Annotated in this window: 102 protein-coding genes and 3 tRNA genes (1 of these 105 only partly in view); 45 read left to right on the forward strand and 60 right to left on the reverse strand. The window is 69.9% G+C overall.

From position 1 onward, the window contains the following. From MIAR_RS10465 to MIAR_RS10480, 4 genes are all read right to left on the reverse strand, one after another. The coding region (locus MIAR_RS10465; protein ID WP_285635140.1) for an ATP-binding cassette domain-containing protein at positions 1-475 on the reverse strand (475 nt) is incomplete at its 3' end. Beyond that, a complete protein-coding gene (locus MIAR_RS10470) occupies positions 472-1,545 on the reverse strand; it encodes an iron chelate uptake ABC transporter family permease subunit (protein ID WP_285635142.1) in 1,074 nt (357 codons plus the stop codon). The genes MIAR_RS10470 and MIAR_RS10465, both read right to left, overlap by 4 nt. Then, complete coding sequence (locus MIAR_RS10475) at positions 1,535-2,581, reverse strand: ABC transporter permease (RefSeq protein WP_285635144.1); 1,047 nt, start codon at positions 2,579-2,581, stop codon at positions 1,535-1,537. Before MIAR_RS10475 ends, MIAR_RS10470 begins: the two co-directional genes overlap by 11 nt. Positions 2,582-2,656: 75 nt before the next feature. Further along, positions 2,657-3,643, reverse strand: a complete 987-nt coding sequence (locus MIAR_RS10480; protein WP_285635147.1) for an ABC transporter substrate-binding protein — start codon at positions 3,641-3,643, stop codon at positions 2,657-2,659. 101 nt (positions 3,644-3,744) lie between these two features. Here MIAR_RS10480 and MIAR_RS10485 point away from each other — a divergent pair, with 101 nt between their 5' ends. From MIAR_RS10485 to MIAR_RS10495, 3 genes are all read left to right on the forward strand, one after another. Then, on the forward strand, positions 3,745-4,509 hold the full coding sequence (locus MIAR_RS10485; RefSeq protein WP_285635150.1) for a siderophore-interacting protein: 765 nt from the start codon (positions 3,745-3,747) through the stop codon (positions 4,507-4,509). Between the two features lie 25 nt (positions 4,510-4,534). Continuing rightward, the gene (locus tag MIAR_RS10490) at positions 4,535-4,951 is read left to right on the forward strand and encodes a VOC family protein (protein ID WP_285635153.1); all 417 of its coding nucleotides are present in this window, start codon (positions 4,535-4,537) and stop codon (positions 4,949-4,951) included. A gap of 84 nt (positions 4,952-5,035) precedes the next feature. Beyond that, positions 5,036-5,449, forward strand: a complete 414-nt coding sequence (locus MIAR_RS10495; RefSeq protein ID WP_285635156.1) for a VOC family protein — start codon at positions 5,036-5,038, stop codon at positions 5,447-5,449. A gap of 3 nt (positions 5,450-5,452) precedes the next feature. On the opposite strand, the gene MIAR_RS10500 is transcribed toward MIAR_RS10495, so the two are convergent. Then, complete coding sequence (locus MIAR_RS10500; RefSeq protein WP_285635160.1) at positions 5,453-5,857, reverse strand: RidA family protein; 405 nt, start codon at positions 5,855-5,857, stop codon at positions 5,453-5,455. 62 nt (positions 5,858-5,919) lie between these two features. On the opposite strand from MIAR_RS10500, the gene MIAR_RS10505 reads away from it, so the two are divergent. Both MIAR_RS10505 and MIAR_RS10510 read left to right on the forward strand, forming a co-directional pair. Beyond that, complete coding sequence (locus MIAR_RS10505) at positions 5,920-6,321, forward strand: VOC family protein (RefSeq protein WP_285635163.1); 402 nt, start codon at positions 5,920-5,922, stop codon at positions 6,319-6,321. 315 nt (positions 6,322-6,636) lie between these two features. Beyond that, a complete protein-coding gene (locus tag MIAR_RS10510) occupies positions 6,637-7,806 on the forward strand; it encodes an RtcB family protein (RefSeq protein ID WP_285635166.1) in 1,170 nt (389 codons plus the stop codon). Positions 7,807-7,957: 151 nt separating this feature from the next. Here the strand turns inward: MIAR_RS10510 and MIAR_RS10515 are convergent, their stop codons facing one another. From MIAR_RS10515 to MIAR_RS10560, 10 genes are all read right to left on the reverse strand, one after another. Then, positions 7,958-9,418 carry an MFS transporter gene (locus MIAR_RS10515; RefSeq protein WP_285635169.1) on the reverse strand — a complete coding sequence of 487 codons (1,461 nt, stop codon included), beginning with the start codon at positions 9,416-9,418 and terminating at the stop codon, positions 7,958-7,960. Positions 9,419-9,509: 91 nt separating this feature from the next. Beyond that, the gene (locus MIAR_RS10520; RefSeq protein ID WP_285635172.1) at positions 9,510-10,841 is read right to left on the reverse strand and encodes a M20/M25/M40 family metallo-hydrolase; all 1,332 of its coding nucleotides are present in this window, start codon (positions 10,839-10,841) and stop codon (positions 9,510-9,512) included. A 76-nt stretch (positions 10,842-10,917) separates the two neighbouring features. Continuing rightward, positions 10,918-12,432: a PucR family transcriptional regulator gene (locus tag MIAR_RS10525; protein ID WP_285635175.1), complete on the reverse strand. Its 1,515-nt coding sequence runs from the start codon at positions 12,430-12,432 to the stop codon at positions 10,918-10,920. Next, a complete protein-coding gene (locus tag MIAR_RS10530) occupies positions 12,429-13,463 on the reverse strand; it encodes a DUF917 domain-containing protein (protein ID WP_285635179.1) in 1,035 nt (344 codons plus the stop codon). The genes MIAR_RS10525 and MIAR_RS10530 overlap by 4 nt, the downstream gene beginning before the upstream one ends. Before the next feature lie 9 nt (positions 13,464-13,472). Beyond that, a complete protein-coding gene (locus tag MIAR_RS10535; RefSeq protein WP_285635182.1) occupies positions 13,473-14,573 on the reverse strand; it encodes an S-methyl thiohydantoin desulfurase family protein in 1,101 nt (366 codons plus the stop codon). Next, complete coding sequence (locus MIAR_RS10540; protein ID WP_285635185.1) at positions 14,570-15,676, reverse strand: S-methyl thiohydantoin desulfurase family protein; 1,107 nt, start codon at positions 15,674-15,676, stop codon at positions 14,570-14,572. Before MIAR_RS10540 ends, MIAR_RS10535 begins: the two co-directional genes overlap by 4 nt. A 1-nt stretch (position 15,677) precedes the next feature. Then, positions 15,678-17,225 (reverse strand): hydantoinase/oxoprolinase family protein, encoded by a 1,548-nt coding sequence (locus tag MIAR_RS10545; protein ID WP_285635188.1) that lies wholly within the window; start codon positions 17,223-17,225, stop codon positions 15,678-15,680. Between the two features lie 31 nt (positions 17,226-17,256). Next, entirely contained in the window at positions 17,257-18,597 is a 1,341-nt protein-coding gene (locus MIAR_RS10550) for a purine-cytosine permease family protein (RefSeq protein WP_285635191.1), read from the reverse strand. A gap of 184 nt (positions 18,598-18,781) precedes the next feature. Next, positions 18,782-19,948 carry a sensor histidine kinase gene (locus MIAR_RS10555; RefSeq protein WP_285635194.1) on the reverse strand — a complete coding sequence of 389 codons (1,167 nt, stop codon included), beginning with the start codon at positions 19,946-19,948 and terminating at the stop codon, positions 18,782-18,784. Beyond that, complete coding sequence (locus MIAR_RS10560) at positions 19,948-20,640, reverse strand: response regulator transcription factor (RefSeq protein ID WP_285635197.1); 693 nt, start codon at positions 20,638-20,640, stop codon at positions 19,948-19,950. Before MIAR_RS10560 ends, MIAR_RS10555 begins: the two co-directional genes overlap by 1 nt. A 139-nt stretch (positions 20,641-20,779) precedes the next feature. On the opposite strand from MIAR_RS10560, the gene MIAR_RS10565 reads away from it, so the two are divergent. Further along, entirely contained in the window at positions 20,780-21,232 is a 453-nt protein-coding gene (locus MIAR_RS10565) for a DM13 domain-containing protein (RefSeq protein WP_285635200.1), read from the forward strand. Next, positions 21,229-21,702: a DoxX family membrane protein gene (locus tag MIAR_RS10570; RefSeq protein ID WP_285635203.1), complete on the forward strand. Its 474-nt coding sequence runs from the start codon at positions 21,229-21,231 to the stop codon at positions 21,700-21,702. Before MIAR_RS10565 ends, MIAR_RS10570 begins: the two co-directional genes overlap by 4 nt. Before the next feature lie 60 nt (positions 21,703-21,762). Here MIAR_RS10570 and thrC read toward each other — a convergent pair whose 3' ends face one another. Further along, a complete protein-coding gene (thrC, locus tag MIAR_RS10575) occupies positions 21,763-23,181 on the reverse strand; it encodes a threonine synthase (protein WP_285635206.1) in 1,419 nt (472 codons plus the stop codon). A gap of 139 nt (positions 23,182-23,320) precedes the next feature. Here thrC and MIAR_RS10580 point away from each other — a divergent pair, with 139 nt between their 5' ends. Together MIAR_RS10580 and MIAR_RS10585 are read left to right on the forward strand one after the other, a co-directional pair. Next, positions 23,321-23,779, forward strand: coding sequence for a carboxymuconolactone decarboxylase family protein (locus MIAR_RS10580; RefSeq protein WP_285635209.1), 459 nt, complete (start codon positions 23,321-23,323; stop codon positions 23,777-23,779). 20 nt (positions 23,780-23,799) lie between these two features. Continuing rightward, positions 23,800-24,702 (forward strand): sigma-70 family RNA polymerase sigma factor, encoded by a 903-nt coding sequence (locus tag MIAR_RS10585; RefSeq protein ID WP_285635212.1) that lies wholly within the window; start codon positions 23,800-23,802, stop codon positions 24,700-24,702. A 6-nt stretch (positions 24,703-24,708) separates the two neighbouring features. On the opposite strand, the gene MIAR_RS10590 is transcribed toward MIAR_RS10585, so the two are convergent. The 7 genes from MIAR_RS10590 to MIAR_RS10620 all read right to left on the reverse strand — a co-directional run bounded on the left by MIAR_RS10590 (position 24,709) and on the right by MIAR_RS10620 (position 30,196). Next, positions 24,709-25,473, reverse strand: coding sequence for an AAA family ATPase (locus MIAR_RS10590; RefSeq protein WP_285635214.1), 765 nt, complete (start codon positions 25,471-25,473; stop codon positions 24,709-24,711). Between the two features lie 8 nt (positions 25,474-25,481). After that, a complete protein-coding gene (locus MIAR_RS10595) occupies positions 25,482-25,976 on the reverse strand; it encodes a methylated-DNA--[protein]-cysteine S-methyltransferase (RefSeq protein ID WP_285635217.1) in 495 nt (164 codons plus the stop codon). A gap of 349 nt (positions 25,977-26,325) precedes the next feature. Then, positions 26,326-27,069: a pyrimidine reductase family protein gene (locus MIAR_RS10600; protein WP_285635220.1), complete on the reverse strand. Its 744-nt coding sequence runs from the start codon at positions 27,067-27,069 to the stop codon at positions 26,326-26,328. Next, the gene (gene folP / locus MIAR_RS10605) at positions 27,062-27,940 is read right to left on the reverse strand and encodes a dihydropteroate synthase (RefSeq protein ID WP_285635753.1); all 879 of its coding nucleotides are present in this window, start codon (positions 27,938-27,940) and stop codon (positions 27,062-27,064) included. Before folP ends, MIAR_RS10600 begins: the two co-directional genes overlap by 8 nt. A 56-nt stretch (positions 27,941-27,996) precedes the next feature. After that, the gene (locus tag MIAR_RS10610) at positions 27,997-29,136 is read right to left on the reverse strand and encodes an NAD(P)/FAD-dependent oxidoreductase (RefSeq protein WP_285635223.1); all 1,140 of its coding nucleotides are present in this window, start codon (positions 29,134-29,136) and stop codon (positions 27,997-27,999) included. A gap of 46 nt (positions 29,137-29,182) precedes the next feature. Next, on the reverse strand, positions 29,183-29,830 hold the full coding sequence (gene folE / locus MIAR_RS10615) for a GTP cyclohydrolase I FolE (RefSeq protein WP_344289127.1): 648 nt from the start codon (positions 29,828-29,830) through the stop codon (positions 29,183-29,185). Positions 29,831-29,917: 87 nt separating this feature from the next. Next, complete coding sequence (locus MIAR_RS10620; RefSeq protein WP_285635229.1) at positions 29,918-30,196, reverse strand: hypothetical protein; 279 nt, start codon at positions 30,194-30,196, stop codon at positions 29,918-29,920. A gap of 139 nt (positions 30,197-30,335) precedes the next feature. Here MIAR_RS10620 and MIAR_RS10625 point away from each other — a divergent pair, with 139 nt between their 5' ends. Both MIAR_RS10625 and MIAR_RS10630 read left to right on the forward strand, forming a co-directional pair. Next, positions 30,336-30,776: a hypothetical protein gene (locus MIAR_RS10625; protein ID WP_285635232.1), complete on the forward strand. Its 441-nt coding sequence runs from the start codon at positions 30,336-30,338 to the stop codon at positions 30,774-30,776. A gap of 109 nt (positions 30,777-30,885) precedes the next feature. After that, positions 30,886-31,539, forward strand: a complete 654-nt coding sequence (locus MIAR_RS10630; RefSeq protein WP_285635236.1) for a hypothetical protein — start codon at positions 30,886-30,888, stop codon at positions 31,537-31,539. A 9-nt stretch (positions 31,540-31,548) separates the two neighbouring features. On the opposite strand, the gene MIAR_RS10635 is transcribed toward MIAR_RS10630, so the two are convergent. Genes MIAR_RS10635 through MIAR_RS10645 form a run of 3 tightly spaced genes read right to left on the reverse strand, consistent with a single transcriptional unit; the run spans position 31,549 to position 33,293 of the window. Further along, complete coding sequence (locus MIAR_RS10635; protein ID WP_285635239.1) at positions 31,549-31,854, reverse strand: YciI family protein; 306 nt, start codon at positions 31,852-31,854, stop codon at positions 31,549-31,551. A gap of 27 nt (positions 31,855-31,881) precedes the next feature. Beyond that, the gene (locus MIAR_RS10640; protein ID WP_285635241.1) at positions 31,882-32,931 is read right to left on the reverse strand and encodes a cation diffusion facilitator family transporter; all 1,050 of its coding nucleotides are present in this window, start codon (positions 32,929-32,931) and stop codon (positions 31,882-31,884) included. Beyond that, complete coding sequence (locus MIAR_RS10645; protein WP_285635244.1) at positions 32,928-33,293, reverse strand: ArsR/SmtB family transcription factor; 366 nt, start codon at positions 33,291-33,293, stop codon at positions 32,928-32,930. The genes MIAR_RS10640 and MIAR_RS10645 overlap by 4 nt, the downstream gene beginning before the upstream one ends. A gap of 96 nt (positions 33,294-33,389) precedes the next feature. Between MIAR_RS10645 and MIAR_RS10650 the strand changes: the two genes are divergently transcribed. Continuing rightward, the gene (locus MIAR_RS10650) at positions 33,390-35,261 is read left to right on the forward strand and encodes a bifunctional metallophosphatase/5'-nucleotidase (RefSeq protein WP_285635247.1); all 1,872 of its coding nucleotides are present in this window, start codon (positions 33,390-33,392) and stop codon (positions 35,259-35,261) included. A gap of 114 nt (positions 35,262-35,375) precedes the next feature. On the opposite strand, the gene MIAR_RS10655 is transcribed toward MIAR_RS10650, so the two are convergent. The 3 genes from MIAR_RS10655 to MIAR_RS10665 all read right to left on the reverse strand — a co-directional run bounded on the left by MIAR_RS10655 (position 35,376) and on the right by MIAR_RS10665 (position 38,391). Next, on the reverse strand, positions 35,376-36,410 hold the full coding sequence (locus MIAR_RS10655; protein WP_285635250.1) for a tocopherol cyclase family protein: 1,035 nt from the start codon (positions 36,408-36,410) through the stop codon (positions 35,376-35,378). A 134-nt stretch (positions 36,411-36,544) separates the two neighbouring features. Next, positions 36,545-37,465 (reverse strand): 2-dehydropantoate 2-reductase, encoded by a 921-nt coding sequence (locus MIAR_RS10660; RefSeq protein ID WP_285635253.1) that lies wholly within the window; start codon positions 37,463-37,465, stop codon positions 36,545-36,547. A gap of 11 nt (positions 37,466-37,476) precedes the next feature. Continuing rightward, positions 37,477-38,391: a DMT family transporter gene (locus MIAR_RS10665; protein ID WP_285635256.1), complete on the reverse strand. Its 915-nt coding sequence runs from the start codon at positions 38,389-38,391 to the stop codon at positions 37,477-37,479. Between the two features lie 85 nt (positions 38,392-38,476). Here MIAR_RS10665 and MIAR_RS10670 point away from each other — a divergent pair, with 85 nt between their 5' ends. From MIAR_RS10670 to hrpB, 5 genes are all read left to right on the forward strand, one after another. Next, complete coding sequence (locus MIAR_RS10670) at positions 38,477-39,397, forward strand: LysR family transcriptional regulator (RefSeq protein WP_285635259.1); 921 nt, start codon at positions 38,477-38,479, stop codon at positions 39,395-39,397. 307 nt (positions 39,398-39,704) lie between these two features. Then, complete coding sequence (locus MIAR_RS10675) at positions 39,705-40,133, forward strand: MarR family winged helix-turn-helix transcriptional regulator (protein ID WP_285635262.1); 429 nt, start codon at positions 39,705-39,707, stop codon at positions 40,131-40,133. 78 nt (positions 40,134-40,211) lie between these two features. Continuing rightward, on the forward strand, positions 40,212-41,834 hold the full coding sequence (locus MIAR_RS10680) for an SPFH domain-containing protein (RefSeq protein WP_285635265.1): 1,623 nt from the start codon (positions 40,212-40,214) through the stop codon (positions 41,832-41,834). A 268-nt stretch (positions 41,835-42,102) separates the two neighbouring features. Continuing rightward, on the forward strand, positions 42,103-42,633 hold the full coding sequence (locus MIAR_RS10685; RefSeq protein ID WP_285635268.1) for a hypothetical protein: 531 nt from the start codon (positions 42,103-42,105) through the stop codon (positions 42,631-42,633). Between the two features lie 50 nt (positions 42,634-42,683). Then, complete coding sequence (gene hrpB / locus MIAR_RS10690) at positions 42,684-45,233, forward strand: ATP-dependent helicase HrpB (protein WP_285635270.1); 2,550 nt, start codon at positions 42,684-42,686, stop codon at positions 45,231-45,233. A gap of 120 nt (positions 45,234-45,353) precedes the next feature. Here hrpB and MIAR_RS10695 read toward each other — a convergent pair whose 3' ends face one another. The 3 genes from MIAR_RS10695 to MIAR_RS10705 all read right to left on the reverse strand — a co-directional run bounded on the left by MIAR_RS10695 (position 45,354) and on the right by MIAR_RS10705 (position 48,437). After that, positions 45,354-46,082, reverse strand: coding sequence for an ABC transporter permease (locus tag MIAR_RS10695; protein ID WP_285635272.1), 729 nt, complete (start codon positions 46,080-46,082; stop codon positions 45,354-45,356). Next, on the reverse strand, positions 46,079-46,867 hold the full coding sequence (locus MIAR_RS10700) for an ABC transporter ATP-binding protein (RefSeq protein ID WP_285635274.1): 789 nt from the start codon (positions 46,865-46,867) through the stop codon (positions 46,079-46,081). The genes MIAR_RS10695 and MIAR_RS10700 overlap by 4 nt, the downstream gene beginning before the upstream one ends. 73 nt (positions 46,868-46,940) lie before the next feature. Next, positions 46,941-48,437 (reverse strand): L-serine ammonia-lyase, iron-sulfur-dependent, subunit alpha, encoded by a 1,497-nt coding sequence (locus MIAR_RS10705; protein ID WP_285635276.1) that lies wholly within the window; start codon positions 48,435-48,437, stop codon positions 46,941-46,943. Positions 48,438-48,567: 130 nt separating this feature from the next. Here MIAR_RS10705 and MIAR_RS10710 point away from each other — a divergent pair, with 130 nt between their 5' ends. Together MIAR_RS10710 and MIAR_RS10715 are read left to right on the forward strand one after the other, a co-directional pair. Continuing rightward, positions 48,568-49,059 (forward strand): carboxymuconolactone decarboxylase family protein, encoded by a 492-nt coding sequence (locus MIAR_RS10710; RefSeq protein ID WP_285635278.1) that lies wholly within the window; start codon positions 48,568-48,570, stop codon positions 49,057-49,059. 36 nt (positions 49,060-49,095) lie between these two features. Then, a complete protein-coding gene (locus tag MIAR_RS10715) occupies positions 49,096-49,929 on the forward strand; it encodes a sigma-70 family RNA polymerase sigma factor (RefSeq protein WP_285635280.1) in 834 nt (277 codons plus the stop codon). Between the two features lie 3 nt (positions 49,930-49,932). Here MIAR_RS10715 and MIAR_RS10720 read toward each other — a convergent pair whose 3' ends face one another. Next, the gene (locus MIAR_RS10720) at positions 49,933-51,663 is read right to left on the reverse strand and encodes an L-aspartate oxidase (protein ID WP_285635282.1); all 1,731 of its coding nucleotides are present in this window, start codon (positions 51,661-51,663) and stop codon (positions 49,933-49,935) included. 71 nt (positions 51,664-51,734) lie between these two features. Here MIAR_RS10720 and MIAR_RS10725 point away from each other — a divergent pair, with 71 nt between their 5' ends. Then, complete coding sequence (locus tag MIAR_RS10725; RefSeq protein WP_285635284.1) at positions 51,735-52,685, forward strand: LysR family transcriptional regulator; 951 nt, start codon at positions 51,735-51,737, stop codon at positions 52,683-52,685. 31 nt (positions 52,686-52,716) lie between these two features. Here the strand turns inward: MIAR_RS10725 and MIAR_RS10730 are convergent. Continuing rightward, positions 52,717-52,789: transfer RNA gene (locus MIAR_RS10730), tRNA-Arg, on the reverse strand. Positions 52,790-52,858: 69 nt separating this feature from the next. Further along, positions 52,859-53,512: an asparagine synthase gene (locus tag MIAR_RS10735; RefSeq protein WP_285635286.1), complete on the reverse strand. Its 654-nt coding sequence runs from the start codon at positions 53,510-53,512 to the stop codon at positions 52,859-52,861. A gap of 120 nt (positions 53,513-53,632) precedes the next feature. On the opposite strand from MIAR_RS10735, the gene MIAR_RS10740 reads away from it, so the two are divergent. Next, on the forward strand, positions 53,633-54,295 hold the full coding sequence (locus MIAR_RS10740; protein ID WP_285635288.1) for a hypothetical protein: 663 nt from the start codon (positions 53,633-53,635) through the stop codon (positions 54,293-54,295). Beyond that, complete coding sequence (locus MIAR_RS10745) at positions 54,292-54,849, forward strand: hypothetical protein (protein ID WP_285635290.1); 558 nt, start codon at positions 54,292-54,294, stop codon at positions 54,847-54,849. Before MIAR_RS10740 ends, MIAR_RS10745 begins: the two co-directional genes overlap by 4 nt. Before the next feature lie 353 nt (positions 54,850-55,202). Here MIAR_RS10745 and MIAR_RS10750 read toward each other — a convergent pair whose 3' ends face one another. Together MIAR_RS10750 and MIAR_RS10755 are read right to left on the reverse strand one after the other, a co-directional pair. Beyond that, entirely contained in the window at positions 55,203-56,492 is a 1,290-nt protein-coding gene (locus tag MIAR_RS10750) for a hypothetical protein (RefSeq protein WP_285635293.1), read from the reverse strand. A 52-nt stretch (positions 56,493-56,544) separates the two neighbouring features. Further along, the gene (locus tag MIAR_RS10755) at positions 56,545-57,204 is read right to left on the reverse strand and encodes a GntR family transcriptional regulator (protein ID WP_285635296.1); all 660 of its coding nucleotides are present in this window, start codon (positions 57,202-57,204) and stop codon (positions 56,545-56,547) included. A gap of 68 nt (positions 57,205-57,272) precedes the next feature. Between MIAR_RS10755 and MIAR_RS10760 the strand changes: the two genes are divergently transcribed. After that, on the forward strand, positions 57,273-58,082 hold the full coding sequence (locus MIAR_RS10760) for an alpha/beta hydrolase fold domain-containing protein (protein ID WP_285635299.1): 810 nt from the start codon (positions 57,273-57,275) through the stop codon (positions 58,080-58,082). Positions 58,083-58,095: 13 nt separating this feature from the next. On the opposite strand, the gene MIAR_RS10765 is transcribed toward MIAR_RS10760, so the two are convergent. From MIAR_RS10765 to MIAR_RS10775, 3 genes are read right to left on the reverse strand one after another with little or no spacing between them, the layout of a single operon-like run. Continuing rightward, the gene (locus MIAR_RS10765) at positions 58,096-59,166 is read right to left on the reverse strand and encodes a Gfo/Idh/MocA family protein (protein WP_285635303.1); all 1,071 of its coding nucleotides are present in this window, start codon (positions 59,164-59,166) and stop codon (positions 58,096-58,098) included. Next, positions 59,166-59,900 carry a cupin domain-containing protein gene (locus tag MIAR_RS10770; protein WP_285635304.1) on the reverse strand — a complete coding sequence of 245 codons (735 nt, stop codon included), beginning with the start codon at positions 59,898-59,900 and terminating at the stop codon, positions 59,166-59,168. The genes MIAR_RS10765 and MIAR_RS10770 overlap by 1 nt, the downstream gene beginning before the upstream one ends. Continuing rightward, a complete protein-coding gene (locus tag MIAR_RS10775) occupies positions 59,897-61,027 on the reverse strand; it encodes a Gfo/Idh/MocA family protein (RefSeq protein WP_285635306.1) in 1,131 nt (376 codons plus the stop codon). The genes MIAR_RS10770 and MIAR_RS10775 overlap by 4 nt, the downstream gene beginning before the upstream one ends. 116 nt (positions 61,028-61,143) lie before the next feature. Here MIAR_RS10775 and MIAR_RS10780 point away from each other — a divergent pair, with 116 nt between their 5' ends. After that, positions 61,144-62,130 (forward strand): LacI family DNA-binding transcriptional regulator, encoded by a 987-nt coding sequence (locus tag MIAR_RS10780; RefSeq protein WP_285635308.1) that lies wholly within the window; start codon positions 61,144-61,146, stop codon positions 62,128-62,130. Between the two features lie 12 nt (positions 62,131-62,142). On the opposite strand, the gene MIAR_RS10785 is transcribed toward MIAR_RS10780, so the two are convergent. The 3 genes from MIAR_RS10785 to MIAR_RS10795 form a co-directional block, all read right to left on the reverse strand. Then, on the reverse strand, positions 62,143-62,277 hold the full coding sequence (locus tag MIAR_RS10785; protein ID WP_285635310.1) for a methionine/alanine import family NSS transporter small subunit: 135 nt from the start codon (positions 62,275-62,277) through the stop codon (positions 62,143-62,145). Further along, the gene (locus tag MIAR_RS10790; RefSeq protein WP_285635312.1) at positions 62,274-63,911 is read right to left on the reverse strand and encodes a sodium-dependent transporter; all 1,638 of its coding nucleotides are present in this window, start codon (positions 63,909-63,911) and stop codon (positions 62,274-62,276) included. The genes MIAR_RS10785 and MIAR_RS10790 overlap by 4 nt, the downstream gene beginning before the upstream one ends. 114 nt (positions 63,912-64,025) lie before the next feature. Continuing rightward, positions 64,026-65,045: a LacI family DNA-binding transcriptional regulator gene (locus MIAR_RS10795; RefSeq protein ID WP_285635314.1), complete on the reverse strand. Its 1,020-nt coding sequence runs from the start codon at positions 65,043-65,045 to the stop codon at positions 64,026-64,028. A 164-nt stretch (positions 65,046-65,209) separates the two neighbouring features. Here MIAR_RS10795 and MIAR_RS10800 point away from each other — a divergent pair, with 164 nt between their 5' ends. The 4 genes from MIAR_RS10800 (at position 65,210) to MIAR_RS10815 (ending at position 70,241) form a co-directional block, all read left to right on the forward strand. Beyond that, positions 65,210-66,505: an ABC transporter substrate-binding protein gene (locus MIAR_RS10800; RefSeq protein ID WP_285635316.1), complete on the forward strand. Its 1,296-nt coding sequence runs from the start codon at positions 65,210-65,212 to the stop codon at positions 66,503-66,505. Between the two features lie 74 nt (positions 66,506-66,579). Further along, on the forward strand, positions 66,580-67,509 hold the full coding sequence (locus tag MIAR_RS10805) for a carbohydrate ABC transporter permease (protein WP_285635319.1): 930 nt from the start codon (positions 66,580-66,582) through the stop codon (positions 67,507-67,509). 4 nt (positions 67,510-67,513) lie between these two features. Then, positions 67,514-68,401, forward strand: coding sequence for a carbohydrate ABC transporter permease (locus tag MIAR_RS10810; RefSeq protein ID WP_425561578.1), 888 nt, complete (start codon positions 67,514-67,516; stop codon positions 68,399-68,401). A gap of 1 nt (position 68,402) precedes the next feature. After that, on the forward strand, positions 68,403-70,241 hold the full coding sequence (locus MIAR_RS10815) for a glycoside hydrolase family 127 protein (protein ID WP_285635322.1): 1,839 nt from the start codon (positions 68,403-68,405) through the stop codon (positions 70,239-70,241). A gap of 44 nt (positions 70,242-70,285) precedes the next feature. Here the strand turns inward: MIAR_RS10815 and MIAR_RS10820 are convergent, their stop codons facing one another. The 10 genes from MIAR_RS10820 to MIAR_RS10865 form a co-directional block, all read right to left on the reverse strand. Then, positions 70,286-71,287 (reverse strand): LacI family DNA-binding transcriptional regulator, encoded by a 1,002-nt coding sequence (locus tag MIAR_RS10820; protein WP_285635325.1) that lies wholly within the window; start codon positions 71,285-71,287, stop codon positions 70,286-70,288. A 105-nt stretch (positions 71,288-71,392) separates the two neighbouring features. Next, positions 71,393-72,682: an ABC transporter substrate-binding protein gene (locus MIAR_RS10825; protein ID WP_285635327.1), complete on the reverse strand. Its 1,290-nt coding sequence runs from the start codon at positions 72,680-72,682 to the stop codon at positions 71,393-71,395. Positions 72,683-72,737: 55 nt separating this feature from the next. Further along, positions 72,738-73,394 (reverse strand): hypothetical protein, encoded by a 657-nt coding sequence (locus MIAR_RS10830; RefSeq protein WP_285635330.1) that lies wholly within the window; start codon positions 73,392-73,394, stop codon positions 72,738-72,740. A gap of 2 nt (positions 73,395-73,396) precedes the next feature. Then, a complete protein-coding gene (locus MIAR_RS10835) occupies positions 73,397-74,296 on the reverse strand; it encodes a carbohydrate ABC transporter permease (RefSeq protein WP_285635333.1) in 900 nt (299 codons plus the stop codon). Continuing rightward, complete coding sequence (locus tag MIAR_RS10840; RefSeq protein WP_285635336.1) at positions 74,293-75,288, reverse strand: carbohydrate ABC transporter permease; 996 nt, start codon at positions 75,286-75,288, stop codon at positions 74,293-74,295. The genes MIAR_RS10835 and MIAR_RS10840 overlap by 4 nt, the downstream gene beginning before the upstream one ends. An 84-nt stretch (positions 75,289-75,372) precedes the next feature. Continuing rightward, positions 75,373-76,668, reverse strand: a complete 1,296-nt coding sequence (locus MIAR_RS10845) for an ABC transporter substrate-binding protein (protein ID WP_285635339.1) — start codon at positions 76,666-76,668, stop codon at positions 75,373-75,375. A gap of 178 nt (positions 76,669-76,846) precedes the next feature. Then, entirely contained in the window at positions 76,847-77,785 is a 939-nt protein-coding gene (locus tag MIAR_RS10850; protein WP_285635343.1) for a glycoside hydrolase family protein, read from the reverse strand. Next, entirely contained in the window at positions 77,782-78,885 is a 1,104-nt protein-coding gene (locus MIAR_RS10855; protein WP_285635346.1) for a Gfo/Idh/MocA family protein, read from the reverse strand. Before MIAR_RS10855 ends, MIAR_RS10850 begins: the two co-directional genes overlap by 4 nt. A gap of 67 nt (positions 78,886-78,952) precedes the next feature. Next, positions 78,953-79,849, reverse strand: a complete 897-nt coding sequence (locus tag MIAR_RS10860; RefSeq protein ID WP_285635348.1) for a DUF6807 domain-containing protein — start codon at positions 79,847-79,849, stop codon at positions 78,953-78,955. Continuing rightward, on the reverse strand, positions 79,846-81,717 hold the full coding sequence (locus MIAR_RS10865) for an ABC transporter ATP-binding protein (RefSeq protein ID WP_285635351.1): 1,872 nt from the start codon (positions 81,715-81,717) through the stop codon (positions 79,846-79,848). Before MIAR_RS10865 ends, MIAR_RS10860 begins: the two co-directional genes overlap by 4 nt. Before the next feature lie 91 nt (positions 81,718-81,808). Between MIAR_RS10865 and MIAR_RS10870 the strand changes: the two genes are divergently transcribed. The 16 genes from MIAR_RS10870 (at position 81,809) to MIAR_RS10950 (ending at position 106,788) form a co-directional block, all read left to right on the forward strand. Next, the gene (locus MIAR_RS10870) at positions 81,809-82,798 is read left to right on the forward strand and encodes a LacI family DNA-binding transcriptional regulator (protein ID WP_285635354.1); all 990 of its coding nucleotides are present in this window, start codon (positions 81,809-81,811) and stop codon (positions 82,796-82,798) included. 121 nt (positions 82,799-82,919) lie between these two features. Further along, a complete protein-coding gene (locus tag MIAR_RS10875; protein WP_285635760.1) occupies positions 82,920-84,257 on the forward strand; it encodes a Gfo/Idh/MocA family protein in 1,338 nt (445 codons plus the stop codon). Continuing rightward, positions 84,254-85,177, forward strand: a complete 924-nt coding sequence (locus MIAR_RS10880; protein ID WP_285635356.1) for an NAD-dependent epimerase/dehydratase family protein — start codon at positions 84,254-84,256, stop codon at positions 85,175-85,177. Before MIAR_RS10875 ends, MIAR_RS10880 begins: the two co-directional genes overlap by 4 nt. Further along, the gene (locus MIAR_RS10885) at positions 85,174-86,073 is read left to right on the forward strand and encodes a 5-dehydro-4-deoxyglucarate dehydratase (RefSeq protein WP_285635359.1); all 900 of its coding nucleotides are present in this window, start codon (positions 85,174-85,176) and stop codon (positions 86,071-86,073) included. The genes MIAR_RS10880 and MIAR_RS10885 overlap by 4 nt, the downstream gene beginning before the upstream one ends. Then, positions 86,070-87,170 (forward strand): mandelate racemase/muconate lactonizing enzyme family protein, encoded by a 1,101-nt coding sequence (locus MIAR_RS10890; protein ID WP_285635362.1) that lies wholly within the window; start codon positions 86,070-86,072, stop codon positions 87,168-87,170. Before MIAR_RS10885 ends, MIAR_RS10890 begins: the two co-directional genes overlap by 4 nt. A gap of 180 nt (positions 87,171-87,350) precedes the next feature. Further along, complete coding sequence (locus MIAR_RS10895; RefSeq protein ID WP_285635365.1) at positions 87,351-89,102, forward strand: glycoside hydrolase family 35 protein; 1,752 nt, start codon at positions 87,351-87,353, stop codon at positions 89,100-89,102. Continuing rightward, positions 89,102-90,070, forward strand: coding sequence for a serine hydrolase domain-containing protein (locus tag MIAR_RS10900; RefSeq protein WP_285635367.1), 969 nt, complete (start codon positions 89,102-89,104; stop codon positions 90,068-90,070). The genes MIAR_RS10895 and MIAR_RS10900 overlap by 1 nt, the downstream gene beginning before the upstream one ends. A gap of 8 nt (positions 90,071-90,078) precedes the next feature. After that, complete coding sequence (locus MIAR_RS10905) at positions 90,079-92,271, forward strand: beta-galactosidase (protein ID WP_285635369.1); 2,193 nt, start codon at positions 90,079-90,081, stop codon at positions 92,269-92,271. Between the two features lie 352 nt (positions 92,272-92,623). Then, positions 92,624-98,911: a rhamnogalacturonan lyase family protein gene (locus tag MIAR_RS17500; RefSeq protein ID WP_344288998.1), complete on the forward strand. Its 6,288-nt coding sequence runs from the start codon at positions 92,624-92,626 to the stop codon at positions 98,909-98,911. A gap of 118 nt (positions 98,912-99,029) precedes the next feature. Next, positions 99,030-99,380 (forward strand): L-rhamnose mutarotase, encoded by a 351-nt coding sequence (locus MIAR_RS10920; RefSeq protein ID WP_285635372.1) that lies wholly within the window; start codon positions 99,030-99,032, stop codon positions 99,378-99,380. Continuing rightward, positions 99,377-100,540: an L-rhamnose isomerase gene (rhaI, locus tag MIAR_RS10925; RefSeq protein ID WP_285635375.1), complete on the forward strand. Its 1,164-nt coding sequence runs from the start codon at positions 99,377-99,379 to the stop codon at positions 100,538-100,540. Before MIAR_RS10920 ends, rhaI begins: the two co-directional genes overlap by 4 nt. Before the next feature lie 8 nt (positions 100,541-100,548). Then, positions 100,549-101,838, forward strand: coding sequence for an MFS transporter (locus MIAR_RS10930; RefSeq protein ID WP_285635378.1), 1,290 nt, complete (start codon positions 100,549-100,551; stop codon positions 101,836-101,838). Positions 101,839-101,871: 33 nt separating this feature from the next. Next, a complete protein-coding gene (locus MIAR_RS10935; protein ID WP_285635382.1) occupies positions 101,872-103,929 on the forward strand; it encodes a bifunctional aldolase/short-chain dehydrogenase in 2,058 nt (685 codons plus the stop codon). Between the two features lie 29 nt (positions 103,930-103,958). Further along, complete coding sequence (locus tag MIAR_RS10940; RefSeq protein ID WP_285635385.1) at positions 103,959-105,350, forward strand: rhamnulokinase; 1,392 nt, start codon at positions 103,959-103,961, stop codon at positions 105,348-105,350. 37 nt (positions 105,351-105,387) lie between these two features. Further along, on the forward strand, positions 105,388-105,783 hold the full coding sequence (locus MIAR_RS10945; RefSeq protein WP_285635388.1) for a VOC family protein: 396 nt from the start codon (positions 105,388-105,390) through the stop codon (positions 105,781-105,783). Positions 105,784-105,879: 96 nt separating this feature from the next. Further along, positions 105,880-106,788, forward strand: coding sequence for a DMT family transporter (locus MIAR_RS10950; RefSeq protein ID WP_285635391.1), 909 nt, complete (start codon positions 105,880-105,882; stop codon positions 106,786-106,788). A 106-nt stretch (positions 106,789-106,894) separates the two neighbouring features. Here the strand turns inward: MIAR_RS10950 and MIAR_RS10955 are convergent, their stop codons facing one another. Together MIAR_RS10955 and MIAR_RS10960 are read right to left on the reverse strand one after the other, a co-directional pair. After that, on the reverse strand, positions 106,895-107,932 hold the full coding sequence (locus tag MIAR_RS10955) for an NADP-dependent oxidoreductase (RefSeq protein WP_285635394.1): 1,038 nt from the start codon (positions 107,930-107,932) through the stop codon (positions 106,895-106,897). Between the two features lie 32 nt (positions 107,933-107,964). After that, the gene (locus tag MIAR_RS10960; protein ID WP_285635397.1) at positions 107,965-108,351 is read right to left on the reverse strand and encodes a DUF1304 domain-containing protein; all 387 of its coding nucleotides are present in this window, start codon (positions 108,349-108,351) and stop codon (positions 107,965-107,967) included. Positions 108,352-108,430: 79 nt separating this feature from the next. Between MIAR_RS10960 and MIAR_RS10965 the strand changes: the two genes are divergently transcribed. Then, on the forward strand, positions 108,431-109,015 hold the full coding sequence (locus tag MIAR_RS10965) for a TetR/AcrR family transcriptional regulator (RefSeq protein ID WP_285635400.1): 585 nt from the start codon (positions 108,431-108,433) through the stop codon (positions 109,013-109,015). Positions 109,016-109,256: 241 nt separating this feature from the next. On the opposite strand, the gene MIAR_RS10970 is transcribed toward MIAR_RS10965, so the two are convergent. The 5 genes from MIAR_RS10970 to MIAR_RS10990 form a co-directional block, all read right to left on the reverse strand. Continuing rightward, a tRNA-Ser gene (locus MIAR_RS10970) sits at positions 109,257-109,345 on the reverse strand. 88 nt (positions 109,346-109,433) lie between these two features. After that, on the reverse strand, positions 109,434-110,696 hold the full coding sequence (locus tag MIAR_RS10975) for an LCP family protein (RefSeq protein ID WP_285635403.1): 1,263 nt from the start codon (positions 110,694-110,696) through the stop codon (positions 109,434-109,436). A gap of 21 nt (positions 110,697-110,717) precedes the next feature. Next, positions 110,718-110,802 (reverse strand) — tRNA-Ser (locus MIAR_RS10980). Between the two features lie 100 nt (positions 110,803-110,902). After that, a complete protein-coding gene (locus MIAR_RS10985) occupies positions 110,903-112,600 on the reverse strand; it encodes an MFS transporter (RefSeq protein ID WP_285635406.1) in 1,698 nt (565 codons plus the stop codon). Between the two features lie 142 nt (positions 112,601-112,742). Further along, on the reverse strand, positions 112,743-113,508 hold the 3' portion of the coding sequence (locus MIAR_RS10990) for an HAD family hydrolase (RefSeq protein ID WP_285635408.1). Its footprint extends 29 nt past the window's final position; the window shows 766 of its 795 coding nt (coding positions 30-795); its start codon lies beyond the right edge, outside the window; its stop codon occupies positions 112,743-112,745.

Below are 113,508 nucleotides of genomic sequence, written 5' to 3' on the forward strand. Positions count from 1 at the left end.
GCAGGAGATACTCGGTGTCCTGCGCGAGCACCATCGCGACGTAGGCGCGCTGTCGCTGCCCTCCGGAGAGCTGGTCGAGGAAGCGCTGCTCCAGGTCGGTGAGGTTCAGGAAGTCGATCGCCTCGGAGATCTTGTCCTCGTCGTGCTGGGTGAGCCGGCCGCCGCTGTACGGGTAGCGCCCGAACCCGACCAGCTGCCGCACTGTGAGCCTGGTGACGAAGTGGTTCTCCTGTCGCAGGATCGACACGGTCCTGGCGACCTGCTTCGACGGCGTCCGGTGCACGTCCAGGCCGCCGACCTCCACGGTTCCCGAGTCCGGTGCCATGAGCCGGCCCATCATGGTGAGCACCGTCGACTTGCCCGCGCCGTTGGGTCCCACCAGGGCGATGATGCCGCCGGCGGGCAGATCGATCGAGATCGGGCCGATCTCGACGTCGCCGCTGTAGCGCTTGATGACGTTGGACAGACGGATCACAGGCGTCCCCTTCTCAGAACGACGATGAGGAAGACGAGCCCGCCGATGAGCTCGACGATGATGGTGACCGTGTCGACCATCGGCAGCACGTGCCTCAGCAGGAAATAGGCGCCGCCGAGGATGACGAAGCCGAGCAGCCACGCCACCGGCAGGATGCGGCGATGACTGTAGGTGTCGGTGACCGCGTAGGCCAGGGTGGCGACGAGGAAGCCGAGGAAGGTCATGGGCCCCACCAGCGACGTGCTCATCGCCATCAGCACGGTCACCAGGGTGAGCGTGATCATGACCTGCCTCTTGTGACCCACCCCCAGGTTGGTGCTGATGTCGCGGCCGAGTGCCACGGCGTCGAGGCGTCTCGAGAGCAGCCAGATCCCGCCCGCAGTTCCCACGCACACCGGGATCACGAACCACAGGTACTCGGTGTTCGCGTTGCCGACGTTGCCGAACATACGGGCGCGCAGCACATCGAACTCGTTCGGATCCAGCATCCGCTGCATGAATGCCGACAGCGCCCCGAGGCCGGTGCCGATGATGATCCCCACCAGGAGCATGACGTGAAGGTTGCCGAGCCGCCCCGAGAACAGCCAGGAGTAGAGCAGCACGGCGAAGACCACCATCCCCGCGGCCTGGATAACGAACTGCGCGAACCCGTCGATCTCGGCCAGGCCGCTGATGCCGAAGAAGAACACGACCGCCGTCTGGATGAGGATGTACAGCGACTCGAACCCCATGATCGACGGGGAGAGGATGCGATTGCCGGTGACGGTCTGGAAGGACACTGTCGCGAAGGACTGGCACAGCGTCACGAGCGCGATCACGATGAGGGATTCGGATCGCATCCGCGAGACCCGCCACCACCGCTCCGTGAACGGGATCTGACTGTTGCCCCAGGTCAGCACCAGCACGACCAGCGCGAGCGAGGCGACGATGAGGCCCGCGAGGATCAGCAGAAAGCGGCGGCGATGCGCACGCCCGGAGAACGGGCCGACACGACGGTCGGCCGAGGGAGCGGATGCTCCGAGAGGCGCCGCTGACGTGGCGGCGGGCGTGAACGAGATGTCAGAGCGCAACGGTCCTCCTCGTGCGCAGTAGCAGCAGGATGAACACGACGGACCCCACCGCGCCGAGGACCAGGGAGACCGGCACCTCGAAGGGCATGATCACCACGCGGCCGATCAGGTCGCAGATCGTGACGATCCAGATCCCGATCAGGAACACCCAGGGGATGTTGGTGCGGAGATTGTCCCCGCGGATCATCGAGACGATGTTCGGCACGATCAGCCCCAGGAACGGAAGCGAACCGATCACGACCGTGACCACGCCCGTGACGATCGAGACGAGCCCGACCCCCAGCAGCACGACGCGTTCGTAGTTCAGTCCGGCGTTGGTGGCGACATCCTTGCCGAGCCCCGCGACCGTGAAGCGATCGGCGGCCAGCACCACGATGACCGCGACGACCGCCACGATCCACAACGGTTCGTAGCGGCCGGCCTCGATGCCGGTGAACCGGCCCGCGAACCAGGCGCCGAGCGTCTGCAGCAGATCGAACTCCAGGGCGATGAAGGTGGAGACCGCGCTCACAACCGCACCGAACATGATGCCGACGATGGGCACGATGAGGGACGAGCGCAGTGTGACACGGCGCAGGAAGAGGAAGAAGATCAGGGTCCCCGCGAAGGCGAACACGATCGCGACGATCATGCGCACCATGACCGAGGGCATCGGCAGCGCGATGTAGGTGAGCAGCAGCCCGAGACCCGCCCATTCGGTCGTGCCGACCGTGGTGGGCTCGACGAACCGGTTCTGGGTCAGGAGCTGCATGATCAGGCCCGCCAGCGCCATGCTCGCTCCCGCGAGCAGCAGCGAGACCGTGCGCGGGATGCGGGTGATCCAGGCGAACTCGTGGCCGCGTCCTGCGGTGTCGGTGATGTCGGCGACGCCGGTGAACACGGAGAGGGTCAGCAGGCCCGCCGTCAGCACGATCGCGATCGTGAGCGGCAGGCTCCTGATCACCCACGACCGACGTCGGTCATCGCGGGACGCTCTTCGGGAGGCGAGCGCGTCCACGTGCGTCACGCGCGGTGTCGTCGCGCCGGACGAAGCCATGAGGGAGTCCTTTGTCATAGGGCACGTGCATGGCCGCGATCCGGTGGAACGCGGCCATGCAGGGCTGTGGCCGCGTTACGCGGAGAACGCCTTCGTCAGGCCGTCGAGCACCGTCGTGTACGCCACGATGTCCTCGGTGAGGTAGAAGTCGTCGGGCATCACGTAGATGGCCTTGTTCTGCACCGCAGGGACCGTCGCGAGGGCGCTGGAGCTGTTGATGAGCTCGAGGGCCGGCGACGACTCGCTGTCCGCGAAAGCGGCCTCGCGGTCGAGCACGAGGAAGAAGTCGGCGTCGGACTGGGCGATGGCCTCGATCGAGATGTCATCGCCCTTGTCGTTCGTCGACCCCTCACTCTGCAGTGCGGGAGTCAGGCCCACCAGGTCGAAGAAGATGCTCGACCCCCGTCCGTCCTTCGGGCTCGAGTAGCGGATCTCGTTGCCGCTGGTCACCAGGCCCATGACAGTCGTGTCCGGGTCGTATGCGTCCTTCGCCGCCGCGACGGCCGCGTGGAGGTCGTCGATCACCGCCTTCGCTTCGTCCTGCTTGCCGAACACCTCGCCCAGCAGCTCGACGCTGTCGACGAGGTACTCGTCGGTGCTGAGCTCGTCGTTGGTCATGTCGATGAAGGCGGCGTCGGGTGCGGCCTTCTTCATGTCCTCGGCGTGCCCGCCGTAGCGGTAGCCGTTCACGATCAGGTCGGGGTCGGCCTCGACGACCTTCTCGAAGTCGGGCTCCGCGTGGGTGCCGAGATCGAGGATCGACTCGTCCGCCTTGAGCGGGTTCTCCGGGCTCATCAGAGCGCGAGGCGCTGCGGACAGGTCGATGCCCCAGTCCGCCACGAGCCGGAAGAGACGGTTGTCCGTGACGACGACACTGTCCGCGCTCTCGATCGTGACCTCGTTCCCCGCCATGTCCGTCACAGTCACCGGATACTGGGCCTTGGCCGCCGCGGCAGGCTTCTCCTTGGCTTCCTGTCCCGTCGGCGCGCTGCTGCAGCCGGCGAGAGCGAGGAGTGCGGCGGCGCCGAGGGCGACGACCGAGGTGATTCTGGGCACGGACATGGAGAGTCTCCTGTTCTGCTTCTGAGAGGTGCGCGAAGGATGCGCGGATGCCGGAATTTAGGTAACCCTTACCCGACTCCAAATTAGGTTAGCCTTACTTTATGACCGAAGTGAAATCCGCCTTCACGATCGAACGCCGCAGCCTCGATCTGCGCTTCCGCGCCCTCGCCCTGACCGCCCGGGAGTGGCTCGCGCCGCACTACGTGCGCGTGCGCCTGAGCGGCCCGGAGCTCGAGGGCTTCGACTCCCCCGGCGCCGACGACCACATGCGGCTGTTCTTCCCCGAGGGCCCCGTGCCGGCCGAGCAGCTGCGCGCATCGCCCAGCCGCGAGTACACGCCGCTGGCCTGGGGCGATGACTGGCTCGACGTGGAGTTCGCCGTGCACGGCGACGAGGGCGTGGGCGCGCCGTGGGCGGCATCCGCTCCCCTCGGCTCGTTCGTGGGCGTCGGCGGTCCGCGTGGATCCGCCGTGATCACCGGCGTCCCGGGCTCCTGGCTGCTCGCCGGAGACGAGACGGCCATCCCCGCGATCCGCCGCTTCGCCGCAGCCATCCCCGACGGGACTCCGGCGCGCATCGTGATCGAGGTCGTGTCGGAGGCCGATCAGGTGGCCATCGATGCGCCCGTCGAGGTGGAGTGGCTGCACCGCGGCGACGCCCCCGCCGGCTCCGCGCTGATCGCATGCCTGGACGGGCTCGGGTCTGCGGATGCCGTGGGCGACGACCCGTTCTGCTTCATCGCTGCCGAGCAGTCGGTCGTGAAGCCGGGTCGCGCACTGCTGACCCGCTGGGGTGTGGACCCGGCGCAGGCGGTCGTGAAGGGCTACTGGAAGCGCGGCGAGGCCGAGTACCACGCACCCCACTGACGGACGTGTCGGCCAGGATGGACGCATGGCTCTTCTGGATCACCTCGGCATCTCCGTGCTCGACATCGAACAGGGCAGACGGCAGTTCCACCCGGTGCTGACGGCGCTCGGCTACACGCTCGGCATCGAGGCGCCGAACGGCATCTCCTGGGACAACGGCGACGAGACCGAGATCATCATCTTCCCCATCCGGGACGAAGCGGATGCCGCGCCGCACCGCCACGGCGAGGCCGGATGGCAGCACCTCGCGTTCTCCGTCGCGTCCCGCGAGGAGGTCGACCGCCTGCACGCGATCGCGATGGACGCAGGGTGGACCGCGGTGCGCGATCCGAAGCTCTACCCGCGGTTCAACGAGCGCTACTACGCCTCGTTCGTGGAGGACGCGAGCGGCATCCGTCTGGAGTTCGTGCACAACCCGCCGCGGGACGCCGCAGCAGGGTGAGAACCCCTTGCCGATGTCGGTGGCCGGTCGCAGACTGATCTGCGTCGGGCGGACGTGTCCGGCATTCCCTCCGGAAGGCGAATCATGGCCACTCTGAACCCCTACCTCTCATTCCGCGACAACGCGCGCGAGGCGCTCGAGCACTATCACGGCGTGCTCGGCGGCGACCTCCAGATCTCCACGTTCGGATCGATGCCCGAGATGGGCTACGAGCCGAGCGAGAGCGATCTCGTCATGCACGGCGCGCTCACCACCGACGATGGCATGGTGCTGATGGCGTCCGACACCCCCTCGAGCATGGAGTACCAGCAGCCGCAGGGCGTCTCCGTGTCGGTGAGCGGGCAGGACGCTGCCCGGCTCCGCGGTATCTGGGACGGCCTGCTCGACGGCGGAACCGCCACCATCCCCCTGGCGCCCGCGCCCTGGGGCGGGGAATTCGGCATGCTCGTCGACCGCTTCGGCATCGCCTGGATGGTGTCGATCGACCAGGCACAGTAGCACTCAGTCCACGACGGCGGCGACGGCCTCGATCTCGACGAGCTGGTCGTCGTAGCCGAGCACCGTCACACCCAGGAGCGTGCTCGGGACGTCGTGCGCGGCGAACGCGTCGCGCACGACATCCCATGCCGTGACCAGATCGCGCTGTCGGTTCGATGCGACGAGCACCCGGGTGCTGATCACGTCGTTCAGGTCTGCGCCCGCGGCGGCGAGCGCGCCCTTCAGCGTCTCGATGCACTTCGCGGCCTGACCCGAGTAGTCACCGACAGCCGCGGTCGACCCGTCGTCGTTCAACGGGCATGCTCCGGCGAGGAAGATCAGGCGCGCCTCCTTCGGAGCGGTGGCTGCGTAGGCGTACTGAGCGGCGTCGGACAGGGCGGAGGCCCGGATGAGGGTCACAGCGGTCATTGGATCAGTCTGCCGCGCCGCTGGATCGCGCGGATGTCGGAGGCATCCGGCACACTGTGGGGATGGCGACCTTCGATCACCTCGGCATCAGCGTCGATGACGTTCCCGCGGCATCCGCTCAGTTCAATCCGGTCTTCGAGGCCCTCGGATACACCCGCGCGTACGATGCGGAGGAGCACGCGTACTGGCGACGCACCGACGAGCCCGAGATCCTGCTCTACAAGTCGCGCGAGCCCGGCCAGCACGTGCACGGCCGGGTCGGCTGGCAGCACCTCGCGTTCGCCGTCGAGTCCCGTGAAGAGGTAGAACGCATCCACGCGATCGCCCTGGCCGCGGGCTGGACCGAGGTGCGGGCTCCCAAGGAGTACCCGCGGTTCACCGACCGCTACTACGCGGCCTTCATCGAGGACGACAACGGCATCCGCCTCGAGATCATGCACAACCCGCCGCGCGACGCGGGCTGATCATCCTGCCGAGCCGTACCCCAGTCCCGTCGAGGATTCGTCCTTGACGGGACCTCCGCTGCTCCCCTATGGTTGCAAGGCTGCGCCGACCGGTGCAGCAGCCAGCCGAGGAGACGACGGAATGACCGCACTGCGCGCCCTTCCCACGGTCCTTGCCTTCGAGCAGAAGCGCAACGACCGCGACGAGTCGCACCCTCCGGCGCGCGCCGTGTGACAGCATCCGCTGCTCGCATGCCCCGCACCGTCAGGTCCGGGGCATTTTTCATGAATCCTCCGTGACCTGTGACCGGCACACATCACAGAAGGAAAGGAATCATGGAGAGGCTCTCCGCACGGCTGCTGTCGTGGGCGTCGCTGATCGACGAGAAGACGCTCGATCAGGCGCACACCACGGCGCGCATGCCGTTCATCCACCCGCACCTGGCGCTCATGCCGGATGCGCACCTCGGCAAGGGGGCGACGGTCGGCTCGGTCATCCCGACGCTCGGCGCGATCATCCCCGCCGCCGTCGGTGTCGACATCGGCTGCGGGATGATCGCCGTCCGCACGCAGTTCACGGCATCCGAGTTCGCCCAGCGCGACCTCGCCCCGCTGCGGGAGGCGATCGAGCGCGCCATCCCCCTCTCGGCGGGCCGGTACAACCGCAAGGTCGTCGCCACCGCCGAGCCGAGGATCGCGGAGCTTGAGGGCCTCGCCGTGAAGAACGACTTCGACCCCGCGTCGTACGCCGGAAACTGGATGCTGCAGCTGGGCACGCTCGGCTCGGGCAACCACTTCATCGAGGTGTCGCTCGACGAGCTCGACCGGGTCTGGCTGTTCCTGCACTCCGGCTCCCGGGGCGTGGGCAACAAGATCGCCACGCACCACATCGCGGTCGCGCAGCGGCTGAACAGGCAGTGGTGGATCGACCTTCCCGACCCCGACCTGGCGTACCTGGTCGAGGACTCCCCCGAGTTCACGCGGTACATCCGGGAGCTGCGGTGGGCCCAGCACTTCGCCCTGCTGAACCGGGAGGAGATGATGGACCGGGTGATCCGGCAGGTCTCGGAGTTCGCCGGCACTGCGGTGGACGAGCAGGAGCGGATCAACTGCCACCACAACTTCACCGAGTCGGAGAAGCACTTCGGCAAGCAGGTGTGGGTGTCGCGGAAGGGCGCGATCCAGGCGGACGCAGGTCGGCCCGGGCTCATCCCCGGTTCGATGGGCACCGCCTCGTACGTGGTGGAGGGACTCGGCAACCCGCTGTCGCTGAACTCCTCACCGCACGGCGCGGGCCGGGAGTACTCCCGGTCAGCGGCGCGGCGCACCTTCACGCACGACCAGCTGCGGACGGCGATGGCGGGAATTGAGTTCCGTGACACGGACGCCTTCATCGACGAGATCCCGCAGGCGTACAAGCCGATCGACACCGTGATGGCGGACGCATCCGACCTGGTGACGATCCGGCACACGCTGCGCCAGATCGTCAACGTGAAGGGCGACTGACCGGCATCCGCCGGTCCTCCTCGCCGAGAGCACCACAACCTGTCGAGTGCACCACCTGTCCGCGTGGCCAGGTGGTGCACTCGACGGCAACCGGTGCCCTCGGCGGCGGCGGGCGGGATGCGACGGGCGACGGGGAGCAACCCTGTCGCGGTCAGACGACCGGAACGTCCTCCGCGATGCGATCGGTGAACGCCTGCTTCGGCACGAACGCCAGCAGCACGGCGGCGGCGAGCGCGGTCGCACCGCACACGATCCACACCGTCATGTAGCCCGAGAAGGATCCCGCCGTGCCCTCCGCGCCGCCGGCGACCACGCCGTTCAGCAGCGCGATGCCGAACACGCACGACGCGATCGCCCCGCCCACGGTCTTCACGGAGTTCGTCAGGCCGGTCGCGACGCCCGTCTGGGTGGAGGGGGCAGCGGATGCGGCGGCGGCGGGCAGCGCGGCCACCAGCGCACCCGATCCGAGACCCACGATCACCATGTTCGTGACCACCTGCAGGTATGTGCCGTGGAACGGCAGGAACAGCAGGAAGCCGAGCCCGACGAGCACCGAGGCGCCCATCAGCGTGAGCCGCGGCGCGGTCAGCCGCGCGATCAGCGGGAACAGCAGCGCGCCGGTGATCATCGCGATCAGGTAGATGCCGATGATCAGCGAGGTCGCGAATCCTGTCGTGCCGAGCCCGTAGCCGTTCACTGCCGGGTCGGTGCGGGCGAAGGTCGACAGGGGTGCCTGTGCGCCGAGCACGCTCACCCCGAACAGCCCGGCGGTGAGGAACACCGGACCGAGCGCGGGCGAGCGGAACATGCGCACATCGATCACCGGATCGTCGTGACGCAGCTCCCAGCGCGCGAACGGGATCACCAGCAGGATGCCGATCACCACCACACCCCACGACCAGAAGCTCGTCACGCCTCCCGGCAGCCGCAGCAGACTGAGGCCTCCCGTGAAGGCGATGAGCGCCAGCGAGATGAGCACGATGCCGACGGTGTCCAGGCGCCCGCCGGTGAGCTCGGGCGACTCCTTCACCCCGAACAGGATGACGAAGAAGCAGACGATGATCAGCAGGGCGGGGATGAGCAGCACCACCCACAGCGGCAGGACGTCGATCAGCGCCCCGCCGGCGAGCGCGCCGAGGATCGCCCCGGTCTCCAGGGCGGCGACGAGCATGCCCGCCGCCCGCGCCGTGATCACCGAGCGGCCCTCCATCGAGCGCGACCGCGACCAGATCAGCGCGATCTCCAGCGGCAGCCACACCACGTAGAACCCCATCAGCGCCCAGCCGATCAGGAACACGACGAAGGAGTCGGTGAACGGCAGCACCAGCGCTGCCGCCGCGGTGAGTGCGGTCGAGACCAGCAGCATCCGCTTGTGCCCGATCATGTCGCCGAGCTTCGCGAACGCCGGGACGACGAGCGCCGAGAGCATCAGCTGGGCGCCCTCGAGCCAGTTCACGTCCGCGTCGTGGATGCCGAGGTGCCGGGCGATGTCCGTGAGCATGGGCGTGTAGTACCCCTGCAGCACGCCGCTGGTGAACTCGACGAAGGCGAGGAAGCCGACCACGGCGGCGAGTGCGCCCAGGGTCGCGCGGGCGGATGCGGTGCGCGTCATCGCGCCTCCTGTTCGGGTTCAGGGACGACCCTTCGACAGGCTCAGGGACCCGGGAAAGAGGCAGCAGGGACCGGTCGCAGGGCGGGTGAGATCACCCTAGCCGTTCGAGCAGCGCGCGATGGAACCGCTCACCGCGCTGCAGCGCGTCGATCTCGACGTACTCGTCCACCCCGTGGATGGCGGCGCGCTGCACGGATGACATCTCCAGCGGCGCGAATCGGTAGACGGCGGGCGCGAAGCGGTGGAAGTGCCGGGAGTCGGTCGCCGCCATCATCACGTACGGCGTCGCGGGGATGCCGGGATGCGACACCGCCAGCGCGTCGGCGAGCAGCTCCCACGGGGCGCCGTCGGTCGCGGACTCCGGGGACGGGTCGCTGCCGTCGAGCACTTCGATCGCCACCTTCGGATCGCGGATGCGATCACGCACCCGCAGCACGGTGCCGTCCACGGTCTCGCCGAGAGCGAGGCGCAGGTTGATCGTGGCGGATGCCTGCGAAGGGATGACGTTCGCCGCGGTGCCGCCGGATTGCATGGTCGCGGCGACCGTGGTGCGCACCAGCGCCGCGGGTTCGCCGCCGAGGCGGGCGAACAGCTGCTCCGTGATCATCGGCATCCGGCTCAGCACCCTCAGCCCGAAGCCGGCCGCACCCGGCGTGCGAGCGGCGAACTGCGCGAGCATGCGGCTGATCGCCTTGGGCGTGCGCGCGGGGAACATCGACGGGTCCAGGCGGTCGACGGCGCGGGCGATGCGCCGCACGGCCGTGAGCGTCGGCGGGGTGGAGGCGTGACCGCCGTCGCCGCGGGTGGAGAGCCGCAGCGTGACGATGCCCTTCTCCCCCACGCCGATCATGGCCGCGCCGCCCGGCACGAACGGGAGCGGTGAGTCGACCACCGCACCGCCCTCGTCGACGACGAGCCACGGCGTGATCCCGCGCTCGCGGAACGCGTCCGAGATGGCGAGCGCGGCGGTGCCGAAGCTCTCCTCGTTGCCGCCGAACGACAGGTACACGTCCCGTGCCGGCGTGAAGCCGTCGGCCAGCAGGTTCTCGACCGCCTCGATCACGACGATCAGCGGGCCCTTGTCGTCCAGCGCACCGCGCCCGTACACGCGGCCGTCCGCGATGCGCCCCTCGAACGGCGGATGCGTCCACGGGTCGGACTCGTCCACCGGCACGACGTCGTAATGGGCCATCAGCACCACCGGATCGGATGCCGCATCTCGGCCCTTCCAGTGGAACAGCATTCCGAGGTCGGTGTGCTTCTCGAGTGCCAGGTGCTCGTGCACGAGGGGGTACTGCTCGGCGATCAGCCGCTCGAAGGCCTGGAAGGGCTCGAGCCCGCGCTGCTCGAGCTCGGCCGAGACCGTGGGCAGCTGGATCATCCGGGACAGACGCTCGGCGATGCCGGGGCGGACGGTGCTCATCGGGCCAGCGTAGCCGCGTTGCATGGCCTGCCGCGCCCAGCCGGAGCGTGACGCGACGGATGCCCGACCCGGCGCCTCAGCGCATCAGCACAGCCCGGCACGCGAGGTGCAGGGCGAGGCGCGCCTCGGGGTCGTTCATGTCGATGCCGAGCAGCTCCTGCACCCGCCGGATGCGGACGGCGACCGTGTTGCGGTGCAGGCCCAGCGCCGCCGCGGTCGCGGCGATGCCGGACTCGTGATCGAGGTAGGCGGCCAGCGTGCTGAGCAGCTCGCCGCCTCCCTCACGCAGGGGCGCGAGCAGCGACTCGGCGGCCGGCACGAAGGTGTCGTTGCCCGTCCACGCCAGGAGCAGTTGCTCGAGCCCCAGGCTGTCGACGCGCACGAACCAGCCTGTGGCCGATCGCGCGGCGGCGATGCGGGCGGCATCCCCCGCCTCGTCGAGCGTCGTCGCCAGACCGGAGGGTCCCGGTTGCAGCGAGCCCACCCCGGTGGCCACGGGGAAGGCCTTCACCGCCCCGGTGTGCAGCTCGCGCAGCGCGGCGACGGCGCGCTCGACGCGCTCCGGCCCCGGCGGCTCGGCGAAGGTCAGCCATCCGCTGACCCCGCGCCCCGCGGTGGTGGCGTGCGCCTCCGCGTCGATGGCGCCGAGGCCGGCCCGCAGGGAGCGCAGCAGCGAGAACGCGTCCAGGCGGCCCCTCGCCGCCAGGTGGAAGCCCAGATGGTGGCCCTGCGTGCGCCAGCCGCGTTCGAGCATCCGGCGATCGATGTCATCGTCCGGCGCACCGTGCAGATCGGCGAAGTCGCGCAGCAGGGCGGACGAGACAGCCACGTCGTTGATGGCCGCGACCTCGTCGATCAGGATGCGGGCGGCGATGGCGGGCATCGCGATCTCGGCCGCAACCGTCAGCGACTGCAGCTGCGCCTCGCCGAGGCCGTCGCCGAAGAGGACGAGCCGCAGCCCCGTGCGGCCCGGGCTGTCGACCCGCACGGATGCCGCGGCGGCGGCTCCCGCGTGCGCGAGGTCGGTCCACGAGTCGAACCCGATCGCCGCGTGTAGCTCGTCGCCGAGGTGGCCGCCGGCCTCGAGCACGACCCCCGCCCTGTCGATCAGGGCGACGCCCCTGCTGAGGTTCGCCGCGATGTGCCGCAGCAGGTCGGCGAGGTCGTCGGCGGAGTACTCGAACGACTGCGCCACTTTCCGCACCTGGCTGAGGGTCAGGGCGTCACGCGCCTCGATCAGCATCCAGCACGCCTTCGCGAGCTGCACCGGGTGGGCGACGTCGAGCAGGCTGAGGCCGATGCGGTCCGCGAGGCGACGGGCGCCTCCGTCGATCCAGGCCGCGCCGGGGAGCGCCAGGCCCGTGTACCCGCGGTCGCGGACGCGACGCAGCAGGGCGTCCTGCTGCCAGGTCGTGGGCGGCATGCCGGATATCAGGACGGCGAGCCGTCCCGCCCCCGAGTCGGCCAGCTCGTCCTCACGGTCCTCGACCGCGACACCGTCCCACTCTGCGTCGGCGGGCCCCGCGACGCGGGAGAGTCCGCCGTTCTCGGGATGCGCGAGCAGCGCGGCGAGGCGCAGCCCGGCGCTCATGCCACGTCCAGCTCGGCGAGGCCGTACGCCGAGGGGCGCACATGCTCGACGCGGCCAGGAGAGGCGATCCACCACGCCGGCGCCGGGATGGCGAACACGGCCACATTTCGGGCGAGGGACAGTTCAGTGACCTCCAGCACCTCTCGCGAGATGGCATCGACCACGACGATCACCGTCGGCGCCGCGGCGACGACCTGCCCGTCGCTCACCACCGCGAGCGTCTCGGAGCGCGTGATCACCCGGTGCACCGTGCCGCCGGCGCCGGCGATCTCCACGGCGCTGACGTGCGGGTCGTCGGCGAGGGCCGAGACCGACAGGATGCGCCCCTCGGCGACCAGCTGCGCGCCGAGCGCGTCCGCCAGCTCGGCGAGGGGGCGTCCGGATGCTGCGACGAAGGCACGGCCGAGGTCGAGCGCGTGCGCCAGGTGACCTGAGATCGCGTGCTCGCGGAGGTCGCCGACCGTGAATCCCGCGAAGACCGCGCAGCCGGCGCCGCCCGCCTGGATGATCGCGGCGCGCACCACCCGCTCGACGTCGATCGCGCGCGCCGCCTCGACGAGCGCCACCCCGCCCGCACCGGTGTCGCAGGCGACCACGATGCCCGGAACCCGGTCCACGAACAGCGACATCTGGTCGAGACCGGGAACGGCGCGGCCGGTGCAGTCCGCATCGACCACGATGTGCGTGCCGGCGAGCGTCAGCGGGGCGAGGCCGTTCATGCCGCCGCCCTCCAGCGAGCACACGGCGGGCACCTCGTGTCCGAGCCACCGCTCGACGGCGGCGATCAGCGGCCCGAAGGGGTCGGCCCCCGGCATCCGCTCGCTCAGGAGCATGGTGGAGCCGACGAACGCGACGCCCAGGCACGGCGTCGCGGGATCGAGCGCGGAAGGATCGACCACGTCTATCGGCCATGCCGCCGATCCGCCGAGCATGAGCTCCAGCATGGTCGTCGGCCCACCGCCGCCCGAGCCGAGCAGCGCGTAACCGCGCGCGAGCGCGGTCAGATCGTCTTGCCCGAGCAGGCTCACCATGCATCCAGGTTAGGGCCCGGCCAGCTCCTCGACGGCGACGAAGTCCTCCTGCAGACCGAACGCGGATGGTCCGAAGGCGGCGAGCGCCTCGGGGGTGCGCATCATCGCCGGAGTCGAGATGCCCAGCACCCGCACCCGCTGGCCGTAGCGCAGGCCTTCCGTGGTGATCGGCTCCGCGGTCTCGTGGTCCACGACGCAGATGAGGTCGGGCACGATCGCCACGAGGTGCCCACCGCGACGGGCGATGAGGTTCTCGTTCTGGAACGAGATCTCGAGCGTCTCGCCATCGTCGCCGAGCGGTGCGATGACCGCTCTGCCCTTCGCGAAGCCCTCGGTCGTGCGGCGCTCCACGTCGACGACCTTCCCGACGTGCAGCTCGCGCAGGTGCGGGTACAGGGTCGAGGCGAGGGTCGCGCCGATCGCCTCGAACGGCGAGCGATGCTCCTCGCGGGCGAGGCGGATGGCGCGGCCGAGCGCGAGGGCCATGGAGATCGTCCGCGGCACGGCGGTGCGGCGCACATCGGCGCCGGTCATCGCGTACTCGGCGATGTGGCCCACGCCTCCGAGCCTGATCGTGATGCCGCGGGCGAGCCATTCCATCTGGCGGTCGTCGTCACCCGTGTCGATCACCACCTGCTCGCCGCGCTCGCCCGCGAGGGCGAGGGGAGAGCCGTGCACGCCGTACACGGCGAAGGTCTCCATCGACAGCTCGGGGAACGCGCGGCCCATGCCGTCGGCATCCACCACGGGCAGACCCGTCTCGGCTGCGACGACCAGCGGGATCATCGAGTTGATTCCGCCGCACTCGATCGGCATGGTCGCGTCGGCCGTGCGCCCGAGGTGCTTCTCCAGCGTGCGCAGTGCCAGCGTCGGCTCGGTTCCGGCGGGGATCTTCTCGACCATCACGGTCGGCGCGCCCATCTGCGCGGTGGGGATGACGAAGAGGTCGTCGGCGAGCTCATCCGGGTCGAGGATGGTGATCGAGCCGTCGCCGAGCACGCGCTCGACGAGCATCTTGCCGATGTACGGGTCCCCTCCTCCCCCGGTGCCGAGCAGGGTGGCGCCGCGCGCGAGGTCGGGCAGATCGGCGGCGGTCAGCTCCCAGCTCACGCCGCTTCTCCCGCCGCCTCGGCGCCGTGCCCGACGGAGATCGTGCCGTCGAAGCGATGGGCGGGCATGTCGTAGCCGAAGTAGCCCGGGCCCACCATCGCGAGCGCCTCGGCGGAGTGCCAGCGCTCGTCGGCCGGGGCGGCGATCACGCGCACGCGCTGGCCGTAGCGCAGCGCCTCGGTGGTGATCGGCTCACCGGACTCGCCCTCCAGCACCAGGATCAGGTCGGGCGTCGTGGCCAGCACCTGCCCGTCCTTCTCGGCGACGAGGTGCTCGTTCTGGAACTGCAGCGTGATCGACGAGTCGCCCTCACCGTCGATCCGAGCGCGTCCGCGTGCGAACCCGGTGGTGGTGGCGCGCTGCACATCGACGACCTTGCCGTCGAACAGCTCTCGTCCGTTCAGCAGCGCGACGGCGGCGGCCACAGGATCGGTCTTCTCCTCGCGGGCTCCGACGATGGCCTGCCCGATCTCGATGCAGCGCGACAGGGATCCGGAGACGAGCGAATCGCGCGCCTGCGTGCCAGACATCGAGAAGCCCGAGATCATCACCGAGCATCCCATCTCCACGCAGGCGACGCGGGCGATGCGCTCCGTCCAGGCGTTGTCGACGGTCTGCAGCACGCCGGTGTTGCCCTTCTCGTCGCTGAACGCCAGCGGCGAGGCGGTCACGCCGTACAGCGTGGGGAGCACCATCTGCAGCTCGGGGAACGCGCGGCCCATGCCGTCGGCGTCGATCAGGGGCAGGCCGAGAGCTGCCGCGGCGGCGATCGGGATGGTGGAGTTCACGCCCCCGACCTCGGCGCAGGCGATGTGGGTGATGGGGCGTCCGAGATGCACGCCGAGAGCGCGGACCGGCTCCACGACCTCGTCCAGGCTGGGCAGCTTCTCGACCATCACGGTCGGTGCGCCCATCATGGCGACGAAGAGCACGACCGCGTCATCGGGCACCTCGTCCAGTCCTACGACGGAGACGTCGCCGCCTGCGAGAGCCTGGCGGGCCAGGAGCGCTCCGATGTAGGGGTCCCCTCCGCCGCCGGTTCCGAGCACCGCCGCGCCGCGGGCGAGTCCGTCGATGTGCTCGGCGGTGATCGTCCAGGTCATGTCACGCTCCCATGTCGAGGTCGCCGACGGCCTTCGCGCGGATGCGCGTGGCGTTGCCGGGGAGGTACGGGATGGGCACCTCGTCGAAGTCGATGACCGACACCGTGGACGGCTTGGCACCAGCGGCGATGGCCTTGTCGACGGCTTCGGCGCGCACCGCGGCGATCGTCTCGTCACGCCGACCCGGCTCGATCGCGTACACCTTGTCGATCTCGCCGCCGACCTGGGCGATCGAGGCGCCGATGGCATTGGCCACGGCGTAGTTCTCCGGGCGGTGCACGGTGCCGAACATGGGCAGTTCGTCGGGCAGGAGAATCGATCCGCCGCCGACGGCGACGACGGCGATCGGCTCGGGCGAGGTGCGCATCCGGTCGACGGCCTCGGAGACCCGCTCGGCGATGCGCTCGAGCACACGGGCGACGAACGCCGGGTCGAGATGGGCGACCTTCGAGGCGTCCCCGACATCGGCGCGGCCGGCGGCCACGGCGATGTCGGTGGCGGTCAGGGTGGTGCCGCCGAACACGAGGGCCTCGGTGGTGAGCCGGTAGCCGACGGATGCGGGGCCGACCTCGGCGGTCTCCTCGTCGACGATGCTGCCGCCGCCGATGCCGAGTGACAGCACATCGGGCATGCGGAAGTTGGTGCGGATGCCGGCGACCTTCACCTCGTTCGCCGTCTCGCGCGGGAATCCGTTGATGAGCAGCCCGATGTCGGCTGTGGTGCCGCCCACGTCGATCACGGCGCAGTCGTCGAGACCGCTGGTGGTGGCCGCCCCGCGCATCGAGTTCGTCGGACCGGACGCGAAGGTGGCCACGGGGTAGCGGCGCACGTACTCCTCGTCCATCAGCGTGCCGTCGTTCTGGCTGAGGAAGATCGGCGCCTCGATGCCCTGTGCGCGGACGGCGGAGGTGAGTCCGTCGACGATCTCCGAGGCGAGCTCGCGCAGGGCGGCGTTGATGATCGTCGCGTTCTCGCGCTCGAGCAGGCCGATGCGGCCGATCTCGTGGGACAGCGAGATGGCGACATCGTCGCCCAGCACCTCGCCGATGATCTCGGCGGCCTGCGACTCGAGGTCGTGGTTCACCGGGCTGAACACCGACGAGATGGCGACGGAGCGGATCCCGTTCGCCTTCATGTCCTCGGCGTGGGCGCGCAGCTCCTCGGGGTCGATCGGCGAGATCGGCCGCCCGTCGAACTCGTAGCCGCCGTGCGCCAGATAGCTGCGGGCACGGGTGGCCTCCACCAGCACCTCCGGCCAGTCGACCAGGGGCGGGAGGGCCCGGGTGGCGGGCAGTCCCAGCCGGAGCGCCGCCGTCGGGGCGAGGCGGCTGGCCTGCACGAGCGCGTTGATGAAGTGCGTGGTGCCGATCATCACCGCATCGATGTCGTCGCCCTCGAAGGGGTGGTTGGCGCGCAGATCCTCGATGGCCTGCACGATGCCGCTCGTCACGTCGGAGGTGGTGGAGTGCTTGACTCCCGCCAGCGTGCGGGTGGCGTCCATCAGGACTGCGTCGGTGTTGGTGCCGCCGACGTCGATGCCGATGTGCATGGTTCTCGCTTTCTGTGTGGAGGCCGGGCGCTCAGGCGCCGACAGGCTGCGAATCGGATGCGGGGGTCTGCCGCGTGGTGGCGACGCCGACGCCGCGCACCAGGCCGAGCTTGCCGGCGATGACGTAGAGCACCATCGAGAGGAAGAGGCTCAGCAGTGACGGGATGCCCCAGGTGACGAAGTAGCCGACCAGGGAGGACACCAGCCACACGATGAGGGTCGCCGGCACGAGTCGCGGCGCGGTCGCGGGGAGCGTCCCCGCGTCGCGGGTGGCGTCGAGCTCGCCGCGCCAGCGGCGCACGATGAAGTACTCGGCGACCATGATGCCGGCGATCGGCGGGAAGGCCACGCTCAGCACGATCAGGAACGAGGTGAACTGGCCGAGGATGCCGACGGCGGCGAGCACGGAGCCGACGACGCCGAGCACCACCGTGGTCGTGACGCGGTGCAGGTTGCGGCCGAACGCCGTCGAGATGAAGTTCACCAGGCCGAGCGTGGAGGAGTACAGGTTCCAGTCGTTGATCTTCAGCGTGCCGGTGATGACGATGAACAGGCCGATGAAGCCGACCGACGAGGTCACGATCGCGACGATGTCGCCGGTGCCGGCGGCGTGCGCCAGCAGCACGCCCGCGAGGCCGATGACGAACTCGCCGAGCGAGACGCCCACGACGGTCTGCTTCACCACGTCGGCGCGAGAGCGGTTGAACCGGGTCATGTCGCCGGTGATGATCGCGCCGACGATCAGGCCGCCGGCGACGATGCCGGTACCCGCCCAGACGCTCATCGTCGGTCCGGGGGCGGGGCTGGTCAGCAGTTCGCCGATGTCGTGGCTGCTGAGCTCGCCGATGACCGACCAGCCGACGAGGATCAGGAACAGCGGCACGGTGACGTTGGCGAGCCACTGCATGCCGATGAAGCCGAACGCGACGATGGCCGTCACGGCGAGGCCGAAGATCAGGCTCCACGCCCAGACGGGAAGGGCGCCGGGCATGAGCGCGTCGAGCGACTGCGCCGAGATCGCGGACTGGATGCCGAACCAGCCGATCAGGCTGATGCCGATCGCGAGCCCGACCAGCGACGCTCCGATCTCGCCGAACCCGGTCCACCGTGCGAGCAGGGCCGTGTTCAGTCCCTCGCGCTGGCCGATGAATCCGACCACGCACATGATCACCTCGAGGATGATCGAGCCGAACAGGAAGGCGAGGACGGCCTCACCGAATGTCATGCTGAAGCCGAGGGTCGCGCCGAGCAGGAACTGCGAGAGCGCGGAGACCTGCCCGAATCGCTGCAGTGCGATCCCGAACCAGGGTTTGCGCGCCTCGGGGGTGACCCGCGAGAGTGCGAAGTCGTCGGCGTGCGCCATGCGTGCCATGAGGGTGCCTTCCAGAGGAGGGATGAGGGTTGTGGCAACAGTAGCCACGCCCCACGCAGGACGATATGTGCGTTCTGCACGAGAATCTCTTCTGGATGTGCGGCTTGCACTGTTTGACCGTAACGGGTTCGGCGCGAAAGAGCATCCGATTTGCTCGGCGCGGCGTCGAGCGGTGCGTCCGTGCTCAGCGCTGCGTGCTGTCGTCGCCGACGGGCATGAGGACGTTCATCCGGAATCCCTCACCGGTGTGCTCGGCGTACACGTCTCCGCCGTGCGCGCGGGCCAGACCGCGGGCGATCGCGAGTCCCAGCCCCGCCCCGGATGCGACGGGGTCGTCGGCGGTCGTGGGGCGGGCGGCGTCCTCACGCCAGCCGACCTCGAACATGCGATCCAGATCCGATGTCGCGACGCCCGAACCGTGGTCCAGGATGCCGAGCACGAGGCGCTGCTCGTCCAGCTCCGTCGCCGTGACGAGGATCTCGCTGTCGCGGGGTGCGTGCCGGACCGCATTGGTGAGCAGATTCACCACCACCCTGCCCAGCTGATGCGGGTCGGCCCACAGCACGTGGCCGCCCACGCCCCGCTCCGCGATCGTGACGCCGCGCTGCTCGGCCGCCAGCCGTACATCCGCGACCGCGTCCGAGACGACATCGAGCAGCTCCACCTGCTGCGTGCGCAGCCGGACCGCGCCCGAGGTGAGCTTCGAGAGCTCGAACAGGTCGTCGACCATCCGGCTCATCGTGTCGATCTGCGCACGCACCTCGCCCGCGTAGCGCTCCGGGTGAGCAGAAGCGCCGTCTTCGATGGCCTCGGACAGCGCGCGCACGGCGGTGAGAGGTGTGCGCAGATCGTGCGAGATCCACGCGAAGAACCGGCGGCGGGCGGAGTCCAGCTGCTCCAGCTCCTGCCGCGCGGCGTGCAGCCGCTCCGAGACGTCGGCGAGCTCCGCGGAGAGATCGTCGAACTCGCGGAGCCCGTGCGGCTCGGCCGTGACCACGTCGCCCTCGCCCACCCGGCGCACGGCCTCGCTGATCCGGACCAGGCGGGCGCGCGTCAGCCGCGCGACGAGCCAGGCCGCGAGCAGGCTGAACAGCAACGACGTGCCGATCACCCACACCAGCACGCTGAGGTCATGCGGCGAGATGTACATCTCGACCGAGATGAGCAGCACCGCGGCCGCCATCGACACCGCGGCGACGGAGGCGAGCACGAGCATCTGCACGAGCATCGAACCGCCCCGCGCCCACCGCAGCAGGATCAGGGCGATGGCGGCGACCACGACCGTGCACGCCAGGCCCGTGCCGGCGATCAGCAGCACGTCGACGACGCCGAGCGGGATCATCTCGGGCATCAGAGGTCCGTCTCCTTCGCCGAGAACCGGTAGCCCGCGCCCCACACCGTGTGCAGGTACCGGGGTTCGCGCGGATCCTCCTCGATCTTCTCCCGCAGCCGCCGCACGTGCACGGTGACCGTGGAGGGCTCGCCGAAGCTCCAGCCCCAGACCTCGCGCAGGATCTCATCCCGTGAGATCGCGCGATCCGGGTTGCGGACGAGGTGGACCAGCAGCTCGTACTCGCGCCCGGTCAGAGCGACCTCGGTGCCCCGCACGCGGGCCTTCCGCCTCGCGGCATCGATCTCGAAGTCGCCCGCGGTGAACGCCGGCGGTGCCGGAGCCCGCATCGACCTGCGCAGCAGTGCATCCACGCGCAGCTCGAGCTCCCGCAGTGCGAAGGGCTTCGCGAGGTAGTCGTCGGCGCCGGCCTCGAACCCCTCGATCCGCTGCTCCACCTCTCCGAGGGCGGTCAGCATGATGATCGGCACATCGCTGCCCTCGCGGATCGCACGGCACAGCTCGTCGCCGCTGATGCCGGGCAGCATCCGGTCGACGATCACGAGGTCTGGCATCTCGGCACCGATCGCCTCGCGCGCCGCGACCCCGTCGGCGAATGCGTCGAGGCGGTAGCCGCGAGCGCGCAGGTAGTCGCCGACCGCGCCACGGACCACCGGATCGTCCTCGACGACCACGACTCGGCTGCTGTCCATGCGCTCGACACTAACCGTGCGGGAGCGGGGCGGCGGCAGGTTCTTACGATTCTGAAAGCTCCCGCCCCCGGCATCCGCGGTCTCCCTACCGTCGAAGTCGGGCCGACGCGACACCTCGTCGGCAGAACCAGGAGACATCATGCGCAAGAACACCTTCACCGCCGCGATCCCCGTCGCCGTGATCGCCCTCGGCCTGACGCTCGCCGGCTGCAGCTCGACGCCGGGTTCCGACATGCCGAGCAAGACCCCGATGAGTCAGGGCGGCGACTCCGGCTCGACGCCCATGGCCGATCCCATGACGGGCTCCTTCGAGGGGCTGAACGGCAAGACCGTCTCCGGCATGGCGAGCGTCGAGGACGGCGAGCTCACGCTCTCCGGCTTCTCATCGGATGAGGGCCCGGACCTGCACGTCTACCTCACGAGCGGCACCGACGAGGCAGCCGTCGGAGCGGGCAAGGAGATCGACGCGGTCGCCTTCGACAAGCAGTCGCAGACCTTCATGCTCGCGGGGATCGACACGTCCATGTACTCGTACGTCGTGATCCACTGCGACAAGGCCAAGGCGGTGTTCGGCGCCGCGAAGCTCTCATGAACGCTGTGCCGGCCGTGACCGCGCCGCTGCTCGGCGGCGCGGTCAGGGTGGCCGTCGGCGTGCTGTGGGTTCTCGAGGGGCTGGAGAAGTACCGGGCGGGTTTCGGCGCGGCCGACATTCTGCTGGTGGCGGACGGCACCGCTTCGAATCCCCGCACACCCTGGTGGTTCACCCCCGTGCGCGCCACGATGCAGGCGCTCCCGGACGCCTTCGGCCTCGCCATCCCGGCACTCGAGGTGCTGCTCGGACTGGCCCTGATCGCCGGTGTGCTCACCCGGCTGGTCGCCCTCGGCTCCATCGCCACGCTGGCGCTCTACTGGGGGTCGGACCAGCTCATCGCGCAGTATCCGGTGATGATGCTGCTCAGCGCGGCCGTGCTCGCCGTCCCGGACTCGGGCAGGTACGGCGCAGCGTGGGTCATCGCGCGCTTCCGGTTACAGATGCACGGCCCGGGAACACCTGCACGATGAAAAGCCGCAATCGATCGTGCATCCGTTCCCGGGTCGTGCAAGCGTTCCCGACCCGCCGGCTCAGTGCAGGGCGTTCGCCGCAACGAAGGCGCGCAGTGCCTGCTCGTCGTCAGCCATCTCGGTGACGTGCTGCGGGGCGGCCAGCATCCGCTGCAGCTCGGCAGAGAACTCCAGCTCGACGCCGATCGCCTCGGTGATGGTCTCGGCGAACTTCTGGGGCTTGGCCGTCTCGAGCACCAGCATCGGCACGTCCGTCTCGAGGAACTCGCGGGCCACCTTGACGCCGTCGGCCGTGTGCGGGTCGATGATCTCGCCGGATGCCTCGTGCACCGAACGGATCGTGGCGAGCCGGTCGGCGTGCGTGGAGGTGCCGCTGACGACGCCGAACTCGGCTTCGAATCGCGGCTGCTCGGCCGAGAGGTCGACGAACCCCTGCTCGTCGATCGAGCGGAAGAAGTCGGCGACGCGCGAAGGGTCCTGTCCGACCAGCTCGAAGATGAAGCGCTCCAGGTTGGACGCCTTGGAGATGTCCATCGAAGGGCTCGAGGTGGCGTGGGTGTCGGCGGCCGACCGCGGCCGGTACACGCCGGTGCGGAAGAACTCGTCGAGCACGTTGTTCTCGTTGGCGGCGAGCACGAGCCTGCGGATCGGCACACCCATGCCCTTGGCGAAGAACCCCGAGAGGATGTTGCCGAAGTTGCCCGACGGCACCGTGAAGGAGACCTCGAACCCTGATCGGAACTCCGGCTCCACGGCATCCGTGACCCGCAGCCAGGCCCAGAAGTAGTAGACGACCTGCGCGGCGATGCGGCCCAGGTTGATCGAGTTGACCGCGCCGAGGTGCTGCGCGCGCTTGAACTCGAGGTCGCCCGCGAGCTTCTTGACCAGGTTCTGGCAGTCGTCGAACACGCCCTCGACGGCGATGTTGTGCACGTTCGCGTCGTCGAGGGAGTACATCTGCGCACGCTGGAACGAGCTCATCCTGCCCTGCGGAGAGAGCATGAACACGGAGACCCTGTCCTTGCCGCGCAGCGCGTGCTCGGCGGCGGAACCGGTGTCGCCCGAGGTGGCGCCGACGATGTTCAGCACCTGGTCCTTGCGCTCCAGCACGTAGTCCAGCGCCTGGCCGAGGAACTGCATGGCCATGTCCTTGAACGCCAGCGTCGGCCCCTCGGAGAGCCCGACCAGCGTGATGCCGTCGCCGATCGAGCGCAGCGGCACGACCGCGTCGGGGAAGTCGACGTAGGCGTCGGCCGTCATGCGCGCGAGGTCCTCGCGCGGGATGTCGGTGGCGAACAGGCCGAGCACCTCCGCGGCCAGTTGCGGGTAGGTGAGGGCGCGCCAGCGCTCCAGCGTCTCGGCGTCGACCTGCGGCAGCTGCTCGGGAACGGCCAGGCCGCCGTCGGGCGCGAGACCCTCGAGCAGCGTCTCACTGAACGGCTGCGGCGTCATGCCGCCGCGGGTGGAGATGTACCGCAAGAGGACTCCTCGGGTCGATCGCTCGGTCCTCCATTGTCGCAGGACGGGCGATGAACCGGAGACGGATGACGGATGTCACACTTCCCGCTCGGCATCCGACATACAGGTGAAGGCAATCGGACGCCACGGAAGGAACATCATGACCAGGATCGACATGGCACGCACGAACAAGCTCGGCTACGCCGCGGTGCTCGGGATGGAGGCGTACGCCAGCAAGTCGGTGGAGAGGCGGCTGTACGAGCTGATCAAGCTGCGGGCATCGATCCTGAACGGCTGCGGGTTCTGCGTCGACATGCACGCGACCGACGGCGCCAAGCGCGGCATCCCGCAGCGCACCCTGCACGCCGTCGGCGCCTGGCAGCACGCGAAGAACCTGTTCGAGCCGAAGGAGCTCGCCGCGCTCGCGCTGACGGATGCGATCACCAAGCTCGGTCCGGACACCGTGACCGATGAGATCTGGAACGCCGCCGCCGAGCACTTCGACGAGGGCGAACTGGGAGCCATCGTGATGGCGATCGCGACGATCAACGTGTGGAACCGCATCGCGATCGCCACCGAGATGCAGCCGCCGGTCGACGACAGGCATCCGATCGTCTGACGGAATCGTAGCCTGATTCCATGACCACCGTCGCGACACCTGCCGCGCGCGCCTGGGAGGCGGAGCGCGGCAGGCTGATCGGCATCGCCTACCGGATGCTGGGTGACTTCGGCCATGCCGAGGACGTCGTCTCGGAGGTCGCGATCGACGCCCTGCGGACGGAGCAGGCGGATGCCGGCGGTGTGCGCTCCTGGCCGGCATGGCTCACGACCACCTGCGTGCGCCGCTCCATCGACCGGGTCAGATCACTGGCTGCCGTGCGCGAGGACTACACCGGCCACTGGTTGCCGGAGCCCGTGGAGACCTCTCGCCTGCCGGAGGATGCGGTCGCCGATCGAGAGATGCTCTCGCTCGCCCTGCTCCATCTGGCCGAGCAGCTCACCCCCGATGCGCGCGCGGCCGTGGTGCTGCACCGCGCCTACGGGATGCCGGCCACCGAGATCGCCGAGATCCTCGAGAAGTCGCCGGCGGCTGTGCGGCAGCTGATCTCGCGCGGTGAGCGCCGGCTGCGGCTCGACGAGGATGCGTCACCGCCGCGTGCCACCGACCCCCAGGCGCTGTCCGCCCTGGTCGATGCCGTGCAGGGCGGGGATCTCGACGCTCTGCTCGGCCTGCTCACCGACGAGACGATCCTCTGGACCGATGGCGGGGGCGTCGTCTCCGCGACCCGCAACCCGATCTTCGGCGCCGAGAAGATCGCGCGCTTCTACCTCGGCGTGCAGGCGAAGGCGGCGGTGTTCGATCCGGTCCATCCGTTCACCCTCGAGCCGATCGACGTCAACGGCGAGCCGGCGTTCGCACTCACGCACTCCGGGCGCACCGATGTGCTCTCGCTCGAGTTCGATGAGCAGGGCCGCATCCGCGGCATCCGACAGGTCTGCAATCCGCACAAGTTGACGCGGGCCCTGGCGCAGGTCGCCTGAGGCACCTCAGTCCAGCAGGTGCCGCAGGTAGCGCTCGGGTCCGCTGAGGAACGAGCGCCAGTGCCGGACGAGCTCGAGGTCGTCCCAGGCGACCGGCCGCAGGCCCCATTCGCCGACCTCCAGGATCTGCGCGCCTGGCAACGCCGCGAGCACCGGCGAGTGCGTCGCGCACAGCACCTGCCCGCCGTCGTCGGCGATGCGCTGCAGCACCGAGATCAGGGTGAGCGTCGACCCGAACGACAGGGCCGCCTCGGGCTCATCGAGGCAGTAGAAGCCGGGCTCGTCGAACCGGGTGCCGAGGATCTCGAGGAACGACTCGCCGTGACTCATCTCGTGGAACTGCGAGTCGTACGGCGACGGGTTCTCCTCCAGGTACGTGTAGAACGAGTGCATCGTCTCGGCGCGCAGGAAGAAGCCCCATCGGCTGGCGCCGACGCCGCGCTGGATGCGCAGCCAGTCCGACAGCGGCGACTCGGTCGGCCGGGTGCTGTGCCTGGCTCCGCGCGATCCGCCCTCCGGCGACAGCCCGTAGGCCACCGCGACGCCCTCGACGATGGTCGACTTGCCGCTGCCGTTCTCGCCGACGAGGAACGTGACGCCGGGTGCGAGCCGGATCCCCTCGCGCAGCAGCTGCGCCACCGCGGGGATGCTCGTCGGCCACTGCGCGGACGGCGGCGGCGCGTCGTCGTTCGGCTCCACGGCGACGATCGGATGCTGCCGCCTGCGGGAGCTGCCCCTCCCGTACGCCCCGTTCTCCCAGTACGCCGTCATCCGCAGCCTCAGAACAGCGCTGTCGGCAGCGCGCCCTCGTGCTCGAGGAGCCACCGCTTGGTGAGCAGTCCCTCGCCGTCCCGTCCGCCCGAGTACCCGCCCAGGCCGTCGCTGGCGACGACCCGATGGCAGGGCACGATGAGCGGGATGGGGTTGGCGCCCATGATCGCGCCGATGCCGCGCGCCGGCACGTCGGTGCCGCTGCGGGCGGCGAGCTCGCCGTAGGTGACCGTCTCGCCGTGTCCGACCGTCTCGTGCAGCGCCATCAGCACCGCACGGGTGGCGTCGGTCTGTCGCCCGAGATCGACGGGCAGGTCGAATGCCTGAAGCTCTCCCGCGAAGTACGCCGTCAGCTGCGCGAGCGCCCGGTGCACGAGCGCGTCGGGCTCACCGGCATCCGCTCCGGCCCCACCACGCGGCCAGGTCACCCGGGTGATCGCCGCGCCGTCGCTCTCGACGGCCACGACGCCCACCGGCGTCTCGATCGCCCCACGGAAGGTCATGCACCGAACCTACCCGCCGGCACGGACATGCCGCCGGCTGATCAGCGCACGACGGCGTACAGCACCCCGACTCCCGCGATGAGCGCGAGGATGAGCAGGAGCAGCCACATGGGTGCGCCTCCCAGCTCCCGCAGGATCCATGGCGTCGAGTAGGCAACGCCCCGCCCGTCGCGGTGTCTGTTCCGTCGCCCGGCCGAACCCCGCTGCCGGTTCGATGCGCGCCCCCTGTTGTTCCCCATGCTGAGCAGTATCGCTCCGTCCCCGGGCGGCCCGAGACCAAAGGAGAGGATGCGGCGCATTCTGACACGGACATGGCGCATTTTCGCGCCGGGGCGCGGCGCCGTATGCGCTACAGCAGATAGTGCAGCAGCAGCTCTTCCCCGGAGCGGAGCACCGACGCCAGGCGGGCGCTGCGCGGCGCGACCGGGCCGCGCGCGATCCGTCCGGCATCACCGGAGTCGACCGTCGGCGCGAGCGTGAGGTGCAGCGCGTCCACGGCTCCGGCCGCGAGCAGCTCGCCGAACAGGTGCGGGCCGCCCTCGGAGTGGATGCGGTGCAGCCCGCGTGCCGCGAGGTCCTCGCGCACGCGGACGAGATCGGCATCCGTCTCCCCCACGGTCACGACATCGGCGACGACGGACAGGGCGTCACGCCGATCGTCGGGAGCGGATGCCACGGTGTAGACGATCGGACGCACCGGAGCGTCTGCGAACAGCGAGGATGCCGGGTCCAGGGACAGGCTGCGGCTGATGGTGGCGAGCACCGGATGCGGTGGCATCCCGGCATCCGTGCGCCACGCGATCGACGCATCGTCGACCCGCAGACCGCCGTACCCCTCGTCGCGCAGCGTGCCCGCCCCGACCAGCACGACGTCGGCCGCCCGGCGCAGCAGGGCGAACAGGCGGTGATCCGCGTCGTCGCCCAGTCCGCCGGAGAGTCCGTGCCGGGTCGCCGCGCCGTCGATGCTGGAGATGAAGTTGACCCGCAGCCAGGTGCGGTCAGACGGGAACGCAGTGAGCGCGAGCACAGCCGTGTCGTCGAGTCCGGACTCCGGGTCCGGCCAGATGCGATCGATGGAGGGCGAGTCAGACATTGTGCGTGGGGTGGGTGTTGTGCTCGAGCCGTACGGGCTGACGCCAGCCCAGGATGGCCTCGGTCATGCGCACGGCGTCGACGGTCTGCGGGATGTCGTGCATGCGCACGATCCGAGCGCCCTTCAGGATGCACGCGCTCATGGCCGCCAGTGACCCTGGCAGCCGCTCGCCCTGCGGGCGGTCGGTCGACTCGCCGATGAAGTCCTTGTTCGAGACCGCGACCAGCAGCGGCGCGTCGATCGAGGCGATCTCATCCAGCCGGCGCGTGATCTCCAGGGTGTGCAGCGTGTTCTTGTCGAGATCGTGCCCCGGATCGATGATCAGTCTCTCGTGCGGGACGCCCGCGGCCTCGGCCCGCGCCATCCGCTCGACCAGGAACGAGCGCACCTCGCCGACCACGTCGTCGTAGTGCGCGGCGGGCTTCTCGGCGCGCGGCGGGCCGACGCTGTGCGTGATCACGACATGCGCCTGGCTGCGTGCGATAACGTCGGCCATGCGCGGGTCGGCCAGGCCGCTGGTGTCGTTGATCACCGCGGCGCCGGCATCGATCGCCGCAGCGGCCACCTCGGCGTTGTTGGTGTCCACCGAGATCACCAGCTCCGGCCGGGCGGCCGTGATCGCGGCGACCACCGGAACCACCCGGTCGATCTCCTCGGCGGTCGTCACCATCGGCCCGCGTCCGAACGGCACGCCGCCGATGTCGACCCAGTCCGCACCCTGGTCGCCGGCGCGCAGCGCGCTGGCCACGGCCTGGTCCAGCGCGAAGGTCGCACCCTTGTCGTAGAACGAGTCGGGAGTCCGGTTGATGACGGCCATCACGGCCACCTGACGGGAGAAGTCGAAGTCGCGGATGCCGATGCGGCGCAGCATCCGGTCGCCGGCCGTGCCGGCTTCCGCTCCGACGGCGGATGCTGCGCTGGCTGCCGTCATCGCGCCGTGCCGATGCTGTCCCGGACCGCGTCGGAGGAGTTCCAGTCGTTGGCGTGCATGGCCGCGCGGACCGTGCCGTCCTTGACCCAGTAGGCGCGGAACGCGCCGCCGTTCGCGACGTCGGTGTCGCCCTCGATGTCGACACGGTCGTACCCCTCGGGGCCGACGCTGCCGAAGTACTCCATGCCCAGATCGTACTGATCCGTGAAGAAGTAGGGCAGGTGAGCGTACTGCTCGGAGGCTCCGGCCAGGTTGTGCGCGGCGACCTTGCCCTGCTCGATCGCGGTGTCCCAGTGCTCCACGCGGATGCGTCGCCCGAGCACCGGATGCTGCTGCGAGGCGATGTCACCGATGGCGTAGATGTCCGGGTCGGAGGTGCGCAGCGTCTCGTCGACCAGCACGCCGTGATCGACGTCGAGGCCCGCCTGCTCGGCGAGCTCGGTGTTGGGGACGGCTCCGATGCCGACCACGACGAGGTCGGCCGCCGCCATGGCGGCCTCATCCACGGGAGTGCTCAGGCGCAGATCCACGCCGTGAGCGCGGTGCAGGTCGGCGAACAGCTGCGCGACCTCCGGGCCGAGGACGGCGACCAGCGGCAGGTCGGCGACCTCGTAGATCGTCACCTCGGCACCCTTCTGGCGTGCGGCGGACGCCACCTCCAGGCCGATCCAGCCGGCGCCGACGATGAGCACCCTCGCACCGGGCTTGAGGGCCTCGAGCAGGCGGGCGTTGTCCTCGACGGTGCGCAGGTAGACCGGATCCGAGACCTTGTCGGCCGCGGGGAAGTGCCGGGGCGAGGCGCCGGTGGCGAGCAGCAGCTTCTCATAGGACTGCTCTGTGCTCTCGCCGCCCGCGACTGGTTCGGCGCGCAGCGTGTGCGCGGCCGGGTCGATCGAGACGACCTTCACGCCGCGCTTGAGCTGCACGTCGTTGTCGGCGTACCAGTCGCTGTCGTGCACCTGGGCCTCTTCGACCCGCTTGCTGCCCAGCAGCACCTCCTTCGACAGCGGCGGGCGCTCATAGGGCAGGTGATCCTCGGCGGAGTAGATCACGACGTCGCCGTCGTAGCCCTTCTCACGCAGTTCCGTTGCTGCGGTGGCGGCCGCGAGGCCTCCGCCGACGATCGCGATGGTCATCTTTCTTTCCTTCCCGATGATGCTGATCTGTTGCGGATGCGGGCGCTCAGTGCGCGCGGTCCGCGGCGAGGGCGAGGAACTCGGAGCGGGAGCGCGGGTCGTCCCGCAGCAGGCCCCGCAGGGCCGAGGTCGACGTCTTCGACCCCGTGGCGCGGGCGCCGCGCAGGGTCATGCACGTGTGCGTCGCCTCGACGACCACGCCGATGCCACGCGGCTGAAGCCGTGCGGCCAGGGCGTCGGCGATCTGCACGGTCAGCCGCTCCTGCGTCTGCGGGCGACGCGCGTAGTGATCGACCATCCGCGGGATCTTCGAGAGCCCGACCACGCGATCGGCGGGAAGGTAGGCGACGTGCGCGACGCCGGTGAACGGCAGCAGGTGGTGCTCGCAGATCGAGCGCACCGGGATGTCGCGGATCAGCACGAGTTCGTCGTACCCCTCGGAGTTCGCGAAGGTGGTGAAGTCGAAGGGCTCCGGCTGCAGCAGTTCGGCGTAGGCCTCGGCGAAGCGGCGGGGTGTGCGTGCCAGATCCAGGGCATCCGCCGCATCCGGGTCGATGCCGAGCGCCTTCAGGAACAGGCGGCCGGCCTCCTCTGCGGCATCCAGGTCCACGGGCCTCGGCGCGGCCTCGATCCGGACCCGCTGCGGTGCATCCGTCCGCAGCTCCAGCGCATCATCGTCCTGCATCGCCGTCATCGTCATGGCCGACCTCCTGTGCCTCTCCTCTCCATCAGACACCCGATCGACTTCTAAATGCAAGTCTTATATTTTTTAGAACAGAGGTCAGGGCTCCCCGACCAGCTCGATCCGCCTCTCCATCTCGGCGAGCTCCGAGCGCATCCGCGCGATCGAGGCCGGGGTGAACCGCCGCACCTGGAGCGAGAGCACCACCTCGGCGTCGATCGGGTTGATGTCGAACTCCTCGCACAGCGCACGGTTGAGTGCGGCGTCATCGCCCTCGACCGATGCGCACACCTCGAGGACCCTGGACGCCTGTTCGGCGGCCATCAGCGTGATGCCGAGCAGCCACCGGCGCCCCTGCAGGTTCTGCTTCTCCGTCATGACGCCGACCCTAGCCGGAGAGGCGCGCGGCATCCAGAGCTGCGGCCACACGGCATCCATGTCCGGATGGCCCTGGCGATGCACGCACCGGCGGCATCGATCTGGTGTGACGCGACGACTGCGGCTTAGTGTGTTCCCCATGACGGCGAGGCGGGCGGCGGCATCCATTGCACTCACGATCGCGGCGGTGGCCGCCCTGACGGGATGCTCGGACCCGCAACCCACCGCGGACGACTACCTCGCCACCCACGTCGAGTTCTGGACCATCGCCGCGCAGGTCGCCCAGGAGGACACTGGCCAGGCTCCTCGTGACGACATGGAGAGCGCCCTGAAGGCCCAGTGGGACGATCCTGACACCCGCGCCCACTTGACGGCCATCTACGACGGCGTCTGCGAAGACCTGAAGGACGGCGGCAAGCCCGACTTCATCCTCGACCTCGTCAGCGAGCTGCGGAAGAACGTCAGCGCGGAGGCCGCGAGGACGGGCACCATGAAGCAGGTCGACGCGGTCGTGAAGCACCTGTGCCCCGGTCAGGCCGGCGCAGCCGATGCGATCCGCGACACGGTACTGAAGAGCTGAAAGACATCGCTCGCGCAGCACGGCGGTACGCTGACAGTCGCCGCCGTGCACCTGCACCGCGGCTCCCCCGAGCGGATGCCGATACCGAGCACGTAGAACGGATGCCAGGATGACCGCGGAAGTCAGCCCCCGAGTCGAGGCGACCCGACGGGCAGGCCGCGCGCGCGTGATCACGCTCGCCCGCATCAAGCTGCCGACGTGGAACGGAGCCCTCTCCGAACTGACCGCCGAGCTGCGCGAGGACGCCGGGCTCAGCGAAGGCGCGTTCCGCACGCTGTTCCCCACCGACCGCGACCTGCTGCGGGCCGTGGACGACGAACTGCTCGAGGAGATCGCGCAACGGGTGCGCACCGCGGCGGAGAGCTTCGACCCCGCCCGGTACACGGATGCGGAACTGCCGCTCGCCCTCTCGGTCGCACTCGCCGACGCCCGACCGCTGGACTGGAGCTCGCTGAACATCCGCCTCCGGGTGCGGCTGCTCGCGGCATCGACCGGGGCGCACAGCGAGGAGGTGCTCGCATCGGAGCGCGCGTTCCTCCCGACCATGCTCGAGGCGTTCGAGCTGCTGCTCTCGCGCATCCATCACCGGTTCACGTGGTCGCCGGCGCTCGGCGTGCGCGTCGTGATCCTCACCTACGAGCGCTCGTTCGAGTCGTGGATCATGTCGGGTCGCAACGAGCAGTCATTCGCGGAGTCGTCCTACATCAAGCACACGCTGCCCGAGCTGCTCCTGGGCATGAGCGCGCCTGCGCAGCAGGACTGAACGCCGCGGTCAGAGCGCCGGACGGAAGATCTTCATCGGACGGATGCTGATGTCCTGCCACACCCCGCCGAGGATGTACGGCTCGGCGTCGTACCAGGCGCGGAATGCCGCCTCGTCGGCGAAGGCGACGTGCATGGACGAGCCGATCATCCGCCCGTCGTCGTCGAGAATCGCGCCTCCGCTGAGCAGCTCACCGCGCTCGGCGAGCTGCTGCGCCCCGGCGAGGTGCTCGGCACGCACGGCGAGACGACGCTCGGGGGCGTCGGCGTCGGCGCCGTCGAGCGCGGTGATGAGGTATTCGACTGCTTCACTCATGGGATCAGCGTAGGGCCGCGGCGACGGTCAGGGCGCGACGCGCACACGCACAAGGAAGTCGTCGACGTTGGGCAGGTGCTCGCGCACGCTGCGCTCCGCGGCATCCGCGACATCCGCGGCATCCGGATGCCCGGACTCGACCCGCACCACGGCGTCCCCCTGCAGTCGGTGGCCCACCCAGCGCAGACGGAGGCGCTCGACGTCGATCAGGCCGTCGACGTGCTCCAGCGCATGCTGCGCGCGGTCGACGAGCTCGGGCTCGACGCCGTCGAGCAGACGCCGGCCGACGCTGCGGACGGTGCCGACCAGCAGCACGAAGATCGCCACGGAGATGATCAGGCCGACGATCGGGTCGGCCAAGGGGAAGCCGAGCAGCACGCCGATCCCGCCGATCACGACGGCCAGCGAGGTGAAGCCGTCGGTGCGGGCATGCACGCCGTCGGCGACGAGCGCCGCCGATCCGATGCGACGGCCGACGCGGACGCGGTAGACCGCGACGGCTTCGTTGCCGAGGAATCCGATGACCCCGGCGGCGATCACCCAGCCCAGGTTCGCCAGCGGCTGCGGGTGGATGATGCGCTCGATCGACTGCCAGGCCGCGACGATCGCAGACAGCGCCACCACGAACACGATGAACAGGCCGGCGAGGTCCTCGGCACGACCGAACCCGAAGGTGTAGCGGCGGGACGCCGCGCGACGGCCCAGCACGAAGGCGATCCAGAGCGGCACCGCTGTGAGCGCATCGGAGAAGTTGTGGATCGTGTCGGCGAGCAGCGCGACCGACCCGCTGAAGGCGACGACGGCGCCCTGCAGCACCGTGGTGATCAGCAGCAGGATCAGACTGACCTTCAGCGCGCGGATGCCCGCGGCGTTCGCCTCCATGGCATCGTCGATCGAGTCGGCCGCGTCGTGGGTGTGCGGCACGAATAGGCCGTAGAGGAAGCCCTTGAAGCCGGTCGGATGCTCGTGGTGGTCGCCGTGCGAGTGACCGTGGGCATGATCATGATCATGATCATGACCGTGGTCGTGAGATTCGTGGGCGTGGTCATGCTCGTGGTGCACGTGCTGCGCGGTCATTCGCCCGCTCGATCCTGGTGGTGGTGACGCGGGGTGCCGCCGAGCGTGTGCTCGGCCTGGAAGATCGCGGATGCCACGAGCTCGGACGCGTGCTCGTTCTCGAGCCGGTAGAACACCCGCTGTCCGTCCTGTCGGGTGGCGACGATGCGCGCCAGGCGCAGTTTGGCGAGGTGCTGCGACACGGCCGCCGGCGACTTGTCCACGATGTCGGCGATGTGGTTGACCGAGAGCTCCTCGGCGTCCTGCAGCGCGAGGATGATCCGCACGCGCGTGGCGTCGGCCAGCATCCCGAACACCTCGACGGCGAGCTCGACGAAGGAGCTGTCCGGCGTGTATCCGCATTTCCGCTTATCTGCACTCATACGCAGATACTAAGACAATTCGTCTGCGTTCGTTCACCAGAAGTCTCTTGTCCTCGCCCCCCGGCGGTGGTTGCATCGAGGTTCATGACAGATGAAATGCATCGCCACCCCCACTCCGCCTCCCCCGAACCCCGCTGGTGCTCCTGTGCCGTCCCCTCGGACGTCGAGGAGCAGCGCCGCTCCGGGCTGAGCCGTCGTGGATTCCTCACCGGCGTCACCGCGGCCAGCGCGCTCGCGGCGGCCGGATGGGTGGCCCGTCCGGAACAGGCATCCGCTGCGCAGGGCGGTGTCGGCAAGTCCCTCACGATCACGATCATGGGCACGTCCGACCTCCACTCGCACGCGGTCAACTGGGACTACTACAAAGACGCCGCGTACGCAGACAGCAAGGGGAACGCGGTCGGACTCGCCCGCGTCTCGAGCGTGGTGAAGCAGATCCGCGCCGACCGCGGTCGCGACCGCACGCTGCTGTTCGACGCGGGCGACACCATCCAGGGCACCCCGCTGGGCTTCTACTACGCGACGGTCGAGCCCATCACGAAGACCGGCGCCGTGCATCCGATGGCAGCGCAGATGAACGCGCTCGGCTACGACGCCGTCGCCCTCGGCAACCACGAGTTCAATTACGGTCTCGAGTTCCTGGACACGTGGATCACGCAGATGGATGCCCCTGTGCTCGGCGCCAACGCGGTGCGCGCCGGCACGAACGTCCCCGCTTTCACGCCGTACACGATCAAGACTCTCCACCCGAAGGGCGCGAAGCCCGTGCGCGTCGGCGTGCTTGGGCTCACCAATCCCGGCGTCGTGATCTGGGACAAGGCGAACGTCAGCGGCAAGGTCGAGGTGCTCGACATCGTCGCGACCGCGGCCCGCTGGGTGCCGATCATCCGCGCACAGGGCGTGGACGTCGTCGTCGTCAGCGTGCACTCCGGTGACAGCGGCACCTCGTCGTACGGGGACGCACTGCCCAACGAGAACGCCGCCGCTCTCCTGGCCGCGCAGGTGCCGGGGATCGACGCGATCCTGTTCGGGCACGCGCACAAGGACATCCCGCAGCGGTTCGTGACCGGACCGGACGGAAGGCAGGTCGTGCTCAGCGAGCCGATGTGCTGGGGCCAGCGCCTGAGCGTGTTCGATCTGGAGCTGCAGCAGGTGAAGGGCCGGTGGCAGGTGGTCTCGCGGAAGGCGACCAACCTGAACACGAACACCGTCGAGGACGATCCGGCGATGGTCGCCCTGATCAAGGCGCAGCACGACGCCGTGGTCGCCTACGTCAACAAGCCCGTCGCCACGTCGACCGAGGAGCTGTCCGCCGCGGAGTCGTGCTGGAAGGACACCGCGATCCTCGACTACGTCAACAAGGTGCAGGTCGAGACCGTCACCGCGGCGATCCAGGGCACACCCGAGGCCGCACTCCCGGTCATCTCGATCGCGGCGCCGTTCAACCGCGAGGCGACCTTCCCCGCGGGCGAGGTGACGATCCGGGATGTCGCGGGTCTGTACATCTACGACAACACCCTGATGGCCTCGGTGCTGACCGGCGCGCAGATCAAGGACTATCTGGAGTACTCCGCGAAGTACTTCCAGCAGGTCGCGCCGGATGCGCCCGTCGAGCCCGCGAGCTGGACGAACGCGCTGAACACGCCGGACTACAACTACGACCAGTTCTCCAGTGTGACCTACGACGTCGACATCTCCCAGCCGCAGGGGTCGCGGATCGTGAACCTGTCCTGGGACGGCGCACCGATCGCGGCGGATGCGAAGTTCGTCGTCGCGATCAACAACTACCGTCAGTCCGGTGGCGGTGGCTTCCCGCACGTCACCACCGCGCCGGTGGTCTACAACGCGCAGGTCGCGATCCGCGAGGCCATCGTGCAGTACGCCTCGAATGCCGGCATCATCGACCCGAAGGACTTCCACGTCGTGAACTGGAAGCTCGTCCGTGGCGGGGTGCCGGTCTTCAGCTGATCGGTCGGCCGCCACAACTCCGGAGATCCGGAGGTGAAACGCCCTCGCGGAGCCCTGAACAGGTTCAGCGAGGGCGTTTCTCCGGAGTTGTGCCGGTACCGCAGCCCTCGTCGGTCAGCCGGCGACAGGCGGTGCGTGGGTGACCGAAGGATCCAGCCCGCGGCGCACCACCTCAGCCTTCGCGCGGTCGAGGCCGCCGTGCTCGAGACCCGCCAGCACAGAGCGTCCCGCCCAGACGACACGTCCCCTGCGGCGCACAGTCACCTCGAGCGCGCCGGCGAGGTGTTCGAGCGCGCCCGCCGCGTTGCGCTCCTGCGAGGGCAGCGGCACCGGCAGAACGTGGGATGCCGCGCGCGGCGCCGTGCCGGCGACCTCGATCGTCCACCCGAAGCCCCGTCCGTGCAGCATCCATCGTTCTTCGTCGACGACCGCACGCACCGGACTGACACCCGGATTACCGAGCCGGATGACGTGCCCTCCCGGCAGGCGCACGACCAGACCGGTCACCTCCGTGCGGATCGGTCCCGAGTGCACCTGCCCGCCCGCGAACGCCACGCAGGCATCGCGCTCATCGAACCCCTGAGCCTGACCCCACCACCAGGAATCGGGAAACCCTTCCCGGCCCCAGTTCTTCTCGGCGTAGACCTGGGCGTCGTGCAACTCCCACGTCTCATCTCCGATGGTCGCGATGCCGTTCACGCGCCCGCCGAGCAGCCACGGATGCCAGTACTGGTTCAGCGCGGGCACGGTCTGGAACATGCTCGACCCGCCGAACGCGCGATGCGGCCAGGGCAGCGGGTCTTCGATCGTCACGTCCAGTTGCGCATCCGAGCCGAGGTCCACGCGCAGCCGCCGATCGTCGCCGTGGAAGGCATCACCGGCGTGCGCTCCGATGCCGGCGGGGTCAGCGGATGCCGTGGGGTGCGCGTCCACGCGCAGGAATCCGCCCGGGTGAGCCGCGAGGCCGAGCGTCGCCCAGGGCCCGTGCGGACCGCGGTTCACGCCGTTCAGCGCGATGATGACCCGCCCCGTCACCCGCTCGGTGATGCGCCAGAAGTAGCCCTCCATCGCGACGCCGGGATGCGCGGGCAGCGGACTCTGGAACGGCAGATCCGCCCCGGTCGATCGATACCAGGCAAGCAGGCCCATGAGCGTTGTCTAGCACGGAGGGTTTCGGAGGGGAAGATCGGCCAGACGTGCGACCGGTGTCGCGTGGTCAGCCAACGACCTCGGCACAGACGCCAGAAGCGATCGATTTCGGCAGGGTCAGTCGGGCGGTAGGGCTAAGCCCATCCGTTCTCGTACACACGCAGCCTGACGGCCGCGGCTTCGAGCAGCGGTACGCGAACGCCTCGGTGTTGCGCGCGCTGCACTAGCGCTCCCAGGATCGGTTCGACTTCTGTGGGGCGGCCTGCAGAGAAGTCGCGGTACATCGATGTGGCGAAGCGTGAGTGAGGTTGAGTGAGTATTGTCGTGACCCTCTCGAGTGCGGCTGGGCGCGGAGGGAACCCTTCAGCGCGCTGCACGCTTGCGATTTCGTTGATGACTTGTTGCGTCACGGAGGTACCACCAGAAGCGGCGACCACGACACCGACGACGCCTCCCAGCAGGACGGTGGCCGCGCCGCCGGCTGCCATGAAGAGCCACTTCTCCCACATGTCCTGCACGATGTGATCGGATGCTGTGGCGTCGATGCCCGCGCGGGTGCCGAGGTCGGCGATTTCGGTCACGCGTGCTGAGAGTCGTCCGTTGAGCTCTCCGATGCTGAGCGCGACCCCGGGTGCGAGTTGCTGGATGTCCCCGTTCTCGCGGAGCTCGGTCCCGATGACGGCCACACCGCCGAGTACCATCTCGCTGCCGAAGCGTCGAGTCAGGGTGTTGATGTGGTCGATGCCGTTGACTATCGGAAGGATAGCCGTGCGGGCGGTGATCGCAGGAGCCACGTCATCGAGGGCGGGCTCGAGGGTGGTTGCCTTCGTCGCGAGGAGAACGAGATCCCAGCCTGAGTGGAGCTGATTCGCCGCGACCGTGGTGGCCGCAATGGCGGTGCGGACTCCATTCGCGTCGATGACCACTAACCCGTTTTTCTCGAGTGACGCTGCTCGGCCTTGTCGGACGAGGAAGGTGACATCGGCAGCCGCCTGGATGAGCCGGGCGCCGAGGTAGCCTCCGACCGCTCCTGCCCCAACGATGAGGATTCGCATGCTGCTTCCCGTCACTGGGCCGGGATTCGCTGGGTGTCAGCGCCTTGGCGAGTTGCCCTGTGAGCGATCAGGCGCGGGCCTTGAGAGATGATGACGACTCCGAGGATGACGACGACGCCGCCCAGGAGCTCGAGCGGGATGGGCAATTCGCCGAGCCAGACCCACGCGATGAGAACAGCGACCGGCGGCACGAGATAGAGCAAGGAAGTGGAAACGGCGACAGACATCCGCGCGACAGCGTACGCCCAGAGCACGAAACCTGCCGCAGAGGGAAGCAGGCCGAGGTAGATCGCTGAGAGCCACGGGGCGAGCCCCGCGCCGAGCAGCCCGTCCAGGTCGAACGGGACGAGAGGCAGCGTCATCACCGTTCCCGCGATCATCGCGTAGCAGGCGACCTCGATGCTGCTGTATCTCTTCAGCAGTGGACTCTGAAGCGGATGGTAGATGCCTTGCACTACCATCGCGGCTACCACGATCCAGACGGCCGCCGACAGAGAGACACCCGCGCGAGCGAGGCAGACGAACGCCACACCCGCAAGCGCGATGATGCTGCCGACAACTGTGGTGCGTGAGATGCGCTCCGAGAAGAGAACTCGCGCGACGACGACCGATACCAACGGCGCGGCGGCGACGATGATGCTAGCCGTCCCCGCAGGTACATAGATCTCGCCCCAATTGAGAAGCAACTGATACGCCGCCATGCCAAAGAACCCGCAGGCAGCGATCCAACCCAGATCCCGCGCTCTCGGCAACCGCGCTTTCACGATCACTGCGACGACCAGCAAAGCCAACGCCGCCACGAGCAAGCGCGCAAAAGACAACCCGATGACACCCATCGCGGGCGCGGCGACTCTGATGGCAGGGAAAGCTGACGCCCACAGCAGGACTACCGACAGTCCGGCACTCAAAGCTCTGTTGACTCTCATGACACAAGAGTGACAAGATGAACATCTCAGCACAATTGATGGGTTATTAACTTATTCGTAAGTTCTGTTTACTCCTAGGGAAGTCATGATTGACGTCCGCAAGCTCCGTCTCTTGGTTGCCCTTCAGCGCCTCGGAACCCTCGCGGCCGTGGCCGAAGAGATGCACCTCAGCGCTCCTGGCGTCTCGATGCAGCTGGCCGCACTCGAGAAAGAGCTGGCGATTCGTCTCACACAGCGGCAAGGACGACGGCTCGTTCTGACCGCGGCAGGTGTCACGCTCGCAGATCACGGGCGGGACGTCCTCGATCGACTGTCTCTCGCCGAACTCGAGCTGCAGTCCCTGCGCGCCGGCACGGTGGGGCGTTACACGCTAGCCGCGTTCCCCTCCGCGTCTCGCACCATCGTTGCGGATGCCTTTCGTGAGATCCTGAGCGATGCCGGACCCGCGCTGGACGTGCACCTAACCGTCGCGGAGCCGGATCGCGCGATCAACACGCTCATGACCGGCGACGCCGACCTCGCGATCATTCACTCATACTCCAACGTCCCCCGCGATCTCCCCGACAGCCTCTGGTCACGCTCAATCGGCAGTGAGCCGGTATGGCTGGCAGCACCGACTGCCCGACCCTCAGCCGACAAGACCGTGCGGCTGGACGACTTTTCGTCGATGCCGTGGATCGCTCCGACGACCGATGTGACCTGCTACACGATGATGGAACGTGCCTGCGGCCTCGCAGGGTTCCGACCTGACATCGTCGCAGAGTCAATGGACTTCGCGGTGCAGCTCGAACTCGTCGCCGCAGGAGTCGGCGTCGCGCTTGTGCCCGCTCTGACTGTCACCGAGATCCCTGACGGAGTGGAGCTGCTCGACCTGACGATGCCGGTGACTCGAAGCCTTCATCTCGCCATGCGCACACCTGACCAGGCGGACCCCGGGATCGCCAATCTCTGCGACACTCTCGCGCGCACCGCGACCCGAAGACTTTCCATCACTCCGACAGCCTGAGCTGTTGATCCATCCCGGCCGGCGCCGATGGCTGTGCCACTGGTGGCCTTCCGACACTCTTCGTGAGAATCCGACGCCTCTCGTGAGACCGGACAGCGATCTCCGCGTAGACTTCCGTGACCAAACCGTTGCATTCGTTACCTCGCCGTTATACACTCATCGCACGGTGAATGTTTGCTGTGGCATGAACCGCATGTGATTGCAGGACACTCTTGGTGCAAGGGACAAGGGCCGGCCGGAAGCCTCTCCGACCGGCCCTTACTTGTGCGGCGAGCACGACGTCGGCGCGCCACACTACGCTGATGACATGACTGACCGCCAGCTCGCCCTGCAGGCCTGGGAGAGCCTGTTCCGGGCACAGCACGAGCTCTTCGGCGAGATGACCGAGGACTTCGACGGCGCACCGATCACCCAGGCCGAATACGACGTCCTGCTCACCGTGGTGCGCTCCTGCGAGATGACCGCACGCCTGCGCGACATCACCGCGAACTCGCTGATCAGCCAGCCCAGCGTCTCGCGGCTGATCGACCGGATGGTCTCACGCGAACTGGTCACCAAGGCATCCGATCCGGAAGACGGCCGCGGCGCGGTCGTGACGGCGACGGATGCCGGCGCACGCGCCTTCCGCGCCCTCGCCGCCTCGCACGGGCGATCCATCGCCGAGCGGATGGCGAAGCTCGACGACGACGAGCTCCGCACTCTGCTCGCCCTGACCGAGAAGCTGCGCGGCCGGTAGTTCTCCCCATCGGCACCGCACCCGGACTTCTGGCAGGGTGGAGCTGAAACACGCTTTCTGAGGGGAAAGGGCACTTCTATGGAGATCGCCGGAATCATCGGCATCCTGGTCATCGTCGGCGTTGCCGTCGTGGCCGTGATCGTCATCGGACTCATCATGCTGCTGTTCGCACGCAGCTGGATCAAGGTCGCACGCGCGGACGAGGCGCTGGTGATCTCGGGGCGCAAGCAGAAGGTGCAGCGCGCCGTTCTCAACGCCGACGGCAGCACCAGCTCCGAGCTGGCGGAGTCCCCCGTCACGGTCATCGTCAACGGCAAGTCCCTGGTCAACCCGATCACGCAGCGCCACGAGATCATCTCGCTGCGCTCCCGTCAGGTGCTGCTGAACGCCGAGGCCCAGTCGCTGGACAGCGTGACCCTCAATGTCGACGGCGTCGCGATCGTGAAGATCGGCTCCGACCCCCTCTACGTGCGCCGCGCCGCTGAGCGCTTCGCCTCGCAGGACAAGGCCATCGAGCAGTTCACCACCGAGCAGCTCGAGGGCGCCCTGCGCGGCATCGTCGCCACCCTGTCCGTCGTGGAGCTGATGCGCGAGCGCAAGAAGTTCTCCGACCAGATCGCCGCGGACGTCTCCAGCGAGCTGGCAGACCAGGGTCTGATCCTCGACTCCTTCCAGATCAAGGGCATCACCGACAAGGTCGGCTACATCCAGTCGCTGGGTGCTCCCGAGATCCAGGCGAAGCGCCAGGCGGCGGAGATCTCGCAGACCAACGCCGACCGCGCGATCAACCAGAAGAACATCGCCAACCAGGAAGCGAACCTGATCGAGCAGACCGCGCTCGACACCAACACCGCCAACGCCAACGCCGGCATCGGACGCGCCCGCGCCGAGGCCGAGCAGGCCGAGCAGCTCGCTCGCGCCCAGGCCGAGCAGGCCGTCCTCCAGCAGCAGGCCGAGAACAAGCAGGCCCAGCTGGATGCCGACGTCAAGCGCGTCGCGGATGCCCAGCGGTACGAGGCCGAGACCCGCGCGCAGGCCGACCTGTTCACCCGCGAGAAGTCGGCCGAGGCCGCCGCGATCGAGCAGGTCAAGCAGGCCGAGGCCCGCACCCGCATCGCCGAGCAGCAGGCGCAGGCCGACAAGGCACGCGCCGCCGGTGAAGCCGCCGCCGCCCAGGCCAAGGCGACCGGTGAGGCCAACGCGCTGCGCGCCCAGGCCGAAGCCGAGGCAGAGGCCCGCCGCCTGCGCGCCAACGCCGAGGCCGACGCCATCCGCGCCGAGGGTGAGGCCCGCGCGGCCGCCGTCGAGGCCGAGGCCAAGGCCATCGCGTCGAACCAGGAGGCGTTCCTGTCGCAGCGCGTGCTCGAGGTGCTGCCGTCGATCATGGCGGAGTTCGCCAAGGGGTACGCCGCGATCGGCAACGTCTCCATCATCGGCGGGTCCGGCGAGGACGGCGCGTCCAGCGTGGTCGGCGGCGACAACGCCAAGGCCATGCGCGCCGTGTTCGACAGTGTCGGCGCCGCCACTGGCCTCGACCTCGCCGCCATCATCCAGGGTCAGGCCGTCGGCCGCGGCATCGGCGCGGGCGTCGCCCAGGCAGCGGATGCCGCCCCCGCAGCATCCGCGATCAAGACCGCTTCGGCCCCGAAGGCCGCCGCAGCGCCCAAGGCCGCCCCCGCGGCCGAGCCCGCCGCGGAGTGATCCGCTTCTGAGATGGGGCCGCCCTTCGGGGCGGCCCTTTTTCGTGCGCGCAGGCATCCGGCGCCCGGCTCCTTCGTCGTGCGTGTGAGTCTCACGTCGCGCGAACCTCCCTCGCCGCCCCTGCTGAGCTACCTCGCCCCTGTTCATTCACGTAGATGAGCAGGGGCGACGTAGCTGGGCAGGGGCGAGGACAACGGTGGGCCGGCCGGCGCGCGCCGAGCGCCGGAGTTCGCGGATTGCTGCGAAGACCGCTCCGTACACTCGAAGCATGACGATGCCGAACCAGCTCCCCTACGCCGTCTTCTCGGGAGCTCTCGTCGATCGCGCGACCGGAGGCTGGAATCCTGCGCAGGCGGTCGTCGGGCAGGGCCTGGTGACGCTGTGGGTCGCCACCCCCGCCGGCTGGGTGCAGCATTTCAGCGTGCCTGCGAGCGAGGTGGTCGTGAAGTCGGCCGCCCAGCGCATCACCCTGGTCGTGCGCGGCCAGAGCTACCCGATCCTCGCGGACCCGGCGGCGGTCGACCGGGCCGTCAGGCTCAACGTCACCGGCATCACGGGCAACATCACCGGCTCCCCCATCCTCGAGACGGCGAGCACCGCGGGACGGCTCGCGAACCAGGCGTCCGCCGCGCAGGCGTTCAGCGCCGGCGGCGGCTCGCAGTTCCTCGCGGCCTCGCGCGCGTCCGGAGCCCGCGTCTCACGCCTGGGCTACCCCGCGATCATGGCCATCGGCTGCGGCACTGCCCTGATCATCGCTGTGGTCACGCTCGTCGTCGCCGCTGTGATCATCAACATGTAGCGCGGAGGCGCAGCGCGGCAGGAAGCCGCCCCGCACGGCAGACTGGGTGCATGCCCGCCTTCGATCTCGCCGCGATCGGCGCGGGGCTGTCGTTCACGGATGCCCTGCCGGCGCTGTCCGCAGCGCTCGACACCAGCGCCGCGGTCGTCGTGAGCGCCCCTCCCGGCACCGGCAAGACGACGCTGGTGCCGCCGCTGCTGGCCTCGCGCACCACGGGTCGTGTGATCGTCACGCAGCCGCGTCGGGTCGCCGCCCGTGCCGCCGCGCGCCGGCTCGCGCAGCTGGACGGGTCCGTCCTCGGTGACCGCGTCGGCTTCACGGTCCGCGGCGAGCGCGCGGTCGGCCGCGACACACGCGTGGAGTTCGTCACGGCCGGAGTGCTGCTGCGGCGGATGCTGGATGATCCGGGGCTCGACGGGGTGGACGCCGTGATCATCGACGAAGTGCACGAGCGGGCGCTGGAGACCGACCTGCTGATCGGCCTGCTCGGTGAGGCGCGTGAGCTGCGCGAGGACCTCGTGCTGATCGCCATGTCGGCCACGCTCGACGCCGCGCGCATCGCCGCCGTTCTCGGTACGGATGCCGCCCCCGCCCCGGTCGTGGACCACGACGTGCCCGCGTTCCCCTTGACCGAGCGCTGGGCGCCGAGCCCCGCACCGCGCCTGGACGAGCGTGGGGTGACGTGGGCGTTCCTGGATCATGTCGCGCGGACCACGGCATCCGCTGCCCGCGACCTGACCCACGAGGACCCCACCGCCGACGTGCTCGTGTTCGCACCGGGTGCCCGTGAGGTGTCCGAGATCGCCGGCCGCCTCCGCGATGCGGGCGGCGGCTTCGACGTGCGGGAACTGCACGGGCAGATCCGCGCGGCAGACCAGGATGCCGTGATCCGCGGCCGCGGCCCCGAGGATCCACCCCGGATCATCGTGACGACATCCCTCGCGGAGTCGTCGCTCACCGTGCCGGGCGTGCGCCTGGTCGTCGACAGCTGCCTGGCCCGGCATCCGGTGCGTGATGCGGCGCGCGGCATGAGCGGGCTGGTCACCTCGGCGGCATCGCGCTCGTCCTGCGTGCAGCGCGCGGGACGAGCCACCCGTCAAGGTCCGGGAACCGTGATCCGCTGCGTGGACGAGCGCAGCTACGCTGCCGCGCCCGCCCGCCCCGCGCCCGAGATCACCACCACCGATCTCGCCGACGCCGCACTTCTGCTGGCCTGCTGGGGTGCGCCCGGGGGCACCGGACTGCGGCTGATCGATCCGCTGCCCGCCGACAGCCTCGCCGACGCCGTCCGCGTGCTGCACGGACTCGGCGCGATCGACGCCGACGGACGCGCCACCGAGGAGGGACGGTCGCTTGCGCGCATCCCCACCGATCCGCGCCTCGCCCGCGCGCTGCGCGACGGCGGGCCGCTGGTCGGCGCGCGACTCGCCGCCGAGGTCGTCGCACTGCTGGGCGGGGACCTGCGCATCGCGGATGCCGATGCGGCGCACGCCCTCGTCTCCCTGCGCGGCGGACGCACCCCCGACGCCCGGCGCTGGAGCCGCGATGCAGACCGTCTCGAACGACTGGTGCCGGCGACGCCGGGCATCCGGGTCGACCTCGACGGCGTGGGCCTGGTCATCGCGCTGGCGTTCCCGGAGCGGATCGCCCGCCGCATGGATCGATCATCCGACGGGGCGACGTTCCTGCTGGCCTCGGGCACGCGCGCGGGAGTGCGCGGTCCGCTCGCGGATGCCGAGTGGCTCGCCGTCGCCGACGTCGCCCGCGCTTCCGGACGCGCGGCGGCCGGCTCCGGTGCGGTCGTGCGCGCCGCCGCCGTGCTCTCGGAGGCGCAGATGGAGCACGCCGCGAGCCATCTGATGACAGACCGGGTCGAGGCCGAGTTCGCGGGTTCCCGCGTGCAGGCCCGACGCGAACGCCGGGTCGGCGCGATCGTGCGGGCATCGGTGCCGGTGCGGGCATCGGCTGACGAGGGCAGGGACGCTGTGCGGCGCGCCCTGCGCCGCGAAGGGCTGGGGCTGTTCGCCTGGCGGGATGCCGCGGACGAGCTGCGGCGCCGCCTGGCACTGCTGCATCGGGAGCTGGGCGCGCCCTGGCCCGATGTATCGGATGCCGGCCTGCTCGCGGCCATCGACGCCTGGCTGGCGCCCGAGCTCGACGCCCTGGCGGGAGGGACGCCGGCGGATCGGCTGGACCTGGCCTCCGCGCTGCGACGCCTGCTGCCGTGGCCGGAGGCGGTGCGGTTCGACGAGCTGGCGCCGGAGCGCCTCGAGGTGCCGAGCGGCTCCCGCATCCGCGTCGCCTACCCACCGCTCGACGACCCGACGGCGCGGCCGGTGGTCGCGGTGAAGCTGCAGGAGTGCTTCGGCTGGGCCGAGACACCACGACTGGTCGACGGCCGCGTGCCGGTGCTGTTCCATCTGCTCTCCCCAGCCGGGCGGCAGCTGGCCGTCACCGACGATCTGGCCTCCTTCTGGTCGGGACCGTACGCGCAGGTGCGCGCCGAGATGCGCGGACGGTACCCCAAGCATCCGTGGCCCGAGGACCCCTGGGCGGCCGCCCCCACCCGGCACACGAAGAACCGCGCCGCGCGCGGCTGAGCCCTGCCACCGCCCCGGTCAGCGGACGTTGTCCCGATCAGCGGGCCGATCGGCCGCATCCGTCCGGGAATCGGGACTTCGTCCGCGGATCGGGCGACGGATGCTGGCCATCGGACGGCCTCACGGCGTGCGGCGGCGCAGCGTGAGCGGCGCCAGCACCAGGCATCCGACCGCGAAGGCCGCGACGATCAGCAGCGGCGCGCCGACATCCCAGCCCTCGTCGCCTTTCGTGACGGCCTGGATGGCGTCGATCGCATGGCTGAGCGGCAGCCAGTCGGAGATGGCGTAGAGCACGTCGGGCATCTGATCGCGAGGCATGAACAGGCCGCCGAGGATGATCTGCGGGAACACCAGCACCGGCATGAACTGCACGGCCTGGAACTCGGTCTGCGCGAACGCGCTGGCCAGCAGTCCGAGGGCGGTGCCGAGCACGGCATCCAGCACCGCCACCGCGCCCAGCTGCCACAGCGGCCCGTCGACGGTCAGCCCGCACGCGTACACGGCGAACGCGACCGTGATGACCGCCTGCAGGATCGCCATGAGCCCGAACGCGAGCGCGTAGCCGAGGATGAAGTCGGCCTTGCCGAGCGGCGTGGTCATCAGCCGCTCGAGCGTACCGGAGCGCCGCTCGCGCAGCGTGGTGATCGACGTGATCAGGAACATCACGATGAACGGGAACAGCGCCAGGATCGCGCCACCGAACCTGTCGAACACCCCATCCTGATCCGCGAACAGCCAGGCGAACAGGCCGACCAGCAGGCTGGGCGCCACGAGCATGAGCGCGATCGAACGCGGATCGTGGCGCAGCTGCTGCAGCACACGGCCGGCCGTGGCGAAGGTGCGCTTCATCGCTCCACCTCCTGGCCGTGATCCTTCTCGCGTTCCCTCTCGCGCTCACGCAGCGAGCGACGCGTCTCGTGGCCGGTGTCACGGCGGATCAGCGTGAGGAACGCCGCCTCGGCGTCCGTCTGCCCGGTGTCAGCGAGCAGCTGCTGCGGCGTGGTGTCGGCGATGATCCGGCCGTCGCGCATGAGCAGCAGCCGGTCGCAGCGCAGCGCCTCGTCCATCACGTGGCTGGAGACGAGCATGGTGGTGCCGGCGTCGGCGATCTCGCGGAACAGCGTCCACAGCTCAGATCGCAGCACGGGGTCCAGGCCCACCGTCGGCTCGTCGAGGACGACGAGCTCCGGGGTACCCAGCAGCGCTGCACCGAGGGACACCCGGTTCAGCTGACCACCGCTGAGCGCATCGACCGCCTGGTTCGCGTGTGGGGCGAGCCCCACCTGGGTCAGCACCCGGTCGACGTCGTCTCGCGGCGCACCGAGGACGGATGCGAAGTAGCGCAGGTTCTCGCGGACGGTCAGGTCGGTGTACACGGCGGAGCCCTGGGTGCCGTAGGAGACGCGCCGCCGCAGGCCGCGGGCGCCCGCGGCCTCACCGAGCACGGTGACGCTGCCGCCGTGGGTGCGCTGCACGCCGACGATCGAGCGCATGAGCGTGGTCTTGCCGCATCCGGACGGCCCGAGCAGACCGATCACCTGCCCACGCGGAATGCGAAGCGACAACCCGTCGAACACGTCGTGACGCCCGCGCCGCACCCGCAGCCCGTCGATCACCACCGCATCATCGCTCATGCGATGAATTATTCACCTCGCGCGGGGCGCTGGACAGTGCCCTCCGACGGGATCAGCGACCCGGAACGGATGCTCAGCACTCGATGACGTTCACCGCGAGGCCGCCCTCGCTGGTCTCCTTGTACTTCGTCGACATGTCCAGGCCGGTCTGGCGCATGGTCTCGACCACGGCATCCAGTGACACATAGTGCTCGCCGTCGCCGCGCAGCGCGAGGCGGGCGGCCGTGACGGCGGTGGACGCCGCGATCGCGTTGCGCTCGATGCACGGGATCTGCACGAGTCCGCCGATCGGGTCGCACGTGAGGCCCAGGTGGTGCTCCATCGCGATCTCGGCGGCGTTCTCGATCTGCCGGTTCGTACCGCCCATCACGGCGGTCAGGCCACCGGCGGCCATCGCGCACGCCGATCCGACCTCGGCCTGGCATCCGCCCTCGGCACCCGAGATCGACGCGTTCGCCTTGAACAGCGAGCCGAGTGCGGTGGCGGTCAGCAGGAATCGGCGGATGCCCCGGCGGCGGTTCGCCTCGGCGATGACGTCGGGGTCGTCGATGGCGCCGACGGCGATCAGCGACGCCTCCGCGCCGAAACCGAGCAGGGCGCTGCCGACGAGCTCGCCGTAGGGCGTCACCGCGTTGCCGACGCCGAGTCCGGAGTCGGCGAGGAAGCGCCACCAGTACATCGCGACGGCGGGGAGGATTCCCGCCGCCCCGTTGGTCGGCGCGGTCACGACCCGTCCGCCGGCGGCGTTCTCCTCGTTGACGGCGAGAGCGAACGCACCGAGCCACTCCCCCGGCACCTGCGCGTGGCCGTCGGATTCGACGGCCTCCAGCTGCTCGCGGATGTCATTGGCGCGGCGCTTCACCTTGAGGATGCCCGGCAGTGTGCCGCCGGTGTGCAGGCCGGCCTCGACGCAGGCGCGCATGGCGTCCCAGATCGCGTCGAGTCCGGCCGCCACCTCCTCCTCGCTGCGGACGGCGGTCTCGTTCAGGCGCGCGAGCTCGGCGATCGACAGCCCGTTCTCGTCGCACAGGGCGAGCAGCGAGGCCGCGTCGTCGTAGGGGAACGGCTGGACGGCCGCGGTGACGCGCGCTTCCTCGCCGTCGCGGCGGATGAACCCGCCGCCGATGGAGTAGTAGATCTGCTCGGCGACCGTCCCGCCCTCGGCATCCAGCGCGCGCAGCGTCATCGCGTTCGGATGCCCCGGCAGGCGGGTGCGCGGAATGAAGACGACGTCGTCCTTCGCGAAGTCGATCGGGTACCGCCCGGCGAGGTTCAGTCGCTGCCCCTCCGGCCACCCCTGCCACGCGGCGCGCACGTCATCCGGGTCGCACGTCTCGGGGTGCAGGCCCTGCAGCCCCGCGACCACGGCATCCGGAGTGCCATGACCGAGCCCGGTGGCGCCCAGCGAGCCGAACAGCTCGCAGGTGACGCGCGTCACGCGGTCGAGCGTCCCCTCGGCCTCCAGGCGCGCGGCGAAGTCGACTCCGGCGCGCATCGGGCCGACGGTATGGGAGCTCGAGGGCCCCACTCCGATGGAGAACAGGTCGAAGGCCGAGACGTACGCAGTCACCCCTCCAGCCTAGGCCTGCGCGGCCCTGTCGAGGCCGCTCTCCCGCCTGGCGGAACGGCGTGAAGGCCGCCCCGCGAAAAAGATTCCGGCGGATCGGTCACACTTCCTCCGCGCCGGTCGTCCCCTCTGTATGAACCAGAACACGAACACCACCAGCACCGTCATCGAGCACAAGGCCCGCATGCCGCACCCCGCGTTCCTGCTCGAGGGCGGGATCGACGCCCTCACCGGAGTGAACCGCATCGCGCAGTCCTCGGGCCTGCCGGACGCGCTGCTGCAGCTGGTCTCCCTGCGCGCCAGTCAGCTCAACGGCTGCAGCTGGTGCGTGGTGGACCACACGAAGCAGCTGCTCGACGGCGGCGGCGCACCGGAGCACGTCGCCGCCATCGCCGCCTGGCGGGATGCCCCGTACTTCACCGCCCGCGAGCGCGCCGCCCTCGCCTTCACCGAGGCGCTGACCCGTCTCGCCGACCACCACGACCCGGTCTCCGATGAGCTGTGGGCCGAGATGCTCGACTGCTTCGACCGACGGGAGATCTCGGGACTGCTGTTCGAGATCGGCGCCATCAACGTGTGGAATCGCATCAACGCGGCGATCCGCCAGCCGGCCGGCGCGCGCTGACGATAGCTTGCCCTGCGGAACGGAGCACACATGCCGATGACCGAGCCCGATGAGATCTTCGAGACGCACCGCAGATATCTGACTGCGGTCGCCTACCGGATGCTCGGCTCGCACGCCGACGCGGAGGATGCGGTGCAGGAGGCCTGGATCCGGGCCTCCGGCACCGCAGCCGAGGCGGACGACCCGCGGGCGTGGCTGACGAAGACGGTGAGCCGCATCTGCCTGGATCAGCTGCGTGCGCGCGGCCGGCGGCAGGAGAACCCCCTCGATCTTCTCCCCGACGTCGAGCGGGCGCCGGCCGACGCCGACCCGACGGTGCGCGCCGAGAGCGCCGACCGCGTCGGCTACGCGCTGATGCTGGTGCTCGATCAGCTGACCCCCGACGAGCGTCTCGCTTATGTGCTGCATGACGTGTTCGGACTGTCCTTCGACGAGGTCGCGCCCATCGTGGAGCGGACGCCGCCCGCCGCGCGCAAGCTGGCGAGCCGCGCGCGCGACCGGGTGCGCGGTGCCGCACCGAGGGATGCCGATCAGGCAGCCACCCGCGCGCAGCGACGGGCCGTCGTCGACGCCTTCCTGGCGGCGGCGCGCGACGGCGACTTCGCAGGGCTGCTCGCCGTGCTGCACCCCGACGTCGAGTTCCACCTGGATCAGGGTGCCGACGGCATCCGGATCGTCCGCGGAGCGGAGAAGGTGGCGGCATCCGCCGCCGCGTTCCACCGGTACGCGACGGGCTACGACTTCGAGATCGTGGAGCTGGTCGACGGGTTCGCCGTCGTCGCGATCGACGACGGCGTCCCCGTCTCGCTGCTGTCCTTCACCTCCGAGGGCGAGCGCATCACGGTGATGGAGACGCGCGAGCTGCGCTGAGGGCTACTCGACGAGCTTGCCGGTGCTGTCGACCTCGCGCATGAGCTCGGAGATCTCGGCCGGGATGGGCGCGATCGGCTCGCGGGAGACGCCCGTGGCCGGCGACCACACCAGGTTCACCTGCAGGGTCGGATCGGTCTCGGGGAAGTCGCTGCGGTTGTGGCATCCGCGGGTCTCGCGACGCTCCAGCGCCGCCTCCAGGGTGGCGCGCGCGGCGATCGCGGATGCCTTCAGGTCGAAGGCGTGCGCGAGGTCCTGGAAGCCGGCGATGTCCGGGTGGATGCCGACGTCCGCCATCCGCGCCTCGATCGCGTCGAGCTCGGCCAGTCCTGCGCGCAGGCCCTGTTCGTCACGCACCACGCCGGCGTGCTCGGTCATGGTGTTGCGGATGGCGCGCTGCAGCGCCCGCACGTTCTCAGCGCCGTCGGAGGCGAGCAGGTCGTCGATCTCGGCGCGCGCGCGGGCGACGGCATCCGTCGAGCGTCGCTGCGCATCCAGGCCCAGCGCGTGCGCCATCGCGGCCTGAGCGACGATCCGCCCGTAGACGAGCAGCTCGATCAGCGAGTTGCCGCCGAGGCGGTTCGCACCGTGCAGACCGCTGGCCGCCTCGCCCACGGCGTACAGGCCGTCGACGTCGGTGCCGTGATCCTCGGGCCGCACCCAGACGCCGCCCATCGAATAGTGCGCGGTCGGTGCGATCTCGATCGGATCGACGGTGATGTCGAGCATCTGCAGCTCGAGCAGCGTCTGGTAGACGCGTGGCAGCCGGGTCATGATCGTCTCGCGCGGCAGGTGCGAGACGTCGAGCCAGACGCCGCCGTTCGTCGTGCCACGACCCTGCTTGATCTCCGTGTATGCAGCCAGTGCGACGCGGTCGCGGGTGGAGAGCTCCATCCGCTCCGGGTCGTACTTCGACATGAAGCGCTCGCCCAGTCCGTTGCGCAGGATGCCTCCTTCGCCACGAGCCGCCTCGGAGACCAGCGTGCCGGCGGCGTTCTCCGGCTCGATGATCCCGGAGGGGTGGAACTGCACGAGTTCGGGGTCCCGGATGCGGGCGCCCGCGTCGACGGCGAGCCGGAAGGAGTCGCCGGTGTTCTCGTCGCGGCGCGAGGAGGTGCGCCGCCAGATGCGGGTGTGCCCTCCGGCGGCGAGGATCACGGCGTCCGCGTGGATGAGGTACCGCGTGCCGTCGGCCTGGTCGAAGCCGTAGGCGCCGAACACCACGTTGTCGCGCACCAGGATGCGGGTGATGTACACGCCGTCCAGGATCGGCACATCCAGCTCCTCGGCGCGGCGCACCAGGGTGCGCTGGATCTCGAGCCCGGTGTAATCGCCGGCGAAGGCGGTGCGGCGGAACGTGTGCGCTCCGAAGAACCGCTGCGAGATGCGCCCGTCGTCCTCCCGGGCGAAGCCCATGCCCCAGCGCTCGAGGTCGCGGATGCCGCGCTCGGCGCCCTGTGTGACGATCTCGACCGTCTTCGGGTCGGCGAGCAGGTAGCTCTCCTTGATGGTGTCGGCGGCGTGCTGCTGCCAGCTGTCCTCGGCGTCCATCGTCCCGAGGGCCGCGTTGATGCCGCCCGCGGCGAGGGAGGTGTGGGCGTCCTGGCGCGGACGCTTGCCGACCGCCAGCACGTCGATGCCGTGTTCGGCGACCTCGATCGCCGCGCGCAGCCCGGATCCGCCGGTGCCGATGACCAGGACCGTGGTGGAGATCTGTCGTTCGAGAGCACTCATGTGATTCACGCTAGGCTCGCCTCTTCGATAACTCCAATGCATTGTTCAGCTGAATTCGATAGCCTGAGCGCATGAACCTGGAACAGCTGCGCGGATTCGTCGAGGTCGCGCGTCTGGGGCACTTCACCCGGGCATCCGAGGTGCTGCACGTGGCCCAGCCGTCGCTCAGCCGGCAGATCTCCACTCTGGAGCACGAACTCGGCGGGCGGCTGCTCCATCGTGCGCGAGGACACATCACGCTGACCCCGGCGGGCGAGGTGCTGCTGCCGCGCGCGCAGCGGATCCTGGCCGAGGTCGGCGCGATCCGCGCCGAGATGGACGAGCTCGCCGGCCTCCGTCGGGGACGGGTGCGTCTGGGTGCGCCGCCGACGCTCTGCGTGAGCCTGGTGGCCGAGGCCATCAGCACGTTCCACGGGGCGCATCCGGGGGTGGACCTGCACCTCGCCGAGGCGGGATCGCGCGCACTCGTGGAGCAACTCGCGATCGGCGAGCTCGACATCGCGCTGATCACGGCATCCGATCTGCGACCCGTGCCCGGCGTGACGCTGAGCCGGCTGCCGCTGCTGTCCGAGGAACTGGTCGTGGTCACCTCGTCCGCGGATCCGCTCGTCCCCGCAGGCGCCACGGTGGACCTCATTACCCTCTCCCGGATCCCGCTGATCGCACTCGATCGCAGCTACGACCTCCGCGCCACCACGGATGCCGCGTTCCGCGCCGCCGGGCTCACGCCGACGTCCGTGCTCGAGGGGCCGGAGATGGATGCCGTGCTGCGGTTCGTCGAACGCGGGCTGGGCGTGGCCGTGGTGCCGGCGATGGTGCTCACGGATCAGCCGGGACTGAGCTCAGCGCGGCTGTCCGTGCCGCTGACGCGCACCGTGAGCCTGGCGCACCGCTCGGACGTCATCCCCGGCGTCGCCGTCGCGGCCATGCGCGACCTGATCGTCGCGACCGCCGTGCGGTTCGCCGAGCGCGACCCGGCACTGAGCAGCATCCTCCCGGAGACAGAAGAAACCCCCTCCTGAGAGGGGGTTTCAGCACTGTCTCAACACAGTGTGCGCCTCGAGGGACTCGAACCCCCAACCTTCTGATCCGTAGTCAGATGCTCTATCCATTGAGCTAGAGGCGCAAGGCCCGGCGAGCGGGCCAAGGAACAGCTTACACAACCATCAGAGCGAAGCGAAATCGACCCGGTCCGTCATGCATCCCCCGCGTGTCGCGCCTCGCGGCGGGCACTGCGCTCGCTTCGTGCGGCTTCTTTCGCGGCGTCCTTCTCGGCCGCCTTCTCGGCGGCCTTCTCCCGCTTCCGGCGCGCGCGCTGCTCGGACGAGAGCGCCTGCAGATCGACGAGCTTGAGCGCCTGCATGCGCGCATCCCGCATCCGCTCGTAGTCCGGATCCTGGTCGGGGCGCATGGCCTCGACCCGCAGCCGGCGGTCGAGGTTGCCGCGCACGTCACCCCAGGCCGCGACCCGCGCATCCTCGACGAGAGCGCGCAGCGCGTCGGGCTCCTCGGTCATCTTGCGCAGCCGGTCGGCGACGCCGGTGGACTGGCGCGCGCGGCGGCGGAGGTTGCGCACATCGCGGTCGCGGTAGTCGTGCGTGCCGTGGGGATCGGAGTGGCGGCCCTTGGCGCGCTTGCGCAGTGCGACGAGCCGCTCGGCCTCTTCGTCGGACTCCTTGGCCATGGCGAGCAGCGCCGTGCGCGCCACATCCATGTAGTGGTCGATCTCGAAGACGCCGCCGCGAGCGATCGTGCCGACCAGGATCTGGTTCTTCACGGCCAGCTTCGCGGCCGCGGTGGCGATCGCGACGCCCTCGCCGATGGCATCCGCCGTACGTCCCACGAGCACCTCCCGAATCGAGCGTACCGGGCGCCGCCGACGTCGGGGAGACCCGATCCGATCACGCGCGCGACGGCGCCACCGCGCCGCAGGAGCGCCGGCACCGCGTCGCTGGATAGGCTGACCCCCGTGACGAGAATGCGGGGGGTCGCGGGCACGGCGTCCGCAGCGGCGCGACGCTCGCTGCGGGGCGCTCTCGCGCCGTCGACGGCGCCGGTCTGGATCGCGGCCGTCCTCGTGCTCGCTTTCGTGATCGCCTTCCTCTCGCTGGGCGGGCTGCGAGCGGCATCCCGCACTCCCGGTGCGGCCGCGGCGGACCAGGAGGTGCGCACCTCCCTCTACGCCATCACGGTGCACGACGCCGAGCTGGTGGACGAGGTCGAGGAGCACTTCTGGAAGGCGAAGCCCGATGAGCAGATCCTCATCCTCTCCGTCCGGCTGGAGAACCTGACCGACCACCCGGTCAGCCTGATCGGCGCCGCCGACGGCGTCACGTCCCGGCTGATCGACTCGAGCAGTCCGCTGCTGGGTCTGTCCGATGTCACCGCGACCGATCCCGGTCGCGCGTGGCGCGACGACGGCAGCAGGGGCACGCCGGTGCTGCAGCCGGGCGTGCCCGCCGAGGTCGTCATCGGGTGGCCCGTCCCGCGCGGTTCCTTCGCCGACGGGGACGTGCGGCTGAACGTGCAGGAGGCCCGCGAGGTGGCGGGACAGATCATCCTGTCGTCCTCGTCGATCACCTGGCGCCGCACCGCTCTGGTCGCGCGCATCACCGTGGGGCTGGCGTCGTGAACCGGGCGACGCCATGGCTGATCGGCACCGGTCTCGTTCTCGTGGCGGGGCTCGTGAGCGGGATCACCCCACCCGAGGACTCGCTGACGGACGCGTTTCCCGTGCGCGGGTCCGCGCACCAGGAGGTGACGACGCGGACGCTGACCGCGCGCGTCGTACACTCGTCGGTCGCCGAACGGCTGAGCGACGAGCGCGATGAATGGGATGCCGAGGGCAACTGGCTCGTGATCGAGATCGCGGCATCCGCCCGTCAGAGCGAACTGGACGCCGAGATCGGTCTCGCGTCTCTGCTGGTCGACGGCCGCGTGTTCCATGCCAGTGAGCGCCTGCCGGACTCCCTGCTGCGCTCACCGCTGCGCGTGGGCGTCGACACCACCGGCCTGATCGCCTTCGAACTGCCCGCGAGCCTTCGGTCCGGCACGGCTCAGCTGCGTCTCTCGGCCGGCTACTTCACGCCGTCGCTCGACGACGTGATCATGATCCCGATCGACCTGGATGCGGCGGAGCGCACCGGGACCGTGGAGCTGACCGCACCGGAGGTGGGAACGCCATGACGTGGTGGCGCAGGCAGCGCGTCGCGCTGGTCGCCCTGATCGCGGCGGTGGCCGCCCTGATCGGGGTGAGCGTCTGGCTCGACGTGCTGCCCGCTCAGGAGGCGGCTCCCCCGGCGCCCCGCGTCGCCGACGGCCCGGTCGACGTCGGCGGCAATCGGCTGGAGCTGGTCCGCTCGATCCCCGACGAGTTCCCCGCACCCGCCGGCGCGCACACCCTCAGCATCCGCCTGTCCGCCGACAGCGCAGAGGATGCCGAGCGCTGCGGCATGTTCACGCTCCGTGAGAGGGATGGCGACCGCGTCTGGCTGACCGCGGGCTCTGCGGTCGACGTGCGCTACGGCGACGAGGAGAACTCATGCCGGAAGGGGACCGATTCCTACCGCATCCTCTCCGTCTTCCTCCTGCCGAACGACGCCGAGGGCCCGTTCTGGCTCGACATCGCCGTCGGCGACGACACCGTCCGATTCCCCGTCGGCGGCTGAATCGCGCACGCCGATCCCGGCCCCGGGGCGACCGACCACGGCGTCGAACGCGGTCGCGACGATCGCCACGCGCAACGGCTCGGCGATCGCGGCGACCCCCACCGTCACCAGCGGCAGCCAGGCGCTCCAGAAGCCGGACTCGTGCCCGCCGATGACCTGCAGCACCCCCCGCGTGCCGGTGCGCTCGGCGAGAGCCCACAGCGCGTACGCCAGCGCGAACGCGCCGAACAGCAACGGCCCGCCCCGCCAGATCGCGGCCACCGCCGCCCAGAGATCCTCGAACCGCTGCAGCAGGGTGCGCGCCAGCGAGCCCACCGCACCGCGCAGCGCCTCGGTGCGCCGCGCCAGCACCGGCGGCAGCGCATCGAAGTCGGCGCCGTAGATCACACCGGCCACGGCCAGCCAGGCGGCGGGCACGATCGCGGCGGCGACGACGATCCCCACCAGCCAGAGCACGGCCTCCCACACGGTCGCCAGCGACGGGATGGCCGCCGCGACGCCGTCACCGAAGTCCTGCAGCCACAGGGCTCCCGCCCGGCCGGCGAACCACGCGCGCACGCCGGCGAGCCACTGGCCGACCAGGGTGAACAGCATGAACGTCCACAGTAGCTCCGCATAGGCGGCCACCGTCAGAGTCCACTCCGGCAGGCGCTCGCGGAACCGGGCATGCAGGGCGCGGACCAGCAGAGCCACCACGAGCACCGTCGCCGGCAGCACGCCCACGGAGATGAGCCCGCCTCGATCGACGATCGCCTCGCCGAGACCGAAGCCCGTCTCGCGGAACGCGATGGCGCTCGCAATGCGGAAGAACTCCGTCTGGTCGGCGTCGAGCATCCCCCACGCCGCATAGAAGATCGAGAACGGCAGGATCGCGACGAGCGTCGACCTCAGGAAGGCGCGGATGCCGGCATCCGGCTCCCCGCTCTGCACCACATGCGCGAGCGAGGGGCGCACCGTCAGGTACATGGCCACGTACGCGGCCAGGCGCGCGCCGACCGCGAGCGGAAGAAGGAGCAGGCCGCCGAGCGTGCTGTAGCCGCCGACGGAGCCGGCCAGCTGCACGAGCAGGCGGTGCAGCACCTCGCCGCCCACGTACCAGGCGATCAGTGCCGGCCAGTGGCGCGCGAGGATCCTCGCGAAGGTGCGCAGCGCCGGGATCATGCCCCCACGGTATCGGCTGCGCGGGAGAAGCACGGCAGCGTTCACGCCGGCGTCAGCCGTTCCCGTCGTGACGGGCGCGCAGCCGCTGCTCGGCGGCGAGTCTCCCCTCATCCAGATGGGCGGGGATCATGACCTTGATGGCCTCGACGTCGCGCTCGCGCATGGCACGGAGGATGTCACGGTGCTGGACCGCCATCTCCTCCAGCTCGTCGTGCTGGCCGAACAGCCAGCGCAGCCGGGTGACGAGAGATGCGGCGAGCTCGGTGAGCATGGCGTTCTGCGCCAGTTCCACGGCGGTGATGTGGAACATCGCGGATGCCTGGCGCGACGCGACCGCGTCGCCCGACCGGGCGGACGCCTCCTCGTCGTCGATGAGCGACTCCAGCAGGGCGAGGGCGCTCTCGTCGGCGCGCTGCGTGGCCAGCACGAAGGCGAGTGTCTCCATCGCCGAGCGCACCTCGGCGAAGTCCTGCAGGTCCTGCACCGAGAACTCCCGCACGACCGCCCAGCTGCGCGGGCGCGCCACGACGATGCCGTCCGCGACCAGAGCCTTGATCGCCTCGCGCACCGGGAGCCGGGAGACCTGCAGCTCGGCGGCGATGTCGCGCTCGATCAGCCGCGAACCGGGCTCGCGCCGGCCCAGCATGATGTCGTCGCGGAGGGCATCCGCCACGCGTGACGACTCCAGCCCCGTGATCCGCTCCAGCATCATTCCTGGATTCAACCACCCGGTGCGACTTGCGGCCAGTATTCCGGTGAAACCGGTGCCATTCTGGGTGCATGACGTCTCCCCGCAGCCTGCTCGATGGTCTCGCCCGCCTCTACCCCGCCTCCGACGGTCCGCTGCACGGATCGGCACTGCTGTGGGCGCACGGCGGCGGCTTCGTGCATGGCGATCTGGACATGCCGGAGGCGGATGCCGTGGCCCGGGCGTTCGCGGATCGGGGCGCCACCGTCGTCTCGGTGGATTACGCCCTCGTCGGCGATGACGGCTCGTGCACGTTCCCGGCCGGGTCGGACGACATCCTCACCGCATGGGCGTGGCTGGTCGAGCACGCACCGGAGCTCGGCGCCGAGCGGCTGTTCGTCGGGGGCACCAGCGCCGGCGGAAACCTGATCGCCGGCGCGATCCTGCGGCTGCTGGGGCACGCACCGGCATCCGCTCTCCCGCTGCCGACCGGCGTGTTCCTCGCCTACCCGACCCTGCTGGCCGTGCAGCCCGCGCCCGACGCCGAGTTGCGGGCGGCGCTGGACGCGAACCCGGACGCCGACGTGTTCACGCCGCCCGCCGTGCTGGCCATGTACGAGACCTACCTCGGTGGCGACGTCACCGATGCACCTCTCGCCGCGGTCCCCGGCCGGGCGACACCGGCCGACGTGGCCGGGTTCCCGCCCACGATCATGGTCAACGGCCACGTCGACGAGCTGCGGATGTCGGGCGAGCTGTTCGCACGCACGCTGGCGGATGCCGGTGTCGACATCGACGTGTCCTTCGAACCCGGCACCGCCCACGGGCATCTGAACCGCCCCGAGGAACCCGGGTTCGGCAAGACCATCGAGCGTGTGGCGGGGTGGATGGCGCGGCGCTGAGCGCCGACGCCGGCTACAGTCCGGCCGGCGGCTGCGCCAGCACGCGGGCCGAGACCTGGGCGCGGATGCTCAGTTCGGCTGCTTTGAAGGCGTGCGCCTGCGTCATCGCGATCTCGGTGCGGTCGAGGCAGTCGCGGATCAGCCGCCCGAAGTACGGGTACCCGGTCATGCCGGTCGCGTCGAACCGGTGCTGCCCGTCCTGATCGACGAGCAGCACCTGGTTCCCGCCGTTGCCGGTCGCGATGTCGATGTACTTGCGCAGTTCGATGTAGCCCTCGGTGCCGAGGATGATCGTGCGTCCGTCGCCGAACACGTCGATGCCTGCCGGGGTGAACCAGTCGACGCGGACGTAACCGGTGGTCCCGTTGTCGAGCACGACGTGCGCGTCGCCGAAGTCCTGCAGGCCGGGGGTCTCGGCGTGGGCGTAGTTCGCGACCGTCGCGCTGACGATCTCGCCGTCGGTCGCGCCGGTGAAGTGCAGCATCTGCTCGAAGTTGTGGCTGCCGATGTCGCAGAGGATGCCGCCGTAGCTCTCCGGGTCGAAGAACCACTCGGGCCGGCCCGTGCCCAGCCGGTGCGGGCCGAAGGCGGCCACCTGCAGCACCCTGCCGATCGCGCCGCGGTCGATCAGCTGCCCGGCCAGCAGCGCGGATTCCGAGGTCAGCCGCTCGCCGTAGTACACGGCGAAGATGCCGCCGGTGCGCACCGTCGCCTCGCGGGCCGCCTCGAGCTGGTCGAGAGTGGTGATGGCCGGTTTGTCGGCGAAGAAGTCCTTGCCCGCCTCGAGCACCCGCACGCCCAGCGGCGCACGGTCGGCCGCGACCGCGGCACTGGCGACGAGTCGGATGCGGGGATCCTCGAGCACCTGCCCCTCGGAGTCGGCGACGCGCACCTGCGGGAATCGCGCCGTGAACGCGGCGACCTTCGCCGGGTCCGGGTCGTGCACGAGCGCGAGCGTGCCGCCGGCGTCGAGCAGGCCCTGCGTCATCCCGTCGATGTGCGGATGGTCCAGTCCTACGGCGGCGAACACGAACTCGCCCGGCCCCACGACCGGCTGGGGCAGGGGATCGAACGTGAAGGACATCAGCTGTTCCCCCTGTCGGTGACGTCGTAGGTGCGCAGGCGACCGCACATGCCGAAGCTCCGCTCGCCGGACGCGGCGAGCGCGTCGTGCACGCGGGCGTCGGCGAGGTGCGCCGCGCTGCCCTCGGCGACGGCGGATGCCAGGGCGAGGGAGTTCCGAGCCTGCGCGAGCGGCCCCTGCTGGACGAGGTCGCCCCAGGCCGCCGAGCGATCCCGGACGAGCGCGAGGGCAGCTCGGTGGAAAGCGTCCAGCGGGCCGCGGTCGCCGTCGAGCACCGCGTCCCGCAGCGTCTCGAAACCGGCGACCGCGAGATCGCGGCGCTGAGCCGCGCGCTCGGCCCGCGCTTCGGAGGCATCGGAGGCATCGCCCAGGGATGCCGCGGCGGCGTACGCGGCGGCATCCGACACGATCTCGGCGGGGAACGTCATGACGGCGTCACCCGCCTCGGGGAGCCCGGCGTTGCTCATCAGCACGATCACGCGCAGGCCCCCGCGATTCACCGCGCGGTGGATCGTTCCCGGTGTGAACCACACGACCGATCCGGGGACGAGCGTCGTCTCCCGGAAGCCCGCGCCGTCGATCGTCTGCAGGGAGCCTTCGCCCGAGATGACGATGTAGGCCTCCGTCGACACCAGGTGCATATGCGGGCTGCCCCCGCAGACGCCGTCGGATGCGGCGTCGTCGTAGACGTCCAGCTGCGACAGCGACGTGCCGCCCGGGAACGACGAGGTCATGACGCCGCCTCGATCAGCGAGGCGGTCTTCTCGTGGAAGTGCGGGGCGTGCGCGACGAGCTGCCCTGCCCGATAGTACGGGTCGGCCGCCGACAGCGGCAGCGCGACATGCTCCCGCTCGAACCCGGCCTTGTAGATCGCCGTGACGACCTCGACGGCGCTGCGGCCGTCGCGTCCGTCGGCGATCGGCGCACGCCCCTCGCGAATGGCGGCCAGCACGTCGCCGATCTGGCCCTCGTGGCCCTGATGGGCGAGCGGTGCGCGGTCCGCGACGAGGGCCTCGATGCGCGCGACCAGAGCCGCGTCGCCGCCTTCCTCGGGGAAGCCGTCCGGGCGCGATCGCTCGGCGACCACCTTCCAGGGCTGCGAGATGCGGGCGTTCGCCCCCTGGATCACGATCTCCTGCTCCTGCCCGTGGTGCACCACGGAACTCGTCAGCTGAGCCAGACCGGTCTGGTAGCGCAGCACCGCGATCGAGAGGTCCTCGACCTCGGCGTTGTCGTGCTGGGCGTTCGCGAGCATCGCGGTGATCTCGTCAGGACGGCCGAGCATCCAGAGCAGCAGGTCGATGTGGTGGATGGCGTGGTTCAGCGTGCATCCGCCGCCCTCCTTCTCCCACGTGCCGCGCCACCACAGGTCGTAGTACGGCAGTCCTCGCCACCATGCGGAATCCACGCGCACGTGGGAGATCGATCCGAGCAGGCCCGAATCCACGACCTCCTTGAGCGCGGCAAGGTCATCGCGGAACCGGTTCTGGGCCACCACCGAAAGCAGGCGTCCCGACCGTTCCTGGGCGGCGAGCATCGCGTCGCACTCCTCCAGCGAAGGCGCCATCGGCTTCTCGACGAGCACGTGCACCCCCTCATCGAGGGCGGCGATCGCGAGGCTCGCGTGGGTCGAAGGAGGCGTGCAGATGCTGACCAGGTCGAGCCGTTCACGGACGAGCATCTCGGCGGGGTCGTCGTAGGCAGCGGCATCCGGAGCCCCGAACGCGACGGTCTTCTCGGCGGCCCGCCCGGGCAGGGCATCCGCGAGAGCCACGATCTCGCATTCGTGCGGGAACGCTCGATAGCCCTCGACGTGTGCCTGCGCGATCCCGCCCGTGCCGACGATTCCGATCCTGAGCATCCGCGTTGCCTCTCGTCGTTAATACGTATTACAAAGACGTATTAGGTAGTATTGTCGAGAGCGGATGCCGCGTCAAGCACGAATCCGCGGATGCCCACGATCAGGAACGGGGAACGATGGAGAAGCGCGCGACCAGCAACGACGTCGCCCGGGCGGCGGGCGTCTCGCAGTCGACCGTCTCGTTCGTCCTCACCGGACGTGCAGGCATCTCGGAGGCCACCCGCGAGAAGGTGCTGCGCGCCGCGGCCGAGCTCAATTACCGTCCGAACCTGGCCGCGCGGTCGATGCGCACGCGGCGCACCGGACGGCTGGCGGTTGTCGTGCCCATCGCGAGCCTGAATCCCCTCAGCCTGATCCCTGGCGCGGTGGCCGCAGCGCAGGAGGCCGGCTATGCGGTGGAGGTCGTGAGCCTCCCCCACAACCCGGGCGAGCGGGGCGAGCGCCTCGCGGAGATCGTCGGCTCAGGTCAGTACGAAGGCGTGCTCGCCTTCACGCCGCTGCACACCCCGCCCCTCGACGCAGATGACCCCGTCGTGCTCTCGGCCGGCGAGTTCGATGACGACATGCATGCCGCCGGCCTGTTCACGGACGCCTCCCCCATCGTCGAGATGATGGAGCGCGTGGCAGCCATGGGACACACCCGATTCCTGCACATCGCCGGTCCGCAGGACTTCCCCTCCGCGCGTGCGCGCCGCCAGGCGTACTCGGACACCGTGCAGCGGCTCGGGCTCACATCGATCGGTGTCGTCGACGGCGACTGGAGCGGCCAGACCGGCGTGGATGCGATCGCCGCGCTGCCCGACGGCATCCTGCCTCTCGCGGTGATCGCCGCGAACGACCTGATCGCCACCGGCGCGATCCAGGCGGCGATGTCCCGTGGATGGTCGGTGCCGGGCGATGTCAGCATCACCGGCTGGGATGACCATCCGCAGAGCGCCTTCCTCGTGCCGCCGCTCACCACGGTCGCACAGGACCGAGAGCGCCTCGGCGCCCACGCGATGGCCCGGCTCATCGCCGCGCTGCGGGGCGATGATGCGCCGCAGCGGCCGGCGGACCTTCTCGCGATCCGCTGGCGCGAGTCGACGGGCGCTCCGCGGGCGTGACTCTACCGTGCCCTACAGCTCGGCGGGCGGCTGCGGCTCGGCGTCGGCGACCTCGGGGTGACGGGCGAGGTTGACGATCCCGGCGATCAGGCCGCCCCAGACCGTGACCATCGCGATGATCATCATGATGACGGCGATCGGGGTCATGACCGGGCTCCTTCCGCGAGGGCATCCGGCAGTCTGACCGCGCCGGTCTCCGCATCCGGCGCGTAGCTCTCCTCCACGAGGAACTCGTCGTAGTCCGGATCGTCCTTGGCGTGCGAGCGGTGACTCCACGGCAGCAGCGACAGCAGGATCGCGAGCACCACGAGGGCGATCACCATGCCCCAGCCGAAGATCGAGAGGAACCAGCCCGGGTAGCCGCCGTACGGCTCGGAGACCTTGGCGATGACCTCGCTCACGAACAGGTAGCCGAGCACGATCGGCGCGAGCGCTCCGACCAGCAGCATCCAGAACCAGCCGACCGTGAAGCTCGAACGACGGTTGAGGTGATCTCTCAACGCCGGCAGCCGGTGCAGCAGCCAGGCGACGACGATCACCGCGACCAGCGCGACGGCCATGATGCCGAAGGCGTTGACGAACGCGTCGGTGGTGTCGAGCACGGCGAGCGCGGTCGTGGTCGAGAACATGGCGATCGAGATCAGTGCGATCGGTATGGAGACGACGAGCGTGGTGCGGACGCGGCCCCAGCCGAGCTTGTCCTGGAGAGCGGCGACCACCACCTCCAGCACCGAGATCAGCGAGGTGACGCCGGCGAAGACCAGGGCCCCGAAGAACAGCACTCCGATGATCGACCCGCCCGCCGCGTTCGAGACGATCGTGGGGAAGGCGACGAACGCCAGGCCGATGCCCGCCGTGGCGGTGTGCGCGACATCCGTGCCCTGCGCCTGCGCCATGAAGCCCAGCGCGGCGAACACGCCGATGCCGGCGAGGATCTCGAAGCCGGAGTTCGCGAAGGCGACCACCAGGCCGGAACCCGTCAGGTCGGTCTTGCGCTTCAGGTACGAGGAGTACGTGACCATGATGCCGAACGCGACCGACAGCGAGAAGAAGATGTGCCCGTAGGCCGAGGCCCACACCGCCGGGTCCGCGAGGGCCTTCCAGTTCGGGGTGAAGAACGCGTTCAGTCCGTCGACCGCGCCGGGCAGGAAGAGGGACTGCACCACGAGCGCCGCGAACATGATGGTCAGCAGCGGCATGAGCACGGTGTTCGCACGGCCGATGCCTCGCTTGACGCCGAGGCCCATGATCACGATGACCACGAGCCACACGGCGATCAGCGGGAGCCCGACCTGCGGCACGAACTGCGTGGAGACGCCGCCCTTGGAGACGTCACCCATCTGCAGGAAATCCTTGAAGAAGAAGTCGTTCTCGTTGCCGGCTCCCCAGGTGATCTGCGCGGAGAACCAGGTGTACATCGCCGCCCAGGCGATGATCACGGCGTAGTACGTCGCGATCACGACGCAGATCAGCACCTGCCACCACCCCAGCGGCTCGGCCGCGCAGTGCATGCGGCGGAACGCCAGCGGAGAGGACCCCCGGAATCGGTGCCCGATCGCGTAGTCGAAGAACAGCAGCGGGATGCCTGCGGTCAGCAGCGCGCACAGATACGGGATGAGGAAGGCGCCGCCGCCCCCCTCGTAGGCGACGTACGGGAACCGCCAGATGTTGCCGAGGCCGACCGCCGATCCGATGGCCGAGAGGATGAACACGTTGCGAGAGCCGAAGGCCTCGCGCTTGGTGGAGTGCGTCGTCGTGGACTGCGTCGTCGCGGCTGGCATGCCCTCGAGGCTACCCGAGGGGCATCCGCGGGGTCAGGGAGTTGACGGAAGCTTGAGGCTGGCGAACGGGAGCAGCATCCCGTTCCCTGTCTCCGCTGCCCTGTCAGGGCTGGATCATCGATGCGCGATGGTCGAACCGCGGATCACCAGCCGGACGGGGAGCTGGAGTGTGCCGCCTTGCGTCTCCGCCCCGTCGATCGCCTCGAACACCTTCTCGGCCGCGCGACGGCCGAGAAGCTGCAGATTGGCATCGATCGAGGTGAGCTCCGGCCGGGAGTTCTCCACCAGGATGCTCCAGTTGTCGTAGCCGATCACGGCGAGATCGTCGGGTACGGATCGCCCGAGATCGCGCGCCGAATCGAGCACTCCGCGGGCGATCTGATCCGATCCGCAGAAGATCGCGTCGATGTCCGGATGCTGCTGCAGCAGCATCGCACCGGCATCGCGCCCCCACTGCTCAGTCCACTCGGAGAGCAGAGGGGCACCGATCAGCTCCAGGCCTGCGTCCGCCAGTGCAGCCCGGGCGCCCTCGAGGCGGTCCTGCGCGGCAGCATAGGCGGGATCGCCCGAGATGTGCGCTATGCGGGTGCGTCCGCATGCGAGCAGGTGCTCGACGGCCAACCGTCCACCGGCGACGTTGTCCGGCGTGAGCGAGACATCGCGCGGGTCATCCGAGGGAGCGTACGCGTAGACGACGGGGACGGGGATGCTCTGACCGAGCGACGGCCTCGGATCCGTCTGGCGGCCGACGACGATGATCCCGTCGACGCGTCGGCTGAGCAGCTCGCGCAGGTGGTGCTGCTCGCGGATCGCATCTCCGCGCGCGTCACACAGGAAGACATTGATGCGCCCGGCCCCGAACGCATCCTCCGCCCCCATCAGGATGGGGATCATGAACCGGCCCTCGAGATCGCTGGTGAGCAGGCCCACCGTACCGGTGCGCCCGGCGAGCAGCCCGCGGGCCATCACGTTCGGAGTGAACGACATCCGCTCGGCGACCGCGAGCACACGCGCCTTCGTGGCCGCGGAGACGTCCTCACGGTCGTTCAGCGCTTTCGACGCCGTCGAGATGGACACTCCTGCGGCGCTGGCGACGTCGCTCAGCGTCACTGCCCTGGTTGCGCCGTTGGCCATCGCGTCCCCTCACTGCCGGTAGCGAAAGGTTATCGGATTCATCCTTGACCGGCCGCATCTGTCCGCGCTATACATGAGCGAAAGGGTTTTCGTAGGTTTCGATAATGACCCTCGGCGGTGCAAGCCCAGCATCCGCTCGACGAAGAGCCAGAGGAGACAATCACATGCACACCACCGGAAGGCGCCGCCTGCTTCGCGGCATCGCCGCGCTCGCCGTGGCCGGGACGATCGCGGGCGGTCTCGCGGCCTGCGCACCGGCATCCGACGACAAGCCCGCCGGGCCGATCACCGCGAACGGCACCGACGACGGCGCCAAGCTGACGCTGTGGACCCGCGCTCCGCTGGAGCGGCAGGCCAAGCTCCTGGTGAAGGCGTACAACGCCTCGCACAAGAACCAGGTGGAGCTGACCGTCGTGCCCAACGACGACTACGTCGCCAAGGTCGGCGCCGCCGCGGGCTCGGGCGGGCTGCCCGACCTGTTCGCCGCCGACATCGTCTACGTGCCCAACTGGGTCAAGCAGGGGCTGTTCACCGACATCACCGAGCAGATCGACGGGCTGGACTACAAGGACCAGATCAACAAGGGACACCTGGACGCGGGCACCCTGGACGGCAAGGAGCACGTGCTGCCGTTCGTGCTCGACCTGTCGATGCTGATGTGGAACAAGGAGCTCTTCAAGGAGGCCGGCCTCGACCCCGAGAAGGCGCCCAGCACGCTCGCGGAGTTCGCCGACGCGGCCGAGAAGGTGCAGAAGCTGAACAAGCCCGACACCTACGGCACCGCCACCGGCCTGAACTGCGGCGGATGCCTGGTGTTCACCTGGTTCCCCTCCATCTGGGCGTCCGGTGACCAGGTGATGAACGAGGACGGCACCGAGGCGCTGCTGGACAGCGACTCCGCCAAGGCCGTCTACGACACCTGGAAGGGTCTGGAGGACGCCGGAGCGGTGCTGCCCAGCTCCACCGACGAGGCCGGTCCGACCTGGACCGCGGCGTTCAGCGAGGGCAAGGTCGGCGTCATGCCGTTCCCCGCAACCCTGCTCTCCTCGCTCGACTTCGACGCCGGCGTGGCCGGCATCCCGGGTGTCGACGGCGGCGCGTCGACGTTCGTCGGCGGTGACGGCATCGGCATCTCGAAGGACTCGAAGAAGGCCGCGCAGGCGTGGAACTTCCTCAGCTGGATGATGTCGGAGGACGCCCAGGTGGGCGTGCTCGCCAAGGACGACAACGCCGTCTCGCGCGGCGACCTCGCGAACAACGAGTACGCGGCGAAGGACCCGCGCCTGGTGACCATCAACGAGGTGGCGGCCAAGGGCGACACCCCGGTGGCGATGAACTTCCAGCAGGCGTTCAACGCCCCCGGCAGCCCGTGGCTGACCCTGGTGCGCAACGCCGTGCTCAAGGGCACCGACACCGTCGACGCGGACACCAAGGAGATCACGGCCGTCCTCGGCCAGTGACCCGTCGGGCGGACGGCCGGACGGCCGTCCGCCCGAGCCCCCGCAACGCTTCCGCCGAAACCGATTGGATCGAGATGGCACTCACCGCTTCCGCCCCGCCGGCGACGGCACCGGGCACGTCGCGGCGTCGCAGACGCCGCCGCGGCTATGGCGGCCCCGTCCAGGGCTGGCTGTACGCCTCCCCCACGGCGATCTTCGTCGCCTGCCTGTTCGTCGTCCCTCTGGTGCTGGTGTTCCAGATGTCGGCGTCCGACTGGCCTCTGCTGGGCGGCAACCAGGGCGTCAACCTCCCGGAGAACTACGTCGACGCCGTGAGCCACCGGCTGTTCTGGGACTCGATCCGCTTCACGCTGCTGTACACGGTCATCACCACCGTCATCCTGATCGCCCTCGGGCTGGGGCTTGCGCTGCTGGTGCAGGAGTCCACCCGCTGGAAGGGATTCCTGCGCACGGCGTTCCTCGTGCCGAGCGCCCTGGGCCTGGCATCCGCATCCCTGCTGTTCTACGTGCTCTATTCGCCGATCGCGGGACCCTTCGCGGATCTGATGAAGTCGTGGGGCATCACGTTCCTCGGCACGCCCACCGGCGCTCTCTGGTCGACCATCTTCCTGATCGTCTGGCGCTATGCCGGCTTCTACATGCTGCTCATGCTGGTGGGCCTGCAGGGCATCCCGGACGATGTGTACGAAGCCGCCCGCATCGACGGCGCGAGCCGCTGGCAGACCTTCCGCGACATCACCGTGCCACTGCTGCGACCCACCTTCGCGCTCACCACGATCATGTGCGTGACGGGATCCCTGCTCGCCTTCGAGCAGTTCTACATCCTCACCAAGGGCGGCCCCGACAACTCCACGATGACCATTGTGCAGCTCATCTACAACGTCGCCTTCCAGGGTCAGAACAGCCTCGGCATCGCCGGCGCCCTCTCGGTGATCGTGCTGCTCGCCCTCGTCGTCGTGAACGTCTTCCAGATGCGCGCCTTCGGGCGCTCGGACGAGAGCTGAGACCATGACCACGACCGTCCACGACACGACCCGCGCGATCGTCGCCCCCGGTGCCGTTCACGGGCAGTCCAGGCGGATGCCGCTCGCGTTCGGCATCCCGTACTGGGTGTTCACCGGCGCGCTCGCGCTGATCTTCCTCTACCCGTTGATCTGGACCGCCGTCTCGAGCGTGAGCCCGCTGGCCGGCACCAGCCAGACCGAGGGCTGGGGCTTCGGCAACTACGCAGCCCTGACCGAGTACCAGGCGGGCATCTGGGTGTACCTGTGGAACTCGACCGTCGTCTCGGTGCTGACGGTGGCGCTGACCCTGGTCATCTCGCTGCTGGGCGGCTACGCCTTCGCACGGTTCTCGTTCCCCGGCAAGAACGCGCTGTTCCTGCTGACCCTGGCCATCCTGATGGTGCCGTACGCCACCCTGCTGATCCCCCTGTACGTGATCCTGAACGCGGTCGGCCTGCAGAACTCCCTGGTCGGGGTGGCGCTGGTGATCACGATGTTCCAGCTGCCCTTCTCGATGTTCATGATGCGCATCTCGTTCGAGTCGATCCCGCGGGAGCTCGACGAGGCGGCCATGGTGGACGGATGCTCCAGCTGGAGCGCACTGTGGCGCGTGCTTCTGCACGCCGTCAAGCCCGGACTGGTGACGGTCGGCCTGTTCGCCTTCCTCACCGCCTGGAACGACTTCATGGCGCCGCTGATCCTCATCAACGACAGCAACCGGATGACCCTTCCGCTGGCTGTGGCCAACCTGCGCGGCCAGGTGCAGGGTGTGGTCGACTACGGCGCCACCGAGGCCGGCGTGGTGGTGCTCGCACTGCCGTGCATCCTGCTGTTCCTGATCCTGCAACGACACTACGTGCGCGGCTTCATGTCGGGCGCTTTCAAGGGCTGACATGACTTCTCACACCATCGCTCCCGTCGTCCCCGCCCGCGGTCGCCTGCGACCGCTCGGCATCGACGAGGTCCGCATAGACGACGGCTTCTGGGCCGAGCGCCAGCGCGTGAACGGCACGAACACGCTCGCCCACATCGAGGCGAAGCTGGAGTCCGAGGGCTGGCTGCCCAACTTCGATCTGGCGGCCGCCGGCACCCTGCCGCAGGGACGTCGCGGTCGCGAGTTCGCCGACTCCGAGGTGTACAAGTACCTCGAGGCGCTGGCCTGGGAGATCGGCCGCACCGGCGACGAGGATCTGGAGCAGCGCTTCCGCGCGATCGTCGCACGGGTCGCCGCCGCACAGGAGGACGACGGCTACCTGAACACGAGGTTCGGCAGGCCCGACCAGGGCGCGCGATGGTCCGACCTGGAATGGGGCCACGAGCTGTACTGTCTCGGACACCTGTTCCAGGCAGCAGTCGCCCGCGGGCGCACGCGGCCGGATGCCGACGACGGCCTGCTCCAGGTCGCCGTCCGCGCCGCCGACCTGGTCTGCCGCGAGTTCGGATCCGACGGCCGGGACGCGATCTGCGGCCACGCCGAGGTCGAGGTGGGGCTGGCAGAGCTCGCCCGCCTGACCGGCGACCGTCGGTACCTCGACCAGGCGGCGCTGTTCGTGCAGCGGCACGGAAGGCGTACGCTCGCCGACATCGGGTTCGGCCGATCCTACTACCAGGACGACGTGCCCGTCCGGGACGCCGACGTGCTGCGCGGCCACGCCGTGCGCGCCAACTACCTCTCCTCCGCGGCCGTCGACGTGGCCGTGGACGCCGCGGACGCCGACCTGCTGGACACCCTGCGGAGCCAGTGGCGGCGCACGGTCGAGCGGCGCACCTACGTCACCGGCGGACAGGGCGCCCATCACTCGGATGAGGCCTTCGGCGAGGACTGGGAGCTGCCGCCGGACCGCGCCTATTCGGAGACCTGCGCCGGGATCGGATCGATCATGTTCTCGTGGCGCCTCCTGCTCGCCGATGGCGGGCCGCAGTACGCCGACCTCATCGAACGAACGCTGTTCAATGTGGTGGCCACATCGCCCGCGCCGGACGGGCGCGCCTTCTACTATGCGAACACTCTCCACCAGCGGGTGCCCGCGCAGCCGGCGGACCCGGATGCCACGTCCCCCCGCGCACAGTCCTCGCTTCGTGCGCCCTGGTTCGAGGTCTCCTGCTGCCCGCCGAACGTCGCACGCACCTTCGCGAGCCTGGCCGCCTACCTCGCGACGGCCGACGATGACGGCGTCCAACTGCATCAGTACGCCTCTGCATCCGTTCGCACGACGCTGCCCGACGGGACGGTCGCTGCTTTCCGGGTGAGCACCGCCTATCCCGCCGACGGCCGCATCCGCGTGACCGTCGTGGAGGACGGCGAGTGGACGCTCACACTGCGCGTGCCGGCCTGGGCCACGGGCGCTGTCGTGCGGTTCGGAAGCGAGGATTCCGCGGACGCCGCTCCCGGCTCCTTCGCGCTGCGACGCGCCTTCCGCGCGGGAGACGTCGTCGAGCTCGACCTGCCGGTGGCCCCGCGGGTGACCGCGCCGGACCCCCACGTGGACGCGGTGCGCGGCTGCGTCGTCGTCGAGCGCGGCCCGGAGGTGCTGGCTCTGGAGTCGGTGGACTTCGGCGCCGACGTCGCCGAGGCGGTTCTCACAGCGGATCCTGTCGAGGTCGACGGACGCGTCAGCGCAGAAGTGCGGCGTCGAGACACGGGCGAGTCCGCCGACGTCGCGCTCGTCCCCTACCACTCCTGGGCGCAGCGCGGCCCGTCGACCATGCGCGTGTGGTTGCCGACCAGTTGAGCGACGATCGTCCGCGCGCGCGAGCTGGCGGCCCCGGGCGCAGATCAGCCCCGGCTGGAGTCCCGCACCACCAGCTCGGGCTGGAACCGCACGCGGCGGTCGTGCTCGGCGCCGTCGAGCTCCTGCAACAGCAGCTCGACGCCGGTCCTGCCCAGCAGGCGGGCGGGCTGGCGCACCGAGCTGAGCGGGACGACCGTCGCCGAGGCGAAGTCGATGTCGTCGTAGCCGACCATCGCGATGTCCTCGGGCACGCGAACGCCGGCGGCGAAGCTGAACGCCTGCAGCAGCCCGACGGCGAGGAGGTCGTTGGCGGCGAACACGGCATCCGGCCGATCCTGCTCCGCACGCGCGGCGAGCGCCTCTCCTGCGGCCCTCCCCTGCAGCACGGTCAGCGAGGCCTGCTCGATGACCTCGAGCGTCGCACCGGGGACCTCCGCGATGGCGGCCTGCGCACCCTCCAGTCGCTCGGCGACCTGGCGCACGGAGCGCGGTCCGCTCACGTAGGCGATCCGGCGCCGCCCCGCATCGAGCAGGTGCCTGACCGCGAGGCGCCCGCCCTCGACGTCGTCGACCGACACGGAGGGGATCTCGCCCTCGTCGACCTCATGGTCCACGAGCACGACCGGCATCCCGGCATCCGTGAAGCGACGCAGCGACGACAGGTCGTCGGATGCCGGGGTCAGCAGCACCCCGTTCACGCGCTGCTCCTGGAACAGCTCCAGGTGCGCCTCCTGCCGGACGTCGCTCTCGTCGCTGTTGCCCAGAAGCACGGTCATGCCTGCCTCGGCCGCCCGGTCCTCCGCGCCGCGCGCCACCTCGGCGAAGAACGGGTTCCCGATGTCGGGAACGACCAGTCCGATACTGCGGCTGCGACCGGCACGGAGCTGGCGGGCGGCGTCGTTGCGCACGAATCCGAGTTCCCGGATCGCCTGCTGCACCCGCTCGGCGGTGCGCGCGGAGACGCGGTCCGGCTGGTTCAGCACGTTGGAGACGGTGCCCACAGACACTCCAGCCGCGGCCGCGACATCCTTCACGCCCACTGCCATGGGTGCTCCCCTCCTCAGACCGGCCTCCGGAGGAGGCGTGCTGGAATCCACCTTCTCATCCTGCGGCCCCGCTCCCGCGCCGACAGGGCGCGGGAGCCGCCGGGTTCACTGCAGGACGACGTCCGCCTCGGCGAAGAACTGGTCCACCGCGTCGTCGACCGTGACGGTGCCGAGTCCGATCTCCTTGCCCAGATCCCAGAACTTCTGCTCGAGCGAGCCGTAGCCGACCACGGGCACCGGGGGCGCCTCGCCGATCCGGTCCGAGACGGATTCGATGTAGTCCGCGACCTGCTTGTCCACGCCCTCCAGCTTCGTTCCGGCGAGCTTGCTCGAAGAGGCGGGGAAGCCCAGGGTCGTGCCGAAGATCCGCCCGGCCTGCTCGCTGTTGACGATGAAGTCCAGGAACATCGCGGCCGCCTCCTTGTGCTTGGAGTTCGGTGCGATCGCGATCTGCAGGCCGCCCTGCTGGTACAGGTCCTTCGCGCCCTCGACCGCGGCCGGCGGCGCGACGATCGAAATGGACTTCGCCCCGGAATCGGCCAGGTACCCGCCCAGGAAGTTGCTCCAGCTCATCTCGCTCGCGGTCAGCTGCACGCCCAGGCCGGACTTGGGACTGACCTCCTCCAGCCGCTGCTGCGGCACAGCCACGCCGTCGCGCAGCTTCGCACCGCCCGCCCAGTACTCCTTGAGCTGCTTCTTCGTGAAGCCCAGCTTCCCGTCCTGCGTGTACAGGTTCTCACGGTGGGCACGGAGTTCCAGCTCGAAGCCCTGGATGCGCTGCGTGTAGTCCGTGCCGCCGTAGACCTTGCCGCCGGATGCCTTCGTCACCGTCGCCATCCAGTCGTCGAGCTCAGCGGGGCTGGAGCCGCCGTCCGGCGACGCGACTCCGTACTGCGCGAGGAGGTCGTCGTTGACGAAGTTCGCCCACACGCTGTAGCCGGTCGGCAGCGAGTACTGCGTCCCGTCCAGACGGCCGGTGCCCAGCAGGGAGTCGTCGAAAGCGGAGAAGTCGATGTACTTCTTCACCGTCGACAGGTCGAGCACATGCCCGTTCTCGGCGTACTGGCGCAGGTAGCTGTCCGAGAACTGGAACACATCCGGAAGGCTGCCGCTGGCAGCCTCAGTGGCGCGCTTCTCCCAGTAGCTGGGGTAGTCGCTGAAGGTCGTCTTCACCTGGATGTTCGGATGCTCCTCGTTGAACGCCTCGATCAGCTGGTTGTAACGGTCGGCGCGGTCGTCGTTGCCCCAGAACGCGAAGTCGAGGGAGACCTTCGCGTCGGGGTCGAACGTCGCATCGGGCGCGGCGGCGCCGCAGCCGGCGAGGGCCAGGCCGCCGACGACGACCGCCACGGCGGCGCCGAGCGCTCGACCACGTCGTGCGAGTGATCTCATCATGAGGAGGACCTTTCGGATGGGACTGCGGGGATTCCGCGGGATTCTGCGGACGGGGTCAGCGGCGACGGCGCCGCGAGGGCACGGCGACGACCGCCAGGGCGGCACAGCCGACGGCGGGGATGAACAGCGGCACCAGGGCCCACGTGACCACGCCGACGAACACGGCCGTCGCCGCCAGGTAGAGGGCACCGGCGGCATCCGCCCGCACCGTGTCGGGCAGGGCACGCACAGCATCCGTCCACCGCATCGAGGGCGACCAGATGCCGGCGACGACCAGCACCCCCGTCGCGAGGACCACGAGGCCGGCCCAGCCCACCACGCCGACCACCTCGCCGCCGGGCAGGACGCCGGTGCGCGCGAGGACCACGTCCACGGTGAGCACGGCCGCGATCAGCACGGCGGGCACACCGACGACGAGCGACGGCAGGATGCCGGCGCGCACGTCGGCCCAGAACAGCGCCGCGCGGGAGTCCTCGGCCGCCGCGAAGCGGCGCAGCTGGCGGATGCCCGCGGCGAGCGCGATCGGCAGCGTGACCACCGGAAGCGCGACCAACGTGATCAGCAGGCCGACCGTGAGGGCCTCGCCGAACAGGCCGAACTTCGCTGTCGCGCCCGGGTGCGGGCCGGGGTCGAATCCGGCTCCGACCGGGCCCGAGCCGGAGCGCGCCTCACGCGCCACGGCCCTCGCCTCGCGTCGCCCTGCCGCGGTCATCGTCAGCCCTTCAGCCCCTGCGTGGCGACGCCGTCGACCAGGAAGCGCTGGAAGACGATGAAGAACAGCAGGATCGGGATGAGGGCGACGAACGACGCGGTGACGGTGGCGCCGTAGTCCGCGCCGCCGGAGGAGGCGTCGTTGTACAGTCGCAGACCGATCGGGAGCGGGTAGTTCTCGGGGCTGGTCAGGTAGAGCAGCGGGCTGAGGAAGTCGTTCCACTCCCAGATGAACGCGAAGATCGCGCAGGTGATCAGCGCCGGCTTGATCAGCGGCAGGATGATCGACCAGAAGATGCGCAGGTGACCGGCGCCGTCGATGCGGGCGGCCTCGTCCATGTCGCGCGGCATCTGGCGGATGAACTGCACGATCAGGAACACGAAGAACGCGCTGGTGGCGAGGAACTTCGGCAGGATCAGCGGGATGAACGTGTCCACCCAGCCGAGCTTGTTGAAGATGATGTACTGCGGGATGATCACGACGTGGAACGGCAGCAGCAGCGTGCCGATCATCGCGGCGAAGAAGATCCCCAGCCCCTTGAACTGCACCCGGGCGAACGCGTAGGCGGCCAGCGCCGACGAGAGCACGGTGCCGACCACGGCCGAGACGGCGAGGATGAACGAGTTCAGGAAGAACCGCCACATCGGCACGCCCGCGATGCCCTCCATGACCTTGCCGTAGTTGTCGACGGTGGGCTGGTTGGGGAACAGACCGGGGTTCGTGCCGAACTCGGCGTTCGGCTTGAAGGTGGCGAGGAACAGCCACAGCAGCGGGTAGAGGACGATGACGGTCAGGATGCTGAGGCCGATGAACCAGACGACGGTCTGGACGGTCTTGCGCTTGATCCGGCGCCGCGGCGCGACCGCCGGGCGGGCGTCGCCGCCGATGGTGGTGGAGGTCATTTGTCGTCTCCTGCGTAGTGCACCCAGGACTTCTGCGTGCGGAAGAGGATGAATGCCAGCAGTGCGACCACGATCAGCAGCACCCAGGCCATGGCCGCGGCGTAGCCCATCTGCCCGTCGGAGAATCCTCGCTTGTAGAGGTAGACGGTGATGAAGTTCGTCATGCCCGCAGGGCCGCCCGACCCGTTGGAGATGATGTACGCGGATGCGAACACCTGGAACGCGCCGATCAGGCCGAGCAGCAGGTTGAAGAACATCACCGGCGAGAGCATCGGGATGGTCACCGCGCGGAATCGACGCCAGGCGCCGGCGCCGTCCATCTCGGCCGCCTCGTACAGCTCCTTCGGGATCTGCTTGAGGCCGGCGAGGAAGATGACCATCGTCGAGCCGAAGGTCCACACGTGCAGCAGGATCATCATCGGCAGCACCATCGACGGGTTGCCGATCCATCCGCCCAGGTCGATGCCGAACACCTGCAGGCCGGAGTCGACGGGACCGTCGGTGGCGAACATCGCCCGCCACACGATCGCGATCGAGACCGAGGCGCCGATCAGGGACGGCGCGTAGAACGCCGAGCGGAAGAACCCGGAGCCCTTGTCGCGGTAGTTCAGCAGCATCGCCGTCCCGAGCGCCGCGGCCAGGGTGATCGGGGTGCCCACGAACACGTAGATGAGCGTGATCTCGGACGACTGCAGGAACACCGGGTCCTTCGTGAACAGCCGGATGTAGTTGTCCAGGCCGATCCATTTCGGCGGGGCGAAGATGTTGTACCGCGTGAACGACAGGTACAGCGAGTACACCATCGGCACGAGGGTGAGCCCCAGGAATCCGATCAGCCACGGAGTGAGGAAGGCGTATCCCGCCGCGGTCTCACGGCGGACACGGGCGCGCTGGCCGGGGCGGACGGGGTCCACCTCGCGGCGGCTCTTGCGCAGCAGATGGGCGCTGGAGCGGTCTTCGGTGACGATGACCCTGGTCGCGGTGGTGCTCACGGGGTCCTCCTTCGGGGTTCGTGACTGACGGCGGCGGGAGTCCTACCGCCGGGCCGGATGCAGCATCCGGCCCGGCGAGGGATCTCACTGGTTGAGGACGACGTCCATCTCGGCGAAGAACTGCTTCACGGCGTCATCCACCGTGATGGTGCCGAAGTTGAGCTCGGTGCCCAGCACGCGGAACTTCTCCTCGAGGCTGCCGTAGCCGACGATCGGCACGGGCGGGGCGTCGCCGAGGCGGTCCTTGATGGAGGTCTCGTAGTCCTTGATCTGCTGGCTCAGCGGGTCGAGGTCGGCCGCGGCGAGCGCCGTGGACGACGCGGGCAGACCGCGGTTGGTGCCGAAGATCTTGCCGGATTCCGGCGAGTTGATCAGGAAGTTCACCAGCGTCGCAGCCGCCTCGGGGTGCTTGGTCTTGGCGGAGATGGCGTGCAGCATGGAGGGCTTCAGGTACAGGTCCTTCGTGCCCTTCTTGGTGACCGGCGGGGCGACCAGGTTCAGCTCGGTGTAGTCCGCGCCCAGGTTCTTCAGGTATCCGGCACCGAAGTTGTCCCAGGTCAGCTCGCTGGCCGTCTTGGCGGAGTCGAACGCGCCGAGGGGCGTGAGCTCCTCGACCTTCTGCTGCGGGATGCCGACGCCCTTGCGCACGGCGGCGCCCTCGTTCCAGAACTTGGCGAGGCGCTTCTCGTCGAAGCCTGCGGTGCCGTCCTCGTTGAAGAGGTTCTTGCCCTCGGAGCGCAGCTGGATCTCGAAGTTCTGGATGCGTCCGGTGTAGTCGCTGCCGCCGTAGAAGGCGCCGCCCGAGGCGTCGGTGACCGACTTCATCCAGTCGGCGTAGTCGCTCCAGCTGCCGCCCTCGAAGTCGGAGACCCCGGCGGTCTCGAGCAGCTTGGGGTTGGTGAACAGGCCCCAGGCGTTGGTCGACGTCGGGATCGCGTAGGTCTTGTCGTCGACGACGCCGATCTTGAGGATGTTGTCGGCGAGCGGCTTCTTGTCGATGATGCCGCCGATGTACGGGTCGAGGTCGAGCAGCAGGCCGTTCTCGGAGTACTGACGCAGGTACGAGTAGTCGAACTGCATGACGTCGGGCAGGCCACCGCCGGCGGCCTCGGTCTGACGCTTCTCCCAGAACTCGGGGAAGCCGAGGAAGGTCGAGTTGACCTTGATGTTCGGGTACTTCTTGTTGAACTCCGCGATCACCTGGTTGTACAGGTCGGCGCGGACGTCGTTGCCCCAGAAGGCGAGGTTGAGCGTGACCTTCTCCTTCGGGTCGAAGGTGGCCTTCGCCTTGGGATCGGCCGCCTGCCCGGAGCAGCCGGCGAGCAGCAGCACAGCCGCTGTGGCGAGGGCGGTTCCGGCCGCCAGTCGCTTCTTGAACATCGTTGTCCTCTCTGTGGACGTCTTCGTCGGGTCGAGCCGTTGAACGTCCATGTCCATGTGGGTGCGGGTGCGCCTCCAGGGACCCTCGGAAAGCGCTTCCCTGCAAACTAACCAAAATTGAAACGTTTCGCAAGACCCAGGCAAGAATCTGTTCTACAACGTTTCCCTTATGTGATCTTCATCGTGCCACGAGAACGCCGTCGACGACGTCCAGTCGCACACGGTGCACCGCCGACGCACGCCCGTCCTCCCCGGGAGCGTGCGGCTCGGCATCCGCCGCCCGGCCGAAGAAGTAGAACCAGACGTCCTCGCCGGCGCGCACGTGCGCGCCGTGATGACCGTGACCACCCGCCGGCAGCGCGTCCAGGATCACGGCATCCGCTCCGCCCTGCCGCATCCAGTGGATGCCGTCGCCCGAGCGGTGCACGCCCATCCCCCGCCACTCGTCCACGATCATCCACCAGAAGCCGCCGAGCTCGAACACGTCGGGACCTTCGTGGGGACGTCCGCCGACGGCGACACCGTCGATGCGCCATGCGCGCAGATCGGGCGAGGAGGCGACGACGGTCACCGAGTCCCTGGCCTCGTCCTTGCACCACAGCCGCCAGAGACCGTCCGGGGTCCGCGCCACCGCGGCGTCGATGACCCGATCGCTGCCGAGCGCCAGCGGTCCGATCCGCGTCCATGCCCGCAGGTCGTCGGAGACGTACTCGACGATCGTGCGGGCGTGCCCCGGCCATCGGTCCGGGATGCCGTCGATCTCGGTCAGGTACATGTGCCATCGCTCGCCGTCGTGGACGACCTCCGGAGCCCAGTGGGTGCGGTCCACGGATGCCTGCGGTGGGCCGCCCGTCAGGAACAGCCCCGACGCCGAGGGCTCCAGCGTCCCCTCGTACTGCCACGCGACGCCGTCGTCGGAGACGGAGACGCCGATGCGGCTGCCGTGCACCCACGCGACCCCGGGACCGGCGTCCTCGAGGTTGGCTCGGCGCTGCGTGTACAGCATCCACCAGCGCCCGTCGTCGTCGATCACCACGCGCGGATCTGTGGCGCCGTCATAGACGGGGTCGCGGAACAGCTCGGGCAGGCGCTCGGCTCCGACGGGTCCGGGGCTCATGCCCGCAGGTCGATGACGGGGCTGGCGAAGCCCGCGCGGTGCGTCGGATGCGTCGCCAGGATCTCGGGCGTGATCACCGCGCCGTCGGCCGCCGCCGAGGCGTAGATGGCGGCCACCAGTTCGAGGGAACGCGCGGGCGCGTCCGCCGTGGGCGGCAGCGGCGTGCCGTCGAGCAGGGCGTCGAACACGTCGCGCAGCAGCGGCGCGTGGTCGCTGCGCTCCTCCGCGTCGGGGAACGCCCATCCTTCCGCCTCGGACTCGAATCCGGGAGCCGGGGTGATGCGCCAATTCTCGTGCCCATGCCCGTAGAGGTGGTCGACGGTGACCGTCGCCTTCTGGGTGTCGATACGGATCGAGCTGGTCTCGCGCGGCGAGATCGCGCTGGTGATCACCTGCGCGACGACGCCCGCCTCGAACACGATCGTGGCGGTGGACACGTCCTCGGTCTGCGTCTCGCGATCGAGCCGGAACAGCCTCCCCTGCACCGAGGACCAGTCGCCCAGCAGGTGCGCGAGCAGGTCGAGCTGATGGATACCGTGGCCGAGCGTCGTCCCGCCGCCCTCGGTCTCCCACCTGCCGCGCCACGGCACGGCGAAGTAGTCGGCGTCGCGGAACCACAGCGTCTGGCACACGGCGACCAGCGGCCGCCCGAGCGCACCGCCGCGCAGCAGATCGCGGACGTGCGCGGCGGCGGTGCCGGTGCGCTGCTGGAAGACGACGGCGAGCTGCCTGCCGGCCGCGGTGGCCGCCGCACGCATGTCGTCGAGCTCGTCCAGCGACGGCGCCGGCGGCTTCTCGACGATCACGTGCGCACCTGCGGCGAACGCGGCGAGCGCCTGCGCACGGTGTGGTGCGGGCGGGGTGCAGATCAGGACGACGTCCGGATGCTCGGCGGCGAGCATGTCGTCATAGTCACCGTAGGACGCCGGGATCCCGTACCGCTCGGCGAAGCCGGCGGCCCGATCGGCGCTGATGTCGGCGACCGCGACGAGCTCGGCGCGCGGGTGCGCGGCGACGGCCCTCGCGTGCAGGTTGGCGACGGCGCCGGTGCCGACGAGCACGCAGCGCAGTGCGCCGGCGAGCGGGATGTGGGATGACATCGGTCCTCCTCGGATTGGGTTGATCATAACGTTTCAAGTACCGGCTGGAGGACGCACGAACGACCGGCTACAGCAGCGGCCGCAGCCCATCGGCGATGCGAGCGGCGTCGGCGGCACCGGCATCCGCGACGCCGACGGCGTACCGGAACGACACCGTCTCCCCTGCCCGCACCTGCACCTCTTCGCTGAAGAAGGGCGCGGGGTTGAGCGCGGCGAACTCCTCGGAGCGGGCGAACCACTGCGGCGGGTGATGCGGGTTGGATGCTGCATCGACCATGACCACGAGGGACGAGGCATCGACCTCGTCGTGCCGGCCCTCGTACCCCATCCACTCGTGGCGCTGCCCGCGCAGCGCGCTGCCCGTTCCCGTCCCCTCCGCGGTGACGAGGAGGCCGTCCGTGAAGGAACGCGGTCCGCGCCAGAACAGGCCGCCGTAGCCGGCGTTCTCGCGCCCCCGGGTAGTGGGCGAACCGATCGCGATGGTTCCGTCCGTGCTGTTCGTCATCGACGTCTCGAAGGTGAGCGCCCAGGCCGTGTCGTCGAGCACACGGGCGGAGAGAGTCCGGCGCTCGGTGAACATGCGCTGGCCGCCCTCGGAGACCCATTCCAGATCATGCGAGAAGGTCGCCACCTCGTGTTCCACAGCCGACGCGACCACGCCGACGTGCCGCTGCGTGCCGTCGTTCGACTGCTGCACGTAACCCTGATCGCGCAGGTACGTGGGCCCACCCCAGAAGTTCTCGTCGCCGACCACCGGCAGCGACCAGGCGATGCCCTTGTGCCAGACGTGGTCCCAGGGACGGAACAGGCTCACCACTCGTCCGGCCCTGGTGCGGATCGGGTCGATGTAGGGCTTGGGTGCCTCGAGCTGGGGAGTGTCCGGCACGAAGACGTAGCGCATCAGTTCGGTCTCGCCGTCGGTCATGCTGAGCGCGGCGTCGGTGCGCGTGAGCGCGAGTGTCATGAGCGGGCCTCCCTGGGGACGATCATGCCCTGTGGCTCGGGGTCGCGTGCGGCTTCCGATGTCGTCGGCAGCGGGATCGCGCCCGTGATCACCGGCGGCCTGCCGTTCTGGGCGCGGTGCAGCTGCACGTAGCGGCCGTCGAGCGCCATCAGCTCGTCATGCGACCCCTGCTCGACGATGCGCCCGTGCTCCAGGACCACGATGCGGTCCGCCTGCCGGACGGTGGAGAGCCGGTGGGCGACGATCAGGGTGGTCCGCCCGCGCATCAGCCGTTCGAGCGCCTCCTTCACGAGCGCCTCGGACTCGGGATCGAGGGCGCTCGTCGCCTCGTCGAGCAGCAGGATGCGCGGGTCGCGCACCAGCGCGCGGGCGATCGCGAGGCGCTGGCGCTGTCCCCCGGAGAGCCGGGCGCCGCGCTCGCCGACCACGGTGTCCCACCCGTGCGGCTGCTCTCGCACGAACTCCCACGCGTTGGCATCCCGCAGCGCACTCTCGACCCGCTCGGGCGTCGCATCCGGAAGCCCATAGGTGACGTTGTCGAAGATCGAGCCCTCGAACAGCACCGACTCCTGCGGCACGACCGAGATCGAGTGGCGCACGGTGCGCACGTCGAGCTCCTGCATGTCCTGACCGTCGATGAGGATGCGCCCGCTGCTGGGCCGCACGAAGCCGAGCACGAGGTTGAGCAGGGTCGACTTGCCCGAACCCGATGAGCCGACGAAGGCGACCGTGTCGCCGGGTGCGATGCGCAGGTCGATCGCGTGCAGCGCGTCGTCGTCGGCATCCGGATAGCGGTGCGTGGCGGCATCCAGCACGATCTCGCCGTCGACGCGGCCGACGACCCGCCGGCCGGAGTTCTGCTCGACGTCGGGCTCCTGCAGCACTTCGGAGATCGAGCGCACGGACTCCAGGCCGCGAGCGCCGACGGGGATGAGCATGAGCAGCTGGGTGAGACCGCCCGTGAGAAGCGTGAAGTACGTCGAGAGCATCACGACCTCGCCGGGCGAGATCGGCAGGATGCCGGTGATCGCGAACACCGCGGCGAGCATGAGGCAGGCGACTCCGAGCAGCTGCATCGCGACCCACGAGATCGAGGCGACCCTGCCGTTGAGCAGATCCAGATCCAGACCCGCGCGGCGCACGCCGTCGGCGCCGTCGGCGACCCGGGTGATGGCCGTCTGCTCGAGGCCGTGCGCGCGGGTCACGGGGATCAGCGATGCCATCTCACCGACGCGCGCGGACAGGATCTCGATCTCGCGGCGGAACTCCTCGTTGCGCAGCTGCGAGCGCTTGCGCATGCCGTAGCGGATGCCGATCGCGATCGGCACCGCCAGCGCGTACACCGGCAGGAACTGCGGCACGGCGATCGCGGTCATGGTGAGCGCGCCGAGCATGACCATCGTCGAGGACAGCAGCGGGTGCGTGACCTGCTGCAGCATGAGTTCGACGTTCTCGACGTCGCGGACCAGCTTGGTCTGCACGATCGAGGCGCTCACGCGCGTGTGGTAGCCGATGGAGAGGCTCTGCAGCCGCGCGGTGAGGGCATTGCGCAGGTCGGCGCCGAGGTCGCGCACCACGGTCATGAAGCTGCGCGTGTAGATCAGGTGGTTCGGATAGTTCTGCACGAGCAGCAGGGCGGCCAGCGCGAACCACCAGAGCACGCCCGTGACGTCGCCGTGCGAGGCGACGATGTCGATGATCGCCGCGGTGATGACCGGCAGGAACCACACCGGGATCTCCTTGACGGCGAACGCCAGCACGGCGACGGCCAGGCGCCAGGGACGCCGTGCGATCAGGCGGATGACGGAACGGGTCGGATGCTGTCCGTCGATGAGCGCAGCCGGGTCGGAAAGCGCTTTCTGGGGCATAGGTTCCATCGTAGGACCGAGCAGGATGCGACGACAAGATCCGGGGACGACGGCACCGAAAGCTAGGCTCGACCCGACGACAGGAGGACGGATGCCACGGGTGAAGATCACCGAGGTCGCCCGCGAGGCGGGCGTCTCGCTGTCGACCGTCTCCCGCGTGATGAACGGCAACCCGACCGTGGACCCCGTCCTCGCCGGGCGCGTGCGCGAGGTGGCGGCGCGCCTCGGCTACACGGCGAATCCGCTCGCCCGCAGCCTGGTTCTCGGTCGCACCCAGACGGTGTCGGTCGTGATCCCCGATCTCGCCAACCCGACGTTCCAGGCGATCCTGCGCGGCCTCAGCCATGCGGCGGCGAAGGACGGCTACCACGTGCTGATCTCTGACACCGAGGAGCAGGTGCATGAAGAGCGGGAGATCGCGTCGACCACCCGCCGGCGCACCGACGGCGTGATCCTCTGCGCGCCGCGCATGCCGCAGCAGGAGCTGTCCGCCCTGCTGCCCGGCATCGCCCCGGCGGTCGTGATCAACCGTCCCCCGCTGACCGAGGCGCCCACCGTGTCCGCCGACTACGGCATCGCGATCACCGAGCTCATCGACCACCTGCGCGATCTCGGGCACACGCGGATCGCGTTCCTCTCCGGCGCGGTCGCCAGCGCCTCCGGCGAGGCGCGCCTGCGCGCGATCACCGCCGCCACCCGCGCGGACGCCGAGCTGGAGGTCGTCGAGATCCCCGCGGGGGTCGACTTCGACAGCGGAGCCGCGGCAGCGGATGCCGTGCTCGCGAGCGGTGCCACCGCCGTGCTCGCCTTCAACGACCTGGTGGCGATGGGACTGCTGTCCGCCGTCACCGCGCAGGGAATCCGCGTGCCGGACGACCTGTCGATCGCCGGCTTCGACGGCATCCCGTTCGCGGCCTACACGTCGCCGCCGCTGACCACCGCTGCGGTGCCGGCCGCCGAGCTCGGACGCAGCGCCTGGGCGGCGATGCACGCGCTGCTGTCCGGTGAGGAGCCGCGTGCGGACGAGACGTTCGCACCGGCGGTCGTGATCCGCGAGAGCACTGGTCCCGCGCGGCTCTGAGGGGCGTGGATGCGGTGGATCACCGCATCCGATCGGCTTGCGGAAGTGCTCCGTGCTACGCTGAGAAAACGTTTCCTGAGGTCGCTCGCCCGGCGACTCGTCCGCACAGTCTGGAGTGATGATGCCCCGTCTTCGCTACGCCCTCGCCGGCGCAGGCGCCCGCGCGCAGATGTACGTCGGCGCGATCGTCGGCGCCCACCGCGAGCGCGCCGAGCTGGTCGCGATCTGCGAACCGAACCCGGTTCGCGCCGCGTTCCACGCCCGCACCGTGGTGGACGCCGGGGAACCCGCCCCGCGCATCGGCGCACCCGACGAGCTGGAGACCCTGATCCGCGAGGAGCGCGTCGACCGGGTGATCATCTGCTCCCGCGACGACCTGCACGCCGAACTGATCGTGCGCTCGCTGGAGGCCGGCGCGGACGTCGTCGTCGAGAAGCCCCTCACCATCGACGCCCCCAGCGCGGCCCGCATCGAAGAGGCCGTGGAGCGCACCGGTCGCAACGTCGTGCTCACCTTCAACTACCGGTACTCCCCGCGCAACAGCGCGCTGCGGCAGGTGCTGCAGGACGGCGAGATCGGCGAGATCACCTCGATCGACTTCCACTGGATGCTCGACACCAACCACGGCGCCGACTACTTCCGCCGCTGGCACCGGGAGAAGGAGCACTCCGGCGGTCTGCTGGTGCACAAGGCCAGTCACCACTTCGACCTGGTCAACTGGTGGCTCCGCTCGCAGCCCACGCGGATCTTCGCCTCGGGCGGCCTGCGCTTCTACGGCGCGGAGAACGCCGCGGCGCGCGGCCTCGGCGAGCGCCCCGCCCGCGGCAGCCACGACGGCGGAGACCTCTTCGAGCTGGACCTGCGCAAGGATTCGCAGCTGTCCGCCCTGTACCTGGACGCCGAGCAGCACGACGGCTACCTGCGCGACCGCGACGTGTTCGGCGAGGGGATCACGATCGAGGACAACCTCGCCCTGGTCGTCGACTACGCATCGGGCGCGACGCTCTCGTACTCGCTCAACGCGCACTCCCCCTGGGAGGGCTATCGCGTGGCGGTGAACGGCACGCTCGGCCGCGCCGAGCTCGAGGTCGTGGAGCGGGGCGCCGTGCTCGCCGGCGACGGGCTGCACCCCGCGATCGACCCGAGCCTGTCCGGTTCCGACGGCATCACGAGCCTGCGCCCCGAGGGCGAGCGCCTGATCGTGCAGAAGCACTGGCAGGAGGCGCGCGAGGTCCCGATCCCGAGCGGCACCGGCGGGCACGGCGGCGGCGACGCGCTGCTGCTGAGCGACGTGTTCGTGGGCCCGGGCGATGACCCGCTGTCCCGCCCGGCCGACTGGACTGACGGGATCCGCTCGATCGCCGTCGGCATCGCCGGCAACCGCTCGCTGGAGACCGGCCTGCCGGTGCGGGTCGAGGAACTCGGCATCCGCCTGCTCGAGAAGCCCGCCGTGCGATGAGCCGCATCGTCGTCACCGGCGGCGCCGGGCGGCTCGGACGCAGCCTGGTCGCAGGACTCGCGGAGCGCGGCCACGACGTGCTCTCCCTGGACCGTGCGGTGTCGGAGGCACCGCAGCTCGCCGACGCCGAGCAGCGTGCCGTCGACCTGACGGACGCGGATGCCACGGCATCCGCTCTGCGCGAGGCGAAGGCCGACGCCGTGATCCATCTCGCGGCGATCGCCGTGCCGTTCAGCGCGCCGGAGGACGTGATCCTGCGCACCAACGCCGCCCTGGCGATGAGCGTGCTCGGCGGCGCCGTGCAGGCCGGCATCGGCCGCGTGGTCGCAGCATCCAGCCCCACCGTGCTCGGCTACGGGGCGCCGGGCTGGCTGCCCGACCGCTTTCCGCTGGACGAGCGGACGACGCCGGCACCGTCGAATGCGTACGCCCTCTCCAAGCACCTCGCCGAGCAGACCCTCGCCATGCTGCAGCGGCAGCGCGACGACATCCGCTTCGCCGCATTCCGCCCCTGCTACGTGATCGCCCCGGAGGAATGGGACGGCGCCCCGACCCAGCAGGGCCACACGGTGCGGGAACGTCTGGACGATCCCGCGCTCTCCGCCCCGGCCCTGTTCAACTACGTCGATGCGCGCGACGTCGCGGCCTTCGCCGACGCGCTGCTGCAGGCGATGCCCGAGATCCCGAACGGCGAGACCTTCTTCGTCGGCGCCGACGACGCGCTGGCCCGTGAGCCGCTGGCGGAGCTGCTCCCCCGGTTCGTGCCGGGTTCGGGCGAGCTCGCCGCCGCGCTCACCGGCACCGCACCCGCGTTCTCCGCTGCCAAGGCCCGCCGCCTGCTGGGCTGGCGGCCCGAGCGCTCGTGGCGCACAGAACTCGCATCGACAGACCACGCAGAGACCCTGGGAGCATCGGCATGAACTTCGACGGCATCCTCTTCTTCCCCGTCACCCCGTTCAGCGAGAACGGCGCGATCGACCACGACCTGTTCGCACAGCACGTGGAGCGCGGCGTCGCCGCGGGCGCGGGCGGCGTCTTCCCCGCCTGCGGGACCGGCGAGTACCACGCGCTCTCGGCGGGCGAGGCGGCCTCCGTCGTGCGCACCGCGACCGCGACGGTCAGCGGTCGCGTGCCGGTGATCGCCGGCACGGGCGGCACGCTCGGTCATGCCATCGAGGTGGCGACCGCCGCAGCCGATGCCGGGGCCGACGGCCTGCTCGTGCTGCCGCCGTACCTGGTGGGCGGCACGCAGGACGGGCTCGTCTCGTACGTGGAGCAGATCGCCGCGGCATCCGAGCTCCCGGTGATCGTCTACCACCGCGGTGCTGCGCAGTACTCGGTGGAGAGCATGCGCCGGCTCGCGCGCAACCCGCGCGTGGTCGGCTTCAAGGACGGCACCGGGGATGTGGGCGCCGCCCAGCTCATCGTGCGGGCGGTCACCGAGGAGGGCCGCGAGGACTTCGCGTTCTTCAACGGCCTGCTCACCGCCGAGCTCACGCAGGCCGCGTACCGCGGTCTCGGCATCCCGCTGTACTCCTCCGCGGCGTTCGCGATGATCCCCGAAGTGGCGAACGCCTACTACCGCGCCTATGTCGAGGGCGACGAGGGTCGGCGCCTCGAACTGCTCGACGGCTTCTACCGGCCGCTGGTCGCGCTGCGCGACGAGACTCCGGGATTCGGCGTCTCGCTGATCAAGGCCGGGCTTCGCCTGCAGGGTCTCGCGGTCGGATCCGTCCGCGCCCCGCTGGTGGACCCGACCGCCGAGCAGGAGGCGCGCCTGGCGGCGATCCTCGAGGCCGGACGCGCACTGCTGTGAGCACGATCTCGCGGCTGGACGCCCGGCTGCTGCGGGTGCCGCTCACGCGGCCCTGGGCGGCGGGCGTGACCTCGGTGGGCGTCATCGCGACGCACGTCGTCCGGTCCGACGGGGCCGAGGGCTGGGGATTCTCGTGGACGCCGCAGATCGGCGCCGAGGCCGTGCACGCGCTGATCGCGCACGACATCGCCGCGGCTGCCATCGGGCGCTCGGCGGTGCCCGGTGAGACCTGGCAGGGGCTCTGGGAGCACCTGCACGAGGCCGGCGGCGGAGGCGTGACCACGATCGCCCTCGCGGGGCTCGACCTCGCACTGTGGGATGCCGAGGCGCGCGCGGAGTCCTTGCCCGTGTCCGGCGTGCTCGGCCGGCGGCGCGACTCCGTGCGCGCCTACGGCTCGGGCGTGAACCTGCACTACTCGCTGGAGGAACTGATCGCGCAGGTGCGGCGGTGGACGGATGCCGGATTCGGCGCCGTCAAGATCAAGGTGGGCAAGCCGTCACTGGACGAGGACCTCGAGCGCGTGGCGGCTGTGCGCGAGGCGCTGGGCCCGGATCGCGAGCTGATGATCGACGCGAACCAGCGCTGGGATCTGGACCGCGCAACCCGCTCCATCGAGGCGCTGTCTGCGTTCGACCTCGCGTGGATCGAGGAGCCCCTGCGCGCCGACGACCTCGCCGGCCACACCGAGCTCGCCCGCCGGTTGGCGGCATCCAGCCGGGTGCCGATCGCCCTGGGCGAGAACCTGCACAACACGCATCGATTCGGCGACTTCCTGAGGGCGGGCGCCGCGCAGATCGTGCAGCCGAACATCGTGCGCGTGGGCGGCATCACGCCGTTCCTGCGCATCGCCGACCTCGCCGGCGAGCACGGTGCCGCCGTGCATCCGCACCTGCTGCCGGAGCTGTCGGGTCAGCTCGCACTGGCTCTTCCCGGCACCGTCGCGGAACCCTGGGCCGAGGACGTGGAGGAGGCCGGGTTCGGAGATCTCGGCGCCCTCGCCGATCCCTCACCGGTGGCGATCGCCGCGGGGCGGCTGAGCGAGGTGCCGCATCTCGGCCTCGGCATCCGATTCCGGAATTCACTGCCGGGTCGCTGAGCGCCACTCCCCGCGGCCCGACGTCATCGAGAACAGGACGAACGCCGGGGACAGGAGGATCCTGCGCCGGATCGTCCTGTTCTGAGCGATCCTCCTGTTCTGGGGCACGCACCCGAAACCGAAGGGCAGACTCCCGTCCGGGGCTGTCGCTCAGAAAGCGCTTTCCGATACGCTGAGCGCATGACCTCCCGCTTCACGATCGGCGAGACCGACTTCCTGCTCGACGGCGCCCCGCACCGGATCATCTCCGGCGCCATGCACTACCCGCGTGTTCACCCCGACCTGTGGCGCGACCGCATCCGCAAGGCGCGGCTGATGGGGCTGAACGCGATCGAGACCTACGTCGCGTGGAACGCGCACGAACCTGTGAAGGGCCACTGGCGCGAGGACGGCGACGTCGACCTCGGGCGCTTCCTCGACATCATCGCCGAGGAGGGGATGCACGCGATCGTGCGGCCCGGTCCGTATGTGTGCGCCGAGTGGCACAACGGCGGCCTGCCGACGTGGCTGACCGCCGACAAGAGCATGCGACTGCGCAGCAGCGACCCGGCGTACCTCGCCGAGGTGACCGCCTACCTCGAGAAGGTCAACGCGATCGTCGCACCGCGTCAGATCGACCGCGGCGGCAGCGTGATCCTCGTGCAGATAGAGAACGAGTACGGCGCGTACGGCGCCGACAAGGACTATCTCGAGGCGCTGATCCGCACGACCCGCGACAACGGCATCACGGTGCCCCTCACCCAGGTGGACCAGCCCATCCCGCACATGCTGCAGGGCGGCGCGCACCCCGAGCTGCACATGACCGGTTCGTTCGGCAGCCGGATCGACGAGCGCCTCGCCACCCTGCGGGAGTTCCAGCCCACCGGTCCGCTGATGTGCATGGAGTTCTGGTGCGGCTGGTTCGACCACTGGGGCGAGAAGCACCACACCACCGCGTTCGCCGACAGCGCCGCCGATCTGGACCGGCTGCTGGCGGCAGGGGCATCCGTCAACATCTACATGGTGCACGGCGGCACGAACTTCGCCCTGACGAACGGCGCGAACGACTCCGGCCGCTACCTGCCGATGGTGACGAGCTACGACTACGACTCTCCCATCAGCGAGTCCGGCGATCTGACCGAGAAGTTCCACGCCTTCCGCGAGGTGATCGCCAAGCACGCCCCGGTGCCGGATCTGCCCGCCGTCGAACCGGTCGAGGCCCCTACGCCGTCGGCCGCCTTCGAGTCCGTCGGAGATACCCTCGAGCTGGTGGCCGTCGATCGCGGCGGATTCCCGACGCCTCCGACCATGGATGAGCTCGGCTCCGACGTCGTGCTGGTCGAGTACACGACGGATGCCGCAGGCTCCGGCGTGCTCGAGGCCGAGGTGCGGGACTACGCCTGGGTCGAGCGCGACGGCGCACCGGTCGGCCGCCTGCAGCGCGGCATCGGCGACCTGTCGCTCGCGGTGCCCGGGGGACGGACCCTGCGGATGCTGGTGGAGGAGACCGGCCGGGTCAACTACGACCAGAAGATCGGCGAGGCGAAGGGCCTGATCGGCTCGCCGCTGATCGACGGGACACCGCTCGACGGACCCTGGCGCGTGCGCACCTTCGACGTTCCGGCGCTGGGCGCGGCCGTGTCGGATGCTGCTGACGCGACGCCCGTCGCAAGCGGACGCGTCGCGGGCCCCGTGGGCCTGCGCGCCGGGTTCGATCTCGACGAGGCCACGGATCTCTTCCTCGACACCGCCGGCTGGGGGAAGGGCTACGCCTGGGTCAACGGCTTCTTCCTCGGCAGGTACTGGCGCCGAGGACCGCAGCGCACGCTCTACGTGCCCGGTCCTGTCACGCGCGCGGGCCGGAACGAGATCGTCGTCGTCGAGCTGGAGGCGATGACCGACGCCACCGCGCGCTTCCTCGCCCGCCCCGACCTCGGCCACGAGGTGGAGTGATGTCCGCGTACTCCGCAGCCTTCGACTGGGCGCGCCGGCACGTCGAGGCCGAGAGGCTGCCCACGGCCGTGCTCGGTGTCGCCACCACTGACGGGATCGTCGCGCTCGACGGGTTCGGGGCCCCGACGGGTGCCGTCTACCCGCTGTTCTCGATCACCAAGGTGCTCACCGGCATCACCGCCGCACGGGCGGTCGAGCGCGGGCGGCTCACGCTCGAAACGCCTCTGGCATCCGCCCTGCCGGACTTCGGGGCGAACCGCGACGACGTGGTGCGTCTGCGCCATCTGGTCAGCCACACGTCCGGCATCACCGAGCCACCGCTCGACACCGAGGTGCCGCTGCGCACGGAGCTGCTCACCCGGGGCCGCGACTTCGCCGCCGGCACCGCATCCCGGTACTCGACGCTCGCCTTCGAGGGCATCGCCGCACTCACCGAGCAGGCCACCGGCACGACCTGGGACGACGACACCCGGCAGTGGGCGGCGACCGTCGGCGCCGACGGCCTCACGCTCGACCACGAGGGCTCGATGGACATCCCGGATGCCGCCGCCGGCGGACTCGATCTGGATCGCTTCCGCGCCACCCGCGCTCCCGGAGCGGGCCTGCTCGGGCGCGCCGAGGACCTGCTGCGCATCGGTGCCGAGCTGCTGCGCATCCACGCCGGCGGAACCGACGGCATCCTCGCTCCCGCGACGCTGGACATGATGCTGCGCCCGCTCACCGGCGACATCCCGCGACTCGAGCCGTACCCCGTGGAGCGGGGACAGGACTGGGGCTTCACGTTCAACCTGCGCTCCCGTGCGCCAGGCCTCATCGACCAGGACACGTACGGGCACGGCGGCTGGGCGGGCACGGAGTTCTGGGTGCACCCGGGCGCGGGCCTGTGCTGGGTGCTGCTGACGAACCGAGCGGTGCGCGAGGGCGTCGATGCCGACCAGCTCGACAACGCCGTGGTCGCGGGCCGATGATCCACGTCGTGCGACACCGCGGCTGGCCCGTCGACGCCTCCCCCAGTGCCCTGCCCGAGCCTGCGGAGGCGGCACTCGGGATCACCGTGACCGACCGCGCCGTGCTGCGCGACGGTGTGCCGTTCGTTCCGGTCTCGGGAGAGATCCACTTCAGCCGCCTTCCCCGGGAACGGTGGGGTGAGCGGCTGCGGCAGATGCGTGCGAACGGGGTGACGCTGGCATCCGCCTACGTGCTCTGGCTGCACCACTCCCCTCGTCGAGGAACCGCGCACTTCGACGGCGCTCTCGACGTCGCCGCGTTCATCGACGAGTGCGCCGCGGCCGGGCTCGGCGTGGTGCTGCGGATCGGTCCCTGGGCGCACGGCGAGGCGCGCAACGGCGGCTTCCCCGACTGGGTGCAGGATGCCGGGGTCGAGCACCGCAGCGACGACCCGCGCTACCTGGAACTCGTGGCGGAGTGGTTCGCACAGCTCGCCGCGCATCTGGACGGGCGCGCCCGCCCCGGCGGGCCCGTGCTGGCGATCCAGCTCGAGAACGAGCTCTACGACCGCCCCGGCCACCTGGTCACGCTCAAGCGCCTGGCACGTGAGGCCGGAATGTCGGCACCGCTGTGGACCGCGACAGCCTGGGGCGGGGCCGACCTGCCCGCCGGCGAGGTCATGCCGCTGTTCGGCGGCTACGGCGACGGCTTCTGGGCCGACCCGCAGGACGACTGGGATCCGTCGTTCCGCGCGCACTACTTCCCCTCGCACGTCTGGGACGACCCCGGCGTCGGCGCCGACGTGCGGGCCGCACAGGGCTTCGATGCGGCAGCATCCGGGGCATCCCCCGACACCGCCGCTCTGCTGCGCGGCTTCCCGCCCGCGACGTGCGAACTCGGCGGTGGCATGGCCACCGCCTATCACCGGCGCCCGGTGCTCAGCGGCCGCGACGTGGCCGCTCTCGCGCACGGGAAGATCGGCAACGGGTCGGCCTGGCAGGGGTACTACATGTACGTCGGCGGGCGGAACCCGGGCCCCGGTCTGCAGGAGACGCAGGCGACGGGCTACCCGAACGACATGACCGAGTGGAGCTACGACTTCCGCGCCCCGATCGGGCAGTCCGGCGATCTGCACGGATCCGCCGCGCTGCTGCGCGCCCAGCATGCGTTCCTCTCGGCATTCGGAGACCGTCTCGGCGGCATGACCTCGACCCTCCCCGAGCTGCGGGCCGACGGTCTCGACGACGCCACGACGCTGCGCTGGGCACTGCGCTCGGACGGCTCTGAGGGGTTCTGCGTGATCACGCATCATCAGCCGCACATCCCGGTGCAGCCTGTGCGCGGCGTGCAGCTGCGGGTCGAGCTCGACGACGAGGCACTGCTGCTCCCCCGCACCCCGATCGACATCCCGGCTGGCACGATCGCACGCTGGCCGGTGGGACTGCGCGTCGGGGATGCGCGGCTGCGGTGGGCCACGGCATCCGCTCTGACGGTTCTGCCGGACGGCGTCCTGGTGCTGGCCGCCGACCCGGGCATCCCGGTCGAGGTCGCCGTCGCCCATGAGGAGCCGCGCGTCGTGACACCAGGGCTTCACGAGATCGGCGGGGTCACGCTGCTCGTCCTCGCCGACACCGCAGATGCCTGGGTGCTCGGCGACGAGCTGTGGCTCTGCGACGGGCAGCTGCTGTGGGACGGCTCGCACGTCGAGGCGCTCGACGCCACCCGCCTGCGCCGCTTCGACGCCGCCACGCGCAGCTGGGTGGAGACTCCGGTCGACCGGCCCTCGGATGCCGCGCCGGTGGGGATCCGCACGGTCAGAGAGGCCGGAGACGTCCCAGCCGACCACGGCTTCGGTGGTCAGCGGCACAGCGCGCCTGCGGCGGAGGTCTTCGACTCAGTCGCCGCCGTGTTCCGACTCGACCTGCCGGTGTGGGACGGCGATGCGCTGCTCGACATCGACTGGGCGGGCGATGTGGCCCAGCTGCGCGTCGACGGCGCGACGGTCGACGATCGCTTCTGGGACGGCACGCGCTGGTCGGTGTCCCTGCGCGACGTCGGTGCGGATGCCGGCAGCACCCTGAGTCTGCATGTGCTGCCGCTCTCGCAGGAGAGCACGGTGTGGCTGCCGGAGAACGTACGGCAGAGCAGAGCGGATGCCGCACGGGGCGCCGTCCGCTCGGTGCGACTGCGCACCCGGAGCTCATCCGCCGTCGTGAGCTGAGCCGCCGCCCGCACCCGCGTCCGGTGCGCGAACCCGCCGCCGACGCGGTCCGTAACGCATCGGCGGCGGGAGTCCGAGAGCTCGGCCGGCCTGTTCGACGTCGCGAGCCGTACCGACGGTAACGGATGGCTCCAACGTTGCACAACGGTTTCGCGCGATTCTTTGAAACGTGTCAGAAAACGCTTGCTCAACCTGTGGAGCTCGTGCAAGGATCATCGGAAGCAGCTGGGAATACGTTTTCCAGCCGCTCCATCCGTGGCCGAGTCCGTACGCGCCCCGGTTCCTTCGACGTGCTCCACGATGCTGCGGTGCACGCCGGAACCCCTTTGTCAGAGACGCCCAAGGAGGAACCGTGGACCATTCCACACGTTCTGCACGACCGCTCTTCGCACGACGAACACACTGCACGCTCGCCGCGGCCACGGTCGCCGCCGTCATCGGCGCCGCGCTCACGGCCGCCCCCGCCGCGGCCACGCTCGCGCCCGCGCAGGACGGCAGCTGGCGGTTCGACTTCGGCACGGCATCCAGTCCCGTCGCCGACGGCTACCAGCAGGTGCTCACGAGCTCGCTGTACACGGCCGACGCCGGCTGGGGCGTGACCACGGCGGATGGCGTCAGCCTCTTCGACCGCGACCGCACCGGCAACCGCACCCCCGCCGACCCGGTCGCCGAGGACTTCGTCGCGGGCACCGACTGGGGCTTCCTGCTCGACGGCGTGCCGAAGGGCGAGTACGACGTCACCGTCTCGATCGGCGACGCTCTCGCCGGGACCTCCGGCACGAACGCCACGGTCTCCCTGGAAGGGGTCGCGCAGACCCGCATGACCACGGACAAGGCCGCCACCACCACCCAGACGTTCCGCACCGCCGTCGAGGACGGGCAGCTGACCCTCGGCTTCACGGGTAGCGGACTCGGCGCCTACGTGAACGGCCTCGTCGTCACTCCGGTCGTGCCTGCAGTGCCCGCCGGCCTCACCCTCGCCCGCGTCGCCTGGAACGCCGTCGACCTCAGCTGGGCCGCCGCTGACGGGGCATCCGCATATCGCGTGCTCCGCGCACCCGTCACCGGCGACGCCGTCGGCGACTTCCGGCAGATCGCAGAGACGGACAAGACCACCCTCACCGACTCGGATGTCACGGAGGGTGACTCCTTCGCCTACGCCGTCCAGGCGGTGAACTCCTACGGCGTCACCTCCGCACGGACCGAGCCGGTGCGCAGCGGCGTCATCCCCGCTCTGGCAGCGCCCGCCACCCCCGCCGATCTGACCGTGACGAAGGTCTCCAAGACCTCCGTCAGCCTCAGCTGGAGCGCCGCGGCGAACGCCGAGGAGTACGTCCTCGAGCGCGCCGGCGCCGATGGCGTCTTCACGGCCATCGCCACCACCACGTCGGTGTCCTACCTCGACGAGGCGGACACCACCGCGTCGTGGTCCTACCGCGTCACCGCGCGCAATGCGGCCGGATCGTCCGAGGCATCCGCTCCGGTCGTCTCGCCCGTCTACACCGCGCCCGCGCCCCTCCCTGCAGGCGACCAGGTCGTGTTCGACTTCGGCCCCGGGGTGGTGGCCGACGGCGCCCTCGGGGTCACGTCGACGACCGCGTACTCCGACGAGTGGGGCTACGGCTTCAGCACCGCGCCGACCTCGGATGCCCCGGATGTGGACCGCGGCGGGGACGACCCGCTGCGCGGCGACCACGTCGCGGCACAGGGCGGCACCTTCGAGGTCAAGCTCGGAGCCGGCGACTACACCGTGAACCTCATCGCCGGCGATGCGACCGCCGCCAGCGAGATCTCCGTCACCGCCGAGGGGATGGCGAAGGTGCAGACCACCGCCAAGCCCGCCGGCGAGTATCTCGAGATGGCGTTCCCGATCGCACTGGTCGACGGTGTGCTCTCGCTCAAGATCGACGGTTCGGCCGCCGCTCTGGACGCGGTCACGATCACCCGGCAGCAGGCGCGCCTCGCCGGTGCGCTGCCCACCGTGTACATCGCGGGCGACTCGACGGTGCAGACCTACGACGCCGCGGCGTACGCACCCCAAGCCGGGTGGGGGCAGATGATCGATCGGTTCTTCAGCGACGGCGTCGCCTTCAGCAACCACGCGATCGGAGGCCGCAGCTCGAAGAACTTCATCACGCAGGGACGGCTCGACGACATCCTGCGCGGCATCCGACCCGGCGACTACCTGTTCGTCCAGTTCGGGCACAACGACGCCACGCAGGGCGTCGACGACCGCTACGCATCGCCGGCCGACTACAAGGAGTACCTGCGCACCTACGTGCACGGCGCGCGCCAGCGCGGCGCCACGCCGGTGCTGGTGACCCCGGTCTCCCGCCGCAGCTTCGACGCCACCACGGGCCTCGCCAACATCAGCTTCCCCGAGTACGTCGACAAGATGAAGGAGCTGGCGGCCGAGGAGGGCGTGGAGCTCGTCGATCTGTCGGCTTCCAGCCGCGCCTACCTGAACGAGATCGGCGCGGAGGCCGCCAAGTCGGTGTTCCTGTGGGTCGACCCGGGCATCTTCCCGAACCGTCCGTCCGGCACGCAGGACGACACCCACTTCCAGGAGTACGGCGCCATCCAGATGGCCCGCCTGATCGCCCAGGACTACGCCGAGATCGACGACCCGCTCGCTGCGAAGGTCGAGGACATCGCACCTCCGGCCGCCGTGCCGCCTGCACCCGAGCGACTCGTCGCCGGCTCGGTGTCCAACGCGGGAGCGGTGCTGCAGTGGCAGCAGGCCCCGACCGCCGACATCTACCGGATCGAGCGTCAGGCGGTCGCCGACCCCGACCAGGTCTGGTCGCTGGTGACCACGACGACGCAGACCAGTGCGATCGTGCAGGGGCTCGCCGAGGGCACCGGCTACCGCTACCGGGTGTTCGCCGTCAACGGCCGCGGCACCTCCGAGGCATCGAACACGGTCACCTTCACCACCAAGAAGGCGAAGTGGAAGTTCGACTTCCAGCTCGCCGGCAACCCGCTGATGGCCGGTTACACCGAGGTGAACCCGGATGACGCGTACAGCAAGGAGGCCGGATACGGGTTCGCGACCGCGCTTCCTTCGACGGCCGGCCGTGACCGCGGCGCCGCCGAGGGCTCGAACGACCTGCTGCGCGACTTCGTCCTCCCCGGCGACTCCAGCGAGTTCAAGCTCGACGTGCCGAACGGCACCTACTCCGTCAAGACGTACTCGGGCGACTGGATCGGATCCACGAAGACGAGCTTCGACATCGAGGGCAAGGCCTTCGGTTCCGGCAATGCCGGGAAGGGCTCCGTCAACGAGTCCGTCCGCGGTCCCGCGCTGGTCACCGACGGGCAGCTGAACATCCGCGTCTACGGCGCCGCAGCGGGCACCCGCCTGAACGGTCTGGAGATCACGCCGATCCTGCTCGGACCAGCCGGCCTGAAGGTCGCCGACATCAACGCCGACCCGGCCGCACCGGCGGTGCAGCTGGAGTGGACGACCGACTCCGACGTCACGTGGAACGTCTACCGCACCTCGGAGTTCGAGAAGAAGGCGACGAAGGTCGGCGAGACCACGACGGCGTCATTCACCGACACCACGGCGCGCATCGGCCTGGACTACACGTACTACGTCACCGCGGTCGACCAGACCGGACTGGAGTCGGTGCCCTCGGCATCCGTCCCCGTCTCGTTCGTCGACCCCGACGTCGCCGCCCCGTCCGCCCCGACGGGGCTCGCCGTGGATCGGCTCGAGAAGCGCGAGATCGAACTCTCCTGGGAGCAGCCGAGCACCGCGCTGTACGCCATGGTGTTCCGGTCCGAGATCGCCGGCGAGCGCGGTGAGCTCGCTGGGTTCGCCTCGACCAATCACTTCACCGACAACAGCGTCCTCACCACCATCCCGTACCACTACACGGTGGTCCCGGTGAACGCGGGCGGTGCAGGAAAGGCATCCGATCAGCTGACGACGGACGCAGCCACCGTGCTGCAGCGCCAGGCCGAGTACCTGGATCGCGCGCCGGTCGCGGTGAGCACCGCCGACGGAACGCTGGTGAGCTGGCGGATGCTGGGGACCGACCCCGACGCGATCGCCTTCCACGTCTACCGGGACGGCAAGCGCATCACGGATGAGCCGATCACGAGCTCGACGAACTACCTCGACAAGAAGGGCTCGGCGGACTCGCAGTACTTCGTCACGAGCGTGCTGGACGGCCGCGAGGTCACCGTCACCAAGACGTTCGGCGTGCAGAAGGGCGACTACCTCTCCGTGCCGCTGGACCGGCCGGCCGACACGTACTCCAAGGACGGCCAGCCGATCACGTACCGCGCGAACGACGCGAGCGTGGGCGACGTGGACGGCGACGGGCAGTACGAGCTGTTCGTGAAGTGGGACCCGTCCCGCTCCAAGGACAACTCGCAGTCCGGTTACACCGGCAATGTCTTCCTGGATGCCTACCGGCTGGACGGCACCCGGCTGTGGCGGGTCGATCTCGGCGCGAACATCCGGGCCGGCGCGCACTACACGCAGTTCCAGGTGTTCGACTACGACGGCAACGGCCGCGCCGAGGTGATCATGAAGACCGCCGACGGCACGATCGACGGCACGGGCCAGGTGATCGGCAACGCCAGCGCCGACTACCGGAACAGCTCGGGCTACGTGCTCACCGGCCCGGAGTACCTGACGGTGTTCGACGGTGCGACGGGCAGGGCGGTCGACACGATCGACTACGTGCCGGCGCGCGGCGACGTCGGCGCCTGGGGTGACACCTACGGAAACAGGGTCGACCGCTTCCTGGCGGCGACCGCGTACCTCGACGGCGAGCACCCGAGCGCGATCTTCAGTCGCGGCTACTACACCCGCGCGGTGATGGCGGCCTACGACTTCGACGGCTCCAAGCTCGTGCAGCGGTGGGTGCTCGACTCGAACGACCCCGGCAACGAGGGGTTCTACGGGATGGGCAACCACAACCTGTCGGTGGCCGACGTCGACGGCGACCAGAAGGACGAGATCGTCTACGGCTCGGCGACGGTGAACGACGACGGCACTCTGCTGTACTCGACGGGCCTCGGCCACGGCGACGCGCTGCACGTGTCCGACCTGATCCCGTCCCGTCCGGGCCTGGAGGTGTTCGCCGCGCACGAGGAGATGCATGCCTCCGGCAACCGAGGCGCGACCATGCGCGACGCCCGCACGGGCGAGGTGCTGTGGTCGATCCCGGCCACGAAGGACACCGGGCGCGCGGCCGCCGCAGACATCGACCCGCGGTACGAGGGCGCTGAGGGCTGGGCCGTGGGCGGCGACGCCGCATGGAACTCCCCGGTCGGTCAGTTGAAGTCGGCCACGGGCGAGCTGATCTCCGAGAAGATCCCGGCGGCGAACTTCCTCGCCTGGTTCGACGGCGACCCGCTGCGGGAGATCGTCGACCACGACTTCGACACCGACACCCGCAACGGCGTGCCGACCGTGTCGAAGTGGAACTGGGAGACCGAGCAGTCCGATGTGATCCTGAAGGCGGAGGGAGCCCGCACGAACAACGACACGAAGGGCAACCCGAGCCTGCAGGCCGACCTGTTCGGCGACTGGCGCGAGGAGATCGCGTGGCGGTCGGATGACTCCAGCGAGCTGCGGATCTACTCGACGACGGATGCCACGGATCTGCGCCTGCGCACGCTGATGCACGACCCGGTGTACCGCCTGTCGGTCGCCTGGCAGAACACCGGCTACAACCAGCCGCCGCAGACCAGCTTCTTCCTCGGCGAGGGGATGGAGCAGCCCGCGGCGCCGCGGATCGCGGTGACCGGCGACCACACCGGTGCGACCGACACCACGGCCCCCGTCCTGGCGGGTCTTCCGGAGGACGGTGCGCTGCTGGCAAGCTCCGCGTCGTTCACGGTGGGGGTCACGGCCTCCGATCCGGAGTCCGGCGTGCGCAACCTCGACGTCGCGTTCGACGGCGAGCCCGTCGCACCGGGGCAGGTGCTCCCGCTCGACGGCCTGGTCGGCCCGCACACGCTGACGGTGAACGCCGTCAATCATGACGGGCTGGTCACCAGGGCATCCGTCTCGCTGCTGGTGTTCGAGGACGAGGGCGCCACGTCGGCTCCGGGTCGGGGCGTGCTCTCCACGGACTCCGGCTGGGAGACCGGGCTGCACGACGGCGACTACACCGTGTCGATGAATCTGTGGAGCGGTGTGAACGGCGCGGTGTTCAAGCTCTACGAGAACGGCGTGCTGATCTCGACCACGCTGCTGGACGCGAACTCCCCGAAGGCGCAGCTGACCACGGTCGCGGTGAGCGGCAAGCAGAACGGCACCTACGTCTACACCGGCGAGCTCATCAACGCGAAGGGCAGCACAGCGACGACGTCGGTCACCGTGAAGGTGAAGGATGCCGCGCCCGGCGTGCCCGTGCTCAGTCACGACAACTGGGACAGGAACGGCGACTACACCGTGTCGGCCGATCTCTGGTGGGGCACCAACGCCACCTCGTACCGGCTGTACGAGAACGGCAAGGTGATCGACGAGCAGACCCTGGTCGCGGCCTCGCCGAACGCCCAGCACGCGAGCACGGCGGTCACCGGACGCGCCCGCGGGACGTACGAGTACGTCGCCGAGTTCATCAACGCGGCCGGTGCCACGAAGTCGAAGGCGGTGACCGTCACGGTGCGCTGAGAACGCAGGACGCACTCCGGGGTCGGATCGCTTGACAGGGCGATCCGACCCCGGATATGTTTACATGAAACGATTCAAGAGACATCGGACCATCACATCGATGTGAGAGGACGTCACCATGACCCGAGTCGGGTTCCAGCTGCAGGTGCGGCCCGAACTGCTCGACGAGTACCTCGCACGGCACTCCCCGGTATGGCCGGAGATGCTGGCGGAGATCGCCGCCGCCGGCCGCCGCGACTACTCGCTCTTCCTCGCGCCGGGAGGTGTGCTGTTCGGGTACTACGAGACCGACGACGATGCCGCCGCGCAGGCCTACCTCGCGGCGTCGGAGGTCGCCGCCCGGTGGGAGGCCGAGATGGCGCGGTTCTTCGTCGGCCTCGAAGGGCGTCCCGACCAGGCGGCCACGCCGCTCACCGAAGTCTTCCACCTCGAGACACAGCTCGCCGCAGCAGAAAGCACCGAATCATGAGCATCCTCACCCCCGAGATCCTGTCCGAGCTGGAGCAGCAGTCGATCGAGCTCCCCTCCTGGGCGTTCGGCAACTCCGGCACCCGGTTCCGCGTGTTCCGCACCCCCGGCACGCCCCGCGACCCGTTCGAGAAGATCACGGATGCCGCGCAGGTGCACAAGCACACCGCGCTGGCGCCCAGCGTGGCTCTGCACATCCCCTGGGACACGTGCGACTTCGGCGACCTGCGCAAGCACGCCGAACACCTCGGCGTGAAGCTCGGCACGGTCAACTCAAACACGTTCCAGGACGAGGACTACAAGTTCGGCGCCCTCACGCATGAGGACGCCGCGGTGCGCCGCAAGGCCATCGACCACCACCTGGCGTGCATCGACGTGATGGATGCCACCGGCAGTCGCGATCTCAAGATCTGGCTGGCCGAGGGCTCGAACTATCCGGGCCAGGCCGACATGCGCGGTCGCCAGGATCGGCTGAACGAGTCGCTCCGCGAGATCTACGCGCGCCTCGGCGACGACCAGCGGCTGGTGCTGGAGTACAAGTTCTTCGAGCCGGCGTTCTACCACACCGACGTCCCCGACTGGGGGACGAGCTACGCCCAGGTCTCCACCCTGGGCGAGAAGGCGATGGTGTGCCTGGACACCGGTCACCACGCCCCCGGCACGAACATCGAGTTCATCGTCATGCAGCTGCTGAGGCTGGGAAAGCTCGGGTCGTTCGACTTCAACTCGCGCTTCTATGCCGACGACGACCTGATCGTCGGTGCCGCCGACCCGTTCCAGCTGTTCCGCATCCTGTTCGAGGTCGTCCGCGGCGGCGGCCTGAACAACCCCGACGTGGCGTTCATGCTCGACCAGTGCCACAACATCGAGGACAAGATCCCCGGGCAGATCCGCTCGGTGCTGAACGTGCAGGAGATGACCGCCCGCGCGCTGCTGGTCGACCGCGAGGCTCTCGCCGCAGCGCAGAAGACCGGCGACGTGCTCGGCGCCAATGCCGTGTTCATGGACGCCTTCTACACGGACGTGCGCCCGGCGCTGGCCGAGTGGCGCGAGTCGCGCGGACTGCCTGCAGACCCGATGGCGGCGTTCGCGGCATCCGGCTACCTGGAGCGGATCGCGGCCGACCGGGTCGGCGGCGTGCAGGCAGGTTGGGGGGCCTGAGCATGAGCATGCAGAAGCGAACCCTCACCGCATGGAAGGCCACGATCGCCGTGGCCATGTCCAACTACATCGAGGCCGGCGCGATCATCGCACTGGCCACCAGCCTGACGCTCTGGCAGGGCGAGTTCGGCTTCGACGACGGGGCCGTCGGCCTGGTCGCGGCGCTCAGCGCGAACGCCTTCGGCGCGGCCATCGGCGCGGCCGTCGGAGGCCCGCTCTGCGACCGACTCGGACGCAAGTTCATCTACACCTACGACCTGATCGTCTTCATGATCGGCGCACTGATGGTGACCTTCTCGCCGAACTTCGCCGTGCTGCTGGTCGGCGTCGTGCTCATGGGCATCGCGGTCGGCGCGGGCGTGCCGGCGTCGTGGACCTACATCGCCGAGGAGGCGCCGAGCGAGCAGCGCGCGGCGCACGTCGGCACCGCGCAGCTGGCCTGGTCGATCGGCCCTGCCATCGGCTTCCTGCTGGCGGTCGTGCTCGGCCCGCTCGGGATCGTGGGCTCCCGGATCATCTTCTTCCACCTGTTCGTGATCGCGGCCGTCACCTGGTGGGTGCGCCGCGACCTGCCCGAGTCCGCGCGCTGGAAGGCGCAGCGCGAGACCGCGCAGGAGCAGGGCGAGAAGGTGTCCCTGTTCTCCGGCATCCGCGGGCTGCTCTCGGATCGCCGCAACCTGGGCGCGCTGCTGTTCCTGCTCGGCGTGTACGGACTCTGGAACACGGTGGCCGGCCAGGCCGGCATCTTCCAGCCGCGCGTCTACGACGCCGCTGGTCTGCACGACGCGACCCAGCAGAACCTGCTGCAGGTGCTGGTGTGGACGCTCACCGCCGCGGCGACCTACTTCGGCTTCATGCGCTTCGGCGACCGCGTCAGCCGCCGGTGGCTGTACTTCGGCGGCGCACTGCTGGGCGTCATCGCCTGGGTCGTGCTCGTCTTCGCCCCTCCCGGACTCGCGTCGCTGCTGTTCTTCGCCATCGCGTGGGGCATCTCGGCGGGCATCGGCGCGCAGGCCTTCTACGGCCTGTGGACCGCTGAGCTGTTCGCCACGAAGTACCGCGCGAGCGCACAGGGGATGCTCTTCATGCTCGCCCGCGTCATGGTCGGCCTGCTGAGCCTGGTCTTCCCCGTGCTGCTCACCAGCTGGGGCCTCCCCCAGCTCGGCATGCTGATCATCGGCCTGCTGGTCGCGGCGCTGCTGATCGGCACCATCTGGGCTCCCCGAACCGAAGGCAAGTCTCTCGAGCAGATCGAACGCGAGCGCTACGGCGAGCGCGTCGACGCCGATCTCGTCTGACACCATCTCCGAATCCACGAAGGACTCCTCCTCATGACGAACCCCACTGCCGCCGCTCTCATCGCCCGGTCGAACCGGCTCGGCGCCGATCCGAAGAACACCAACTACGCCGGCGGCAACACGTCCGCCAAGGGCACCGAGACCGACCCGGTCACCGGGCAGCCCGTCGAGCTGCTGTGGGTGAAGGGCTCCGGCGGCGACCTGGGAACCCTCAAGGAGTCCGGCCTCGCAGTGCTGCGACTCGACCGCATGCGTGCGCTCGTCGACGTCTACCCCGGCATCGACCGCGAGGACGAGATGGTCGCCGCCTTCGACTACTGCCTGCACGGCAAGGGGGGAGCTGCCCCGTCGATCGACACCGCGATGCACGGACTCGTGGATGCCGCGCACGTCGACCACCTGCACCCCGACAGCGGCATCGCCATCGCGACCGCCGCCGACGGCCCGGAACTGACGGCGAAGATCTTCGGCGACAAGGTCGTGTGGGTGCCGTGGCGCCGCCCCGGCTTCCAGCTCGGACTCGACATCGCGGACATCAAGGCGAAGAACCCGCAGGCGGTCGGCTGCATCCTGGGCGGCCACGGCATCACCGCCTGGGGCGACACCTCGGAGGAGTCCGAGAAGAACTCCCTGTGGATCATCGACACCGCCGCCGCGTACATCGCGTCCAACGGCAAGGAGCAGCCCTTCGGCGGCATCCGCCCGGGCTTCGAGGCACTGCCGGATGCAGAGCGCCGGGCCCGCGCCGCGGCCCTCGCCGCCACCGTCCGCGGCATCGCGTCCACCGACAAGCCCATGGTCGGGCATTTCACGGATGCCCCCGTCGTCACTGACTTCCTGGCATCCGAGAAGGCGCCCGCGCTGGCGGCGCTCGGCACCAGCTGCCCCGACCACTTCCTGCGCACCAAGATCAAGCCGCTGATCCTCGACCTGCCGGCGACCGCGTCGGTCGACGAGCAGATCGCCCGCCTGCGCGAGCTGCACGCCGAGTACCGTGCCGACTACCAGGCGTACTACGACACGCACGCCACCGCGGACAGTGCTGGTGCCGCGGGCGCCTGGCCCGCGATCCGCGGCGCCGACCCGCTGATCGTGCTGATCCCGGGCGTGGGCATGTTCTCCTACGGGGCGAACAAGCAGACCGCACGCGTCGCCGGGGAGTTCTACGTGAACGCCATCAACGTCATGCGCGGCGCGGAGGCGCTCTCCACCTACTCCCCCATCTCGGATGCCGAGAAGTTCCGCATCGAGTACTGGGCGCTGGAAGAGGCGAAGCTGCAGCGGATGCCGAAGCCGAAGAGCCACCAGGGGCGCATCGCGTTCGTCACGGGCGCGGCATCCGGCATCGGCAAGGCGATCGCGACCCGTCTCGCCGCCGAGGGCGCGTGCGTGGTCGTCGCCGACCTCGACCTGGAGAAGGCGCAGGCCGCCGCCGCCGAGCTCGGTGGCACGGACGTCGCGATCGGCGTCGCCACGAACGTCGCGGATGCGGATGCCGTGCAGGCCGCGCTCGACGCGGCCGTGCTGGCGTTCGGCGGCGTGGACCTGGTGGTCAACAACGCCGGTCTCTCGCTGTCGAAGCCGCTGCTGGAGACCACCGAGAAGGACTGGGACCTGCAGCACGACGTCATGGCGAAGGGCTCCTTCCTGGTCTCGAAGGCCGCAGCGAAGGTGCTGATCGAGCAGAAGCTCGGCGGCGACATCATCTACATCTCCTCGAAGAACTCCGTCTTCGCCGGGCCGAACAACATCGCCTACTCCGCGACCAAGGCCGACCAGGCGCACCAGGTGCGTCTGCTGGCGGTGGAGCTCGGCGAGCACGGCGTGCGCGTGAACGGCATCAACCCCGACGGCGTCGTGCGCGGCTCGGGCATCTTCGCCTCGGGCTGGGGCGCGAACCGCGCCGCGACCTACGGCGTGGCCGAGGAGGATCTGGGCCAGTTCTACGCGAACCGCACCATCCTCAAGCGCGAAGTCGTTCCCGAGAACGTCGCCGACGCCGTGTACGTGCTGACCGGCCCCGAGCTCTCCCGCACCACGGGTCTGCACATCCCCGTCGACTCCGGCGTCGCCGCGGCCTTCCTGCGATGAGCATTCCCGGGTCGGGGCGCCCCCGGTCGATGAGCGCCTTCGCCGCCGTCGATCTCGGGGCCACGAGCGGCCGCGTGATGATCGGACGCGTGCGCGACGATCGGATCGAGCTCGAGCCGGTCTCGCGCTTCCCCAACGGCCCGGTCGAGAGAGCCGATGGACTGCACTGGGACTTCGGCGCCCTCTTCGAGAACGTCGTCGAGGGGCTCGGCGAGGCGGTGCGCCGCGAGCCCGGCATCCGGAGCATCGGCATCGACTCATGGGCGGTCGACTACGGGCTGCTGCGGGATGGCGAGCTGCTGGCGGAGCCGTTCCACTACCGCGATGCGCGCACAGGCCGCGGCGTGGACGAGGTGCATGCGGTCGTCCCGTTCGAGGACCTGTACCGCCGCAACGGCCTGCAGTTCCTGCCGTTCAACACCCTGTACCAGTATCGGGTCGACGAGCAGCTCCCGCAGGCGGATGCCGCACTGCTGATCCCCGACCTGATCGCGTTCCTGCTCACAGGGCGGCAGGTCGCGGAGCGCACGAACGCGTCGACGACCGGCCTGCTGGACGTGCGAACCTCGGAGTGGGATCTCGAGCTCGCCGAACGGCTCGGCATCCCGGTCGGCGTCCTTCCCGACCTCGTCGACCCGGGAACCGTGATCGGCACGCTGCGGCCAGAGCTCGCCCGCCGGATCGGTGCGGAGCTGCAGGTCGTCGCGGTCGGCTCGCACGACACGGCATCCGCCGTCGTCGCCGCTCCGCTGTCCTCTCCGCAGTCGGCGTACATCTCCTGCGGAACCTGGGGGCTGGTCGGGCTGGAACTGGCAGAGCCGGTGGTGACGGACGCCGCGCGCGCCGCGAACTTCACCAACGAGCTCGGCGTGGACGGCCGCATCCGCTTCCTGCACAACGTGACGGGCCTCTGGCTGCTCAGCGAGACCGTGCGCGCGTGGGAGGCGGAGGATGGCGCGCCGATCGACCTGCCGTCGCTGCTCGCGCAGGCGGCGGATGCCGACGGCGAGACGCCCCTGTTCGACGCGAACGAGCCGTCGCTCAGCGCGCCCGGCGACATGCCGGCCCGTATCGCCGCGCTGCTCGGCCCGGCTGCGCCGGCCTCACGACCGGCCTTCGTGCGCAGCATCGTGGAGTCGATCGCCGCGGCGTTCGCGGATGCCGTGCGAACGGCATCCGCTCTCTCCGGGCACGAGATCGACAGCATCCACCTGGTCGGCGGCGGCTCCCTCAACCGCCTGCTCTGCCAGGCGACTGCCGACCGCTCCGGGCTTCCGGTGCTCGCCGGCCCGGTCGAGGCGACCGCGCTCGGGAACGTGCTGATCCAGGCGCGCGCCACGCAGGATCCGCCGGCCTCGCTGGAGCAGCTGCGGGCCATCGTCGCCGCGAGCCAGGTCCCGGTCCGGTACGACCCGCGCTGACCTGGACACGCACGCCTCCGGAGCGCATGCTGAAGCGATGAGCGCATTCCAGACGACCCAAGCCTTCAGCGGCTTCAGCGTCGACGATGTCGACGCCGCGCGAACCTTCTACGGCGAGACCCTCGGACTCGAGGTCACGACCAACCCGATGGGCTTCCTCGACATCCACCTGCCGCAGGGCGGCTCGATCCTCGTTTACGGCAAGCCGAACCACACCCCGGCGAGCTTCACGATCCTGAACTTCCCGGTCGAGGACGTCGAGGCCGCGGTCGACGAGCTCAACTCCCGCGGGGTCGTGACCAAGATCTACACCGATCCCGACTTCGGCACGGACGCCAAGGGCATCGCCCGCGGCGGCCCGGGGCGCGGGCCCGACATCGCCTGGTTCACCGACCCCGCGGGAAACGTGCTGTCCGTGCTCGCCATGGGATGACACGCGGACGCTCGCGTCGGAGCGGATGCCGTACGCTCACCTCATCAGCCCCTTCCGCCCGCAGAGGAGCCGCATGACGATCACGCGCGATTCGCGATGAGCCGGCGCTCCAGCGGCATCCTCGCCGTCGCCGTCACCTCGGTGCTGTGGGGCACCACGGGCACCGCCGCCACGTTCGCCCCGTCCGCGAGTCCGCTCGCGATCGGTTCCGCCGCGCTCGGCATCGGCGGACTGCTGCAGTTCGCCGTCGCCTGGCGTTCCGTGACAAGCGGGCGGGCGCGGCTCGCGCAGCACAGGGGCGTCATCCTCGCCGCCGGTCTCGCCGTCGCCGTCTATCCCCTCGCGTTCTACGCGTCGATGCATCTGGCCGGCGTCGCGATCGGGTCGGTCGTGTCGCTGGCATCCGCTCCCCTGTTCTCCGGAGCGCTGGAGGCCGTCATCGACCGGCATCGTCCCGATGCACGGTGGGCAGCCGCGGTCGTCCTCGCGGTCGGCGGCGGGGCCGCGCTGATCCTCTCGCACGAGGTCGGGAGCGGTTCGAACGTCGCCCTCGGCGTCGCGCTCGGCCTGGTGGCCGGTGCGACGTACGCGCTGTACTCCTGGGCCGCGAGGCGGCTGATGGATGCCGGAATCGAGCGCGCGGCGGCGATGGGCGCCGTCTTCGGACTCGGCGGGCTGCTGCTGATGCCGGTGCTGTTCGTCACCGGCGCGCCGCTGGTCGCATCGCCGCAGGCCTTCGCGGTCGCGGCCTACATGGCACTCGTGCCGATGTTCCTCGGCTACCTGCTGTTCGGCTTCGGGCTGGCACGCGTCCCGGCGAGCACGGCGACCACGGTGACCCTGCTGGAACCGGCCGTCGCGACACTGCTCGCCGTGCTCGTCGTCGGCGAGCGGCTCTCTGCGGTCGGCTGGGCCGGGATGGCCGCGATCGCCGCCTCGCTGCTGGTGCTGAGCCTGCCGGCGCGGGCGGGCGGTCCCGGAGACCGGTCCGCGCCGATGCCGTGAGGCGCGAGACCGTCCCGGGGCATTTTCTCGTTCTCGGATGCCAGGACCTTCGGCGCCTCCGCTCGCACCGCGTCGGAACGCCGAAGCCCTGCGGCATCCGGCACGCTCAGGCGCGCGCGTCGCCCTCGTCGGCAGTGATGCGGACGAGCATCTTGCCCGTGTTCGCGCCGCGCATCATCTCGAGGAACGCGTGCACGGTGTTCTCGATGCCGTCGACGATCGTCTCGTCGTAGGCGATCGTCCCCTGGGCGAACCAGGCCGTCATCTTCTCCTGGAACTCGGGAGCAAGGCCGAGATATGCCGCGAGCGTGAAGCCCTTGAGGGTCAGCGCCCGCGTGATGATGTTGGCCATGTTGTCGGGGCCCGGGGTGCGGTCGGTCGTGTTGTAGCCGGCGATCGCTCCGCAGAGCGCGGCGCGACCGCCGTCGTTGAACGCATCGAGGGCCGCCTCCAGGTGGTCGCCTCCGACGTTGTCGAAGAACACATTGATGCCCTCAGGGGCCGCCGCGGCGAGCTGGGCTCGCACGTCGCCGTCGCGGTAGTCGAAGGCCGCGTCGTAGCCGTACTTCTCGGTCAGGAGCGCGACCTTCTCGGGCGTGCCCGCGGAGCCGATGACCCGCCCGGCCCCGAGCAGTTTGGCGATCTGTCCGACCGCGGTCCCCACCGCGCCCGCCGCACCGGAGACGAACACGGTGTCGCCCGGCTTCAGCCCCGCAATCGCGGTGAGCCCGACATAGGCGGTCAGACCGGTCATCCCGAGGATGTGCAGTCGCAGAGAGGAAGGGAGGCCTGGCACGTCGGGCACGGCGCGGAACGTCGAGGCGTCGGCCTGGATCACGTCTGACCAGCCGTGCTGATGCAGGACCAGCGTCCCGACCGGGAGTTCCGGGGCCGCGGAGACGATGACACGGCCGATGGCACCTCCGGTGATCGTCTCACCCAGAGCGAAAGGCGCGACATAGCTGCGGACGTCGTTCATGCGTCCCCGCATGTAGGGGTCGACGGAGACGAACTCGTTGCGCACTCGCACCTCGCCGGCGGAGGGGGCCTCGTAGACCACCTGCGCGGTCTGGAAGTCGTCGGGCGTCGGCCACCCGACCGGGCGCTTGGCGAGCTGGATCTGAGTGCTCAGGGCAGTGGACATGGAACTCCTTGGTGATGGTGCTGTCGGCCGGGTCAGAGCGTGACGCCGAGCGCGAGGATGATGACCGCGACCGCGGGGATGACGCCCTGCTTGAGCGCCGCGCCCCGCTTGTCCGGCGAGGAGAGCAGGAGCACGATCGCGGCCGCGGCCATGGAGCCCGCCCCGACGAACACGAGCGTCGCGCCGACAGCGTGCGCTCCGACAGCGAAGAGGATGATTCCCGCGAAGACCGAGATCGCGAGGAACAGGTTGTAGAACCCCTGGTTGAAGGCCATTGACTTCGTCGCCAGAGCCTCCTCCTCCGTGACGCCGAACGTCGCGCGCACTCGCGGCGTGGTCCAGATCAGCGACTCCATGACGAAGATGTAGACGTGCACGAGCGCCGCGAGACCGGCGAGTATCAGACCTGCGACCGCCATGAGGACTCCTCCGTGAAGCGTTTCTGTAATGACCTGTCCAATATATACTGGACTGACCGTTACACAAAAAGGAGCGCTCATGGCACGCACACCGAGCTTCGACCGCGAAGCGGTGGTCCGCGCTGCCCGCACGCTGTTCTGGACGGTCGGCTATGAGAGCGCCTCGATCCCCGACCTCGAGGCCGCCACGGGCCTCAGCCGCTCCAGCATCTACAACGCCTTCGGCTCGAAGCGCGGCCTGTTCGACGCCGCCGTGCAGAGCTACCTCGACGAGATCGTCCGCCCGCGGCTGCGACCGCTGTCAGGCGAGGTCGTCGATCCCGACGCGATCATCGCGTATCTGCAGGGCCTGCGCGACGCATTCGGCACACTCACCTCGATGCCGGCATCGCACGGATGCCTCCTCGTGAACGCCGCCGGCGCCCCGATCGCGCACGATCAGAAGGTGGCCCAGGTGATCTCCGACTATCGCGCGGAACTGCACGACGCCTTCGCCCGCGGGGTGGATGCACACACGCCCGACCTCGACGCCGCCGAGCGGGAACGGCGGGTCACCGCGATCACGAGCAGCGTCGTCGCCGCCTTCGCCCTGGCTCGGATCGACCCGGCCGAGGCCGCCCGGGGCATCGCCTCGGCGATCGAGCTCGTCGCCCGGAGCGCCTGAGCGCCGGAAACGAATCGAGCCCCGAGACTTCGTCCCGGGGCTCGATTTCTTTGGCGGAGACGGAGGGATTTGAGTCCCTCGCGGCCACTCCACGCGCCGCCCCGTCTCAGAGGTCGGTCTCGTCGGGCGCGAAGGGCGCCGCGCGGAGCCTCCGACCGCGTGGGGCCCTGTTGTCGAAAGTGCCACCCGTCACAGCGAAAAATCCGGACCCGGGACTTTGTCCCAGGATCCGGATTCTCGGCGGAGACGGAGGGATTTGAACCCTCGGTCCCCTTGCGAGGACTCCACCTTAGCAGGGTGGTGCACTAGGCCTGACTATGCGACGTCTCCATGTGCTCGAACCGAATCGAGCACGTCATGCAATCATAACGGGTCGGACGGAGTGCGGCGAACTCGCCTCCTGCATCGGGCGTGGCGGTCAGCGACCGCGCACGTTGCCATTCGAGCAGGTCACCTGGGCCGCCGAGGTGCCCGTGATCGACGAGGGCAGCTCCACGACATCCGCGGGGGTCCCGGTCGGCGTGGGCGTGGCCGGCGGCGCGGTGGTGCCGGCATCCGGCTCCTTCACGACCACACCGTCGTTCTTCGTGTTCTCATGGGTGATCTGCAGCTGCTTGTTGGCCGTGATCGCATCCCACAGGATCTTGGCGTTGCGCTTGTCCGGGATGACTCGGTCCGTGTCGGCCGGGTCGTACACCGTCGGGTACTGCACGAAGACGATGTCCTCGAACGGCACATCCTTGACCGCCAGCGCGATCTGCGCGATGGTCATCGGGTTCGCGAGAGACGTGGACGCCTCGAGGTTGTTCAGGCCCACGTCGGCGAGCTTCAGCATGGTGCCGACATTGCCGAGGACCTGACCGCTGACCAGCTTGCGCACGAGGCTCGACATGTACTGCTGCTGGTTGCCGATGCGCCCCAGGTCACTGCCGTCGCCGACGCCGTGGCGCGTGCGAAGGAACTGCAGAGCCTGCAGGCCCTGGATCGTGTGGTCGCCGGCGGACATGTCCAGACCGGTGAAGCGGTCCTTGATCGGATTGGCCAGGCAGACGTCGACGCCGCCGATGGCATCCGTGATCTCGATCACGCCGCCGAAGGTGACCTTCGCGGCGAACTCGATGTCCTCGTTGCCGACCAGGCTCGAGATGGTCTTGGCGACGCAGTTCAGGCCGCCCTTGTCACCGCCGTGCTCATAGGCCACGTTGAGCTGCTGCTTGCTCATCGACGAATACGTCTTGCCGTTGGCATCCGTGCAGGACGGGATCGGGATCATCAGGTCGCGCGGGAAGCTCACCACGGTCACGCGCCGCGGCGCGGCGGAGACGTGCACGAGCAGGTTCACGTCGTTCAGCGTGCCCTGGGCATCCTTGCCCGTGCAGCGCTTGCCGAACAGGTGAGCGTACTTGGGCTCGCAGGTGTCCACACCGGTGAGCAGGATGTCGAATCCGCCCTGGTACGCCGAGATGTCCGGCGGGAGCTCCTTCTGGTTCTCCAGCTCCACGGCGTTGGCGCTGACGGTGTTCAGCAGGCCACCCACGACGAACGTTCCCACGCCAAGGCCGCTGACCAGGATGACGGCCAGGGCGATGCCGAGCAGCTTGATCAGCTGCCCGGTGGCGCCGGGCGTGCGCAGCTGACCATGACGGGCGACGGGGGTGCGGCGACGGGGGGACTCGCTCACTCGGTGCCTTTCGAACAGATGCGGAGGGTGTGGGATTCGAACCCACGGGACATTGCTGCCCACTGGTTTTCAAGACCAGGTCCATCGGCCGCTCGGACAACCCTCCCGATCCCGGCTCGCACCGGACGATCAGGCGTCGAGTCTATCGGTTCCGGGGGAAGAGCCGATGGTCGATGTCTTCAATTCTCGCGTGTCCACCTGGGGAACTACTGGGCGGGGTCCGCGACCGGATCCGCAGGCGGCGTCAGCGAGGTGCGGGATGTGCGGATGCCCGCGGGCCCCAGCATCGACGGCGACGGGGCGGATGCGTCCAGGGCGGCAGCGAAGTCCTCGCCCGGGATGCGGAGCAGCCGGCACTCCGTTCGGGTGGTCACCGTCGCCGAGCGGACGGTGCGATCCAGGAGGCCGATCTCGCCGACGTATCCGGGTGCCTCGACATCGGGGATCTCGGTCGTCGTGCCGTCGCCGCGCACGGCACTGACCCCGAGCACGCCGTCCTCGAGAGCCCAGAACGCGTCGGATGCGTCGCCCTGCCTGATGATCACGGTGCCCGCGGGCACCGTCTGCTCCTCCGCGCTCTCGGCGAGATGCTCGATGAGGCTGCGCGGCGCTCCGGCGAACAGGTCGAGTTGGTCGAGCGTGCGGGTGAGAGGCTCGAGACGCGCCGCCCGCGCCGCGACATCGGCATCCAGCCGCCGCAGCACCGGGAGGCCGAACAGGCCCAGCAGCGGGAACCCCAGCCCGATCGCCCCGAACGCCATGGCCAGCCCGAAGGCCGAGTACAGCACGCTTCCCAGCACGGACGCCAGCACCGCGCTCGCCAGGATCAGCACGTCCAGGGTGCCCAGCACCCGCCCCAGTACGTCGCGCGGCAGGTCGCGCTGCAGCGTCGTGAAGGCGAGCACGTCGACGATGACCATTCCGATGCCGGAGATCAGCTGGAGAGCGGATGCCGCGAGCACCGACCCCGCGAACACGCTCAGCCACAGCGGGACGCACTGGACGAAGATCGCGGACGTGATCAGCGCGGCGATCCGCTTCGAGCCCGCGAGCTTCTGCGCCAGCCCCGCGACGACGACGCCACCCAGGGCGTTCGCGGCCAGCAGCAGCGTGTATCCGGCGGAATCGCCGTGCAGATGCTCCGACAGCGCCGGCAGCAGCACGTTCGCGGAGTTGGCCGCCGCGGAGTCCAGGATCAGGAAGATCGTCAGCACCAGCGCCTTCTGATGCTTCCCCAGCGTGCGCACCCCCGACACCCACTGGCTGAACGCCCCTCCGCCCGCCTCGGCGCTGCCGCGGGAGCGGACTCGGAGCGCGTTGTAGATCAGTGCCGCGACGACGAAGCTCGCCGCGTTGACCAGCACGCCGTACACGGGCTCACCGAAGAGCAGCAGCAGACCGCCGACGCCGGGGCCGATCACGACGATCACGCTCTCCAGCAGCGCGAACAGCGCGTTCGCGGCCACCAGGTCCGACTCCGGTACGACCTCGGGGATCAGCGCTCCCGAAGCGGGCCGCGTCGGCGTGCAGACCGCCGTGAGCACGGCGGCGCCCGCCAGCAGCATCCACAGGGGTGCATCCGTCCACACGATCACGGCGATGCCCACCGTCACGATCGACGCGATCCAGGCGCTGACCGCGAGCACGGTCCGCCGGTCGTAGCGGTCGGCCAGCACACCCGCATACCCGCCGCACAGCACGCCGACCACCCAGCGCACGGTCACCAGCGCCGTGACCCAGCCCGCCGACTGGGTGCGCGTGAAGACGTAGGCGATCAGGACGACGTTGTACGACCAGGAGGCGCCGCCGTCCACGATGAACGCCATCGCGAGCAGTCGCAGGTCGCGGTGCTTCAGCGCGGCGGTGAAACGCGGTCTCGCCTGCTCGACATCCTCAGCGACCATGTCGGACCCCAGAGAAACGACCCGGCGCGGAGCCGGGTGGTGGCGTCCGTCGGGAACAGCTGCGGACTACGCAGACTCTAGGCCCGCCCTTCCCCGCCGCACATCCGTGGATCCACTGATGTCGTGCGCCGAGCCCGGCGGATCAGAGCAGCGTGCGAAGCGCGATCGCGAGACCACCGTCGTCGACCACGGTGGTCTCCTCGCCGGCGGCGTCCTTCACCTCATCCGGCGCCTGTCCCATCGCCACCGCGCGGCCCTCTCCGGCGAGCGCCCAGGCGAACATGCCCAGGTCGTTGCGCCCGTCGCCGGCGACCAGCACCCGGTCGCGGGGGATGCCGAGCTCGGCGCGCACGCGCTCCAGTGCCGTGCTCTTGTCGACGCCCTGCGGTGCGATGTCGAGCCACGCCGTCCAGCCGATCGCGTAGGAGACCTCGTTGAGGCCGACCTCGGTGACCAGCTGATGGAAGTCGTCCTCGTCATGCTCGGGCGAGACCACGACGACACGGGACACGGGCTGCGAGACGAGCTCGTCGAAGTCGACCTCGCGTCCGCCGTCCAGGGTCCAGTCGTCCAGCACCGCCGTGTACAGCCGCTGGCCGGACTCCAGCTCCACCATGTACCGCGCCTCCGGCAGCCGGTCGCGCAGCAGCGCGAGCACGGGCGCGGGATCGAAGACCTCCACATGCCAGCGCACCCATTCGTCGCCGACCCGGCGCATGATCACGGCACCGTTCGAGCACACCGTGAACTCCGCGCTCAGGCCGAGCACCTCGACGTACCGCCGGGTGCCCGACCAGCTGCGCCCGGTGGCGAGCATGACGTCGTAGCCGGCGTCCCGCACCTCCGCGACGGCCTCGGTCACCCCGGGGCTGAGCGTCTCGTCCTGCAGCAGGATCGTGCCGTCGATG

The sequence above is a fragment of the Microbacterium arabinogalactanolyticum genome, from assembly GCF_030268005.1.
GTDB classification, from domain to species: Bacteria; Actinomycetota; Actinomycetes; order Actinomycetales; family Microbacteriaceae; genus Microbacterium; species Microbacterium arabinogalactanolyticum.

What these genes read in the sequence shown, in the direction of transcription:
- MIAR_RS10475 (WP_285635144.1), bottom strand. Translation starts at nt 2,581, where the DNA reads ATGGCTTCGTCCGGCGCGACGACACCGCGCGTGACGCACGTGGACGCG.
- MIAR_RS10480 (WP_285635147.1), bottom strand. Translation starts at nt 3,643, where the DNA reads ATGTCCGTGCCCAGAATCACCTCGGTCGTCGCCCTCGGCGCCGCCGCA.
- MIAR_RS10485 (WP_285635150.1), top strand. Translation starts at nt 3,745, where the DNA reads ATGACCGAAGTGAAATCCGCCTTCACGATCGAACGCCGCAGCCTCGAT.
- MIAR_RS10490 (WP_285635153.1), top strand. Translation starts at nt 4,535, where the DNA reads ATGGCTCTTCTGGATCACCTCGGCATCTCCGTGCTCGACATCGAACAG.
- MIAR_RS10495 (WP_285635156.1), top strand. Translation starts at nt 5,036, where the DNA reads ATGGCCACTCTGAACCCCTACCTCTCATTCCGCGACAACGCGCGCGAG.
- MIAR_RS10500 (WP_285635160.1), bottom strand. Translation starts at nt 5,857, where the DNA reads ATGACCGCTGTGACCCTCATCCGGGCCTCCGCCCTGTCCGACGCCGCT.
- MIAR_RS10505 (WP_285635163.1), top strand. Translation starts at nt 5,920, where the DNA reads ATGGCGACCTTCGATCACCTCGGCATCAGCGTCGATGACGTTCCCGCG.
- MIAR_RS10510 (WP_285635166.1), top strand. Translation starts at nt 6,637, where the DNA reads ATGGAGAGGCTCTCCGCACGGCTGCTGTCGTGGGCGTCGCTGATCGAC.
- MIAR_RS10515 (WP_285635169.1), bottom strand. Translation starts at nt 9,418, where the DNA reads ATGACGCGCACCGCATCCGCCCGCGCGACCCTGGGCGCACTCGCCGCC.
- MIAR_RS10520 (WP_285635172.1), bottom strand. Translation starts at nt 10,841, where the DNA reads ATGAGCACCGTCCGCCCCGGCATCGCCGAGCGTCTGTCCCGGATGATC.
- MIAR_RS10525 (WP_285635175.1), bottom strand. Translation starts at nt 12,432, where the DNA reads ATGAGCGCCGGGCTGCGCCTCGCCGCGCTGCTCGCGCATCCCGAGAAC.
- MIAR_RS10530 (WP_285635179.1), bottom strand. Translation starts at nt 13,463, where the DNA reads ATGGTGAGCCTGCTCGGGCAAGACGATCTGACCGCGCTCGCGCGCGGT.
- MIAR_RS10540 (WP_285635185.1), bottom strand. Translation starts at nt 15,676, where the DNA reads ATGACCTGGACGATCACCGCCGAGCACATCGACGGACTCGCCCGCGGC.
- MIAR_RS10545 (WP_285635188.1), bottom strand. Translation starts at nt 17,225, where the DNA reads ATGCACATCGGCATCGACGTCGGCGGCACCAACACCGACGCAGTCCTG.
- MIAR_RS10550 (WP_285635191.1), bottom strand. Translation starts at nt 18,597, where the DNA reads ATGGCACGCATGGCGCACGCCGACGACTTCGCACTCTCGCGGGTCACC.
- MIAR_RS10555 (WP_285635194.1), bottom strand. Translation starts at nt 19,948, where the DNA reads ATGCCCGAGATGATCCCGCTCGGCGTCGTCGACGTGCTGCTGATCGCC.
- MIAR_RS10560 (WP_285635197.1), bottom strand. Translation starts at nt 20,640, where the DNA reads ATGGACAGCAGCCGAGTCGTGGTCGTCGAGGACGATCCGGTGGTCCGT.
- MIAR_RS10565 (WP_285635200.1), top strand. Translation starts at nt 20,780, where the DNA reads ATGCGCAAGAACACCTTCACCGCCGCGATCCCCGTCGCCGTGATCGCC.
- MIAR_RS10570 (WP_285635203.1), top strand. Translation starts at nt 21,229, where the DNA reads ATGAACGCTGTGCCGGCCGTGACCGCGCCGCTGCTCGGCGGCGCGGTC.
- MIAR_RS10580 (WP_285635209.1), top strand. Translation starts at nt 23,321, where the DNA reads ATGACCAGGATCGACATGGCACGCACGAACAAGCTCGGCTACGCCGCG.
- MIAR_RS10585 (WP_285635212.1), top strand. Translation starts at nt 23,800, where the DNA reads ATGACCACCGTCGCGACACCTGCCGCGCGCGCCTGGGAGGCGGAGCGC.
- MIAR_RS10590 (WP_285635214.1), bottom strand. Translation starts at nt 25,473, where the DNA reads ATGACGGCGTACTGGGAGAACGGGGCGTACGGGAGGGGCAGCTCCCGC.
- MIAR_RS10595 (WP_285635217.1), bottom strand. Translation starts at nt 25,976, where the DNA reads ATGACCTTCCGTGGGGCGATCGAGACGCCGGTGGGCGTCGTGGCCGTC.
- MIAR_RS10600 (WP_285635220.1), bottom strand. Translation starts at nt 27,069, where the DNA reads ATGTCTGACTCGCCCTCCATCGATCGCATCTGGCCGGACCCGGAGTCC.
- folP (WP_285635753.1), bottom strand. Translation starts at nt 27,940, where the DNA reads ATGCTGCGCCGCATCGGCATCCGCGACTTCGACTTCTCCCGTCAGGTG.
- MIAR_RS10610 (WP_285635223.1), bottom strand. Translation starts at nt 29,136, where the DNA reads ATGACCATCGCGATCGTCGGCGGAGGCCTCGCGGCCGCCACCGCAGCA.
- folE (WP_344289127.1), bottom strand. Translation starts at nt 29,830, where the DNA reads ATGACGGCGATGCAGGACGATGATGCGCTGGAGCTGCGGACGGATGCA.
- MIAR_RS10620 (WP_285635229.1), bottom strand. Translation starts at nt 30,196, where the DNA reads ATGACGGAGAAGCAGAACCTGCAGGGGCGCCGGTGGCTGCTCGGCATC.
- MIAR_RS10625 (WP_285635232.1), top strand. Translation starts at nt 30,336, where the DNA reads ATGACGGCGAGGCGGGCGGCGGCATCCATTGCACTCACGATCGCGGCG.
- MIAR_RS10630 (WP_285635236.1), top strand. Translation starts at nt 30,886, where the DNA reads ATGACCGCGGAAGTCAGCCCCCGAGTCGAGGCGACCCGACGGGCAGGC.
- MIAR_RS10635 (WP_285635239.1), bottom strand. Translation starts at nt 31,854, where the DNA reads ATGAGTGAAGCAGTCGAATACCTCATCACCGCGCTCGACGGCGCCGAC.
- MIAR_RS10640 (WP_285635241.1), bottom strand. Translation starts at nt 32,931, where the DNA reads ATGACCGCGCAGCACGTGCACCACGAGCATGACCACGCCCACGAATCT.
- MIAR_RS10645 (WP_285635244.1), bottom strand. Translation starts at nt 33,293, where the DNA reads ATGAGTGCAGATAAGCGGAAATGCGGATACACGCCGGACAGCTCCTTC.
- MIAR_RS10650 (WP_285635247.1), top strand. Translation starts at nt 33,390, where the DNA reads ATGCATCGCCACCCCCACTCCGCCTCCCCCGAACCCCGCTGGTGCTCC.
- MIAR_RS10655 (WP_285635250.1), bottom strand. Translation starts at nt 36,410, where the DNA reads ATGGGCCTGCTTGCCTGGTATCGATCGACCGGGGCGGATCTGCCGTTC.
- MIAR_RS10660 (WP_285635253.1), bottom strand. Translation starts at nt 37,465, where the DNA reads ATGCGAATCCTCATCGTTGGGGCAGGAGCGGTCGGAGGCTACCTCGGC.
- MIAR_RS10665 (WP_285635256.1), bottom strand. Translation starts at nt 38,391, where the DNA reads ATGAGAGTCAACAGAGCTTTGAGTGCCGGACTGTCGGTAGTCCTGCTG.
- MIAR_RS10670 (WP_285635259.1), top strand. Translation starts at nt 38,477, where the DNA reads ATGATTGACGTCCGCAAGCTCCGTCTCTTGGTTGCCCTTCAGCGCCTC.
- MIAR_RS10675 (WP_285635262.1), top strand. Translation starts at nt 39,705, where the DNA reads ATGACTGACCGCCAGCTCGCCCTGCAGGCCTGGGAGAGCCTGTTCCGG.
- MIAR_RS10680 (WP_285635265.1), top strand. Translation starts at nt 40,212, where the DNA reads ATGGAGATCGCCGGAATCATCGGCATCCTGGTCATCGTCGGCGTTGCC.
- MIAR_RS10685 (WP_285635268.1), top strand. Translation starts at nt 42,103, where the DNA reads ATGACGATGCCGAACCAGCTCCCCTACGCCGTCTTCTCGGGAGCTCTC.
- hrpB (WP_285635270.1), top strand. Translation starts at nt 42,684, where the DNA reads ATGCCCGCCTTCGATCTCGCCGCGATCGGCGCGGGGCTGTCGTTCACG.
- MIAR_RS10695 (WP_285635272.1), bottom strand. Translation starts at nt 46,082, where the DNA reads ATGAAGCGCACCTTCGCCACGGCCGGCCGTGTGCTGCAGCAGCTGCGC.
- MIAR_RS10700 (WP_285635274.1), bottom strand. Translation starts at nt 46,867, where the DNA reads ATGAGCGATGATGCGGTGGTGATCGACGGGCTGCGGGTGCGGCGCGGG.
- MIAR_RS10710 (WP_285635278.1), top strand. Translation starts at nt 48,568, where the DNA reads ATGAACCAGAACACGAACACCACCAGCACCGTCATCGAGCACAAGGCC.
- MIAR_RS10715 (WP_285635280.1), top strand. Translation starts at nt 49,096, where the DNA reads ATGACCGAGCCCGATGAGATCTTCGAGACGCACCGCAGATATCTGACT.
- MIAR_RS10720 (WP_285635282.1), bottom strand. Translation starts at nt 51,663, where the DNA reads ATGAGTGCTCTCGAACGACAGATCTCCACCACGGTCCTGGTCATCGGC.
- MIAR_RS10725 (WP_285635284.1), top strand. Translation starts at nt 51,735, where the DNA reads ATGAACCTGGAACAGCTGCGCGGATTCGTCGAGGTCGCGCGTCTGGGG.
- MIAR_RS10750 (WP_285635293.1), bottom strand. Translation starts at nt 56,492, where the DNA reads ATGATCCCGGCGCTGCGCACCTTCGCGAGGATCCTCGCGCGCCACTGG.
- MIAR_RS10755 (WP_285635296.1), bottom strand. Translation starts at nt 57,204, where the DNA reads ATGATGCTGGAGCGGATCACGGGGCTGGAGTCGTCACGCGTGGCGGAT.
- MIAR_RS10760 (WP_285635299.1), top strand. Translation starts at nt 57,273, where the DNA reads ATGACGTCTCCCCGCAGCCTGCTCGATGGTCTCGCCCGCCTCTACCCC.
- MIAR_RS10765 (WP_285635303.1), bottom strand. Translation starts at nt 59,166, where the DNA reads ATGTCCTTCACGTTCGATCCCCTGCCCCAGCCGGTCGTGGGGCCGGGC.
- MIAR_RS10770 (WP_285635304.1), bottom strand. Translation starts at nt 59,900, where the DNA reads ATGACCTCGTCGTTCCCGGGCGGCACGTCGCTGTCGCAGCTGGACGTC.
- MIAR_RS10775 (WP_285635306.1), bottom strand. Translation starts at nt 61,027, where the DNA reads ATGCTCAGGATCGGAATCGTCGGCACGGGCGGGATCGCGCAGGCACAC.
- MIAR_RS10780 (WP_285635308.1), top strand. Translation starts at nt 61,144, where the DNA reads ATGGAGAAGCGCGCGACCAGCAACGACGTCGCCCGGGCGGCGGGCGTC.
- MIAR_RS10785 (WP_285635310.1), bottom strand. Translation starts at nt 62,277, where the DNA reads ATGACCCCGATCGCCGTCATCATGATGATCATCGCGATGGTCACGGTC.
- MIAR_RS10790 (WP_285635312.1), bottom strand. Translation starts at nt 63,911, where the DNA reads ATGCCAGCCGCGACGACGCAGTCCACGACGACGCACTCCACCAAGCGC.
- MIAR_RS10795 (WP_285635314.1), bottom strand. Translation starts at nt 65,045, where the DNA reads ATGGCCAACGGCGCAACCAGGGCAGTGACGCTGAGCGACGTCGCCAGC.
- MIAR_RS10800 (WP_285635316.1), top strand. Translation starts at nt 65,210, where the DNA reads ATGCACACCACCGGAAGGCGCCGCCTGCTTCGCGGCATCGCCGCGCTC.
- MIAR_RS10805 (WP_285635319.1), top strand. Translation starts at nt 66,580, where the DNA reads ATGGCACTCACCGCTTCCGCCCCGCCGGCGACGGCACCGGGCACGTCG.
- MIAR_RS10810 (WP_425561578.1), top strand. Translation starts at nt 67,514, where the DNA reads ATGACCACGACCGTCCACGACACGACCCGCGCGATCGTCGCCCCCGGT.
- MIAR_RS10815 (WP_285635322.1), top strand. Translation starts at nt 68,403, where the DNA reads ATGACTTCTCACACCATCGCTCCCGTCGTCCCCGCCCGCGGTCGCCTG.
- MIAR_RS10820 (WP_285635325.1), bottom strand. Translation starts at nt 71,287, where the DNA reads ATGGCAGTGGGCGTGAAGGATGTCGCGGCCGCGGCTGGAGTGTCTGTG.
- MIAR_RS10825 (WP_285635327.1), bottom strand. Translation starts at nt 72,682, where the DNA reads ATGATGAGATCACTCGCACGACGTGGTCGAGCGCTCGGCGCCGCCGTG.
- MIAR_RS10830 (WP_285635330.1), bottom strand. Translation starts at nt 73,394, where the DNA reads ATGACCGCGGCAGGGCGACGCGAGGCGAGGGCCGTGGCGCGTGAGGCG.
- MIAR_RS10835 (WP_285635333.1), bottom strand. Translation starts at nt 74,296, where the DNA reads ATGACCTCCACCACCATCGGCGGCGACGCCCGCCCGGCGGTCGCGCCG.
- MIAR_RS10845 (WP_285635339.1), bottom strand. Translation starts at nt 76,668, where the DNA reads ATGTTCAAGAAGCGACTGGCGGCCGGAACCGCCCTCGCCACAGCGGCT.
- MIAR_RS10850 (WP_285635343.1), bottom strand. Translation starts at nt 77,785, where the DNA reads ATGAGCCCCGGACCCGTCGGAGCCGAGCGCCTGCCCGAGCTGTTCCGC.
- MIAR_RS10855 (WP_285635346.1), bottom strand. Translation starts at nt 78,885, where the DNA reads ATGTCATCCCACATCCCGCTCGCCGGCGCACTGCGCTGCGTGCTCGTC.
- MIAR_RS10860 (WP_285635348.1), bottom strand. Translation starts at nt 79,849, where the DNA reads ATGACACTCGCGCTCACGCGCACCGACGCCGCGCTCAGCATGACCGAC.
- MIAR_RS10865 (WP_285635351.1), bottom strand. Translation starts at nt 81,717, where the DNA reads ATGCCCCAGAAAGCGCTTTCCGACCCGGCTGCGCTCATCGACGGACAG.
- MIAR_RS10870 (WP_285635354.1), top strand. Translation starts at nt 81,809, where the DNA reads ATGCCACGGGTGAAGATCACCGAGGTCGCCCGCGAGGCGGGCGTCTCG.
- MIAR_RS10875 (WP_285635760.1), top strand. Translation starts at nt 82,920, where the DNA reads ATGCCCCGTCTTCGCTACGCCCTCGCCGGCGCAGGCGCCCGCGCGCAG.
- MIAR_RS10880 (WP_285635356.1), top strand. Translation starts at nt 84,254, where the DNA reads ATGAGCCGCATCGTCGTCACCGGCGGCGCCGGGCGGCTCGGACGCAGC.
- MIAR_RS10885 (WP_285635359.1), top strand. Translation starts at nt 85,174, where the DNA reads ATGAACTTCGACGGCATCCTCTTCTTCCCCGTCACCCCGTTCAGCGAG.
- MIAR_RS10895 (WP_285635365.1), top strand. Translation starts at nt 87,351, where the DNA reads ATGACCTCCCGCTTCACGATCGGCGAGACCGACTTCCTGCTCGACGGC.
- MIAR_RS10900 (WP_285635367.1), top strand. Translation starts at nt 89,102, where the DNA reads ATGTCCGCGTACTCCGCAGCCTTCGACTGGGCGCGCCGGCACGTCGAG.
- MIAR_RS10920 (WP_285635372.1), top strand. Translation starts at nt 99,030, where the DNA reads ATGACCCGAGTCGGGTTCCAGCTGCAGGTGCGGCCCGAACTGCTCGAC.
- rhaI (WP_285635375.1), top strand. Translation starts at nt 99,377, where the DNA reads ATGAGCATCCTCACCCCCGAGATCCTGTCCGAGCTGGAGCAGCAGTCG.
- MIAR_RS10930 (WP_285635378.1), top strand. Translation starts at nt 100,549, where the DNA reads ATGCAGAAGCGAACCCTCACCGCATGGAAGGCCACGATCGCCGTGGCC.
- MIAR_RS10935 (WP_285635382.1), top strand. Translation starts at nt 101,872, where the DNA reads ATGACGAACCCCACTGCCGCCGCTCTCATCGCCCGGTCGAACCGGCTC.
- MIAR_RS10940 (WP_285635385.1), top strand. Translation starts at nt 103,959, where the DNA reads ATGAGCGCCTTCGCCGCCGTCGATCTCGGGGCCACGAGCGGCCGCGTG.
- MIAR_RS10945 (WP_285635388.1), top strand. Translation starts at nt 105,388, where the DNA reads ATGAGCGCATTCCAGACGACCCAAGCCTTCAGCGGCTTCAGCGTCGAC.
- MIAR_RS10950 (WP_285635391.1), top strand. Translation starts at nt 105,880, where the DNA reads ATGAGCCGGCGCTCCAGCGGCATCCTCGCCGTCGCCGTCACCTCGGTG.
- MIAR_RS10955 (WP_285635394.1), bottom strand. Translation starts at nt 107,932, where the DNA reads ATGTCCACTGCCCTGAGCACTCAGATCCAGCTCGCCAAGCGCCCGGTC.
- MIAR_RS10960 (WP_285635397.1), bottom strand. Translation starts at nt 108,351, where the DNA reads ATGGCGGTCGCAGGTCTGATACTCGCCGGTCTCGCGGCGCTCGTGCAC.
- MIAR_RS10965 (WP_285635400.1), top strand. Translation starts at nt 108,431, where the DNA reads ATGGCACGCACACCGAGCTTCGACCGCGAAGCGGTGGTCCGCGCTGCC.
- MIAR_RS10985 (WP_285635406.1), bottom strand. Translation starts at nt 112,600, where the DNA reads ATGGTCGCTGAGGATGTCGAGCAGGCGAGACCGCGTTTCACCGCCGCG.